The organism is Bradyrhizobium australiense (assembly GCF_013114825.1).
Lineage (GTDB): Bacteria > Pseudomonadota > Alphaproteobacteria > Rhizobiales > Xanthobacteraceae > Bradyrhizobium > Bradyrhizobium australiense.
The window spans coordinates 172,843-288,185 of record NZ_JAAVLX010000010.1 but is presented as its reverse complement, the minus strand read 5'-3'; the positions used below and the strand labels follow the sequence as shown (position 1 = coordinate 288,185).

Here is a 115,343-nt window from a genome sequence, read left to right as displayed (position 1 = left end):
TCAAGGCGTCGCACCGTCTGATTGCAACGCTGAGGGCTGTTGAGCAGGACCCGTCCCTCGTAGGCTCCAGGCGCGTGGAGCCCGAGGCGTTGGGCAGCTTGGCACAGTCTTACCAGCGCGCAGACGAACCGCTAGGCACATTTTGGTTCGATGTCACTGAGCCATGGACGCCAGTGAGGCCAACCCCCGCTCAGATTCGAATTGCCGCCAAGGAGGCGATGCATCGCTTGAAGGGCGAGGCCAGGCGTGGTCGTCGAAAAAAGCTGATGGTTGAGCATCTGGCGTTCGAACTTCGGGGGATATTCTTGCGCTTCAATCCACGGATAAAGAGACACTCTGTCCAAAGTGCAGACAGAAACGGGCGACCAAAGCAGGTGGAAGCGGGGCCATTCATCGAATTTTTGGAAGAAGTTATCGCCCCGCTCAATGACTATTTGAGGTCGCTTCCGAACCATTACGGAGAGCGAGGACCATTATCGGCCGCATACATTGCGAGGATCGCGATCTCCTCGGACCTGAAGGAGTACCGGCGCAGATTTCGGGGATCGAGCGCATCGAGTTCCCCTCCTTCAACGGCATAGGCGCCTTTCATCTGATCCTTTTCGTGCTGACGCGGTGGCCAACTTAGGTTGATCAGGTCCGCTCTGGCCTGGGGCCTCCGTCATGAGAGGGAATTGTCGCCATAACTTCAGCAGAGACGTCTGAGCTGTCGAGCCTCCATACCTGCGTGGGTTTAAGTCCGCTAACCAGGAAGGAGGCTACCTCATGGAACGCTACGGCGCAGAGTATTGGATCGATCAGCGCGATGTGCCCGAGGAATTGGTATCATTGGTAATGACGCTGCCGCGCTTGTTGCCGGGGGAAAAGCCCGAACAGTACTATCAGCTGCTTGAAGGAATGGTGATCGATCTTTGTCCCGAAGAGACCGTGGAGTGGATGTGGGTTGTCGAGCTCGCTGCGCTCTGGTTTGAAATCAGCCGGCTTCGGCTGTTGAAGCATGCTCTCATTCCGACTGCCCGTGCAGACGTGCTGGATAAAGCTCTCGCCAAGACCCATCCCGACGCGGGGACACCCGGCACCAATCATTTGATGCGCGTCAAAGCGCGGGCCGAGCGCCAGACGCTGATGAAGAATCCGACCGATGTCGAACTGAACACGCGTCTGAGAGCGTACGGCTATGACGGGGACGCGCTTCATGCGCTTGCTTTCACTGAAAGTGCGGAAGCAATCGGATTCATCGATAAGATGCTTGCGTCGGCTCGTAAGGAGGTCCGGGCGATCACGAGAGAGATGAAGAATTATCGGAATTTTTATGTCCGTCTCAACGACGCAAAGCTTCGTTTCTATGACGAGCAGCGCGAGCTCGAGGCCGAGCGATCGGCAAAAATCGCGCAACAGGAGAAGACGAGCCACGCATGTAAGGACCAAGAATGATCTCCGGTCGTCGCGTCTCAGCTAACCAACGCAACGCGAAGCTGAGCACCGGACCGCGGACTCAAGCAGGAAAGGCGCGTTCAGCCAAGAACGCGTTGGGCCACGGTCTTTCCATCCCAATCACCCGAGATCCAATTGGGCGGTTACACGTCGAGCATCTTGCGAGGATTTTATCCGGTGCTTCGAATAATCTCCGGTCGTACGAACACGCGTATATGCTCGCGGAATCGTGCTTAGAATTGAGGCGCATTCGAGCGGCGCAAAGCGAGGTGCTTGCCGCGCTTGCAGGGGCTCAAACAGCAATCCAAAGCATTGAGCTAGCTCGAGCGGCTGCAAAGATCGGCCGATATGAGCGGCGTATTCGTTCGAAGCGCAAAAAGGCTCTTGCCGAGTACAGGCAAGACGATGAAGTTCTGAAGGAGGTGTTCTCATAACTTTTTGGCAGAACGAACCCAAGCGACAAAACGAGGAAGAAAGCGCATTTAGAATTTGGCAGAACGAACCCAATCTAACACGACAGCGAACGGATTAAGCATGAGCGCATCCGGCTACATGAGTAAAGGCGGAAGAGAGCACCGGGAACGGGCGCTAAGATTAGCGCTCGTCCGCGATCACCTTGCCGTCATTCGGCAGCGAGCCCACTGCGACCAGTTCGACATTGCCGCCGAGCTTTGTCACCGCGCGCAGCGTTGCTGCGAGTTCGCCCTGTAGCGCTTCGCTGGGTGAAGCGCATTCCGCCTTCAGCGTCATCACGTCGCTCTCGCCGGACCGGGTGACGACGAGGCGCAGCCGTCCGAGTTGCGGATGGCGCTTGCCGATCTCGGCGATCTGCTCGGGCCGCACGAACATGCCCTTGACCTTGGTGGTCTGGTCGGCGCGACCCATCCAGCCCTTGATGCGCATGTTGGTGCGTCCGCACGGGCTGGTCCCCGGCAGCGCTGCCGTGAGGTCGCCGAGCGCGAGGCGGATCCAGGGATGCTGCGGGTCGAGCGAGGTGACGACGATCTCGCCGACGTCGCCGGGCGCCACGGGATCGCCGGTGCCGGGACGCACGATCTCCATGATCAGGTCCTCGTTGACGACCATGCCTTCGCGCGCGGGGGTTTCGAACGCGACCATGCCGAGGTCGGCGGTGCCGAACGCCTGATAGGCATCGATGCCGCGCGACCTGACTTCGTCCTGCAGTGATTTCGGGAACGCCGCGCCGGAAACCAGCGCGCGCTTGATCGAGGAGACATCGCGCCCGGCATTAGCGGCGGCATAGAGCAGAATCTTGAGGAAATCAGGCGTGCCGCTATAGCCGACCGGGCGATAGGCTTCGATCAGTTCGAACTGCTGCTCGGTGTTGCCGGGGCCGGCCGGAATCACCGCGCAGCCCAGCGCCCGCGCCGAAGCGTCGAAAATGAAGCCGCCCGGCGTCAGATGGTAACTGAAGGTGTTGAGCACCACGTCGCCGGGCCGGAAGCCCGCCGCGAACAGCGCCCGCGCGCCACGCCATGGGTCGGTATGGACAGGTTCGGGCTCGAAGATCGGTCCCGGCGAGGTAAACAGCCGCCCGAACGACCCCAATGTCCCGGCCACGAACCCGCCGAAGGGCGGCGCGGCCTTGTGCAGGGCAGGGAGTTCGGATTTGCGCAGCACGGGCAACTCAGCAAGCGCGGCGCGGCCGGTCACGGAAGCGGGATCGATGCCCTTCAGACGCTCGGCATAGGCCGGCGCGGCGAGCGCCTTGCGCAGGACGTCCGGAAGCCTTGAAAATAGCTCCGCCTCGCGTTTGGCCGGCTCGCGCGTTTCAAGGGCGTCGTAATGATCGGTCATGGCTGATGATCCCGCAGATTAGGGCCGATTGCGTGCCGCCTCTGACGTGCTATCAGACGGCTTCTACCGGTGTTGATGTTCCAGGGAACGCAATGGCTGAAAGAGATACCGCTTCGGCGGCGGACACGCTGGATTCGGCCGATATCGTCGTGAGGCTGAAGCTTCGTATGATCGACCATTGTTTGCCGCTGTGGTCGACCGAGGGTTGGGATGATGTCGCCGGCGGCTTTATCGATCGGCTCGCTCCGGACGGCCGTGCAGACCGCCTGGCGCCGCGCAGGGTTTTCGTGCAGGCGCGCCAGGTCTATTGCTACGCCAAGGCGGCGCAGATGGGCTGGTATCCGCACGGGCGCGCGATCGCGCTGAAGGGACTGGAGCAGCTCCTGGCGAAGGCGAAAGCGCCCGACGGCAAGCCTGGTTTTGTCCACAAGCTTAAGCCTGATGGCACTGTGCTGGACCCGTTGCGCGATTCCTACGACCACGCCTTTATTCTGCTCGCCCTTGCCACCGTCTATGGGCTGGATCGTGACGCGCAGATCCGCGCCGAGATCGACGCGCTGTGTCATTTCATCGATACTCAGTTGCGCTCGCCGCACGGCGGCGTTCACGAGGGATTGCCGGTATCGATGCCGCGCCGGCAGAACCCGCAGATGCATCTGTTCGAAGCGATGATCGCGGCGTTCGACGCGACGCACGACACGGTGTTCCAGAACCGCGCCGGCGATTTGTTCGCCGTATTTCTCGCCAACCTCTACGATAAGCAGCGGCAGGTGCTCGGCGAGTATTTCGAGGAAGATTTTTCCAAGATCGAGCCGGTCAGCGTCGAGCCGGGACATCAGGCGGAATGGGCCTGGCTGTTGAGGGGATTCGAGCGCATCACCGGCTGCCCCACAGGGCGCTACCGCGGCGAGTTGCTGGCGTCGGCGCTGCGTTATCGCGACGAGGCGACCGGCTGCCTGGTCGACGAAGGCGACGCCAACGGCAACATCAGGCGGCATACGCGCCGGCTGTGGCCGCAGACCGAAATCGCCAAGGCGTGGATCGCGCAGGCCGAGGCGGGGGAAGCAGGCGCAGCCGATCAAGCGCGCGCAGCGCTGGCGCGGCTCGAACGGCACTATCTTAGCCATCCCGTCGCGGGCGGCTGGTACGATCAATTCGACCGCGACGGCAACTCGCTGGTCGCCACCATTCCTGCGTCTTCGTTCTATCATGTTCTTTGCGCGGTTGCGGAAGCGGAGCAGGTGCTTGGCTGAGCATCTGAACGGTTCTGATGAAATCAGAACCGTTCTGCTTTTTATTTTGACGCGTTTTCTTGACGCGAACCGGTCCCCACTTCGCTTGAAAACGCTTTGGTTCACAGCCACCGCTTTCGCCGCTTGAAGCTTTTGAGGTTCTTGAAACTCTTGCGCTGATCGCCGGCGCCGCCGAGGTAGAATTCCTTGACGTCCTCGTTATCGCGCAGCTCGTCTGCCGTGCCGTCGAGAACGACCTTGCCCTGTTCCATGATGTAGCCGTGGCTCGCGACCGACAGCGCCGCGCGCGCGTTCTGCTCGACCAGCAGGATGGTGACGCCGAGGTCGCGGTTGATCGCTTTGATGATCCCAAACACTTCCTTGACCAGGAGCGGCGACAGACCCATCGACGGCTCGTCCATCAGGATCATCTTGGGGCGCGCCATCAGCGCGCGGCCGATCGCCAGCATTTGCTGCTCGCCGCCGGAGAGGTAGCCGGCGAGCCCGGTGCGCTCCTTCAGCCGAGGGAAATATCTGAACACCATGTCGATGTCGTCGGCGATCTCGTTGTCGGTGCGGGTAAAGGCGCCGAGCTTCAGGTTTTCGATCGACGTCATGTCAGCGATGATGCGGCGGCCCTCCATCACCTGGAAGATGCCGCGGCGGACGATCTTGTCGGGATCGATGCCGTTGATGCGCTCGCCGTCGAACACGATCTCGCCGCGGACCACTTCGCCGTCCTCGGTCTTGAGCAGGCCCGAAATCGCCTTCAGCGTCGTCGACTTGCCGGCGCCGTTGGCGCCGAGCAGCGCCACGATCGCGCCCTTCGGCACCTCGAGGCTCAAGCCGCGCAGCACCAGGATGACCTTGTCGTAGACCACCTCGATGTTGCGCACGCTGAGGAGAGGGGCGGTCTGTGCCGCCACCGGCGCGGGACGATTGATCACGGTTGCTTCAGTCATGTTTCTTGATCCTGGCGTTGTTAGTAGAGCGGACTTCCGCTCCACCCACCGCTGTCGTCACCCGCAAACGCGGGTGACCCAGTATTCTAGAGGCGCCGGTGATTGGCCGAGAAGCCGCGGCGTACTGGATCCCCCGCTTTCGCGGGGGATGACCGTTGAGTGTAAAGCGCCTAAAAGCCGCCTCCTGACCTTACCAGCCGAGCCAGTCGGGTTTACGCGGCAAGTCGATCGTCTTCACCTTCTCCATCTTGATGCCGCCGTTCTTGACGAGATCGTTGAGCGGAGCGTCGGTCGCGCCCGCGACCTTCATGCGATAGAGGTCGACCTTGAGCGTGCCGCGGTGATCCTTCTCGGTGAAGGTCGAGGGGTTGCAGATGCCTTCGCCGCCGGCGGGCACCCAATCCTTCTTCTGATAGAAGCCCTTCTTGACGTTCTCGCCGGTGGCGCCGCCGTTCTTGGCAGCCCATTCGACGGCTTCCTTCATGTAGAGCGCGGTGCAGACGCCGGCGAGGTAATGCACGGGACGGTAGGCGGTACCGGCCGCGTCCGACATCTTGGAAATTTCCATGAACGTCTTCATGCCGGGCGCGTTGCCACCCCAGGCGATCGCGGTGCGCAGCGGAAACACCACGCCGTCGGCGGCAGCACCGGCAGCTTTCGCAGCGTTCTCGTCCATGCCCCAGACGTTGCCGAGGAACTGCACATCGACGCCGGCTGCCTTGCAGGCGTTGAGCACGGAGATGTTCGAGCCGGCGGTATTGCCGAGGTAGGCGTAGTTGGCGCCTGAGCTCTTCAGGGTCAGGCATTGCGCGCTGTAGTCGCCGGGCGTCAAGGCGAACACGATCGGCGGCAGCACCTCGAACCCGAGCTCGGTGGCAATGGCTTCGCCCGCCGCCTTCGGCGCGTTCGGATAGGGGTGGTTGGCGCCCATATGGACGTATTTCGGCTTGCCGGACTTGCCCTTGGCCTTCCAGTCCTCGGCGGCCCAAGTCAGCATGCCGCGAAGTGCATCCGAGTAGCTCGGTCCATAGAAGAAGTTGTAGGGCGCCGGCTTGGCCTTGCCGCCGGCGCCGGTCGGATCAGAAAGTGCCGCGGCATAGGATGCCGAAATATCCGGGATCTTGTCCTGGGCCAGGAATCCCGTCAGCGCCTCGGTATCGGCGGTGCCCCAGCCGAGAATGGCCGCGACCTTGTCGGCGCCCGACCATTTTTTGTACTGGGCGATGGCGCGCGGCACCTGATAGCCATAATCGACGGTATCGACATTGACCTTGGCGCCGTTGATGCCGCCGTTCTTGTTGATCCACGCATAGGTGTCCGCGACACCCTGTCCGAACGGCGTTCCGACGTCCGAGGTCGGACCTGAATAGTCGGCCAGATGCCCGAGCGAGATCGGCGCCTGGGCCGATGCCGCGGTGCTGCCCAACAGCAAAGCGAGCGAGGCAGTGCTCAACAGAGTCTTCATCGTCATGGACATAGTCCTCCCGGTTACTTCTCGAGGTCTTCTCGTTGTTCGTCCCGTTCCGACCTCAATGCGAGAACGGGTAGAGTTTCCAGTATGCCTTGATCTGCCGCCACCGATGCGCAAGTCCATCCGGCTCGAACACCAGAAAGACGATGATGATCACGCCGATGGCCATCTCGCGCAAGAAAGCGATGTTGTTCTTTAGTCCCAGAATTTGATCGATCGGGCTGTCGCGCAGCGCGACGCTGAGCCATTCCATCGATTCCGGCAGCAGCACCATGAACGCCGTGCCCATCAGCGTGCCCATGATCGAGCTGAGCCCGCCGATGATGATCATCGCCAGAAAGATAATGGAGCGATCAATGCCAAAACCTTCGTTGGAGACCACCTGATTGTAATGCGCATAGAGCGCGCCGCCGACGCCGGCAAAGAAGGCGGCGAGGCCGAACGACAGCGTCCGGTATTTGGTCAGGTTGATGCCCATGATCTCGGCGGACAAATAATGGTCGCGCACGGCGACCAACGCGCGCCCGTCGCGAGAACGGATCAGGTTCGTCACGAGGAGATAGCAGACGACGACATAGGCCAGCACGACATAGAAATACTGTTTGTCGCCGCGAAGCATGTAGCCGAAGATCGAGAACGGCTCGGCGCTGGCGGGCACGCTGCCGCCGGTGAACCATTCGGCGCGCGCAAAGAAGTCGAGCAGGATGTATTGCGCCGCCAGTGTCGCGATCGCGAGATAGAGCCCCTTCAGCCGCGCGGCGGGGAGCCCGAAGATCAGGCCGACGGCCGCCGTCACGACGCCTGCGAGCGGAATGCAGAAGAAGACGGGAATACCGAACCGGTTCGAGAGATAGGCTGAGGTGAAGGCGCCGAAGCCGAAGAAGGCGGCATGGCCGATCGAGATCTGGCCGGTGAAGCCGACGACGATGTTCAGCCCAAGGGCTGCGATGCCGAAGATGCCGATCTGGATCAGCAGACTGAGGCTGTACTCGTTCAGGACATACGGCGCAAAACAGACCAGCACGATACCCGATATCATGGCATTGCGGCTGGTCGTGGTCGGAAACACAGTGGTATCCGCTGCATAACTGGTGCGGAAATCGCCGGCGGGAATGAGGGTCTGGCCTGCCATAATTGGTTACACCCGCTCGATGTCTTTGGTGCCGAACAGGCCGTACGGCTTGATCATGAGGATGATAATCAACGCATAAAACGGCGCGATCTCATAAAGATTGCCCCAGTGCAGATATTCGCTGTCGAGAAAGTGCGCGAGGTTTTCCAACAGCCCGATGATGATGCCGCCCAGCACCGCGCCGCCGACGCTGTCTAGCCCGCCGAGGATTGCGGCCGGAAACACCTTGACGCCGTAGGCGGAGAGGCCGGCCGAGACGCCGTTGACGACGGCCACCACCACGCCCGCGACGGCGGAGACGGTGGCCGAGATTGCCCAGGCCATCGCGAACACGCTTTTGACGGAGATGCCGAGCGATTGCGCCACCTGCTGGTTGAACGCGGTGGCGCGCATCGCCAGACCATATTTGGAGAGGCGGAAGAACCAGGCCATGCCCACCATCATCGCCACCGATACCGCGAGGCTCATCAGATAAACGGTCTGCACCTGCAGTCCGAGGATGTTGACGTTCTGGGTCTGGAAGATGCGCGGGAAGGGCTGCAGGTTAACGCCGAACATCCACTTCATCAGCGCGGAGAATACCGTCGATAGCGCGATCGTCACCATGATCACGGAAATGATTGGCTCGCCGATCATCGGGCGCAGGATGACGATCTGGATGGCAATGCCGAACAGGAACATGAAGACCAGTGTGATCGGCATGCCCAGATAGAAGGGCACCTGATACTTGGTGAGCAGCCACCAGCACACCCAGGCGCCGATCAGCAGCAGTTCGCCCTGCGCGAAGTTCACGACTTGCGTCGCCTTGTAGATCAGCACGAACGACATCGCGACCACGCCGTAGAGCGTGCCGACCACGAGACCATTGACGAGGAGCTGGATCAGGAGCTGGGTGTTCATGCGGTCCTCTTTCCCTCTCCCGTTGCGGAAGAGGGTGGCTTCGCGAAGCGAAGACGGGTGAGGGGTTCTCTCCACATACGCATGTGTGGAGAGAGACCCCTCACCGAAGTGAGCTTTTGGCGAACAACGGCGTTGCCCTCTCCCACAAGGGGAGAGCGCGCATCAACTGGCACCGCGCTGTGTTGTGGATGCCCGATCATTCCGCGGCCTCCGCCATAGCCGCAGGCGCGCCGAGATCGACGACCCGAAGCGTGGTGCGGATACGCTGGGTAGTGCCGTCCTGGAATCGGATCACGGTATCGACGGGAATGTCGCTCCTGCCGGCATAGATCGCGTCGATGATATCTGCGTATTTTTCGTTGATGACGCTGCGGCGGACCTTTCGGGTGCGGGTCAGCTCGCCGTCGTCGGCGTCGAGCTCCTTGTAGAGCAGGAGGAAGCGGGAAATGCGCTGCGCCGGCGGCAGCGTGGCGTTGACCCCCTCGACCTCCTTGCGCAGCAGCGCATAGACCTCGGGGCGTGAGGAGAGGTCGGTGTAGGTCGTGAATGAGATGCGGTTCTTCTCCGCCCATTTCGAGATGATCGAGTAGCGGATGCAGATCATCGCGGCCAGCGTGTCGCGGCCGGCGCCGAGCACGACGGCCTCGGCGATGTAGGGCGAGAATTTTAGCTTGTTTTCCAGATATTGCGGCGAGAAGCGTTCGCCGCGCGAGGTCTCGGCGAGATCCTTGATGCGGTCGATGACGACGAGCTGCCGATCGTCATTAAAGTAGCCCGCGTCGCCGGAGTGCATCCAGCCGTCCTTGATGTCGGCGACCGAGGCTTCCGGATTCTTGTAATAGCCAAGGAACATGTTGGGGTGGCGCACCACGATTTCGCCGACGCCGTTGACGTCGGGGTTGTCGACGCGGAGCTCGATGTCGGCGGCCATTGGCACGCCCGTCGTATCCGGATCGACTTTGCCGGCAGGATGCAGCGTGTAGGCCCCCAGCATCTCGGTCTGGCCATAGAGCGTACGCAGCGGCACGCCCATCGCCTGGAAGAACTTGAACGTATCCGGTCCGAGCGCGGCGCCGCCGGTCGCGGCCGAGCGCAGCCGCGTGAAGCCGAGTCGGTCGCGCAGCGCGCGGAACAGCAACTGGTCGGCAAACATCGAATGCTTGCCCTGCGCGAGCGCTGATAGTCCGGCCTTCATGCCGAAGTCGAACAGCTTTTGTTTCAGCGGCGAGGAGTCCATCACGCCGGCGCGGACGTCGGCGGCGATCGATTCCCAGAGCCGCGGCGCGAACAGCACGAAGGTCGGCGCGATCTCGCGGAAATCGTGCATCATGGTCTCGGGCTCTTCGACGAAGTTGACCTTCATTCGGCACAGCAGCCCTTTGCCGAGCGCGTAGACCTGTTCCATGATCCAGGGCAGCGGCAGCACCGAGACGTATTCGTCATCCGGCCCCTTGGGATCGAATGCCAGATACGTCGCGCAATGTTTCAGGACGCGGCCAGCGGCCAGCATCGCGAGCTTGGGATTGGCCGTGGTGCCGGACGTGGTGCAGAGGATCGCGACGTCCTCACCCCTCGTCGCATCGACCAGCCGGTCGTAGAGCCCGGGCTCGCGCGCGGCGCGGTCGCGGCCCATCGTGGCCAACTTCTCGGCTTCCATCAGGCGCGGATCGTCATATTTTCGCATGCCGCGCGGATCGGAATAAACGATGTGCTTGAGATTGGGCGCGCGGTCGGCCAGCGCCAGCAGCTTGTCGACCTGCTCTTCATCCTCGGCGAACACCAGTCTGGCCTCGCCATAGCTAAGCAGATAGGCCGCTTCCTCGTCCAGCACGTCGCGGTAAAGGCCGAGGCTCATGGCGCCGATAGCGTGCGTTGCGATTTCGGCCGCCACCCAGTCCGGGCGATTGTCGCCGATGATGCCGATGACGTCGCCCCGCTTAAGACCCAGTTCGACCAAGCCGAGCGCGAAATCGTGTACGCGCGTCTGGTAATCGCTCCAGGTGAAGACGCGCCACAGCCCGAGATCCTTTTCGCGCAACGCGATCTCGCTGCCGTGCTCCCTTGCGTTGAGACGCAGCAGCTTTGGAAAGGTATCGGCCTGGGCGGCGCGTCCGGCATAATCCATCATGCGACGCTCTCCGCAGCCACGGGATTGTCGTCCGGATCGACGAGGACCTCGTCCTCTTCACCGAGATAGGCGCGTTTCACATGGTGATCGGCGAGTACCGACGCTGGATCGCCCTCGGCGATCTTGCGGCCGAAATCCAGCACCATGACGCGGTGAGAGATATCCATCACCACGCCCATATCGTGCTCGATCATCATGACGGTCATGCCGAACTCTTCGTTGAGATCGACGATGTAGCGCGCCATGTCCTCTTTTTCCTCGAAGTTCATGCCGGCCATCGGCTCGTCGAGCAGGATCAACTGCGGCTCCAGCGCCATCGCGCGGGCGAGCTCGACACGCTTGCGCAGGCCGTAGGGCAGGGTGCCGGCGGTCGCCTTGCGCACCGACTGCAGGTCGAGGAAATCGATGATCTCCTCCACCTTGTGGCGGTGTTCGAGTTCCTCGCGGCGCGCGCCCGTCAGCCAGTACAGCGATCCCGTGATGAAGTTGTTTTTCAAGAGGTGGTGTCGCCCGACCATGATGTTGTCGAGCACGCTCATATGGTGGAACAGCGCCAGGTTCTGGAAGGTGCGGCCGATACCGAGCGGAGGCCGCGCGTTCGGATTGAGGCCGGTGATATCCTTGCCGCGGTAGAACAACTGGCCTTCGGTCGGCTTGTAGCGGCCGGAAATGCAATTGACGATTGAGGTCTTGCCGGCGCCGTTCGGGCCGATGATCGAGAACAATTCGCCCTCGTTCACGCCGAACGAGACCTCGGTCAGCGCACGGACGCCACCGAAGCGCAGCGACACGCCGCGCACTTCCAACGTATGAGCCACTCATTCCCTCCAGATAAGGCGCTTGCCGCGCTCTTTATCTATCGTTCGCAATTGCACCCGCAATCTTACATCCGGACTGACCTTCCGGCCATCCGACTAACGATGCCGACCACGCCGGCATCACGCGTGGTAACGCCGCACCCCGAACAGTCGCCATGGACGCACCCGCCGAGGTGGCCCTCCTTAGAGCAATGCGATAGTTTGAAATGTCTTTTGCCTGACAATTCGTCGGGAAATTTGCCAGGCCGCACTTCTGTTGCAGTGCAGCAAGTGTGGGATGCGACGGTCGATGCGATCATGATTGCTGCGGATTACCTCAAGCGCATCGCGGCCTGGTCGCGTGAATTAAATGAGCGGGAAATCGAGGTCGCCCGTGCCGGCATCGTCGAGAAATCCTACCGCGCCAACGAGCATATCTTCATGCGCGGCGATACCTTTGACTACTGGACCGGCATCGTCACCGGTCTTGCCCGAATGAGTACCGTGTCGAGCGGCGGCAAGGCCGCCACCTTCGCCGGCCTCACGGCGGGTGCCTGGTTCGGCGAAGGCACGGTGCTGAAGAGCGAGCCGCGCCGCTACGACGTGGTGGCGTTGCGGGACACGAGGCTCGCGCTGATGGATCGCGCCACCTTCTTCTGGCTGTTCGAGAACAGCGTCGCCTTCAACCGCTTTCTGGTCCGGCAACTCAACGAGCGGCTCGGCCAGTTCATCGGAGCGGTGGAACATGGCCGCACGCTCGACGCAACCAGCCGTGTCGCGCGCTCCATTGCATCGTTGTTCAACCCGATTCTCTATCCGGACATGACGCGCCATCTCGAGATCACGCAGGAAGAAATCGGAGCGCTCTCCGGTATTTCGCGGCAAAATGCCAACCAGTGCCTGAAGCGGCTTGAGAAGGAGGGCTTGCTGCGGCTCGAATATGGCGGCGTCACCATCATCGAACTCGAACGCTTGCGCCACCATGGCGATTAGGTGCCTAAGAGCCTGATTTCAAATGGCTTTGGCGATAGACTTGGCGCAGGTCGAATGCTATGGCCTGCCGCGACGGCAGATGTTTGGAGAAGATATGGTGGCTCAGGATTCACAGCGGCGCGTGGCGCTGATCACGGGCGTCACCGGCCAGGACGGTGCCTACCTCGCCGAATATCTGCTCGGCCTCGGCTATGAGGTCCACGGCGTCAAGCGGCGGTCATCCTCGTTCAACACCGCGCGCATCGATCATCTCTACCAGGACCCGCATTCCCGCAAGGTGCCGTTCCTGCTGCACTACGGGGATATGACCGACTCGACCAACCTGATCCGGCTGATGCAGCAGATCAGGCCGACCGAGATCTACAACCTCGCCGCCCAGAGTCATGTCGGCGTCAGTTTTGAAAGCCCGGAATATACCGCGAATGCCGACGCCATCGGCGTGCTGCGGCTGCTGGAAGCGATCCGGATCCTCGGCATGGAGAAGGAGACGCGGTTCTATCAGGCCTCGACGTCTGAACTCTACGGTCTCGCCCAGGAGGTGCCGCAGAAGGAGACCACGCCGTTCTATCCGCGTTCTCCCTATGGCGTCGCGAAACTCTATGGCTACTGGATTACGGTGAATTACCGCGAGGCCTACGGCATGTTTGCCTCGAACGGCATCCTGTTCAACCACGAGAGCCCGATCCGCGGCGAGACGTTTGTCACCCGCAAGATCACCCGCAGCGTCGCCCGCATCGAGGTTGGCCTCGAAGAAGTACTCTATCTCGGCAATCTCGGAGCCAAGCGCGACTGGGGCCATGCGCGGGATTATATCGAGGGCATGCACAAGATATTGCAGGCGGATGCGCCCGACGATTTCGTGCTGGCGACCGGCGAGACCCGTTCGGTGCGCGAGTTCGTCGAACTGGCGTTTGCCGAAATCGGCCGCCGCGTTGAGTGGCGCGGCAAGGGCGTCGACGAGACCGGCGTCGACGCCAAGTCCAGAAAGACCATGGTCCGCATCGATCCGGTTTATTTCCGGCCGACTGAGGTCGATCTTCTGGTCGGCGATGCCAGCAAGGCGCGGGAGAAACTGGGCTGGAAGCCGAAGACCTCCTTCACCCAGATGGTCAAGGAGATGGTTGCGAGCGATCTCGAAGAAGCGCGGCTGGAGGCGGCGGGTGGCAGGCATTCCGTTTGAGCTCAAAGGCAAGACGGTCTACGTCGCCGGCCATCGCGGCATGGTCGGCTCCGCGCTGGTGCGCCGGCTGGCGCGGGAAGGCGTCGAACTATTGACGGTAACCCGGAATGAGATCGATCTGCGCGATCAGGCCTCGGTCAACCGCTGGTTCGCCGCCAGGCGTCCGCAGGTGGTGTTTCTCGCCGCCGCCAAGGTCGGCGGCATCGCCGCCAACAACACGTTGCGCGCCGAATTCCTCTACGAGAATCTGGCGATTGCGGCGAACGTGATCCATGCGGCGCATGTCAACCGCGCCGAGAAGCTGATGTTCCTGGGCTCATCCTGCATCTATCCAAAACTGGCGCCCCAGCCGTTGCGCGAGGACTCGATGCTGACCGGCCCGCTGGAACCGACCAACGAGCCCTATGCAATTGCCAAGATCGCCGGCATCAAGATGGTGGAGGCCTATCGCAGTCAATATGGTGCCGACTTTATCAATGTGATGCCGACCAATCTTTATGGGCGCGGCGATAACTATCACCCCGAATACAGCCACGTCGTCGCCGCGCTGATCCGCCGCTTTCACGAGGCCAAGGTTTCCGGCGCGAAGCGGGTCGTGGTCTGGGGCACCGGCACGCCACACCGCGAATTCCTCTATGTCGACGACCTTGCGGACGCCTGCATCCATTTGATGAAGACCTATTCGGATAGCGAGTTGGTCAACATCGGCACCGGCGAGGACATCACGATCGCCGAATTCGCCCGCGTCGTCGCGGTGACCGTGGGCTATACCGGCGAGATCGGTTTCGACACTTCGCGGCCCGACGGCACGCCGCGCAAGCTGCTCGACGTCAGCCGCTTGGCAAAACTGGGCTGGCGCGCCAGCACGAAGCTCGAGGACGGCATTCGGCTCGCCTACCAGGCTTACCTCAGCGAGCACGTGGTGAGCGGCTAGCTCGCTGAACGAAAAGTCCTGTCAGTTCGCGTTAACGCGAAAGCATTTCGCCTCTCTCTGACGAAAATCGATACCCAATTTTCCTGATCATGCTCTAGGATGCACGCACCGAGCGGCCGCAAAGAGCCGCCGGCGCGTGTTGTGGAGGAAGCATGATGAAATATCAGCGTCGCCAGTTCTTGCAGCTCTTAGCCGGCGCGGCTGCGCTCCCCGTTACGTCAAGCATCGCAACTGCGCAGGCCTACCCATCGCGACCGGTGCGCCTCGTGATCGGCTATACGCCCGGCGGCTCGGCGGACCTCACGTCGCGCCTGATGGGGCAGTGGCTGTCGGAAAAGCTCGGGCAATCCTTTGTGATCGAGAACCGGCCGGGCGGCGGCACCAATATCGCCACCGAGCAGGTGCTGCGCGCCACGCCTGACGGCTACACGCTGCTTCTGGTGGCGCCGGCGAACGCCATCAACGCCACGCTTTACGACAAGCTACCCTTCGATTTCATGAAGGAGATGGAGCCGATCGCCGGCATCATCCGCTTTCCCAATGTCGTGGTGGTGCACCCGTCGCTGCCGATAAAGTCGATTCCCGAGCTGATCGCCTATGCCAAGGCCAATCCGGGCAAGCTCAACATGGCGTCTTCAGGCAACGGGTCCACGATCCACATGTCGGGCGAACTGTTCAAGATGCTCACCGGAACCAACATGCAGCATGTGCCCTACCGCGGTGGCGCGCCGGCACTCACCGACATGCTCTCCGGCCAGATGCACGTCATGTTCGACAACCTTCCGACCTGCGCCGAGCATGTTAAATCCGGCAAGCTTCGCGGTCTTGCGGTCACCAGCACGACGCGCTCGGACGTGCTGCCGGATCTGCCGCTGGTCGCCGATTTCCTCCCCGGTTACGAGGCAAGCGCCTGGTATGGCCTCGCAGCACCCAAGGGAACGCCGCCGGAAATCGTCGACAGGCTCAACGGTGCCGTCAACGAAATCCTCGCCGATCCCAAGGTGAAGGCCCGGTTCGCCGAGATCGGCGCCATTCTGCTGCCGGGCTCCCCCGCCGATTTCGGCAAGCTGGTGGCGGACGAAACCGAGAAGTGGGGCAAGGTGGTCAAGTTCGCCGGCGCCAAGGTGGACTAGGGCGGATATTGATCAAACTGGCGGTGAGGCAAGACTGTGGCGCAATAGGCAATGTCCGCTTTCGGGGGCCATAGCAGTCGCGGATCAGCCGCATCGTGATGTCCGCAAGTGTGAAGGGATTGCCGGCCGCTTGAGGACGGCGCCGAGTGTTCGGCGGCCGGCGTCCGAAAGCCTCCAAGGGGCACGCGGAACGCGGATCTGCAGTCTCCTTGACCTCCCCCCAATTCGTGTCCATATGCGGGTAATCGACACTTGGCCGAACGACTGGGCCCGCTTTGCCTTGCTCCTTGCAGGCACGCACGTTTCAGACCCTTCTCCAAAATCGATCAACCGAGAAGGTGCCGATCCATCGGCGCCTCGACCTTACATGCACTGTCAGAAGGGATATCTCCGTGCATAAGAGAACAGTGCGGTGGTCAAACAGCCAAAAGGGCTTTGGCTTCATTCAACCTTCCAACGGCGGCGAAGACGTCCTCAACGCTCGGCGTTGGAAGCGCATTTTGGGCAAATACAGCACCCCAACTCGGCTGCGCAGCATTGCCGAACTGGCGATCACGGCTTTGCCGCTGATAATGTTATGGACCGCGGCTTGGTTCACGTTCTCTCTTGGCTATGCCTGGGCTTCACTACTTATCGCGATTCCGGCTTCTGGCTTTCTCGTACGCCTGTTCATGATCCAGCACGACTGCGGTCATGGCACCTTTTTTGCCGGCCGTCTGGCGAATGACTGGGTCGGCCGCATCATTGGCGTGCTCACGCTCACCCCTTACGACTATTGGCGCCGCACGCATGCGATTCATCATGCCACCACCGGCAACATCGATCGCCGCGGTATCGGCGATGTCGATACGCTGACAGTGCGTGAATACCGGGCTCTTTCATGGTGGGGTCGTCTGAAATACCGTCTTTACCGCCACCCGCTGATCATGTTCGGGGTCGGACCAGCCTATCTGTTTCTTTTGCAACAGAGGATCCCGGTCGGCCTCATGCGCAATGGTTGGCAGCCTTGGGCCAGTACAATGGCAACCAATCTCGCGATTGCCGTCGTCGTCGCTGCGCTCACATGGTTTATCGGCATCAAGGCGTTCCTGCTCGTGCATCTTCCGATTACGCTCCTCGCCGCCACCGCCGGCGTATGGCTGTTCTACGTGCAGCATCAATTTGAGCACACGACGTGGGAACGCGACGAGAGCTGGAACCTGCATCAAGCCGCCCTGTACGGCAGCTCACATTACGAGCTGCCGGTGCTGCTACGCTGGTTCACGGCCAACATCGGTATTCACCATGTGCATCACCTCTGCAGTCGTATTCCCTATTACCGGCTGCCGCGCGTGCTGCGCGACCACCCTGAACTGCGCGACGTCGGCCACATAACGCTGCTGCAGAGCTTTCGGTGTGTACGGCTTGTGTTATGGGACGAGGCGCAGCGCCGCTTGGTATCATTCCGGGAAATCAGGGCCCGGGACTTTCAGGAAGCAGCGCCAAATCTCGCCGCACCATCGTCATAACGGTCGCGGCTTCTCGGTCCCCGATAGCCGCAGTATACCTACCAGACGCCTCGATAAGGCCCGAAGGGGCCAATGTCGCCTTTTGGCCTCGCGGACGTCCGGAGATCAGCGCGCAACGTCCATGTTCAACGACAAAGCGACGTTTGACTGGCCGCAAATAATGCGGAGTACGGCGGTCAGCTTCGCGCAGCCGGGCGCGGCGGATTCTTGCCGAGCGCCGCGGCCATCGCCGAAATCAGCGGCCGCATGAAGAACGCATCCTCGGCCGGATAGATATCGGTGCGCAGGCCGTGCGACTTGAGTTCATCCGACACCGCCGGTCCGACCGAAGCGATTGGCGTACGCTCGAGGCCCTCGCACAAGCGATCCCCGCAGCCGCGCGTCCACGCTACCTCGATGAGGCGGCGAACTTGGCCCAGATTAGTCAGCGCGATCGCTCCGATGCGCCCGGCCGCCGTCTCGTCGATGGCGGTGATGATGTTAGCGTCGGTCATCCCAAACTTGTTGCAGTCGGCTCGGTTGCAGACACCAATCCTCGTCAGGGCAATGAGCAGCCTGCGCAGCGCGCTTTCATCAGCGGACACCAGCTTCGCCAGTTCGGCCGTCAATTCTGCATCATCTCCGAGGCCTCAGCGAGATTGAGTTTCGCGGCGACATAGATCACCGCCGTGACACGATGGGCCTGCACCAGATCAAAGACGGACCCTGATCTTCTCATGTGTTCCCCCGAATAGGATGAGGCCCCGGACTCTTGGCCGGCCCGCCACCGGAATCCTTAGTTGGTCGGTGTGAAGTCAGTTGCCTGCACGATCGCTTTCCACCGTTCGGATTCGGATGCGATCAGCCGGGCAAAGTCGCCCATCGAGATCGCGTCAACCTCTACTCCTAATTTCATTATGCCGGATTTTACTTCTTGGGTGCGCAGGGCCGCCTGTATCGCACTGTTGAGCCGTTCGACCATAGCCGCCGGCGTCTTCATCGGAACAAAAAATCCATACCAGGTGAGGTCCTCAAGCGACGGATAACCGGCTTCCGCCACCGTCGGCACGCTGGGAAGAAACGAGCTGCGGCGAGGCCCGGTGGCCGCCAGTGCCCGAAGATCTCCGGATCGGACGAGGCCCAGGGAGCTGCCGATCGGCATGATGGCTGATGCGATCTCGCCTTTGAGCAGATCCTGAATAGAGGCATTCCCTTGATAAGGCACGTGAAGATAATCGAAGCCCGCGGTGCGCCCCAGCAGCGCACCGAGGAAATGCAGTGTCGTTCCAACACCCGTCGTGCCGTAGGTGGCGTGTTTGGGGTTGGCGCGGCACCATCCGACGAAGTCGGCAAGAGTCCTTACATCATCCGGCACCCTCGGGCCTACCGTCAGCAATGTTGGCGTCGAGGCGACCGTCGACACCGGAGTAAAATCCCGCGGCTCATATCTGAGCGTCTTGTAGACGTGCGGGTAAAGCATCATGAATCCAAGCGGCGCGATTAGCATGACCGATCCGTCGGGGTCGGCGGTCTTCACCGCCTCCACGGCGACACGACCGCCCGCACCCGGCCGGGTCTCGACGACGATTGTCTCCGAATAATCTTTCATCTGACCCGCAATGAGCCTCGCCAGGGCGTCAAGCAGCCCGGGCGTGAAGCCCGTCAGTATGTGCACAGTTTTTGGGAGCGGTTGTGTGTTGCCCTGCGGCACAAGACCAACAGCAGAGAGCGCGACACTGGCCGCCGACACGGTCAACAAGTCACGACGAGTGATCATGGACTGTTTCCCTGGTTTGAATCTTCCAGCTCGGGATGTACCACGGCAAGTATGGATACGCTTAATCTTCGTCTTACCTTTCCCTTACTGTCGGCTTATTCTTGTATTTCCAACAGTGTCACAGGGCGTTCGACGCTTGACCGCCACGCGGGAAATTGGCTTGCGCTATCTCTTTGAAAATTATGTATTTGATACCGACCGGCGCGAGCTTCGGCGCGGGACGGATGTCATCGCCATCGCGCCGCAGGCGTTCGACTTGCTGAAATATCTGATCGGCAACCGGGAACGCGTCGTCAGCAAGGACGACCTCATAAGAGCCATTTGGGAAGGCCGCGTTGTCTCAGATGCGGCTCTGACGACCCGCCTGAATGCTGCGCGGAAAGCGATTGGAGATTCCGGAGATGAACAGCGCCTCATCAAGACCTTTCCGCGCAAGGGCGTCCGGTTCATCGGCCCGGTGCACGAAACGTCCGGGCCTGCGGCCGCAATGGTCGCGCGCGCCTCGCCGACGTCGGGCTTGGCCGTTCCTGATAGACCCTCGCTAGTCGTTCTGCCGTTCACCAATCTGAGCCCTGATCCTGAGCAGGAATATTTCGCCGATGGCGTGACCGAGAGCCTGACCACGGACCTGTCGCGCATGGTCGGCATCTTCGTGATCGGTCGCAACACTGCTTTCACCTATAAGGGAAGGCATGTCGATCTGAAGCAAATCGGTAGAGAACTCGGCGTTCGCTATATCCTCGAAGGGTCCGTGCAGCGCGGTGGAGGCAGCATACGCATCAACGTCCAGCTCATCGATGCCGAAAGCGGCAATCATCTGTGGGCCGAACGATTCGACAAGCCAATCGCCGATCTGTTCGACACACAGGATGAAATTGGCGCGCGTCTTGCCAATCAGCTCGGAACGGAGTTGGTCACGGCCGAGGCACGACGAGCGGCGCGGGCGCCACATCCAGATTCGATGGACCTGTATTTCCAGGGCATGGCGAGTGTGCACCGGGGATCGGACCCCGCAAACCTATCGCAAGCGCGTAAGTTCTTCGAACAGGCCCTCTGCCTGGACGCCGGCAACATTGAAGCAATGGTTGGTATGGCGTTCGTCGATGCCATGCGGGGAACTTCCATGCAGACTGGCGACCGGACTGCACGCCTCCTGGCGGCCGAAATGTCTTTGGCCAAGGTGCTTACGTATCTGCCAGACCACGCCATCGCGCATTGCCTCCTTGGCGTCGTTCAGATTTTTACTAAACGAGCCGCTCAGGGCATCGCCGAATGTGAGCGCGCGTTGGCGCTAGATCGAAATCTGGCCGGCGCTTACGCGTGGATTGGGCTTGGCAAATGTTATCTGGGTCGAGCCGAGGAAACTGAAGCCTACATCATGAAGGCATTTCGGCTTTCTCCCCGCGACAATAGGGCGTTCACCTGGATGATTAATGCCGGCGTCGCGCAGTCATATCTTGCGGCCGATGAAGCTGCTGTCTACTGGTTCAAGCGGGCCATTGAGACCAATCGGAATGTCGCCGCGTTCGTTCACGTCTACCTTGCCGCGGCGTTGGCTCATCTCGGGCGGATCGAGGAAGCACGAGGTTCGATACAGACCGGACTGGCCATCGATCCCAATTTCACTCTCTCCCACTTCCATGCCAGTACGCCAACGGACAATTCGACCTGTCTCGCACAGCGTGCGCGGATTGCCGAAGGCATGCGCAAAGCAGGGCTGCCGGACGGGTGAATTGGCGAGCGGGCATTCTGGTTGATCGACAGGCGCCCCTCGAGAGTGACCGCCATTGGTTCCTCGCGGACATGCGCAGATCAGCGCGTAATGTCCGCTTTAGCGGCAAACCGGACGTTTGGCTGGTTGCAGGTAATCCGGTTTATGTCTGAACTGTCAGCTTCGCGCAGCCGCGCGCGGCGGATTCTTGCCGAGCGCCGCGGCCATTGCCGAAATCAGCGGCCGCATGAAGAACGCATCCTCGGCCGGATAGATATCGGTGCGCAGGCCGTGCGACTTGAGTTCATCCGACACCGCCGGTCCGACCGAAGCGATTGGCGTGCGATCGAGCCCTTCGCGTAAACGATCCTCGCAGCCGCGCGCCCGCGCTACCTCGATCAGGCGGCGAACCTGGCCGAGATTGGTCAGCGCGATCGCGTCGATGCGGCCTTCCGCCATTTCGTCGATCGCAGTGAGGATGTTGGCATCCGCAGCCTGCGCGTCGTAGACATAGGGCAGCACCGTATCGACCTCGGCCCCCTGCGCCTTGATCGCGCCGATCAGGACGCCATGATCCTTGTCCGGGTAGAGCTGCAATCCGAGGCGATGGCCGCGGAGATCAAGCCGCGACAGCATCTCGGCGACGCCTTCGGAGGTTGGCTTTTCCGTCGTCATCTGTGGCTCCAGCCCGATTTCGCGCAGCGCCTTGCCCGGTTTGGGCCCGCGCGCAAATTTGCGCGCCTTGCCGAGCGCGGCGACGAACGCCTGTTCGGCATCGAGACGCCGCACGACCTTCATCAGCCGGCGCAGGCCTTCGCCCGTCATCAGCACGAGGTCGTCAAAGGGCTGTTCAATGCACCGCCTGATCCAGCCTTCGATTGGCGCCGGGTCCGCCGCGTCGTGGATGGTAAACATCGGACATTGCAGCACGTCGGCGCCCTGTTCGGTGAGCAGGCGGGAAAACTGCGCTTCCTCGCGGGTTTCCAGGATCAGGATGCGGTAACCGTTCAATCTGTCAGCCATGATCTCGCTCCAACGCTTTTGCTTCGCGCTTTGTTCATCCTGACCCCGATTTCCGGATTGGCGCAAGCGCGTCCGCGGTGATAGAGCAAGGCCGCAAATCCGCGGTTTTCACCCTTCTGCCTGAATTGTAATCAAGTCCGCCATGCCCGATCATCAATTCGTCCTGACCCTGTCCTGCCCGGATCGCCCCGGCATCGTTTCCGCGGTGTCGACCTTTCTGGCCCATAACGGGCAGAACATTCTGGACGCCCAGCAGTTCGACGACGTCGAGACCAAGAAATTCTTCATGCGGGTGGTGTTCACCGCCGCCGACCTCGCCGTCGAACTGCAGGCGCTGCAGACCGGCTTTACCGCAATCGCCGAGCGCTTCAACATGGATTGGCAGATGCGCGACCGCGCCAGCCGCCGCCGGGTGATGCTGCTGGTTTCCAAATCGGATCATTGCCTGGTCGACATCCTCTATCGCTGGCGCACCGGCGAACTCGAGATGATCCCGACCGCGATCGTTTCCAACCATCCGCGCGAGACCTACAGTTCGCTCGATTTCGGCGAGATTCCGTTCCACTGTTTGCCGGTGACGAAGGAAACCAAGCGCGAGCAGGAAGAGGCGGTCTGGAAACTGGTTCAGGGCACTGGGACCGATCTCGTTGTGCTGGCTCGCTACATGCAGATCCTGTCGGACGAAATGTCGGCAAAACTGTCCGGGCGCTGCATTAACATCCACCACTCGTTCCTGCCGGGCTTCAAAGGCGCGCGGCCCTATCACCAGGCCCATGAACGCGGCGTCAAGCTGATCGGCGCCACGGCGCATTATGTCACGCGCGACCTCGACGAAGGCCCGATCATCGACCAGGACGTCGAGCGCATCAGCCATCGCGACACGCCGGAAGATCTGTCACGCAAGGGCCGCGATATCGAGCGCCGCGTGCTCGCGCGCGCCATGCGCCATCACCTCGAGGACCGCGTCATCCTCAACGGCCGCAAGACGGTCGTGTTTATGGATTAGCGCGCCGCATCCCGGGACGCGGGAGCCGGGTTGGTCTCCTTGTCGCGCTCGGAAGCCGGCATTAGGCGCTTTCGCTCGCGCTCCCGCATGTACTCGTCGTACTTTGCGGTCCCCGGGCGTGGCGGTGCATCCGCGGGAATTCCGCCGATCGCGGCCGGAATGGCATCGCTGACGCCGGCAGCGAGTTTCTCGTTGATGGTTCCACAGCCGGCCAGGCCGCAGCCCGCAAGGGCAACGGTGACGATCGTGACAATATGGCGCGCGCTGGTCGGCATCGGCAGAAGATTACAACCATACCCTCTAAGGATGATGGATTTAGGGCGCCGCCTAGGAGAATCGGCGAGAGACGGTTCTTTGTTGACAGGACCATTTCATTTGTACAATCGTACAAATAGGCGATAATTGCAGGAGGTTCGGGCAGGGATATCGGATCGTATTACATTACCATCGCGTTCACGGCTATGCGGCTTGTTCGCTGCGACACGCCGATGGTCCGATTGACAAAAGGGCGGTCAAGTACGCCATGTTGCCGCGCTACCCGGCGGAAAAATCTGGGTTATGGTGCGATCAAGGGCCGGGGACTCGGTTCGAGACACAAGGCCGATCAGGGGGAGAGATGCTCATGTCTATTCGCAGTCAACTATTGCTGGCCGCAGGCTCGGTCGCCGCGATGCTGGCGCTTGCGCCGGCTCACGCCCAGGAGACCGTCAAGATCGGCCTGATCCTGCCGATGACCGGCGGCCAGGCATCGACCGGCAAGCAGATCGACAATGCGGTCAAGCTCTACATGCAGCAGAACGGCGATACCGTCGCCGGCAAGAAGATCGAAGTCATCCTCAAGGATGACGCGGCGGTTCCCGACAACACCAAGCGCCTGGCGCAGGAACTGATCGTCAACGACAAGGTCAATTTCATCGCGGGTTTTGGCGTGACGCCGGCAGCGCTTGCGGCGGCGCCGCTGGCGACGCAGGGGAAAATCCCCGAAATCGTGATGGCGGCGGGCACCTCGATCATCACCGAGCGCTCGCCCTATATTGTGCGCACCTCGTTCACGCTGGCGCAGTCGTCGACCATCATCGGCGACTGGGCCGCCAAGAACGGCATCAAGAAGGTCGCGACGCTGACCTCCGACTACGCACCCGGCAACGACGCCCTAAACTTCTTCAAGCAGAACTTCACCGCCGGCGGCGGCGAGATCGTCGAAGAGGTGAAGGTGCCCTTGCAAAACCCTGATTTCGCTCCGTTCTTGCAGCGCATGAAGGACGCCAAGCCCGACGCGGTGTTCGTGTTCGTGCCGGCCGGGCAGGGCGGCAACTTCATGAAGCAATATGCCGAACGCGGCCTCGACAAGGCGGGCATCAAGGTGATCGGCCCCGGCGACGTAATGGACGACGACTTGCTCAACGGCATGGGCGATGCCGCGCTCGGCACGGTGACGGCGCATCTCTACTCCGCCGCGCATCCCTCTGCCGCGAATAAGGAATTCGTCGCCGCCTACAAGAAGGCGTTCGGCCAGCGTCCCGGCTTCATGGCGGTCGGCGGCTATGACGGCATCCGCCTGATCTACGAGGCGCTGAAGAAGACCGGCGGCAAGACCGACGGCGACGCGCTGGTCGCGGCGATGAAGGGCATGAAGTGGGAAAGCCCCCGCGGCCCGATCTCGATCGATCCGGAAACCCGCGACATCGTGCAGAACATCTATATCCGCAAGGTCGAGAAGGTCGACGGCGAACTCTATAACGTCGAGTTCGCGACCTTCGAGGCGGTGAAGGATTCCGGCAAGACGAAGAAGTGACGACGAAGTCGTCATCCCGGGGCGCGCAACGCGCGAACCGGGACCTCGAGGTTGTTGAAAAGAGATTCAGGGTTCAGCGCTGGCGCGCTGCCCCGGAATGACGTGTCCTAGAGGTTCTTCGGCGTTCCCATGACCACGCTGTTCACCATCTTATTCGACGGTGTCGCCTACGGCATGCTGCTGTTCGTGCTCGCCTGCGGGCTGGCGGTGACGCTGGGGTTGATGAACTTCGTCAATCTCGCGCACGGCGCCTTCGCCATGGCCGGCGGCTATATCTGCGCGGTGCTGGTCAACAATTCTGGCTGGCCGTTCTTCGCGGCGCTTCCGCTCGCCTTTGTTACGGCCGCGGCGATAGGCGTGGCGCTGGAGCGCACGCTTTACCGCCACCTCTACACTCGCAGCCATCTCGACCAGGTGCTGTTCACGATCGGCCTCACCTTCATGTCGGTCGCGGCGGTCGACTACATCATGGGATCATCGCGTATCTTCATCAAACTGCCGGGGGCGCTGGAAGGCCAGTTCGATTTATTCGGCGTCGGCATCGGCCGCTACCGGCTGATGATCATCGTGATCTGTGGCCTGCTCACGGTAGCGCTGCAATTGGTTTTGGCGAAGACCCGTTTTGGCAGCCGCCTGCGCGCCGCGGTCGACGATCCCCGCGCGGCAAGCGGCCTCGGCATCAACGTGCCGCAGGTGTTTGCGTTCACCTTCGCCTTCGGCTGCGGTCTTGCCGGCCTTGGCGGCGCGCTCAGCGCCGAAATCCTCGGGCTCGATCCGTATTTCCCGCTAAAATTCATGATCTACTTTTTGATCGTGGTCACCGTCGGCGGCTCATCCAGCATCACCGGGCCGTTCCTGGCGTCGCTGTTGCTCGGCATCGGCGATGTCGCCGGGAAATATTACGTGCCGAAGATGGGACCGTTCGTCATCTACACCATCATGATCGTCATCCTGATCTGGCGTCCGAACGGCCTGTTCGGCCGCGCCGCCGCGCGATGAGCCCCCGATGACCGCAATTTCCGACGTCTCATTCCATGCCATCGCCCGCGCCCGCTGGCGCCCAGCCGAGATCGCGTTCTGGATTCTCGCAGCGTCCTGCGCATTTCTGTTTCCGTCCCGCTATCTGATCATGACCGACATCATTCGGCTGGCATTGTTCACGCTGTCGCTTGATCTGATCCTCGGCTACGCCGGCATCGTTTCGCTTGGGCACGCCGCGTTCTTTGGCGTCGGAGCCTATTCGGCCGGGCTGCTGGCCTTGCACGGCATCGTCAACGAGCCGGTGATCGCGCTGGTCGTCGCCGGCCTCATCGCCATGGTGCTCGGCTTTCTCACCAGCTTCCTCGTCATCCGCGGCGTCGACCTGACCCGACTAATGGTGACGCTCGGCATCGCGCTACTGCTCGAAGCGCTGGCGGAACGGTTTTCCAACATCACCGGCGGCACCGACGGGCTGCAGGGCATCGAGATGCAGCCGATCCTCGGCCTGTTTGCGTTCGACATGTTCGGCAAGACCGGCTTTTATTATTCGCTGATCGTGCTATTCCTGCTGTTTCTGCTGGCGCGGCGGATCGTGAATTCGCCTTTCGGCCTGTCGCTGCGCGCGATAAAGAACAATCCGTTGCGGGCGTCGGCCATCGGCGTGCCGGTCAACCGCCGCCTGATCGCGATCTATACGGTGGCTGCGTTTTATGCCGGCATTGCCGGCGCGCTGTTCACCCAGACCACGGCGCTGGCTTCGCTCGACGTGTTCGCCTTCGAACGCTCGGCCGATCTGATGCTAGTGCTGGTGATCGGTGGCACCGGCTATCTCTATGGCGGGCTGATCGGGGCTGTTGTCTTCAAGATGCTGCAGGAACTGTTTCAGACCATTACGCCTCAATACTGGCTGTTCTGGATCGGGCTTGTTCTGGTCGTGATAGTGCTGGTCGGCCGCGAACGCATCCATCGCTGGGTTCTTTGGGGGCCGAACCTCGTCATCCGTCAGGTCCTCGGACGCACGGCCGTCGTTGCCGTTCCCGAAAGCGACGCACCATGACGATCGCTCTCGAAACCAGGGGACTGGAAAAATCCTTCGGCGGCCTGAAGGTCACGCGCGATCTGTCGCTGAAGGTGGAGCAGGGCGCCCGTCATGCCCTCATCGGACCGAACGGCGCCGGCAAGACCACTGTCATCAATCTCCTGACCGGCGTGCTCAAGCCCAATGCCGGGCGGATCCTGCTGGAGGGCAACGACATCACCGATTTGCCGGTGCACAAGCGGGTGCTGCGCGGTCTCTCGCGCACCTTCCAGATCAACCAGCTCTATGCCGACCTGACCCCGCTCGAAACGGTGGGGCTCGCCGTCTCCGAACGGCTTGGCCGCGGCGGCGATTGGTGGCGGCGGATGGGCACACGCGACGACGTCAACGAGGAGATTGCAGAGACGCTCGAACGTTTTCATCTCCTCGACGTCATGAACGAACTGACAGCGACGCTTCCCTATGGGAAGCAGCGCCTGCTCGAAATTGCGGTCGCCATTGCGACCAAACCGCGTGTGCTGCTGCTCGACGAGCCCGCTGCCGGCGTGCCCGAGAGCGAGCGTCACGACATTCTGGCGGCGGTCGCTGCCCTGCCGCGTGACGTCACGGTGCTGCTGATCGAGCACGACATGGATCTGGTATTCTCGTTCGCTGATCGTATCTCGGTGCTGGTCAACGGCGCCATGCTGGTCGAGGGCCCGCCGGATGAAGTGGCGCGGGATCCGCAAGTGAAGGCGGTCTATCTCGGCGAGGCGGCCGATGCCTGATCTCCTCGCCATCGATGCCTTGCGCGCCGGCTACGGCGAAGCCGTGGTGCTGCCCTCGATGTCGCTGGCGCTGGGCGAGGGCCAGGTGCTGGCGCTGCTCGGGCGCAATGGCACCGGCAAGACCACGCTGATCAATTCAATCGTCGGCATCACCCGCCGCTTCGGCGGTACGATTGCGCTCGGCGGGCTGGATATCACCGCGATGCGTCCGGACCAGCGGGCGCGGGCCGGGATCGGCTGGGTGCCGCAGGAACGCAACATCTTCCGTTCGCTGACGGTCGAGGAAAACATGACGGCGGTGGCCCAGCCCGGCCCATGGACCGTGGAAAAGGTCTACGAGATGTTTCCGCGGCTGAAGGAGCGCCGCAGCAATTTCGGTAACCAGCTTTCCGGCGGCGAGCAGCAGATGCTGGCGATCGGCCGCGCGCTGACCCTCAATCCCAAGGTGCTGCTGCTGGACGAGCCGACCGAGGGGTTGGCGCCGATCATCGTCGAGGAACTGCTGCGGGCGCTCGGCACCATTACCCGGGCCGGCGGCATCTGTTCTGTTATCGTCGAGCAGAACGCGCAAAAGATTCTGGGGCTGGCCGATCGGGTTGTGATATTGGAACGCGGCGCAATCGTGCATGATGCGGCCAGCAGCGCGTTAAAGACCGATCCCGCGGTGCTCGAACGCTATCTCGGCGTCGCCGGCGCCGCCGCGCACTAGATCTAATGGGAGTTGAGACCATGCAGAGAACAAAGCCCCCGTTCCGCGCCGACGAGGTCGGCAGCCTCTTGCGGCCACAGCGCATCAAGGAAGCGCGCGCCAAGCTGGAGAAGGGCGAGATCACGGCTGAAGACCTGCGCAAGGCGGAAGACCTTGAGATCGAAAAGGTCGTGCACAAGCAGGCCTCGATCGGCCTGAAGCTTGCAACCGACGGCGAATTCCGCCGCTCCTGGTGGCATTTCGATTTTCTTAGCCATCTCACAGGCTGCGAACTGTTCCACCCCGAAACCGGTATTCAGTTCGCGGGCGTCGAGACCCGCCACGACGCCGTCCGCGTCATCGGCAAGCTCGACTTCCCGGACAACCATCCGATGCTGGATCACTTCCGCTTCCTGAAAAAGCACGCCGATACGGCGCACGTGACGCCAAAGATGACGATCCCGTCGCCGGCCGTCCTGCATTTCCGCGGCGGCCGCAAGTCGATCTCGAAGGAGGTCTATCCCGATCTCGAGGAATTCTTCCTCGATCTCGGCAAGACCTATCGCAAGGCGGTGAAGGCGTTCTACGACGCCGGCTGCCGCTATCTGCAATTCGACGATACCGTATGGGCCTATCTCTGCTCGCAGGACGAGTTGCAGAAGGCGCGCGATCGCGGCGACAACCCCGATGGCCTGCAGGAAATCTATGCGCGCATCATCAACTATGCGCTGGCGGAGCGCCCGGCCGACATGGTGATCACAACCCATGTCTGTCGCGGCAATTTCCGCTCGACGTGGATTTCGTCCGGCGGCTACGAGCCGGTGGCCGAGACCATGCTGGCCGGTACCAATTACGACGGCTACTTCCTCGAATACGATTCCGACCGCGCGGGCGGCTTCGAGCCGTTGCGCTACTTGCCGAAGGGCAACAAGGTCGTGGTGGTCGGCGTCATCACCTCGAAATTCGGCGAGCTCGAAAAGAAGGACGACATCAAGCGCCGCCTCGAGGAGGCCGCGAAGTTCGCTCCGCTCGACCAGCTTGCGGTGTCGCCGCAATGCGGCTTTGCCTCGACCGAGGAAGGCAACATCCTGTCCGAGGAAGAGCAATGGGCCAAGCTCAGCCTCGCCGTGGAAGTGGCGAACGAGGTTTGGGGGAAATAGTCTCCATTGTCATTCCGGGATGGTGCGTAAGCACCAGACCTCAGGTGCGCAATAGCGCACCATAGTTCGCGCTGGCGCGCGCGCCGGATGACGGCGCAAGCGCCGTCACCTCTCCGCCAGATACACCTCGCCCAGCAGCGACGAATTGGACCACGGCACCTGCTTGCCCTTGGTCGCGGCGACGACTTCGGCGCGCACCCGCGTCAGCATCTGCTGCACCTCGAGCCCCGGCGTGCCGATGTGGCGCGACAGCGCCGCCGAGAACGGGCTATTGGCACCTTCGCCGTCGAGCGCGACCTGTCCGGGCGCCGTCGCAAAGGCGATCAGCGTGCCCGCGCCGCGTGTCGAGCCGGCGCCGAGCGTGGCGGGAGCGGCCAGCCCTGAGCTGGCTTCGATGCTACGGGCTGGACCTGCGGAAGCGAGCCTCGGCGCCATCGGGTTATTGCGGCAGGCATCGAGGATCAGGATGTTGGTGCGGACCTGGTCGTCGAGGCCGGCCATGATCGTATCCATGTCCATCATCGCGTCAGTTATGCCGCTGCCCGCGTGGAACTGGATATCGATCGGCACCAGGTAATTGCGGCCGTCGATCTGCACGCCGTGGCCGGCATAGTAGACCACCGCGACCTGCGCGCGCGCGGCGTCGCGCAGGAAGTCGCGGATCGTCGCCTGCATCGCCGTGCGGTCCAGATCGGTGCCTTCCGTCACCACGAAGCCGATGTCGCGCAGGCTTTTTGCGATCGCGCGTGCGTCGTTGGACGGATTGGGCAGTGCTCTGACATGCGCATAGGCGCCGTTGCCGATCACGAGCGCGACGCGCCTGACGGTCTCTGCACGCTGGCGCTGCTCCGCTGCGGGAGGCGGGGACAGACTCCCTGCACCCGCCCGCGAAGCTGGCGCCGCTGCGCTGGCTGGCGGCGGCGGCGCTGCGGTCGCCGTTCGGGGCGCGGGCGGTACCGCGTCTGATAATAGCGACAGGCGGATCTTTGCGGTGGCCTGGTTGGCCTTGCTGCCGGCGTCGGAGGCGTGGCCTTCGAGCACCGCCGCGTAATCCTGCTTGGCGCGGTCGAGATCGCCTTTGGCCTCATAGGAGAGGGCGCGCTGGCTATAGGCCGAGATCGGCACGCTGCCCGGCGGCGTCATGATGTTGACCGGCGCTTTTGCTTTGGTGAGCCGGATCGCCTCGGTGGCATCGGCGATGGCACGATCGAAATCGCCCTTGGCGCGCCAGATCACCGAACGGCTGGTCAAGGGCTGCGGCAATTCCGGGTCGAGACGGATCGCTTCGTTGATGTCGGCCAGCGCGCCATCGAGATCGCCGAGCGCGCGTTTCGATATGCCGCGGTTCTGCCAGGCGAACGCGGACGGCGGCCCCAGCTTGATCGATTGATCGTAGTCGGCGATCGCCTTGGCGAATTCGCCCTTGGAGCGCCAGGCATTGCCGCGGTTGTGAAAGATGATGCCGCTCGGCGGCCCCATGCGCAGCGCGTCGTTGAAATCGGCAATGGCAATGTCGTACTCGCCCTTGTCGTAATAGGCGGAGCCGCGCAGATTGTAGGCGGCGGTGCTTGCGTGCAGGTGAATCGCCTCGCCGGCATCCGCAATCACCTGCGTGTAGTTGCCCTTCTTGTTCCAGCCGACCGCGCGCCAGAAGTAGATGGTCGCGAGCTTCTCGCCGGAAAACACTTTCAGCGCGACGATCTTGCTGCAGGCGTTGATCTGCTGATCGGCGGGCGTGGTGTCGGTGGTGCAGAGCGGCCCAAGCTGGTTGCGCGGCTGGGCTGCGGCAGGCGCCGACCACAGTGCGGCGGCGAGCAGGGTCAGTATCACGATCGCGCGGCGCATCATGTCCCCGTGATTGGCGGTCGCAGTGGCGGATACCGCTTTGTTGCCCGCCGCGGAACCGGGGTTCAAGGACGGCGGCGGTGCATGCCGGGTGCAAGCGGTCGGCATTTCCTTTGGTGGGCAGAGGTGGTAGGACAATCGAGACATCCGATCTGGCCCACCGGCGCTTCCCAAACCAGTTTCAGCCCACTGACCGATGAAAAACGAACAGATCCTCAGCCAGATCACCGAATTCTGCCGCCAAGCGGACATGGCGGAGACGACGTTCGGACGCCGGGCGGTCAACGACGGCAAGCTGGTGCACCGGCTGCGCGAGGGCAAGCGCATCACCATCGACACGCTGGACCGCATCCAGGCCTATATCGCCGCGTCCACTGGCGCCCTGCCACCGCCTCGCGGCCTCGACGTGCCGCCGGAAAAACGCGATCCCAGAGGCAATTTCCGCTTCTTCGAGAACCGGCAGAAATACCTGCTGTTCGTCCATACCTGCAGCGAAAAGCGGGTGATCGCCGAGCGGGTGGCGCTGGAGCTCTCCAGCCTGCACCCGCGGCCGCCGGCGCTCAGGGTGTTCGACGCCGGTGTCGGCGACGGCACGGTGCTGGCGCGGGTGATGCGCTCGATGCACGGGCGTTTTCCCCATATGCCGTTCTATATCGCCGGCAAGGAGTTGAGTCTGGAGGACGTCCGGCTGACGCTCGACAAGGTGCCGGACCGGCTGTTCGAGCACCCGGCCACCGTCATCGTCCTGACCAACATGCATTACGCCGAGGCGCCCTGGCTGACGCCGGCGTCTCCTGCCGCCGCGGCGGGGATGATCTGGCATGAGGTTGCCCTGCGGGGGGCCTCTTCGGGGGAATTCGAGGCCCAGATCGCAGAACTTGGGCCGTTTCTGGAACAAAACTGGCGGGCCAATATCAGCCCCAAATCGGGCATGCCGATCTATGAGCGCCCGGTGGCGCTGGTGCTGTATCGGGAGGACCACCGGTTCCTGCTTGATTCGATCATCCCACGGGCCGGCCGGACCGAGGCCAATTTCGACCTTGTGATCGCATCCCAGCCCTATCGGGCCAAATCCTCTGTGAATTTCCGCGCCAAGCGGATTATCGCGCCGCTGGCGCGGTCGCTTCGGGCTGGGGGCCGTTTGATTGGAATTCACTCCCACGGGCAGGATCCGGGCCTGGAAATCATCCAATCGGTCTGGCCGGGAGAAAATCCTTTCGCCGTGAGCCGTCATGAGCTATTGCGCGCGGTGAAATACGAGCTGGGGTCGGCCGGACGGGACCTTAACTTTAATGCCTACGCCGATAACCGTTCCATCTTCCGTTATGATATGGAAGCGCTGCCCAACGAGGTCACCGGCTCGATCGGAACCTCGACGGCCTTTGCAGCGTGGAATGCGGCGGTGTATGTCGCCCAGATCGAAGACGACCGGTTGACGGAAATGACTGAAAGCAGCCGGACCCTCGATGCCACCAGAGAGGTTCTGCGCAAGCATAATGGGCTTTGGTTTTACGACGAATCCTACGTCATTTCGCGGCGTCGCGACTGACATTCCAGGATACACAACACAGACAGCCGCCGGGGTCCGGCGGGAACAAGGGGTTTGTTGATGCGCGCCTCCTATCTCTTCACCAGCGAGTCGGTCTCCGAGGGTCATCCGGACAAGGTTTGCGATCGAATCTCGGATGAGATCGTCGACCTGTTCTACCGGGAAGGCCCGAAGGCGGGCATCGACCCATGGCAGATCCGCGCGGCCTGCGAAACGCTTGCCACCACCAATAAGGTCGTCATCGCTGGCGAGACGCGCGGTCCGAGTTCGGTGACCAATGACCAGATCGAGAGCGTTGTTCGCGAGGCGATCAAGGATATCGGCTACGAGCAGGAAGGCTTCCACTGGGAGAAAGCCGACATCGAGATTCTGCTGCATCCGCAGTCGGCCGACATCGCCCAGGGCGTCGATGCCAAGCAGCCCAGCAACCAGGAAGAGGGCGCGGGCGACCAGGGCATCATGTTCGGTTATGCCACCAACGAGACGCCCGACCTGATGCCGGCGCCAATCTTCTACGCCCACAAGATCCTGCGGTTGATTTCCGAAGCGCGCCACTCCGGCCGCGAGAAGGTGCTCGGTCCGGACTCCAAGAGCCAGGTCACCGTGCAGTACGAGAACGGCAAGCCGGTCGGCGTGCGCGAGATCGTGGTCTCGCACCAGCATCTGATCGAGGACCTGACCTCCAATCAGATCCGTGACATCGTCGAACCCTATGTCCGCGAGGCGCTGCCGAAGGAATGGATCAACGGCAAGACCATCTGGCACATCAATCCGACCGGAAAATTCTACATCGGCGGTCCCGACGGCGATTCCGGTCTCACCGGCCGAAAGATCATCGTCGATACGTATGGCGGCGCAGCCCCGCATGGCGGCGGCGCTTTCTCCGGCAAGGACCCGACCAAGGTCGACCGTTCGGCCGCCTATGCCGCGCGCTATGTCGCCAAGAACATCGTCGCCGCCGGTCTCGCCGACCGCTGCACCCTGCAGCTTGCTTACGCGATCGGTGTGGCGCGTCCGCTGTCGATCTATATCGACACCCACGGCACTGGAAGAGTGCCGGAGGACGAGCTCGAGAAGGCAGCCGCGAAGGCGATGGATTTGACGCCGCGCGGCATCCGCACCCATCTCGATCTCAATCGCCCGATCTACGCGCGTACCGCAGCCTACGGCCATTTCGGTCGCACGCCCGACAATGAAGGCGGCTTCTCCTGGGAGAAGACCGACCTGGTCGAACCGCTCAAGCGCGCGGTTTAGTTTTAACAGCGTCATCCGGGGCACCGCGATAGCGGTGAACCCGGAATCTTTTTCCATGATTTCGAGATTCCGGGTTCGTGGCTCGCGCGCGCCCCGGAATGACGAGCTCAACAAAGGGAAACTCCCCATGACCACCGCCGCCGCCAAGAAGCCCGCCTTCACCGACTACATCGTCAAGGACATTTCGCTCGCCGAGTTTGGCCGCAAGGAGATCTCGCTGGCCGAGACCGAAATGCCGGGCCTGATGGCGACGCGCGAGGAGTATGGTCCGAAGCAACCGCTGAAGGGCGCCCGCATCGCCGGCTCGCTGCACATGACGATCCAGACCGCAGTGCTGATCGAGACGTTGGCGGCGCTCGGCGCCGACATCCGCTGGGTCTCCTGCAACATCTATTCGACGCAGGACCATGCGGCAGCCGCCATCGCGGCCGCCGGCATTCCGGTGTTTGCGGTGAAGGGCGAGACGCTCACCGAATACTGGGACTACACCGCAAAGCTGTTCGACTGGCACGGCGGCGGCACGCCCAACATGATCCTCGATGACGGCGGCGACGCCACGATGCTGGTGCATGCCGGCTATCGCGCCGAGCAGGGCGACACCGCCTTCCTCGACAAGCCGACTTCGGAGGAAGAGGAAATCTTCTATGCGCTCGTCAAGCGCCTCCTGAAGGAGAAGCCGAAGGGGTACTTCGCCGAGATCGCCAAGAACATCAAGGGCGTTTCGGAGGAGACCACGACGGGTGTGCACCGCCTCTACGACATGGCGAACAAGGGCACGCTGTTGTTCCCCGCCATCAACGTCAACGACAGCGTCACCAAGTCGAAGTTCGACAACCTCTATGGCTGCCGTGAATCGCTGGTCGATGGCATCCGCCGCGGCACCGACGTCATGATGTCCGGCAAGACCGCGATGGTTGCGGGCTTCGGCGATGTCGGCAAGGGCTCGGCCGCTTCGCTGCGCCAGGCCGGCTGCCGCGTCATGGTCTCCGAAGTGGATCCGATCTGCGCGCTGCAGGCGGCAATGGAAGGCTATGAAGTCACCACGATGGAAGACGCCGCCCCGCGCGCCGACATCTTCGTCACCGCGACCGGCAACAAGGACATCATCACCATCGACCACATGCGCGCGATGAAGGATCGCGCCATCGTTTGCAACATCGGTCACTTTGACAACGAGATCCAGATCGCTGGGCTCCGCAACCTGAAGTGGACCAACATCAAGCCGCAGGTCGACGAGATCGAATTCCCCGACAAGCATCGCATCATTCTGTTGTCGGAAGGTCGGCTGGTGAACCTTGGCAACGCCATGGGCCATCCGTCGTTTGTGATGTCGGCCTCCTTCACCAACCAGACGCTGGCGCAGATCGAGCTGTTCGCCAACAACAAGGACGGCAAGTACCAGAGGAAGGTCTACGTGCTGCCGAAGACGCTGGACGAGAAGGTGGCGCGGCTGCATCTCGCCAAGATCGGCGTCAAGCTGACCGAACTGCGCCCCGACCAGGCCGAATATATCGGCGTCAAGCCGGAAGGCCCGTTCAAGTCGGATCACTACCGGTATTGATTTCAGACGGGACGCGCCGCCCGCGGGTGTCGTCCTGACGTAAACGACAGAGCCTCAGCAAGCCCCGGAGCGATCCGGGGCTTTTTGCTGGCCGGCCGCACAGCCCGTGATCGTTGAGCGTCACTGATAAATTTCGATACAGCCTGTATCGTCGCTGCAACCTTACAATGCGAGTTGCAATTTCTACCTGCTGGCCATTACATCGGAAAGCAGGGAGATCGCCATGACCGATACGGCAGAGCACTTTGACGTCCTCATCGTCGGCGCCGGCCTGTCCGGCATCGGCGCGGGCTATCACCTGCAGGAGAAGTGCCCGGGCAAGAGCTACGTGATCCTGGAGGGGCGCGACTGCATCGGCGGCACCTGGGACCTGTTCCGCTATCCCGGCGTCCGCTCCGACTCGGACATGTACACGCTCGGCTATTCGTTCAAACCGTGGACCGAGCCGAAGGCGATCGCGGACGGGCCGCGCATTCTGAACTACGTCCGCGAGACCGCTACCGACAACGGCATCGACAAGCACATCCGCTTCCGCCACCGGGTCAAACGCGCGTCCTGGTCGTCGCCGGATTCGCGCTGGACCGCGGAGGCCGAACGCACCACAGGGGAGGGCGCAACCGAAATCGTGCGCTTCACCTGCAATTTCCTGTTCATGTGCTCGGGCTATTACAAATACGAGGAAGGCTACACGCCGGAGTTTGCCGGGACTGCGGATTTCCAAGGCCAGATCGTGCATCCGCAGAAATGGCCCGAGGACCTCGATTACGCCGGCAAGCGCGTGGTCGTGATCGGCTCGGGTGCCACTGCGGTGACGCTGGTGCCTGAGATGGCCAAGACCGCCGCGCACGTCACCATGTTGCAGCGTTCGCCGACGTATGTAGTGGCGCGGCCGGCAGAGGACGCGTTTGCCAACAAGCTGCGCCGGAATCTTTCTGCCAAACTCGCCTATCACCTGATCCGCTGGCGCAACGTGCTGTTCGGCATGTATTTCTTCCAACTCTGCCGGCGTAAGCCGGACCGTGCCAAGCAACTGATCCTCGGCGGCGTCAAGATGGCGCTGGGGCCGGAATACGACGTGGCTAAGCATTTCACCCCGCGCTACAATCCCTGGGAGCAGCGGCTCTGCCTGGTGCCGGACGGCGACCTGTTCAAATCGATCCGCGACAAGCGCGCTTCCGTCGTCACCAGCGAGATCGACACGTTTACCAGGAGCGGCATCAAGCTGAAGGACGGCAGCGAGCTCGAAGCCGACATCATCGTCACCGCGACCGGGTTGGTTCTGCAGGTGCTCGGCGGGCTCGAAGTCAGCGTCGACGGCCGCACGGTCAATTTTGCGCGAACGCTGAACTACAAGGGCATGATGTATTCGGACATTCCGAACATGGCCGCGGCGTTCGGCTATACCAATGCGTCGTGGACGTTGAAATGCGATCTGACCTGCGAATATGTCTGCCGGCTGATCAACTACATGGACCGCAACGGCTACAAGCAGTGCATGCCGCACAATGTCGATCCGTCGATCGCCGAACTGCCGTCGCTCGATTTCTCCTCCGGCTATGTGCAGCGCTCGATTGCGAAACTGCCGAAGCAGGGCTCGAAACGGCCGTGGCGGCTGTACCAGAATTACGCGCTCGATATCGTCACGTTGCGCTACGGCAAGGTCGACGACGGCGTGATGCAGTATTCGTGAAGTCACATCCGGCGGCGGCCGCGTCCGGACGCCGCCCCATGCGTCATTTCGCGTATACGTAGGTGAAGGCGAATCGTCCAAAGTGCCCTCACGGTTAACGCCGGATTAACCGGCGTGCCGATGCGCTGCGTGACTTGCGGCACCTGACAGCACGAGGAAGCCCATGGACGCCCAGCGAATTGCCGTCGATGCTATCGTTGCGCTGACCGATTGTGACCGCGAGGCGGCGATCGCCTTCATCCGCAAATTCTATCTCGCCGGCGTGCGCGACCCGAAGCGATTGACCTTCAAGGGCCTGCAGGCGCTGCGGAGCTGAGACTTCATCTCCCGTACAAGGACCGTCATACCCCGCGCATGCGGGGTATCGAGTACGCCGTGGCCTATCGGTTCAATCACTGCTGTCTCTGGAATATTGGATCACCCGCTTTCGCGGGTGATGGCTTGACACGATTTCTGAAAATCAGAAGTGATTTGCTGTCGTGTTGTCGAAGGCCGCCGCATGAAATCGCAGTTGCGCGTGCGGCAAATCAGTTCGCAATCCGTCAGGTTATTCTCTCATAGTTGCTTGCCGTCACTCTCCGATATGCAATTGCAGTTCATGGCACACGCCAAGGCCGCCCCGGATTAAGGAGCGGTGTCGCCGCCGCGCTGACGCCTTCTTGCAACACCTCGAACCCGCTTCGGACGCTTGCTCCCGCTCAGGTAGCATGGTGAAATAAGGCTGAAATGTAACCAAACGGAACCAGCACCAGACCCGGCGGATCAGCTCCGCGCATCACGGGTACAGGAACCGGAAATGTTGCAGCAGCTTTTCGCGCCACAACTCGTCGCTCTCTATATCCTCATCGCCTCCACGCTCTATGTGCATTTCCGCGGCCGTGAGCGGCTTCGGATCGCGCGCCAGCTCGGCGATCACTCGACCTACCTCGCGCCCTACAATGTGCTGATGTATGCCGGCTCGGCGATCCCGAACCAGCCGGTGATTCCGGTCGAGCGCTTTCCTGAGCTGGCAAAGCTCAGCGAGAACTGGGAGACGATCCGCGAGGAGGCGGTGCGGCTGTTCGACGAAGGCTTTATTCGCGCGGCGGCCAAGAACAACGACTGGGGTTTTTATTCGTTCTTCAAGAGCGGCTGGCAGCGATTTTACCTGAAATGGTATGACGATTTCCTTCCCTCGGCGCGCAGCCTGTGTCCGAGGACGGTCGAGCTGTTGAATTCGATTCCGACGGTGCATGGCGCGATGTTCGCCATGCTGCCGCCCGGCGGCAGGCTCGGCGCGCATCGCGATCCCTTTGCGGGCTCGCTGCGCTACCACCTCGGCCTGCTCACGCCCAATTCGGACAAATGCCGCATCCTGGTCGACGGCGTGCCGTGCGTCTGGCGCGACGGCGAGGCGTTCATGTTCGACGAGACTTTCATCCACAGCGCCGAGAACGCCACCGACGTCAACCGCATCATCCTGTTCTGCGACGTCGAACGCCCGATGAAATACCGCTTCATGACCGCGATCAACCGCTGGGTCAGTCACCACATCGTCAAGGCCTCCGCGACCCAGAACATGGAAGGCGAGCATGTCGGCGTGCTCAACAAGGTGTTCGGCAAGCTCTACGAGGTTCATATTGCGAGCCGGCGCGTGAAGGAGTGGAACCGGAAGGTCTATTACGCGCTGAAGTACAGCGTGATGGTCGGGATTGTCGGGCTGATCGTCCTATCCGCGTTGTGGTGATACGTAGGGCGTCATAGCTGCTCAAGCCCTCATCCCTGAGGAGCCCGCAGAGCGGGCGTCTCGAAGGATGTAGGCCACGGGGCCTCATGGTTCGAGACGCGCTTCGCGCTCCTCACCATGAGGAACTCATGACGCAGTAAGACTAATCCGCCCTACCTCGCGAACGTCGAGGCTACGCCATCAGCCTACGACGACTTCGCTGATCTGGATCACCGGAGACTGGTCGGTATAGTTCGGGATATCAGCCATGATCTCCTTGGCATGCGGCCCAAAGCCGGCCTGAAACGCCTCGACCGAGTCGCAGAAGATGTGACACATGCCGACATAGGTCGCGGGAGCGCCGGGGGCGCCGCCGGCCAGGCCCTTGTCGACCGTGTAGGACTTGCAGGCGTCGCCCATGCGCGCTTTCACGAGCGGCATATGCTTGTCGCGGTAGTAGTCGTGATCGAAGCGCCCGCCGGGTGTATTGGGATACATTACGCTTACCTTGATCATGGACGTGCCCTCCGATCTGACGTTCGCCGTTATTCTCCGGCAATAGCCGAAATCTGTGTCAGTTTTGCGGATCTTGCAACCGGAAGACGGCAGGGCTCATCCTTCCGCCGCGGTAGTGCTGTCTGCGATATCCGCGGAGGCGAGAGTGGCTGTGCCCTAGGTTGCCGAACGGCTGGTCAATGACCAGCGCTCTGGCCGCCGTCGACGTGGAGAATCTCGCCGGTCACGAAGCCGGCCCCTTCGAGGTAAAGGATCGCATCGACGATGTCCTTGATCTCGCCCATGTGGCCGACCGGGTGCAGGGCGCTAAGCGCAGCGTGCGTCTCGGCGGGATGCATCGGCGTCTTGATGACACCGGGCGCCACCGCGTTCACGCGAATGCCGCGTTTGGCATATTCGATCGCAAGCGATTTGGTCGCGGCGTTGAGGCCGCCCTTGGTGAGTGAGGCGAGCACCGAGGGCACGCCTGATATCGGGTGGTCGACCAGGCTGGTGGTGACTTGCACGATGTGGCCGCTGCCCTGCTTTTCCATTTCCGTGACCGCGCGCTGCGTGATGTGGAAGAAGCCCGCCACATTGACGCTGAGTGCGGCTGCGAAATCGGCCTCGGTATAGTGGGTGAACGGTTTTGCGATGGCGCTCGATGAGGGGAGCCTGGCCGGCGCCGGCCGCAAGCTCGGCCGCTCGCCCGCTGCGGTCAGCCGCGCCATCGCCTTTCTCGAGGCGCATGTTGGCGCCGAGCTGCTGCACCGGACGACGCGCTCGATCAAGCTCAGCGAGGTCGGCGAGCGCTATGCGGCGGCCTGCCGGCGGGTGCTCACTGAACTCGAGGAGGCCGACCTCTGGCCGGCGGCGAACGGGCCGCGCCGCGCGGCACGCTCACGCTGACGGCACCGGTCACCTCGGGCGAAATGGTGTTGCGGCCGGTTCTCGATGCCTTCCTCGACGCTTACCCGACCGTGTCGGCGCGACTGATGCTGCTTGATAGAGCGGTGAGCCTGGTCGAGGAGGGATTTGACGTCGCGCTGCGCATCGGGCAACTCGCCGACTCGGCCATGGTCGCGACAGGGATAGGCGAGGTGCGGCGCGTGGTAGTGGCAGCGCCGCGCTATCTCAAGCAAAATCCACGCATCGAAGAGCCGGGCGATCTGGCAAAGCACCAGATCATCACGATGGCGCACCTGCCCAATTCCTGGACCTTCCCGCCATTGCCGGGCGCCTCCGTTGCGCGAACCATCCAGTTCACGCCGCGGCTCGTCACCAACAGCATCCGCGGGGCGGTGGCATCCGCCGCGGGCGGTCGCGGCGTCGCGCTGTTCTTCTCCTATCAGGTTGCCGAGCAGGTTCGCAAAGGCGAGCTCGAAATCGTTCTTGCAGGCTGCGAGCCTGCAGCGCTGCCCGTGCATGTGATCTCGCCGCAAGGCCGGCTCTCGGTGCCGAAGGTTCGCGCCTTCATGGATTTCGCAGTTCCCCGCTTGCGAAGCCATTTCGCGCGCCTGGAGAAGGACTCGAACGATCGCAGCGCCGCCGCAGTTCAGTAGGCTGGATGAGCCACGCAAGCACATCCGCGATGGTCGCCGCATGAGCGGAGCGATGTGCGGGGCAAGATCGACCAAGATCTGGATATCGCCTTGCTCCCCCGGGCCAGGTCTCAGCAAGAGGTGCCGATCAGCCGGATTTTTGGCCGCCGGGCAGCTCTAGCCGTGCTCGCTTCTATCGCGTGCAACGGCGGAAATGTTGCGCCGATCATTTCACTTGTAGGCAATTATTCTGCTGATTTGCTGGCGAGCGTATTCCGCGCGTTCACGCCATCGCGCGCTTTCGAGCACGGCTTTTCAAATCGCGGTGAGAGCCCTCGCCCAGCTATCCGATTTTGCGGTGCGATACCCAATTGGATGGAGTGATTTCACAAAAGAGGATATCACCAATGACCAAGTCTATCCCAACACTCGCCGCCGCATTTCTGATGACCGCGATCGCAACGCCTGTGTTCGCGCAAGCCGCGATCCAGGAGCCCGGCGCCTACTCCTTCTATCATCCCAATGCCGATGTGCTCGGCGGCCGGCCGGCCTATCGATCGTTCGATCAATCCAATGCCTATTACAACGAGGCCGCGCCGGCATCCGAGCCGCGGTTGCGGCAGAGGTCGATCGCGCCGCGGCATCATCGCAGAGTGCAGTAGCGCGAGCGTATTGCGCCGATCCTGCGCATGGAATCGGCGCAAGACGCGTCCGCGTGCTGCTATCCAGCGCTTCCTGTCCGCATCGCTGCCTCGAATTTCTCGCCGAACTCGGCAAGCTCGTCCCTGGCGATATCGCTGATCGCCCAGTAGTTCAATCCGCGTTCGCTCCAGCGCCTGATATTGAAGCCCTGAAGCGCATCGGTTTTGGCGGCGTGGTGTTCGGTGCTGACGGTTTGCGCGACGAACAGGTTGATGACGTGCGAGCGCCGCTTGTAGACGATTGCACCGATTGGGCGGGCATCGACATAATCGAGACGGCCGCCGATCAGCGTAAAACCCTGTGCGGTGAGGTCGACCACCGGCGGCGCCACGTCCAGTTTGCCGTTGAACCACGGTTTTACGGTGTGCCGGTCGGTGGAAACCACGTCCGTGAGATGACCGGCCTGCAGCGAGCGCAGATGCGCCGAGACCACTTCGGCCTGAATGCGCTCCATGTCGTCCTGGCGTAGCACGATGGCGACCAGGCCCGTTGCCGCCAGCGCTGATACCGCCGATCCCATCGCGAAGCCGCGCAGCACCGCACGGCGGTCAGGCGAGGCTTTGAGTTGCGGCAGCGCCGCCTCGATGCGCTGACGCAAGGCTGCCGGCGCGGTATAGCGTACATCCCCTTCCGCCATCATCTTGCTCATGTTGCGATAATCCCGAAGGGCCGCCGCGCAGCGCGGGCAGCCGGCGAGATGATTTTCTACGTCGCGGATGTGACTGGCGTCGAGTTCGCCGTCGATCAGCGCGTGAAGCAGCACCTCAGCTTCGTCGCAAGTCATTTCCGTTGCTCCTCTTCCGCTATCCATGCAAATCGCAGCATGGCGCGGGCGCGCGCGAGCCGGGACATCACGGTACCGACAGGCACTTCGGTGACATCGGCAATCTCGCGGTACGATAGGTTCTGGATTTCGCGCAGCACAAAAGTCTGCCGGAACGGTTCGGCCAGCGCCGCAACCAGCTGGCGGAGGGTGTCGGAATCCTTTTTGCGCAAGATCTGCGTCTCTGGCGTCTCCTGGTCTTCGTGCCAGAGCGGCGCCTGCTCGGCGCATTCAGGGGCATCCTCGATCGCGCTGGTCGGCGTGCCGGCGCGGCGCGCATATTCGGCGCGGCAGACATTGCGCAGGATCGCGAACAGCCACGGCTTCATCGCCGGTCCGCGATAGCGATCGAAATGCTTGAACGCGCGCAGATAGCATTCCTGGACGGCGTCCTCGGCGTCAGCAGCATCGCGGAGCAGATAGCGCGCCAGCGTGTAGGTGTCGTCGAGAAAGGGCAGCGCGGCCTCGCGAAAGCGCAGGGCCTTTTCGGGATCTTCGGATTTTTTGCGTGGCATCGCGTCTCCGGCTGCTGCAGAACACGAGTCCGCCCGGCCGGGTCCGATCCACCGGCCGGGCATGGCTGTGATGCCTTGGTTCGGCACATTACTCAACCTTCACCATCCCCGTCATATGCGGATGCAGCGAACAAAAATACCTGTAGTCGCCCGGTACCGTGAACGTGAACGAGAAAGTGCCGTCGGTGTCCATCGTCTTCGACCTGAATTTGCCCACGCACACCACCGTATGGGGAATGTCGTCACGGTTGGTCCAAGTGACGGTCTGGCCGACCTTCACCGTGAGCTGCGCCGGCGCGAACACGAAGTTGTCGATATGGATAGCCAAAGGAACAGCTTGCTCGTCGGCGCGGCCGACGCCGGCAGGAACGAGCGCGGCGGCGACCACGGCGAACCCGAAATCGCGGCGGTTGATCGAACGCATAGTCAATCCCCTTTCAGCCCTGCAGCGGCGTGTCGATGATCGCAAGCCGCTGGTCGCCCTGCTTGAAACTGATGCTGGCAACGCCGAGCAGCGACCGAAGCCTGCTGTCTTCGACCTTCATCGGGCCGGGCGAGGGGGCGGTGCCCGGCGCCGGCTGTGGGAAAGCGGTCGAGCGCGCGGTATGGAAGGTGACGTTGCCCTCGATCTTCTGCATCACCTGATGGATATGGCCGTTCAGCACTGTGACCGAGCCAAATCCTTTCACGTAGTCCAGCGCGCGGGCCCCGTCCTCGGTGCCCCAGCCCCATTGCGGATAGACCGTCCACAGCGGGATATGGGCGAACAGCACGATCGGAGTGGACTTCGAACGACCCTTAAGGTCGTTCTCCAGCCATTCGAGCTGCTCGTTGCCGAGATTGCCGAGGCCGCCGCCCTTGAGGTCGACGACGTTGACGAGGCCGACGAAGTGCACGCCGCCGGCATCGAACGAATAATACCCGGCACCCCTGGTGCCTCGGCCGTAGCGCTCTTTGTACAGCTTGACCTCTTCGTCGATGATGTCGTGCTCGCCCGGCACATAATGCACGTCGAGCTTGGCCTGCGAGATGATGCGGTCGGCGTCATCGAATTCGGATGCTTTTGACAGATGCGTGATGTCGCCGGTGTGGATCATGAAGGACGGTTTTGCCGGCATCGCCCTGATCTTTTCGATGGCTTCTTCCAGCGTACCCTTTGCGTTCGGGTTGGCCGGCTTGTCGAAGCCGATATGGCTGTCGCTGATCTGCAGGAAGCTCATCCCGGCAGCCTCGGCAGCCTCTGCCGATCCGATGAGGCCGAGCGAGCGCGGTACGCCGCCGGTGACAGTCCAGAGCACGCCGGTGCCGGCCCAGGTCATGCATTCCAGCACGCGGCGGCGGCTGACACCGTCCTCGTGGTAATCGTGATAGCTCATGAGAAGTCTCCCTGAGCCCGTGATTGGGCTTTCGGGGACGTGATCGGCCGAGGGCAGGGTTTATTCCCGGGAGTCTCCCCGTCAGCGGCAGCGAGGGATGACGATTTCGTGAGAGTTAGGAATGTAGCCGGGATGAGCGAGGGGAAATCCGGCCACTCGCTCGGGGGCCGAACCTGTATTGCTCTATCCGGGCTACTTGGCATCCTCCAAAATCATCGTCGCGCCCTTCTCCGCGATCATCGCCGTCGGTGTGTTGGTGTTGCCTGACGTGATCGTCGGCATCACCGATGCGTCGGCGACACGCAAGCCAGCGATGCCGTAGAAGCGCAGCCGCTCGTCGACCACGGCCATGGGGTCATTCGCGGTGCCCATCTTCGCAGTCCCCACGGGGTGGAAGATCGTGGTGCCGATATCGCCGGCAGCCTTTGCCAATGATTCATCGTCGTCACCGACACTCGGGCCGGGCAGATATTCTACCGGTTTATATCGTTCGAGCCGCTTCTGCTTCATCAGCCGCCGCGTGGTGCGGATGGCGTCGGCGGCCACCTGACGGTCGTCATCGGTCGAGAGATAGTTCGGCGCGATCGACGGTGCTTCGTCGGGTCTAGCCGAACGGATGCGCACGGTGCCGCGCGAGGTCGGCTGCAGATTGCAGGCGCTCACGGTGATGGCGGGGAAGCGGTGCAGGGGATCGCCGAACTTGTCGAGCGACAGCGGCTGCACGTGAAACTGGATGTTGGCACGTGCGCGCGTTAGATCCGAGCGGGTGAAGATGCCGAGCTGCGACGGCGCCATGGTCAAGGGCCCGCGGCGGCGGAAGGCGTAGTCGAGCCCCATCAGACCGCGTCGCATCAGCGAGTAATAGGTCTCGTTCAGCGTGCGGACGCCCTCGACCTTGTAGATCGCGCGCTGCTGCAGATGGTCCTGCAGATTGCGCCCTACGCCTTCCCTGTCGAGCACCACTTCGATGCCGAACGGGGAGAGCCAGTCGGTGGGGCCAATTCCGGAGCGGTGCAGCACCTGCGTCGAGCCGATCGAGCCTGCACACAAAATAACTTCGCCTTTGGTGCGGGCCTCGACCACTTCATTGCCCCGGATGAAGCGCACGCCGACGGCGCGTCCGTTCTCGATGATCAGCCGGTCGACCAGCACGTGCTTTTCCAGCCGCAGATTGGCGCGGCTCAGCACCGGCTTGAGGAAGCCGCGCGCCGACGACCAGCGCCGGCCGCGCTTCTGGTTGACATGGAAATAGCTGACGCCTTCATTGTCGCCGGTGTTGAAGTCCGGAATGCGCTTGATGCCCATTTCCTCGGCGGCGTCGCCGACTGCGTCGAGAACCTCCCAGGACAGCCGCGGCGCCTCGATGCGCCAGCCGCCGCCGGCGCCGTGATGTTCGGTTTCGCCGAGGAAGTGGTCTTCCAGCCGCTTGAACAGCGGCTTTACGTCGTCATAGCCCCAGCCGGTCAGGCCAAGCTGCCGCCAGTGATCGTAATCGGCGGCTTGCCCCCGCATCGAGATCATGGCGTTGATCGCGGAGCAGCCGCCGATCACCTTGCCACGGGGATAGGCGAGAGAGCGGCCGTTGAGCCCGGGTTCCGGCTCGGTTTTGAACATCCAGTCCGAACGGGGATTGCCGATCGCGAAGAGATAGCCGACGGGGATGTGAAACCAGATCCAGTTGTCGTTGCCGCCGGCCTCCAGGATCAGCACGCGGTTTTTGGGATCGGCCGACAGCCGGTTGGCCATGATGCAGCCGGCGGTCCCTGCGCCAACCACGATGTAATTGAAATCGCCTTCAAGCCTGCGAGGCATGTTCTCGTTTCCACCTACCGATCGTCGTCATGCCGGGCATAAGCGCAAAACGCGTCTTGGCGCTAGGTGTCCCGGGCATCCACGTCTTCTTGGCCGTTATTAGTCAGACGTGGATGGCCGGGACAAGCCCCGGCCGTGACGACCGGAAATGGGCGGCGTCCCTAAGCTGTTGGGTGGACCGCGGCTTGCATGCTACAGAGGTCTAACGTTCCAACCCGAGGTTCGAGAAGTCCCATGCCCATCGTCAACCGCGTCGCCGATCTGCAACCCGATATCCAGGCCTGGCGCCGCGATATCCATGAAAATCCCGAGTTGCTGTACGACGTGCACCGCACTGCAGCATTCGTGGCGGACCGTCTGCGCGAATTCGGCTGCGACGAGGTGACGACCGGCCTGGGCCGCACCGGCGTCGTCGGCGTCATCAAGGGCAAGCAACCCGGCAAGGGCGAAATCAAGGTGATCGGGCTCCGCGCCGACATGGACGCGTTGCCGATCGAGGAGGCGACCAACCTTCCCCATGCCTCCAAGACGCCCGGCAAGATGCACGCCTGCGGCCATGATGGCCACACCGCGATGCTTTTGGGTGCAGCGCGGTACCTCGCGGAAACCAGAAATTTTGCCGGTGAGGCGGTCGTGATCTTCCAGCCGGCCGAGGAGGGTGGGGCGGGCGCCGCCGCCATGATCCAGGACGGGCTGATGGACCGGTTCGGCATCGAGCAGGTCTATGGCATGCATAATGGGCCGGGAATTCCGGTCGGCTCGTTCGCCATCCGGACCGGCCCCGTGATGGCCGCGACCGACTCGATCGACGTCAAGATCGTGGGGCTCGGCGGACACGCCGCGCGCCCGAACAAATGCATCGATTCCGTGCTGGTCGGCTCGCAGCTCATCACCGCGCTGCAGTCGATCGTGTCGCGGACCATCGATCCCTTGGATTCCGCCGTGATCTCGATTTGCGAGTTCCACGCCGGCAACGCACGGAACGTGATCCCGCAGACCGCCGAACTCCGCGGCACGGTGCGGACGCTGACGCCGGAAGTGCGCGAAACGGTCGAGAAGCGGGTCCGCGAGGTGTGCGCGGGCGTGGCGCAAATGACCGGGGCCAAGATCGACCTCACTTACGAGCGCGGCTATCCCGTCACGAAAAACCACGCCGAGCAGACCGAGTTCGCCACGCGGGTGGCCAAGGAGGTGGCCGGCGCCCAGAACGTCCACGAGATGCCGCCGCTGATGGGCGCGGAAGATTTTTCCTACATGCTGGAGGCGCGGCCGGGTGCGTTCATCTTCTGCGGCAACGGCGACAGCGCGGGGCTGCATCACCCCGCCTACGATTTCAACGACGAGGCGATCGTGTACGGCACCTCGTATTGGATCAAGCTGGTCGAGAACAAGCTGGCGGCGGCGTAAGTTTCTTCAACCTCGATTGCACCTGAAGTTCCATAGCATATCAAAGAAGGCCTGCATCTTCAGTACAGGCCTTCTTTATTTTCCATTGAAGCGGGACTTCAAGCAACGCGCATCGGTCTCCGTTCCCCGGATGCTGCGCAAAGCCGGCGCATTTGCGCTGTGGTGCGCTGCTGATCCGGGGTTCCCACGCGGGTAAACGGGTCCCGGCTCTGCATTGCAGCGTTATACGCTGCAATGCGTCCGGGACGCGGATCCAACACAAGCGATCATGCTGCACGGAGAAAATTTCATCGCCCCTGTCGGCGGGCTTTCCCTTCATCCGTCCTTGGAACAGAAGCGGCCGCGCGCCGCGGTTTGATGGAAGGAGCGTCGATGAAGGTCACACAGCATCTCTGGTTCGAGAAGGATATGGAAGCCGCGATCGGCTTCTACACCTCGCTCATTCGCGGTTCGTCGATCCATTCGGTTTCGTCGCTGCCTGTTGAGAGCCCGAGCGGCCCGGCAGGCAGCGTCAAGATCGCAGTCTTTACCTTGGGCGATCAGCACTACATGGCGATCGAGGCGGGGCCGCTCGACCCGTTCAACCACAGCTTCTCGATCATGGTCGAATGCGATACGCAGGCCGAGATCGACCATTTGTGGGACGCCCTGAGGGAGGGCGGCAAGATCGAGCAATGCGGCTGGCTGCAGGACCGCTGGGGCCTCTCCTGGCAGATTGCGCCCAAACGGCTCGGCGAGTTGATGAACGATCCCGATCCCGCAAAAGCCAAGCGCGTTGCGGAAGCCATGCTGAAGATGGTCAAGTTCGACATTGCAGAACTGGAGGCTGTTGCGAGAGGCTAACGCGTGACGGCGCTTTCGAATCGCTATCGCGTGTCCGGACGCGGTGCAGCCCAGGCGACGCGAAGCACCGTCCGGTAGCGCTGCGCCGCAGAGCCGGGACCCACCCCGACAAGCGGTCGAACCCGGGCGCGTGAAACGCGCTGACGGCGCTGCGCGGCATCCGGGGAACGTCGCTTCAGCCATGCGGTGCAACGCCAAGAGGTTCTTGAATGAAGAGGGTCGCGCGCTGCACGGCGCCGGGGCTGGAGGTAGGGAACCGCGCAGCGCGTCGACCATGTGGAAGCGTCATAGCGTGAGCAGACGTCCCACATTCCCTTGAGAATGCGATTGTGTCTTTTATCAATTAATGGTTGCAGGCGGGATTGTCAATTTTTCCCATTATATTTCCACCAGAAATTGCGGCGAGCGGATTGGCGGAATTCAGGCCGCATGTGCTGATTTCCGCAGCACGTCGGCGGCAATTTCGAGATCCTGGACGAAGCGCCGGTATTCGCGCGCCTTGGCATCGGCGTCCGGCAATCGCAGCAGATAGGACGGGTGCACCGTCACCAGTGCCCTGGTGCCGTCGGGAAGATCGATCGTGTGCCCGCGGTTCTTGTTAATCGGCGTAATTTTTCCGAACACGCTTTGCGCTGCGGTTGCCCCCATCGCCACCACAAGGTCGGGCCTGATCGCGGCCAGCTCGCGTTCGTACCATTGCCGGCAGGCCTTGATCTCAGGTGTGTTCGGCTTCTGGTGCAGGCGGATCTTTCCGCGCGGCACGAACTTGAAATGCTTGACCGCATTTGTGACGTAGACCGTGCGGCGGTCGATGCCGGCTTCTTGCAGCGCGCGGTCGAGCATTTGCCCTGCGGGTCCGACGAACGGCTTGCCGGCGAGATCTTCCTTGTCGCCGGGCTGCTCGCCGACCAGCATGATCCGCGCGGTTTGCCGGCCTTCGCCGAACACAGTTTGCGTGGCATTCTTGTAGAGATGACAGGCGCGGCAATCGGCGGCTTCTTCGCGTAGCGCCTCAATATCGTCAGCTTGTTTGCGGGCCATTTCGCTTGCCTCGTCGCTTGCCTTGTTATTTGCCTTGGCCGGTTCCAACCGCTTCTGCGGCTTGTGCGGTTCGGTCGCCGCATTCGCGATCATCGCGCTTGCACTGCGCCCGGCGCCTTCGATCAGGGGTTTAATCAATGAAGCCTCCGGCAGGTTCCGCCAGTATTTCCGGGGCATCTCCTTTTGCATCGCCTGCACTTTCAGCCGGGCGGGATTGAAAATGCTGGCGTAATAGCGCCGCCAGGTCTCCTCCAGCCGGTCCGCGCCAGGGGCTTCGCTTCTGCTGACGCCCGGCGTGAACGAGACGACATGACCGTCCCAATGCGCGCAGACGTCAGGCGTTAGGATCGACCAGGGCATGTCGGCGAAACGGCGCGCAAAGAACGGCGCGGCCAGCTCGACAATGTGGTGCTCCGGCTCGAACCAGGCGACGAAGTGCGATTTCTGCTCGCGGCCTATTTCGCGGAAGCGGACAAAGGCATGCATCTTGCGCTCGTCGCGGCGCACGGCTTTCGCCATCGCGATGGGCTCGGCCACGTCAGGATCGGTCGCGAGTTCAAGCAGATCATGATGCGTTCGCAACCGCCACAGCAGGCGATAGAGCAGGGCGAAGCGCTCGGGGTTGCGATGCAGGATCGCAACCTCCGCCAGTTCGACGAATTTGGCAGGTACGTTGAAGGTGCCGTGTGGCGGCTCGAGCGGCGGGTTCGTCGGCTCGAACAGTTCGGGCGCATCATCAGCCACGCGCCATGTCACGTCGAACGGCTTTATATCGTTCAGCGCCAGTGCCCGCGCCGCTTTGCGCCAGCCATCGAAATCAGTTTCGCTGGAGAGGATGATGTGGTGCATTTCTCTCTTCCTCGTCATTGCGAGCGAAGCGAAGCAATCCACTTCTCCGCTTGCTTAGACCGATTGCTTCGTCGCGGAGCCTGTCATCGGGCGCGCATTCGCGCGACCCGTTGGCTCCTCGCAATGACGACGTTGCTCAAAAACCAGATCCCAATTGCGTTGCCTTCGGCTTGAACCGCTCCTTCAGTCCCGCGCCGTCGGATGTGCAGCTGCCCAATCCCGCTGCTCTGTCCCTGAGGAAGCGCAGAAAGCATCGTATTTCGCAGCATCCGCCAGAATTTCCAGCTTACGTTGCACGTCCACCGTTGAATCCCTTTGATTCCGCTCATGAATCGCCAAAGCGTCGATCTCGATTGACTCTGCCGGCGCTGTTAGCTTTATATTAGAACATATCATGAACAAATGAGCCAGCCGCGCGTTCACTCGGGAAGAAGCGGTAAAGGCCAATTTTCTGAAGGAGCGGCGGATGAGCACCGCACGCACAAGCACGCTTGCAAGTTTGCGCGGAAGCATCGAGCGCCTGGAGGCGCATGGCGACGCGCATGACATCAACAAGATTGCGCTTGGCCATAAGGCTGCGGATGCTGTGCTGCAGGGTGGGCTTGCGCTCGCAGCGATGCATGAAGTTTTCGCCGAGGGACACCAGAGCGCATCAGCAACCGGCTTCATTGCAGGGCTGGCGGGAAGGGTATCGCCGCGTCGGCCGCTGGTCTGGGTGCGGCAGGATTTTTCGGAAATTGAATCGGGTGCGCTGTCGATGAGCGGGTTGTGCGAGCTGGGGCTCGATCCGCGGTTACTTGTGACGGTGCGCGCGCCCGACACCGACGCCGCATTGCGGACCGCCGCCGATGCGCTGGCCTGCGACGCGCTCGGCACTGTCGTGCTGGAAATGTGGGGACAGGCGCGTCAGCTCGATCTTGTCGCCAGCCGCAAGCTCACGTTGGCCGCAGCAGCCTCCGGCGTTACGGCGTTGCTGCTGCGGGTGGCGGCGGAGCCGCGGCCCTCGACCGCGGAGACAAGATGGATCGTGCGCGCGGCGCATTCGCCGCCTTCAGCGCCCTGGATCGCGTGGGGCGCGCCGGTGTTCGACGCGCACCTCGTTCGTAACCGTCATGGCCCGGTCGGCCGGTGGATCATGGAATGGAATTGTGATGAGCGCCTATTCAGTGAACCGGCGGCGTATCCTCAGCCTCTGGCTGCCACGCCTGCCCATCGACCGCATCAAGCGGCGATTATCCAGCCGCAGCGACGCGCAAGCTGAAGATTCCAATAGAGTTTTGAGCGACGCTGCTCACGACACGATCGGTGCGCTCCCTCCCCCCTTGCGGGGGAGGGCTGGGGAGAGGGGTAAGCCACACACACCGTCTTTGCCGCTATCCCTCTCCCTAACCCTCCCCCATAAGGGGGGAGGGAACGACAGCAGTGCTCGGGTTGATATCTCTCACAACACGAACAGTCGGCTCCCTCTCCCGCTTGCGGGGGAGGGCTGGGGTGGGGGTGTCGCCGCGAGCGACACTGTCCGTGTAGAGAGAGCTTCCCCCACCCGGATCGCATCTTGCGATGCTATCCGACCTCAGAGCGAGCTTCGCTCGTCTCGACCCCCGCAAGCGGGAGAGGTAAAGCAAGTCTACCCCTTCGTCATCGTCGCCAAGCAGCACAATGCCATCCTGATCCACTCCCTCGACGAAGCCGCCGCCCAGGCCGGCCTCTCGATCGGCCTGCCGCTCGCCAATGCGCGCGCGATCTGCCCCGAGCTGACGGTGTTCGACGCGGATGAAGTCGCCGACCGCAAGACGCTCGAAGACATCGCCGACTGGTGCGACCGCTTCACCCCACTGGTGGCGCTCGATCCGCCGTATGGGCTCTATCTCGACATCACCGGCTGCGCCCATCTGTTCGGCGGCGAGCGCGCGCTGTTGCAGATCGTCAGCGGCGCGCTGAGCCGCCGCGGCTTTGCCGTCGGCGCCGCGATTGCCTCCACCGCGATCTGTGCGCGTACGCTGACGCGCCACGTCTCCGGAATGATCGTCGCCGATGGCGAGGAGGCGGAGGCCGTCAGTCCGCTGCCGGTATCGGCGCTCGGCGCGGATGACGCCATTACCGCCGGCCTGCGCCGCGCCGGGCTAAAGACCATCGGCGACGTTGCCTCGCGCGCCCCCCACGAAATCACCGCGCGGTTCGGCGCGCCCTTCACGACGCTGTTGGAGCAGGCACTCGGGCAGGGCAATGCGCCGATCAGTCCGCGCAAACCGCTGCCGGATTACATCGTCGAAAAACGTTTTCCCGAGCCGGTCGCCACCGACACCGTGATCGCGATGAATCTGTCCGCGCTCGCCGGCATGCTGGTCACGGCGATGGACAAGCAGGGCAAGGGCGCGCGAAAGCTGGAAGCGAGCTTCTTCCGTACCGATGGTGCGGTGCGCACGATTTCCGTTGAAACCGGGCGTCCGATGACAAAGCCGGAAGCGATCGACCGCCTGTTTCGCGAGCGGCTCGATGCACTCAATGATCCCCTCGATCCCGGCTTCGGTTTTGATCTCATCAGGTTGTCCGCCAGCCGCACCGAAATTGTGGTGCAGCAGCAGCGCGATCTCGATGCCAACGTCCATGACAATGACGAATTGTCCGCGCTGATCGACCGCATCGCTGCGCGCATCGGCGGAAAACGCGTCGTCGTGCATCTGCCGGAGGATACCCACATCCCCGAACGCGCGGTGCTGGCCGTGCCAGCGCAGCATCATCTCGCGGCTGCGGCGCAGGTCGCATGGCCCGAGCGTATCGAGGATGAGCCGCCGCTCCGCCCCTTGCGGCTGTTCGAAAAGCCGGAGCCGATCAAAGTGCCGTTCGCAACCGTGCCCGACGGCCCGCCGCATCAATTCACCTGGCGCCGCGTCACGCATGCGGTGGTGCGGGTGGAGGGGCCCGAGCGCATCGCCATGGAATGGTGGAAACAAAACGGCGACGGCCCGACGCGGGATTATTTTCGTATCGAGGATGAAGCGGGCCTGCGTTTCTGGATCTTTCGCGACGGGCTCTATGAAAGCGAACCGGCAGATGCGGAGGGCGAGCCCGTTCCGCCGAGATGGTTCGTGCACGGGTTGTTCGCATGAAAAACCCTTTGTCCGACTATGCCGAAATCGGCATCACCACCAATTTCTCGTTCCTGCGCGGCGGCTCGGACCCGCGCGCCTATGTACATCAGGCGAGCGAGCTTCGTATTCCCGTGATCGGCATCGCCGACCACAACACGCTGGCCGGCGTGGTGCGCGCCTGGAGCGAGCTCGACAACCCTGCGGTTGCGCATAAACCAAAGCTTCTGATCGGCGCACGGCTCGTCTTCATCGACGGCACGCCTGACATCCTGGTCTATCCGCGCGACCGCGCGGCTTACGGCCGGCTGTGCCAGTTGCTCACCCGCGGCAAACGCGGCGATGACATCACGCGGATCGAAAAGGGCGAATGCCACCTGAAATTCGATGATCTCCTCGATTTCGTCGAAGGCCAGCTTCTGGTGCTGGCGCTGCCGCATCGTTTTGACGCGGCGAATGCACAAAAACTTTTAGAGCGATTGAAGGCCAGCCCCGCCGATGGCGTGTGGCTCGCCGCAAGCCTGCTCTACCGCGGCGACGACAGGCGCCGGCTGGCGCGGCTACATCGCCTTGCGCTCGCGGCAAAGGTGCCGCTGCTGGCGACCAATGAAGTGCTGTACCACCATCCCGCCCGCCGCCCACTGCAGGACGTGCTGACCTGTATCCGCGAGAAAAGCACTATTGATGCCATCGGCAAGCGACTGGAGGCCAATGCCGAACGCTATCTCAAGCCGGCCCATGAAATGGCGCGGCTGTTTCGCGATCTGCCCGAGGCGATCGCGGAAACCATGCGCTTTGCAAAGCGCATTTCGTTTTCGCTCGACCAGCTCAAATACCAGTATCCGGACGAGCCGGTGCCGCCGGGCAAGACCGCGCAACAGCATCTCGAAGACCTGACCTGGGCGGGCGTCGAAAAATATTTCGGCGGGGTAATCGACGAGAAGCTGCGCGCCACCTTGCGCAAGGAGCTCGATCTGATCGCCGAGCTCAAATACGCGCATTATTTTCTCACCGTGCACGACATCGTCCGTTACGCGCGCAGCCAGAACATTCTGTGCCAGGGCCGGGGATCGGCGGCGAACTCCGCGGTCTGCTACGTGCTCGGCATCACCTCGGTCGATCCGACCAAGGTCGACCTCTTGTTCGAGCGCTTCATTTCCAAGGAGCGGCTGGAGCCGCCCGACATCGACGTCGATTTCGAACATTCACGGCGCGAGGAGGTGATGCAATATGTTTACCGCCGCTACGGCCGCCATCGTGCTGCGATCATCGCCACCGTCATCCACTATCGCCCGCGCAGCGCCATCCGTGATGTCGGCAAGGCGCTGGGGCTGACGGAAGACGTCACCGCAGCGCTTGCCGATACGGTGTGGGGAAGCTGGGGCAAGGGCCTCAACGAGATGCAGGTCCGCCAGGCCGGGCTAGACCCTACGAATGCGATGGTCGAACTCGCGGTTACGCTTGCCTCCGAGCTGATCGAATTCCCCCGCCATTTGTCGCAGCATGTCGGCGGCTATGTGCTGACGCAGGACCGGCTCGACACCTATGTGCCGATCGGCAACGCGGCGATGGACGACCGCACCTTCATCGAATGGGACAAGGACGACGTCGACGCGCTCAGCATGATGAAGGTCGACGTGCTGGCGTTGGGCATGCTGACCTGCATCCGCAAGAGCTTTGATCTGATCGCCGACCACAAGGGTCGGCGTTACGAGCTGGCCGACATCAAATCGCAGGACGACGACGAAGTTTATCAAATGCTGCAGCGAGGTGAATCCCTCGGCGTGTTCCAGGTCGAAAGCCGCGCGCAGATGAACATGCTGCCGCGCCTGAAGCCGCGCACCTTCTACGACCTCGTCATCGAAGTCGCGATCGTCCGCCCCGGTCCGATCCAGGGCGACATGGTGCATCCTTACTTGCGCCGGCGGAACGGCCAGGAAAAGGTGAGCTATCCGTCACCATCACCTGAGCATGGGCCGGCGGATGAATTGTACCGCGTGCTGCACAAGACGCTCGGCGTGCCCTTGTTCCAGGAACAGGCGATGCGGATCGCGATCGAGGCCGCAAAATTCACGCCCGAGGAAGCCAACGGATTGCGTCGCGCGATGGCGACCTTTCGCAATGTCGGCACAATCGGAAAATTCGAAGCTAAGCTGATCAACAACATGATCGCGCGCGGCTACGATCCTGAATTCGCCAAAAGCTGTTTTGACCAGATCAAGGGTTTTGGCTCTTACGGCTTTCCGGAAAGCCATGCCGCAAGCTTCGCGCAACTTGTCTATGTCTCGTCATGGCTCAAATATTGGCACCCCGATGCCTTTTGCTGTGGCCTGCTCAATTCGCAGCCGATGGGTTTTTACGCGCCCGCGCAGATTGTCGGCGACGCCCGCAAGAACGGCGTCGAGGTGCGCGAGATCGACGTGTCCTTTAGCTTTGCCCAGAACACGCTGGAGGAGGGGCAGGGCAAATACTGTGCGGTTCGGCTCGGCTTCCGCCAGATCGACGGTTTTCACTGGCTTGATGAGGATGAGGAGCGGCTGAAGCAAATGCAACTGTCATTCCGGGGCGATGCGACAGCATCGAACTATGGTGCGCAATTGCGCACCATAGAATCTCGAGATTCTTTGATGCTCAATTGCGCATCGGAGAATGACGAGACCAGCCGCACGGGGACGGTGCTCCCTCTCCCGCTTGCGGGGGAGGGTTGGGGTGGGGGTGCTGCCGCGAGTCCCGCTGCCCGTATGGAGAGAGTTTCCCCCACCCGGATCGCATCTATCGATGCGATCCGACCTAAGAGCGAGCTTCGCTCGTCTCGACCCCCGCAAGCGGGAGAGGTGACTACAGACTGGGCCGACCGCATCGTCGCCGCCCGCAACCGCCGCCCGTTCACCTCGCTGGAGGAATTCGCCCGCGACACCGGCCTGCCGAAGCGTGCGCTGATACTGCTCGCCGACGCCGATGCCTTTCGCTCCATCGGGCTCGACCGACGCGCGGCGCTGTGGGCGGTGCGGCGGCTGCCCGACGACGTGCCGTTGCCGCTGTTTCAGGCCGCGATCGCCCGCGAGCAGCCCGACGAGAAGGCCAAGCCGCTGCCGCAGATGCCGCTGCCGGAGCAGGTGGTCGCCGATTATCAGACGATCCGGCTGTCACTGAAGGGCCATCCGATGGAATTCTTGCGCGAGCGGTTCACGAAGGAGCGCGTCGTCCCCTGCAAGGATGTCAATCACAGCAACGACCGCCGCCGTATTCGCTGCGCCGGCGTGGTGCTGGTGCGGCAGCGGCCGGGCAGCGCCAACGGTGTCGTCTTCATGACGCTGGAGGACGAGACCGGCATCGCCAATATTGTGGTGTGGCCCAAGGTAATGGAGCAGTACCGGAAAGAGGTGATGGGTGCCCGCCTGATCCTGGTCGAAGGCTACATCCAGAGCAGCCCGGAGCAGGTGACGCATCTGGTGGCACAGCGGATGTTCGACCGCTCCCACGACCTGATCGGCCTCGCCAATGATGCCTTAAGCCGCAAGCATCCAGTGCCCGCAGGGCCCGCGCTGGTCGAGCCGCTCAACGACGACCGCCGCGATCATCCCGAGACATCAGCGCAAAAAATCCGCCACCCGCGCGACGTCCGCATCCTGCCGCCGTCGCGGGATTTTCATTGAGCCGATCGCTTCTGCGGTTGTCATCGGAGTATCGGCTTTCGGAGCGCAAAGCTGCCGCCGCCTTTCACGATCCACTCATCCTTTGGGTCCTCGAGTCGGCAGCGGCAAAAATTGCTTCGACGTTCTCCGGCGCAAAAAACTCTGTTGGCGATATCGTCCCGGCATTCAGACGCGCAAAGCCGTCCATGGCTGCCTGGTTGCCGTGAACCGCCCCAAGGATCCGTTGCAGCTCCGGTGGCGGCGGTTCAAGCGTTGCGAGGTCGCACGTGAAATCGTACATCGCGCCAACTTCCGCGTCGCGGATGCGCTGATATTCACCCATAGCTTCCTCGAATGGCCGCGCGCCCGACAACGATTGGTCGATTGCCGTGGCGCAGAGTTCGGCGTCTCGGAAAGCGTCGAGAATTCCCTGTGCTGTTATGAAGTCTTTGTTATAGCCGGCGTCCCCTACGAGTGCCCAGCCAGGGCCGTAAGGCTTGCGAAAATAATTCGGCACCGCCGCGCCGGCGAAGGGTGCTTCGCGTTTTGCGTTGCGCAGCCGCCTGGCGAGGTCTGGCGCCAGGTCAATTGCTTTCAAGTAGTTGCCCTCGATATCTTTCTTGTTGTCGGCAAACTCCGGGTAAGGCCAACCGGCAATTACGAGCGTCAGATCGTCGTGGGTCGGCGCTGCCGCAAATCCGCGCTTGTCGCGGATATAGGTTTCAAAGCGGCCGTCCATGGGCAGCCCGCTCCAATAACTGTAGTAAGCTGCCAACAGGGGTGGCTTCTCGCGGTACTGCTCGGGGCGGACCGCCTCGCTCAGCATGGAGTGTCGGCCGTCAGCCCCCACGATAATTTCGGCAGATTCCGTGACGGAGCCGCCGTGCTTCGATTGACCCTTGATGCCGACCACCCGCTCGCCGTCGATAATTATTTCCTCGACGACAAAGCCCTGACGCACCTCCGCGCCGGATTCGGCCGCGGCATCGACGAGAAGTTTGTCGAGGATTGTCCGCCGCGGGCAGTAGGCAACGGGATCCTTGTCAGTGCCGGGAGCGCCGGCAATGGTGAACGCGCCAAAGTCGAAGGAGTAGGTGTGGATCGGCGGGCAGCCGGTCGCCACCAGCCGGTCGAGCAGGCCCCATCGTGCCAGCGCATTCACGGCGCGCGGATGCAGGAGATGCGTTGAGACGGTGTCGCTCGGGAATGAAGCGCGATCGACCGCCAGCACTCGGTATCCCTTCCGCCCCAGGGACATCGCTGTTGGCGAGCCGGCGCAGCGCGCGCCCATGACGATCACGTCGAATGCCTTGCCCATCGAAAACCTCCTTGCAAAATTCTTCCCTGCCGCCAAGGTGCCAAGGAGCTGACTGGCCGCAGCGGCCGGAACTCGTGGCTTCGAGTTTAGCGGGAAGCCCCAGCCCAAACTTTGCCGAAACTCCATGGTTTTTTGCAGTCCATAGTGTCAACGGCGGCGGAGCAGGAGATGGATGCTCTATCCGAGGCCCTGACGTCGGTGCGCATGACCGGCGCCATCTTCTATCACGCGGAGTGTACGGCCCCCTGGGGGTTCAAGGTGCCGCACCTGCAAAAGGTCGCCCACGTGCTTGCCCCCGGAACCGAGCGCCTGGTCAGCTATCATTTGGTCACCCACGGAAAGGCGGTCGTATGCTTTTCGGGCGAAGAGGACATCGCCGTCGAGGCGGGGGATATTCTGATTATCCCCCATGGCGATGCTCATACTGTTTCGTACGGTTCGCCATCGGCCTTCTTTGACAGCGGAGCTTCGCTCGGCAGGTATCTCGCGGGCGATCTGACGACAATGCGCTTGGGTGGAGGCGGCGAACTGACCCAATTTGTCTGCGGCTATTTCGGCTGCGAGCGTCATGCCGAACGGCTTTTCCTTGCCGGCCTGCCGCTGATGATCAAGATCAATCTCCGCGGCGACCCGGCCGGCGAATGGCTGGAGAGCTCGGTTCGCCATCTTGTCTCCCAGGCAGGATCCTCGCGGCCGGGACAATCGGTGCTGCTCTCCAAGATGGCGGAAGCGCTCTTCATCGAAACCATCCGCCGCTATATGGAAGCGCTGCCGGCCGAGCAGACCGGCTGGCTTGCGGGTGCGCGGGATCCGGTTGTCGGCGGCGCACTGGCGCTTATGCACCGCAAGCCCTGTCATCATTGGACCGTGGAGGAACTTGCTGCCGCTACAGCGGTTTCACGCTCGGTCCTGGCCGAGAGGTTCTCTCGGTTTCTGGGCGAGCCGCCGCTGGCCTATCTTGCCCGCTGGCGACTGCAACTCGCCGCCAGGATGCTGCAAACCACGCGGGAGCCGGTGATACAGGTGGCGTCCGAGGTCGGTTATGATTCGGAGGCGGCGTTCAATCGGGCGTTCAAGCGCGAGTTCGGTATTCCGCCAGGACAATTTAGGGGCCAATTTAGGGGCCAATCCGGAGGATCGCGCTCCCGATCGGGACTGGTTGGAGGTGACGGGCCAGCGCGCATCCCCCCGGACGCGGCGTGAGAGCAATCAAAAAGGTAGCCCAGTGACGGCTTCGCCGAAGATCCGCTGGCGTCGATCTACCAATAGATCAATTCCGTTCGCGTCGTTCCGACTCCACTTCTCGCAAGCATTGCTGCGATCTTTTGCTTTTCGGCGCAATGTGCAGCGAGGGTTTGGTATAGCCGTGCCTCGATGAAGGGGGCATGTTCCCTGCTGGTGGACGTTGCATCGGCGGTCGCGGATATCAGCGCACTAATTTGGCGTATCAGCAGATCGTCTGTCGATGGCTGCATAACCTTCTCCTTCGATCTTGGTCCGACAAGGTGACTCCTGATTGCGGTTCACCGCAAGTCAGCAAATGCTGGCTGCGACAGATTGCTCGCGCTTCATCGAGCTTCAGCGAGCGAGGGTGATCCTGCGCATCTCCTGCAACCGAGCCAGACAATATTCCCGGTAGAGTATGTTGATGAGCGTCCACATGATCGTCTCCATGTCTGATCACGGGATCACGTTACGACGCCATCGTTTCGGGACTTTTTCCTCGGCCGGGAAAATGGTTTCGCACGAGGCACGGAATACTTCATGTTGTCCGCGGTCGACGAAATACCCTCACGGTGCGGTGACTGTTATGCATCGTATGCGTAGGATTTCTCCTGCGGCTTGATCCCCTCGCGACCAGTCCCGGTACAATCGGACCTTGGCTCATCCGGGCTAACGGCTCATTCCTTGCCGCCTTGACCGATCTGAAGATCGCGCTCTTCCTTGACCAGCGTCAGCAGCCTCAAGGTCAGGAACGTGAACACCGCTACCGTCACCGCGACGTCATAGCTGCCCAGCCCGACGGAAACGCCGATCGCGCCGGTGGCCCACAGGCTCGCGGCCGTAGCCGTGCCCTGCACAGTGGTGCCTTGCTTGAGGATCGCGCCGCCGCCGATGAAGCCGATGCCGGTGATCAGGCCTTCGATCACCTTCGCCATGCCGTCGGGCGAATGCACCAGCAGATTTTCGCTGGCCTGCACGAATCCGCAGCTCGCCATCGCGACCAGCGGAAAGGTCCGCAGGCCCGCGCTCCGCGCCCGCTTTTCACGATCCCAACCGATCGGAATGGCCAGCGCGAAAGCCGCGGCCAGCGCCAGAAAATGGAGGCCTATCTGAAACCGGTCCAAAACATGCCCTTCTGAAACAAAAGCCGCGCTAGCCGCAACACAGGCGTGTAACGCGGCAATGCGATGTAAAGTTTCGGTGGCTGTTGTCTTATCGGGTGCTGCCGAAGACGGCCGCGCTCGATGCTCCGCTCGTGATTGCCGCTTCAGTCCGGTACTGCGGCAGATGATGTTCGAGCGAGTGGAAGATGCACAGCGCGAGGCTCGCCCAGACCGCCAGGCTGAAATACAGCGACATCCAGGCAATCTCGTCCTTCCACTCCGCAAGATCGCGCGTCACCACCCAGCGCGTGCTGACGTCGCGCAAGCCCTCGCGGGGCGTCAGGCGCTTGTCGCCATCGGCATCCCCGGTCCGCCAGCGCTTCAGGTACATCGGGACGTCGATCGTGATGAGAAACGCCAGAAAACCGGCAATGCCCGCGATGGCGACAGCGAGACCCGCGCGAACCGCGCCGTTGAACTCCGGCAGCAGGCGGCAAAGAGCGACACCGATGGCGAAGAAGGCAACCGCCCATAGCGAATTCTCGATAGCGTTGCCGAGATAGTTCCTGGTCAGCACTGCATACCATGATAGGCATTCGGCGATCAGGATCAGCGGAACGATCATCCGCGCGACATTCACGACCGTATCCGCTCCGGTCATCGTGCCGAGCTGGTGCAGGATAATGGCCCATTGCGCCACGAAGCAGATCTCGGCCACGGTTGCCACGGAACGCCCGACCATGACGCTCGACAGCCAGGTGTCGAAAAGGCAGATCCGCTGCACGTCTGCACGCGGCAGAAACGACCTGAAGGCGCAGCCGAACACATAAGCCGCGCAGAACAGCAGCATCATTCCGATGCCGGACGCGCTGCCGGCGGATCCGCTCGGCTGGGCGGGAAGCTCGCGATACAGCGCGAACCAGATCGCGATATTGACGCCGCTTACCAGCGTCAACAGGCCCCACCACCAGGACACGGGATTCGACCAGGCCAGGGAACCTGACCGCGCCTGCCATTCCAAGCTCATTCGCCGCTCCGCCGTAATCGAACTGACATATGAATGTAATAATACAGTCATACGTCGAGGCCAATCACGACGAGATGATGTCTGCGGGGGCGCAGAGATGGCGCGCCGGCACGCCGCAGGAGAAGACTATCTCCCCTCTCGGTGAGGAGGCGCCCATGGGTCCGCGCGCGGCCCGATGACAGGCTCCGCGCCGTCTCCGGACGATGCTTCGCATCGCCGGGAGAACCATGAGGCCACCGCGGTGGTACATATTCGTCGAGCCGCGGCGAAGACGCTGCTTCTCAAGACAGAAATTTCACGCCATAGGTCTTGCCCCGGCGCCAGACCACTTCGCAGGACTGGCGCGTCGCGTGTTCGGGCACTAGCGCCAGTTGAAAACTGTCTCTGACATCGAACGCGGCGTCAGTCACGATCTTGGCGCCGCCCGGTGAGACGTCCAGGACAAAACATTCAATCCTGGTCATCCCGTCGTCGATCGTCATCCATGTCGGCCGTTTGCGGAGCTCGCGTCGCGGTTCGCGCTGCACTTTTGTCCTTTGCTCATCGACAATCATCGTGGCCATCCGTCATTGGACCCAGCCGAGCTGGGCATTCGAAACAGGCCATCAGAGTGAAGGTAACTTCGTAAAGTTCCCTTAGCTTATCGCTTCAAATTGACCGGTTTACTTCGTGAGTTGTAAGCCGAATTCACGCAACCGTGCCCGGTGTCGCGGCATGGGGCCATCCGCCATATCGGCTGCTTTCGCGACCGCAGCAAACCCCGTAGCAGGGTGCGCAATCTGCGCGGCCAAATTGAGTATCAACCAGCCCGCAAAGCCCCTACTGTTGACGTCAACCGGGCAGCAAAGGGGAAGCTCGGCAGCAACATAATCAATACCCTTATCAATACCTTGGGAGGAAGACATGCGTCAGAGCACTTTGGCGATCTTTGCAGCTTGCGCAGCCGTGACGGTCTGCGCTCAGGCTCAGGCCCAGCAACCGGCCCCTCCGGCCGCGGTGCCGGACCAGATGCCTTTCGATATTCCCTATGGAGATTCGATCACCGCCGACCGCGCGGCCGAGGTCGTGAAAGCGGTCGTCGCCGAGGCCACGAAATCGCCCCGCAACTGGAAGCTCGCTATTTCGGTCGCCGATACGCATGGCGAGCTCGTCTATTTCTACAAGATGGACAACACGCAGCAGGGGTCGGTGAACATCTCACAGAACAAGGCGCGCACCGCGGCGCGCTATCGCCGCCCGACGCAGATCTTCAACAGCGCGATGCAGACTCCTGCCGGAGCCTATATCGCCACGCTGGAGGCGCCTTCGCCGACCGCATCTCCCGGCGGCCTTCCGCTGGTCGAGGGTGGAAAAATCATCGGTGCAGTCGGTTGCAGCGGTGCCACCGGCGACCAGGATGCAGTCGCCTGCAAGGCCGGTGCGGATACGGTGAAGTAGTCGCTCCATCCGTCATTCCGGATCGTAAAATTGTAGGGTGGGCAAAGCGCAGGGTGCCCACCATTCAGTTAACATCGGGATAGATGGTGGGCACGGCGCAAGCGCGCTTTGCCCACCCCACAAACTGCACGCCTCCCTCAAAAATTAACGCGATTCGAAATCGCGCCGTCGACGACGAGATTCGAGCCGGTGGTGAACGAGGAGGCCGGGCTTGCCAGGAACACGGCGGCGTTGGCGATCTCCTGCGGCGTCGCCATGCGCCCGGTCGGGTTGCGCGCCAGCGCATCCTGGTATCGCTTCGGCATGTTCTGCTCGACCACGTTCCAGATGCCGCCCTTGAAATAGACCGTGCCCGGCGACACCACGTTAACGCGAATTTTCTTTCCGGCGTATTGCCGCGCCAGTCCCTTGGCCATGTGGATCAGTGCCGCCTTGATCGGGCCGTAGGAGCTGGCGCTATCCGCCTGCGCCGCCGAGATCGATGAAATGATGATGAAGGCCGCGTCGCCGGTCTTCTGCGCGCTCGCTTCGAGCAATGGACGAGCGGCCTCGAACGCGTTGACGGCGCCCAGCACGTCGAGCCGGAAATTCTGCTCCCATGAGACAGGATCGCCGCCTTGCGCCATGGCGCCGGCATTGGAAAACAGCATGTCGATGCTGCCGAGCGCCCCGGCCGCATCCGATACCCATGATTTCAGCGCGGCCGCGTCGGTGACATCGATGGGCGCGCCGGCCGCTCGCACGCCAAGCCCTTTCAGCTCGGCAACGGTGGCCGCGACCTGATCCGCATTGCGGGCGCAAACGGCGACGCCCGAGCCTTCGCCGGCCAGCGTTTCTGCAATCGCCCGCCCGATGCCGCGCGTGCCGCCGAGCACGACGGCGTTTCTGCCTTTCAAACCCAAGTCCATTTTGTTTTTCCCTCGTTGGTCCGACTATATTGTAGCGGCGACGGTGGCCACCACGAAAGCTCAAACCGAGAAAGTCTCTGCCTTTCCGTCATTCCGGGGCGTTCGCAATTGGACTCGTAGCCTGGATGAGCATACTACTCCGGCGCCGCACCCACCGGCGGGCCGCCGGGCGGACGATGCAGGAAAGTGATCGTCGCGTAGGCACCTAGCCACGAACCCAATGCTGCGAAGCCAACGTAAACCCAGTTCTCGGTGTAGCTGATGACGGCATATGACGAGAGCAGATACCAGACGCTGCTCCAGGTCGCCGCCGGCACGCGCTTGCGTGCGACGACCGCCGAGGTGAACATGACGTAGACCGCATCGGTAGCGGCGGTCGCAAGCAAAACGGCTCCCGCCGTTAGGGGATCGATGGCAGCCATTGTAACTCCTCTGGAAGCCGGGCAGAGCTTAAGAAAACTAGGCAAGCGACACGCTCATGCAAAGCCCCAGAGAAATCCTCTCCGGTATCTGGACCTCCATCGGTGGCGATCCGTCCGTGCTCGGCGCGCTAACGCTGACCGGCGATGAGCCGCAACTGCCGTCCTCGTTTCGCATCGCCGCCGCGGCGCAAGTGAGCGTCGCCGCAACCGCGCTCGCCGCAGCCGAGATCTGGAAAATGCGCAGCTGCCAGGCGCAGCAGGTCGCGGTCGACATGCGCCATGCCGTGGTCGAATGCCGGAGCGAACGTTATCTGCGCGTCGAGGGCAAGCCGCCACCGCCAGCCTGGGAAGCAATCGCCGGTATCTACAAAACCAGCGACGGATTCGTGCGGCTGCACACCAATTTTCCCCATCACCGCGACGCCGTCTGCAAGGTGCTGAACTGCAGGCCGGAGCGTGACGCGGTGCAGGCCGCGCTGAAGCAATGGGACGGCGAGGCGTTCGAGACCGCGGCCTATGCGAGCGGCGGCGTCGTCGCCTTCATGCGCTCCCATGACGAATGGGAGGCCACGCCGCACGCCCAGGCGCTCGCCGCATTACCGCTGATCTCGATCACGAAGATCGGCGAGGCTGCGCCGAAGCCGTGGCCGAAAGGTGACCGCCCGCTCGCCGGTATCCGTGTGCTTGATCTGTCGCGGGTCATCGCCGGTCCCGTTGCGGGGCGAACGCTCGCCGCGCATGGCGCCGACGTGCTGCTGATCTCGGGACCTGATTTGCCGGCGATCCCCTGGCTCGTCATCGACACCGGGAGGGGCAAGCTGACGAGCTTTGTCGAACTGAAGAGCGAGCAGGGGCGTAGCCTGCTGCGCGATCTGCTGGCTGAGGCGGACATCTTTTCGCAGGGCTACCGGCCGCGCGCGATCGCCGTCCTTGGCTTCGCTCCGGAGGACGCCGCACGCATCAATCCCGGTATCATTTATGTCTCGTTGTCCGCCTATGGTGCCGCCGGGCCTTGGGCCGAGAGGCGCGGCTTCGACTCGCTGGTGCAGACTGCGACCGGATTCAACCATGCCGAGGGGCTGGCGGCCGGCGTCGACGGACCGAAGGAATTGCCGGCGCAGATGCTCGACCACGCCACCGGTTACTTCATGGCATTCGGCGTCATGATGGCCAAAGCGCGCCAGGCGCGTGAAGGCGGCAGTTGGCACGTCCAGGTATCGCTGGCGCAGACCGGACGCTGGCTGTGGAATCTCGGGCGGATGGCCGGCGGGCTTGATACCCGGGATCTTACGGGGGAGGCAGTGACGCCGTTCATCGAGGAGGTCGTTTCAGGCTTTGGTGTGCTGCGGTCGGTCAGGCATTCTGCGGTTTTGTCGAAAACCCCTGCATTTTGGGCCCGTCCGGCGATGCCCCTCGGCAGTCACCCACCGAAATGGCCGCCGCCGGCGTAAGCCCTAACGGGGCGTTCGGACTGCCCTCTCTAAACTTTCATCTCTCCGCTAAGGCTATTTTCGTTTTTCATATTGTTGGAACGTGAATTGGGCACTATTAGCGCAGGGTGAGACAAATCGTCGCTGAATGGTTCCGGGCTGAATGATCAACGTGTTTACCAAGCGATTGCAGGTCGTTACCCGGCAGCGGTTGGCCGTGGGCGTCGGCCTGTTGGCCCTCGTCGGCGCGGGCGCCTACGGCTACGCCCAGATCGGCGGCCCAAAGCGCGGGCATTCGGAAATCTCGAGCCAATCCCGCAAGGGCTTGCAGCGCTACACGCCGAGTCCCGCCGAATGGGCCAGTCTGACCATTCAGCCCGTCACCGAACGTGGCTTCCGCGCCGAGCACGTCACCGAAGGCAAGATTGCGATCGATGAGGATCGCTCGACACCGGTGTTCTCGCCCTATGCCGGCCGTGTCACCAGGCTGCTGGCCAGGCCAGGTGATAGCGTCGTCAAGGGCCAGCCGTTGTTTGTGATCGAGGCCGCCGATAATGTTCAGGCGCAGAACGATTACATCGCGGCGATGAGCGCGATGAACAAGGCAAAGTCCGCGCTCGATTTGGCGGAGTTGCAGGGACAGCGCGCCAAGGATCTGTTCGAGGGCAAGGCCGTTCCGCTGAAGGATTATCAGCAGAGCCAGGCGACCCTGATCCAGGCGCAGAACGACATGCGATCGTCGGAAACCGCAGTCCAGGCGGCGCGCAACAAACTGCGCCTTCTCGGCCTCACCGACGAGGACATCGCGACCTTCCAGGAGAAAGGTCGCATCAATCCTGAGATCACCATCTTCGCACCGATTGCGGGCACCGTGGTCCAGCGCAAGATCGGCCCTGGCCAGTACGTCAATGCCGGCGCCAGCGACCCCGTCTACGTGATCGGCGATCTCTCCACCGTCTGGCTCACCGCGTTCGTCCGCGAAAGCGATTGCGCGAATGTCGCGGTCGGGCAGGACGTGACCTTCAACGTGCTGGCGCTGCCGGGCCGTTCGCTTTCGGCGCGGATCAACTACGTCGCCACCGCGATCGACCCTGCGACGCGCCGGCTGCTGGTCCGCGCCACGATCGACAACAAGAACGGTACGCTGAAGCCGGAAATGTTTGCCAACGTCACGATCTATTCGGCAGGCGACCGTCCCGCAGTCGGCGTGCCGAAGCAGGCGCTGATCTACGAAGGCGACCAGGTCCGGATCTGGGTCGCGCATCCGGACAAGACCATTGAACTGCGTCAGATCAAGCCCGGCCTCACCAATGGCGATCTCGTCGAGGTGGTCGGCAATCTGAAACCCGGCGAGCAGATCGTCACCAAGGGCGCACTATTCATCGACCGGGCCGCATCCGGAAGCTGATGCCTGCCTCATTGAAAGCTTCGATCTGAATGGATCGCCTGGTCGCCCTAGCCGTCAGCCGCCGCTATTTGATGGTCGGCATGTTCATAGCCGTGTTCGTCGGCGGCCTGATCGCGTTCAAGCAGCTCAACATCGAGGCCTATCCCGATCCGACCCCGCCGATGGTCGATATCGTGACGCAAAGCCCGGGGCTGTCGTCGGAGGAGATCGAACGTTACATTACGATTCCGATCGAGACCCAGGTCGCGGGCATCAAGAACCTGCGCACCATCCGCACTATCTCGCTGTACGGATTGTCCGACGTCAAACTGCAGTTCTCCTTCGACTACACCTATGACGAAGCGCTGCAACAGGTCTTGAACCGGCTGTCGCAGCTCGCGCCGCTGCCCGGCAACGTGCAGCCGGGCATTTCGCCGCTGAGCCCGACCGGCGAAATCTTTCGCTACCGGTTGACGGGCCCGCCGAATTACAGCGTGCTCGATCTCAAGACGCTGCAGGACTGGGTATTGCAGCGCCGCTTCCGCGCCGTTCCCGGCGTCATCGACGTCACCGGCTGGGGCGGCAAGACCAAGACCTACGAGCTGCAGGTCGATTTCAACAAGCTCGTCGCCAACGGGCTTACGCTGCCGCAGGTGCTGCAGGCCGTTTCCAATGCCAACATCAACGTCGGCGGCAATACCGTCAATATCGGCGCGCAATCGGCCGTGGTACGCGGCGTCGGCCTAATCCGCTCGATCGAGGACATCAACAATACGATGGTCTCGCAAAGCGGTGGCAACCCGGTGCTGATCAAGGATATCGCGATTGTCACGGTCGGCGAGAAGCCGCGGCTCGGCATCGCCGGTATCAACGAGAATGACGACATCGTACAGGGCATTGTGCTGATGCGTCGCGGCGAGCAGAGTTCGCCGACCATTGCCCGTGTCGAAAAGCTCGTTCACGACATCAATCATTCCTCGATCCTGCCGCCGGGCGTCAGAATCGAGCGGATCTACGACCGCAAGGATCTGATTGATCTCACCACGCACACGGTGCTGCACAACATGGTGGTCGGGATCATCCTGATCGTACTGCTGCAGTGGGTGTTCCTCGGCGATCTCCGCAGCGCGCTAATCGTCGGCGCGACGATTCCGTTCGCGCTGTTCTTCGCCGTCATCATCCTGGTGCTGCGCGGCGAATCCGCCAATCTGCTGTCGGTCGGCGCGATCGATTTCGGTCTCATCGTCGACGCCACCGTGATCATGGTGGAGGCGATCTTCCGGCGGCTGACGCAGACCACGGCGCTGTCGGAAGCCGAGCGGAGCCACATCTCGTTCGATACCACGATGGGGATGAAGAGCCACGCCATCCTGTCGGCGGCTGCCGACGTGTCGCGCTCGATCTTCTTTGCCGCCGCCATCATCATCGCCGCGTTCCTGCCGCTGTTCACGCTTAGCGGCGTCGAAGGCAATATCTTCGGGCCGATGGCGCGGACCTACGCCTATGCACTGGCCGGCGGACTGATCGCGACCTTTACGGTGACGCCGGCGTTGAGCGCGATCATCCTGCCTTCGCATCTGGATGAAGCCGAAACCTGGGTCGTGAAGCAACTCGATCGGCTATATGTGCCGGTGTTGAACTGGGCGCTCGTAAACCGCAGGATCGTGCTCACTGGCGCGGCCGTTCTCGTGCTTATGACCATCGCGTTCGCGCGGTTGCTGGGGCTGGAATTCCTGCCCAAGCTGGAAGAGGGCAATTTGTGGATCCGCGCCACGCTGCCGCCGACCATCTCGCTGCAGGAGGGCAACGCCTACGTCAACGAGATGCGCAAGATCATCCGCGCGCGTCCCGAGGTCGAATCGGTGGTGTCGCAGCACGGCCGCCCCGACGACGGCACCGACGCCGCCGGCCTGTTCAACGCGGAATTTTTTGCGCCTTTGAAGCCCAACAGCGAATGGCCGGGCACCCGCGACAAGGACGAACTGACCGCGGAATTGCTGGGGCAATTGCAGGACAAATTTCCAGGCGTCGAATTCAACTTCTCGCAATATCTGCAAGACAACGTCTCGGAGGCGGTCTCGGGCGTCAAGGGCGAGAACTCGATCAAGCTGTACGGCAACGACCTGCAGGCGCTGACGGATACCGCAAACAAGATCAAATCCGTGCTCGGCACCGTGCAGGGCGTCACGGATCTCGCCGTGTTCACCTCGCTCGGCCAGCCCACCATCCAGATCGATATCGACCGCGCCCGCGCTGCGCGCTACGGCCTGTCACCCGGCGACATCAATGCTACCATCAAGGTAGCGGTCGGCGGCGACAGTGCCGGCGATCTCTATGAGCCCGGCAGCGACCGGCATTTTCCGATCATCGTTCGCCTCGCCCCCGAATACCGCAAGAGCGCGGAGGCGATCCACAATTTACGGATCGGCGTGGCAGGGCAGGGTGGCGCGATTACGCAGATCCCACTCAGCGAGGTCGCCTCGATCAACCTGATTTCGGGCGCCGCTTACATCTACCGCGAAGGGCAGGAGCGGTACTTGCCGATCAAGTTCTCGGTTCGCAACCGAGACCTCGGCAGCGCAATCCGTGAAGCGCAGGACAAGGTCGCCGAGCAGGTTCAGCTTCCCCCGGGATCGCGGGTCGAGTGGGTCGGCGAATTCGGCAACCTACAGGACGCCATCCGGCGGCTGTCGATCGTGGTACCGATCAGCCTCGCGCTGATTGGCGTGCTGCTGTTCTTCAATTTCGGTTCGATGGTCGACACGCTGCTTGCGATGAGCGTAATTCCGATGGCGATCTTCGGCGGCGTGCTCGGATTGTTGATCTCGGGAATTCCCTTCAGCGTGTCGGCGGCGATCGGCTTCATCGCGCTGTTCGGCATCGCCGTGATGGACGGCATCATCATCCTGTCGCAGTACAATCAGCTCATCGACGAAGGCTATGAGCGGATGCGCGCGGTGATCCGTACCGGCGAGCTGCAATTGCGGCCGGTGCTGATGACCTGCGTGGTGGCGGGCGTCGGCCTGCTGCCGGCGGCGGTGTCGGAGGGGATCGGTTCGCAGGTGCAAAAGCCGCTGGCGATCGTGGTCGTCACCGGCATGATGCTGGCACCGCTGGTGATCCTGGTGACATTACCGGTGCTTATCTCGGTGTTTTCGCGCCGCGCGCGCTAGAATAGCTGTGGGCACATGCCATGCTCCTTGGCGCGCCGGCGCGGCACTACAATTTCAATGCGTCTTCGGATGCGCGCTCGATCTTCCGCTACCACATGCACACGCTGCCGGACGAGGTTAGCGGGCCGATCGGGACCTCGACGCTGTTCGCGGCCTGGAACGCCGCGATCTACGTGGCGCAGATCGAGGACGTCAGGCTGTCCGAAGTGGTTCGCGATGGCCGCTATCTCGAAGCCACCGACCGCGTCCTGAAGAAGCATGGCGGCCTCTGGTTCAACGACGAAACCTACGTAATTTCGCGCCGCCGCGCTCCGGCTTGAGAAGGGGAGGCGCCCGTGACCGTCTCCGATCAATCCCCCAGATTAGCCGCGCTGCTGCCTTCGGCCTCCGTCGAAATCTCCTCGCGCGGGCGCCAGATCGCGGAACTGCGCGACCATTTTGCCGCTGGCACTGATGTCACGATCACATTCCTGCCCGCCGACAATTACCGTCACAACATTGAAACGGCTGCCACGCTGCGCCGGCCGGCTACAATCCGGTGCCTCATATCGCGGCGCGCGAAATGGTCTCACGGGAAGCGCTCAACAATTTCCTGACGCGGGCCCGCGGCGAAGCCGATTTCTCGCGCATCGTCCTGATCGCGGGCGACGTCGCCGCTGCGAGAGGCCCGTTCAAATCGACGCGCAATGTCGCCGCCAGCGGCTTGCTCGATGCGCACAGCATTGCGTCGGTCAGCGTGGCCGGCCATCCCGAGGGCATCCCTATCTCGAACTACCGGATGCACTGAGCGGCCTGAAGGCGTGGCGCGACTGGGGCAGCGGTCGCGAACGCGGGTCGATGTGGTCACACAATTCTGCTTCGAGAGCGCGCCGATCCTGCAATGGATCGGCGCTCTTGATCACGCCGACATCGAGCTGCCTGTCATCGTCGGCCTGGCCGGTCCGGCGACACCTGCGACATTGACAAAGTTCGCGCTCCGCTGCGGCATCCGCAATTCCATGCGCGCGCTGCGGGCCCAGATCGGGCGGTTCGGCCGTCTGTTGACGGACGCCGGGCCAGACGACGTCGTTAAGGGATTGCGATCAGCGCCCGCAGCCGTAACGGCTTCGATCGCAGGATTTCACCTGTTCCCGTTTGGCGGCCTATGTAAGGCCGGTGACTGGCTGCGCAACTTTGACCGCGACCCCTCGGACAGCAGCGGGCCGCGATGTCGGGCGCCGGGCTTCAGAATCCGTAAAGCTGCACCGGGTTGTCGACCAGGATCTTCTTGCGGATCGCCGCATCCGGCGCCCACACCGGAAGCTTTTTCAACAGCCGTCCGTCATCGATCTGGAACAGCGGCGTCACGTCGCTGATCTTCTTGCCCGGCGGGGTCACGGAATCCGGGTGCGGCCAGTCGGTGCCCCAGACGATGCGGTTGGGATTGGCCCCGATCAGCGTCTGGGCGAGCGGTATGCAGTCGGTATAATCGGGGGCGAGCTTTGAGGCACGGTAAGCGCCGGAGATCTTCACATAAGCCTTGCCCGACTTCACGAGGTCGACGAGATCGGCAAAGCCCGGCTGCTCGACGCCAAGGGCTGCCTGTGCGCCGCCAAAATGATCGAATACGACCGGCACCGGCGAGGCCATGACCAGATCCTTGATCGCGGTGATCATCGCCGGGTTTGTGTAAAGCTGCACGTGCCAGCCGCGCGCTTTCATGCGCTCGACGGCGGTCGTAAATCGCGGCCGGGCGACGTTCGGATCGTTGACACCGCCGGTTGCGAGATTGAGTCGGACGCCGCGAATGCCGGCCTTGCCCATCACATCGAGATCGCTCTCCGACGTCTTGTCGTCGATCACGGCGACCCCGCGCGCGGTCGGTCCCCGCGCCGCCATGCCGAACAGCGTCGCCGAATTGTCGGTGCCGTAGATCGAGGGCGTGACGATCACCACGCGCTCCATGTGCAGCGCCTTGTGCAGGGCGGTCATCTCCTCAGGCGAGGCCAGTTCGGGCGTATAGACGCGGCCGGAGAAGAACGGGAATTTTTCGGGGTCGGGGTGAATGTGGGTGTGGCAGTCGCAGGCGCCCGCGGGCACGTCGAAATTCACCGGCGTCGCCGGCTGCGCCGCTTTGGCGGAAGCGGTTCTGTTGTTCATGATCACTCCGGCTGCGATGGAGGCAAGCATCATACTGCGTCGCGTCAGCATTGGTGTTCTCCCTGCGATTCGATTGTTGATTATTGTCGTCTCGACAGGGCGCGGTCCCCCGTCAACTCCAGCGTCCTCCCCTGAGAGCCGGGCGTCGCTTCGCCGCGGCCTGCGGAGAGAATATCGGCAGAAGTGGGCCGCGGGAAGGCGCCCTTCATGCCGGGCTGTCGCCGTCGCCGCCGATCATTCCGCGAACTTCGGCGACCAGTTCGGGCAACGGCCGTGATCCATCCATCCGCAGCACAGGGCAGGGCAGTTTGGCAAGCCAGGCCTGATGCTTTGCTTGGGTACGGCTCACATTGCCATCCTCATAACCTGACGCCCATTCGATGAATTCCTCGGTCTCTGCATGCCGCCAGCCACCGGCCGCCACCGCCTCAGTCCCAAATCGGGTGGCCTCGCGGGCACGCAGCCGCTGCAGCCGTATCTCGCGAGGGGTTGTGAGGAAGACAACCACGTCGAAATGTGGGCTCAGCACGTCACCCCAACCGTTCAGCGATCCGCTCAATATCCAGGCCGCGCGCGGCAGGAAGACAGCCTGCATCAGCTTCAGGCGCTCCGCGACGTCGCGAATATGCCGGTAGGGCGGCTCGGTCGGCAGCCAGAAATAATCGTCGGTGTCGTGATGCGAGATGGCCAACGCACTGGCGAGAGCGCGGCCGAGGCTGGTGACCCCCGCACCCGATGCTCCCATCACGTGTATGTGGCAGCTCTTCATTTGTTCGCTCCGGCTTATCGCTTCGGTAACGCAACCTGGTCTATCGAACCAGAAGCCACCGCTATTTGACTAAAGAACCGCGCCCCCGGAATATCTCGCAATCCCCTGGAATCGATTTATGAAAAAATTTTCGCAAAAATTAAAAACCGGCGTCTCCGTGGCCGCCGTGGTAGTCGTGCTGCTCGGCGTTTACAGCTATCGCAAGCTTCAGGCGCTGGCCGCCGATCCCGCAGGCGAAAAGGATTGCAGCCCCGCGGTCGGCGGCGGCGAGCACGCGAAAATCGATCTGGAGCGGATCAAGGCGATAGCGCCGCTCAAGGACGTGAAATGGTCGCAGCTCGGCGGCAGCATTAATGATGCGAGTTGTCTCAACAAGACCGAAATCTACGGCGCGGTCGATGTGCGCAGCATCGAGGACATTGCCAAGACGCTGGCCTTTGCACGCGACAACAAGCTCTCCGTCACCACCGCCGGCGTGCGCCACAGCATGGGCGGGCACGCCTTCCGCAAGGGCGGCATCGTGCTTGATATGCGAAGCTTCAACAAGATCGTGCTGAACGAGAGCGCACGATCGGTCACGGTGCAGCCGGGCGCGACCTGGCACGACATCCAGAACGCGCTGCATCCGCGCTTTGCGGTGCGCGCCATGCAGTCGACCGATATCTTCACCGTTGGCGGCTCGATCTCGGTCAACGCCCATGGCATGGACCATCAGGCCGGCGCGCTCGCCAAATCGATCAAGTCGATGAAAGTGATGCTGGCGGACGGGTCGCTGCGTACGGTATCAGCGACCGAGAATCCGGATCTGTTCAACCTCGTGGTCGGCGGCTATGGCCTGTTCGGCGTCATCGTCGAGGCCGAACTCGATATCGCTGACAACCTCGTCTATCAGACTGGCCGTCGGGTGATGGACTACAAGGAGTTTCCGGCCTTGTTTGCCGGCGAGATCGAGAAGGACGGCAATATCGGCCTGATGTACGGCCACCTCTCGACCGCGCCGAGCACTTTCCTGAAGGAGCTGCTGCTCTATACCTACACCAAAGTCGACGGCACCGATTTCAAGCGCCAGCCGCTCGGTGAGGTCAACGGTACCAAGCTGCGGCGGCTGACTATCAACCTTTCCAAGCAAGGCCCGTTGTTTCAGGAAATGAAGTGGCTGTCGGAGAAGCACATCGAGCACCGAATGGAAAATTGCACGGTGACGCGCGCGCAGGCGATCGGATCGGCGGAGGCCTGCCTCGTCAACCGCAACGACCCGATGCACGATTCGGTGCCTTACTTGCGCAATTCATTACCCGACGATACCGACATCCTGCACGAATATTTCATCCCGCGCAGTCAGTTCGTCTCGTTTGTCGATGGCATGCGCAAGGTGCTGACCGACAACAAGACAAATCTGCTGAACGCATCGGTCCGCGTCGTTCATCAGGAGAACAACTTCCTGACCTATTCGCCGGAGCCGGCGTTCTCGCTGGTGCTCTATATCAACCAGACCACGGATGAAGAGGGCAACCGGCAGATGAAGAAGGCGACGGAGGAACTGATCGACCTCACGATCGCGCACAAGGGCCGGTTCTTCCTGCCGTACCAGCTCCATTATTCGCGTGACCAGTTGCAGCGCTCGTATCCGCAGATCAACGATTTCTTCGCAGCGAAGCGGAAGTATGATCCCGTCGAGTTGTTCACCAATACGTTTTACCAGAAGTACGCGTCGTAATGTCTATCCGCCATACTGAGCATCGTGCATCTCTCGGCAAAGCGAGATGGTAATCGTTCACATCACAAAAAATCGCGCAGCCTGGCAATTTCAACCACGAGTTCGGCGGAGATGACTTCAGGGATCAACTCGCCCTGTCGGGCAGTGTGAATCTCGTACAGATGACGTTGGCGCAGCGGCTGCTCCAGGAACTTCGTGATGCATTCGCCCAACGTGCCATCAAAGACCGAGTACGGGATCGGCCAAACAGCGTCTTTGGCGCGTTCGTTATTTTTCGAAGGCCATTTCTTTAGAACGGCAGGAGCATGAAAGTCCGTTTGCGGGCACTCCTTAAGGATTGGCTTCCCGGTTGGGAATGACAAAGATCTGGCCGGGATAGATGAGGTTGGGATTGCGGATTTGCTCTCGGTTGGCCTTGTAAATCGTGGCGTAGCGCGTGCCCGCACCGTAGGTGGCCTGGCTGATGCGCCACAGGCTGTCGCCGCGCGATACGGTGGTGGTCGTGATCTTCGGCACCACCACGGTTGAGGAGTTCGTTACGTCCGGCAGGGCAGCGGCTGCGGCATCCGCCACCTGCGACTGCGGTTGGGCGACGGAGCCTGGTTTGGACGGCGAGGTCCGCGCGGGCATCGATGCGGTAACCGCCGGGTCGGGCGCGTTGAACGGCACCTCGGCCCGCCCACGCACCGCGCCGGACTTCGAATCCACCTCGTCCAGCCTTACGCGATAGTTTCCGGGCCCGATCCCTTCATTGATCGTGACGGCAAAGCGTCCGTCCGCCCCCGCCGTTACCGACGCAATGAAGCTGTCGTTCAGATAGAGCCTCATCGGAGCGCCGGCGCGCGCACGGCCGCTCACATGGAATTTGCCGCCGGCCTCGGTCTCGACCGCCTCGACAACCACTGCAGTGGATTCCGGCTTTGCTTGGGCCGGCTGTGACATCACAACGGTAGGTTTGTTTGGCGTCATCAGGGCCACGACCGGCCGTTCCTTCAGGTTCGGCTCAAGCGCCACTGTCACGCTCTGTTTGGATATGGTCTCTCTGCCGTCCGGCTGCTTGGCGCGCAACGTCAGGTCATAAGTGCCTGGCGGAAGCGGGGGCGGGATCATGGCGAATTGCCCGGATTGATCCGCGACCACGCGATCATGCAGTTCGCCATTGCGCAGCAGTTCCACGGTGACGCCCGGCGCCGCGCGTCCCGCGATGACAGCTTCGCCGTTCGGCTCGATCCGGGCGACGTCGAATGCCGGCCCGCCATCGCTGTCGAGAGCTGCAGTCGATCCGGCCAGCGCGGCCGCCACCGCGTTTGCCTCCACCTGCGCGCTTGCGAGTGCAGGCCCCTTGGCGCGCTCCTCAGTGACCGGCTTTGGCGCGACGCTTGCGGCCTTGTCAGCAATCGGCTCGCGCCCGATGTACTGGATGACGACGATCGTTGCGATGCCACTAGCGGCAACAAGCCCTATCAGGGACACGGCCAATCGGTTCATTAATGTCTTGATCATGGTCTTCGCCCGTCGGCCGGGAACGTCGGCCCGGCACCATTATACAGTCATTTCGGCCGAAATGGGTACTCAAGTGGTGAGACACGCTGCAGGTACAAAAGGACTAGGCCGTTCGAGGTGGACCGGCCAGGATGGCTGGAACTCTGGTCCGTCAAAGCTGCGCGGTGAACCGCTTCGGCAGCAGGCCGCTGCAGCCGCCCGCCTGTTCGGCGTCGAGCACCAACAGCGCGCCGGCCGCGTAGAGACGGCCGACGAAATCGGCGTCGTCGGAACGCGCGATGCTGACATAGTTGTTCGACGCGAGAATGCGGCCGTTGGCCTTGGCGATCGCAGCCAGCGCCTGGGAAGGCGGGCCAATGACCGCCATCGACTTGCCGGGGGCTGAGCCGAAGGTCAACGCAACGACCACAGCGAGCCAGCCGACGATGACGAGCGCGATAATGCCGGCAATTCGGCCGCACCGCCAACTGCCGCACTGACGCCTGTCAGTAATCATAGAAGTGCTCAATGCTTGCACCCTTGGCCTTGAGCTCGCGGTTGATATCCATGAGACGGTCGACGCTGGCCTTCAGACCGGCCCGGCGAAAGCCGGGCTTCGCATCGAGCTCCAGTGAAAACAGTTCCGTTGTCCCCTTGATGTCGAGCTTGGCGGCATCGGGGGCAATCGCGGTGACGAGAATGTCGTGATTGCCCGCGATCTCCGCAACCCCATAGCCCAGATCCAGCAGGCCCCGAAGGATATCAGTGAAGGCCTTGTAGCGCGGCGTCTGCACGAGCTGCCATTGTGCGTTTAGCGCGCGGATCGGCTTGATGCGCGGCTCCTTCGCCAGCACCTCCGGCGGCAGCGTCGCGACGGCAAACATGATGTCGCGCGGCTCATTGTCGTTGCTGGCATCAAGCGCCTTCTGGATCAGCGCGGCGTAACCGATCTTGACGAAATATTCCGCGCCGAGTGCGAAGTCGCGTTCCGAGCTGCGCAAGCTGCTCGGCGTCGGCGCCGAGATCGCGAACAGGCCGTCGAGTTTCTCGCGGAACGGATATCTGTACCAGGGGATGGTGTAGAGGAACGCGGCATAATCCTGCAGCACTGCGCGGCCGAATTCATCCTGCGGCGTGCGCTTCTCGCCCCTGATCCATTCGAACACGCGGCCGATGGTGTTCTCGTACAATCCCTTGACGGCGTATTCGACGGAATAGCTGATGCCGATCACGTAAATCATCGTCTTCACTTCGGCCAGCGATTCTCCCGTCGCGGGCACGGTACGGTTGATGGTGCAGAAACTGCGCCAGAAACCGAAGATGTGGCCGAGATAGCCAAAATGGCTTTCGCTGGAGCGGTCGAGGAAACGGCCGAAATCCTCGAAGGAATAGACGATGTACCACTCCGGAAAGGTGAAGAACGTGTTGTTCAGCTTGCGCCGGTAGCCCGGCTCGTCGATCGCGGGCAGGGTGACGGCCGGCGCGGTCGAGGCCGATGCGCCCGCCGCGGGCCGGCATGTGCCCTCGACATAGGCCAGCGGCAGAAGCACCGTCAGCGCAATCAGGATTGCGACAACGGCGAGGATACGCCGCAGCCATTTAAGCATGAACGGCGGTCCGCGTCCGCGGCGCGAGCAGATAGCCGATCAGGATGGCGACGCCGCCGAGGCCGAGATGCGGCGCGTTGGCGAAAAACCGCGTCGAGAGCGACAGGTTGAGCACACCGTTGATCAGGATGCCGAAGTCGAGATAACCGCTGCCGGTGAGCAGCCCGAGCACGCCGTCGGCGAAATAGAATACGCCGAATAGTTGAAAGAACAATTCCGAGGCGCGGCGCGAGGTCATCGCCGCAACGGCCGCCCATAGCGCCGAAACGAGATGCAGGCCGTCGGCATACCAGGTGCGGCGGAACAGGCCGAAAATCATGTCATTGGCGTCGATGAAGGCCGGGATGTAGCCGGTGAGGATCACGAATCCGAGCAGGGCGGCGTAGCCCCAAGCGCACAATCTGATGACGTCCATGATGTCTCCGGCCAGTTCGAATCTCGGGCCAGTCTAGAGTTTTCCAAGTGTCTTGAGCAGGGCGTCGTTGAACAAGTCAGGGTCCTCGATCTGCGGAATATGACCGAGCCCCGGCAGCAATGTCAGGTCCGTGTCAGGCGGCAGCAGTGTCCGCAGATCGAGGGCTTGCTCCACAGGGGTGATGGTGTCCTTGTCGCCCCACAGGATTGCAACGGGGACTCCCAGCTTCGCATAGGCATTGCGGTCCGCGCTCGCGGCGTTGGTGTCGGAGCCGAGGAAATAATACAGCCAGTCGGCGATATCGCTCGTGCTGTCGCGCTGCGCCAGCGGCCTTTGCAGGATCGCGACATATTCCGGCAGCGCGCGCTCCTTCTTCGCGATCAGCGATTGGAGCAGCATTTGCGTCGCGATGGGATTGGTGATGGTCAGCGACACCAGGATTTCGCGAATCCATTGCGGCTGGATCACCCAGGGCGCGGCCGATGTCGCTGCCGTCAATCCGAGCGCCGCATCGACCAGCACCAGGGCCCGCGCCCGGTCCGGATATCGCATCACGAGTTCGGTCGCCGCACCAGCGCCGAAGGAGTGACCGACGATGATGGCGGGCCGGACCTCCAGCGTATCGAGCACGTCGTTGATCCGGGAAGCCTGGTCCTGCCGCGTATAGCTGCCGGGACGATCCGAGAACCCAAACGGTGGCAGATCGAGCGCAATCACATGAAAGCCGGCCGCGGCCAGCACATCGGTGGTATGCCGCCATAGCTCGCTCCACGCCGCCGTGCCATGAAACAGGACCACTGGAGTGCTGTCCGCCGGGCCCTTCTCCTGCACGAACACGCCGCCTGAACGGGTCGGCACCAAATGGCCGGTCCTTGGCGCAAGTTGAGCACGCGTGCCGGTTTCGCGTATCGACGCCGCCATGCGAAATGAGATGATCAGAAGGAGTGCCGATAGGAGCAGGACCAACAGGCCGTTGGCAGACCAGCGCAGAACGTTTGAACCCACGAGGCCTCGCAAATCGATCATCAAAAGGGGGCGGAAACGGACCCGAGTTTTAGGCCAAGGCGAGTTGCTGGCGACAAAATACCGGACATGATCAGCGTCCGGTTAATATCAAGAGAAAATACAACCTACTGCCCGGACGGCGTCCGCAGGCCATGCCACGCGTCGCGCACCTGATGGTAGTGCGTTTCCGGCAGATAATCCGGCGTGTTGAGGCCGAGATTCTTGACGTCGAGTCGGCCGATGGCGCTCAGCAGGGTATAGGAGGCGATCACGCGGTCGCGCTGCGCGCCGATCAGGCGCGCCTTGGCCAAAATCAGGTCCTGTTGAGCGTTCAGCACGTCGACCGTGGTTCGCTGGCCGCCGGCCGCCTCCCGCTGCACGCCCTGCAGCGCGACGGTGGCGGCGCGGACTTCGGCCTCGGATGCGGTGACCGCAATCTTGGCACCTTCATTGGCGACCCAGGCGCCGACCGCGGCGGTGCGGGCCTGGTTGCGGACCTGGTCCAGCACCTGCCGGCTTTGAGTTGCGATTTCCTTGGACTGCCGGGTCTGTGACGCCGCCATGCCGCCGTCATAGATCGGCTGGGTGAGCTGGGTAGTCACGGAGGCCTGATCGGTCCCGAAAGTGCCTAGTGTTGGATCGGACTGCTTACTGCGGCTGGCACTGCCTTGCAGCGTGATGGTCGGCATCAGGCTGCTTTCGGCGACGCGGATCGAAGTGGTGGCGACATCGAAGTCGAAGCTTGCCGCCATCACGGCGGGATGCCCGCGGAAGGCCATTCCGGTGGCGTCGTCGCGGCTGCGCGGCAGCAGGCGGTCCACGGTCTCGGCGGGGCGGAGCTGGCTGGGCGCATTGCCGATAACCTGCGTATACGTCGCCTGGCTGACGGCGAGATTGACCTCTGCGGCATTCAGGTCGGCACGGCCCCGGCTGAGGCGCGCCTCGGCCTGCGCGGTGTCGGTGGGCGTGACGTCGCCTGCATTGAGACGCTTCTGCGTGATCCCGAGCGTTTCCTGCAGGAACGCGACGTTGGCGCGCTGCGCTTCGACCAACGATTGGTTGGCGAGCACGTTGGTATAGACGGTGACGGCGTCGAGCAGCACACCTTGGCCGACGTTGCGCAATGCTTCGCGGCCGGACTGCACCTGCAGTTCCGCCACGCGGACGCTATTGGCGGTCTTGAAACCGTTGAACAGCGTCTGGGTGACTGTCACCCCGATGGTCCAGGGTTTTAATGTCGCGGACTGGATGGTGTTGTCGGGCAGCAGATTGCGCACCGCCTGCAGGCCGGCAGATAGGCTCGCGACGATCTGCGGCCGGTAGCCCGCAAGCGCCTGCGGCACGTTCTCATCGGTAGCGCGCTGGCGTGCCCGTTCGGCGTTGAGCTGCGGATTGGTCTGATAGGCCTTGGCCAACGCCTCCGGCAGATTTTCACCGTACGCGGCCGGCGCAGCCAACGCGGCGCACGTCACCACCCCAAGGCAAATGCCCGTTCGAAGCATGCGCCTTGCAACGTGGCCAATGTTAGCGGCATGCCTCGCCATTTGATCCCGTAGTCGACACTTGAACGTGATAACCCGTCTTCGAGCCATCCTGCTCTATCTGCTGTTCCGGCATGTTCGGGAAATCGGTCGCCCTTTTTTTCCGAATCATGCGCCAGCCGTCCGCCCCCGCCGACGGCCACCTCTACCTGTTTAGGGGGCGGCGCCGCCACAGGCAAACTGCCGCGCGACATCAGTACATTAATTCGGTGAAATCCGTGCTTGGCTGTTGCCGGTTCGTCACAGACGAAGTCCGGCGACAAATGCGCTATAGCTTCGATGGCTGGCGTCCGATTCAGGGCGGTTGGCTTTCCAGCTATGCCCGGGTCCGCAACTTGATGCCAAAACTGTTTTCCGACCCCGAAGCGATCGTGGAGGATATCATCCGCGATGTCGGAACCAATCTGGTGGTCGGATTGCCCCTCGGACTTGGCAAGGCCAACCACGTCATCAACGCGCTATATGCACGAGCCGCTGCCGACCGCGCGATTAACCTGACGTTCTTTTCGGCGCTGACGCTGGAAAAACCCCGGCCCTCAAGTCTGCTCGAACGGCGCTTCATCGGCCCGGTGATCGATCGGCTGTTTGGTGGTTATCCCGATCTGGCCTATGCGAATGCACTGCATGCCGGAGAACTGCCGCCCAACGTGAAGGTGATCGAGTTTTTCTTCCTGGCGGGCAAATGGCTGCACGTGCCGTTCGCGCAACAGAATTACATCTCCGCGAACTATACCCATGCCTCGTCATATCTGCTGACGCGCGGGCTGAATGTCGTCACCCAACTGGTGGCGAAACGTGTGGTCGACGGTGAGACGCGCTACAGCCTGAGCTGCAACACCGATACCACGCTCGATATCCTGCGCGCCCGACGCGACGGCCGGGCATCGTTCAAGCTGATCGGCCAGGTCAATTCCGAACTGCCGTTCATGCCGGGTGCGGGCGATCTGCCGGCGGACGAATTCTCCGCGGTGGTCGACAGCCCCACGACGGATTTCCCGCTGTTCGCGCCGCCGGCCGAGCCGGTCAGCGACATCAAATACGCCATCGGGTTTCATGCGGCCAGCTTCGTGCCTGATGGCGGCACGCTGCAGATCGGTATCGGGCAGGTTGGCGATGCGCTGGCACAGGGGCTGATCGTTCGCCATCGCGACAATGCGCAGTTCCGCGCCATCATGAAGCGGCTCGCGCCGGGGGTGGAGCCGGTGGAAAGCTCGCCATTCGAGAAGGGGCTGTATGGGGTCAGCGAAATGCTGATCGAGGCATTTCTTGGCCTGATCGAGGCCGATATTCTCAAGCGCGACGTCGACGGCGTCGCGCTGCACGGCGCATTCTTCCTCGGGCCGAAATCGTTCTATCGCGCGTTGCGCGAGATGCCGCCCGACCAACTCGCGCGCATCCAGATGATGCCCGTATCGTTCACCAACGAGCTCTATGGCGATGAGGACGCTAAGCGCCGGGCGCGCGTCGGCGCCCGCTTCGTCAACAATGCGATGATGGCGACCTTGATGGGAGCAGCGGTCTCCGACGGCCTCGACGATGGCCAGGTCGTCAGCGGCGTCGGGGGCCAGTACAATTTCGTCGCCCAGGCGTTCGCGCTTGCAGACGCGCGGTCTATTCTCACGCTGGAAGCGACGCGGCAGGTGGGCAGGAGGACGCACTCCAATATCCGCTGGAACTACGGTCACGAGACCATCCCGCGGCATCTGCGCGATGTGTTCGTTACCGAATACGGCGTTGCCGATGTCAGGGGCAAATCGGACGCCGAGACCATCGCGGCGATGCTCGCGGTCACGGATTCCCGTTTCCAGGATGAACTGGCCAGGATCGCCAAGGATGCCGGCAAACTGCCGAAGGAGTTCGAAATTCCGCGCGCATATCGCGAGAACCTTCCGGAGCGGATCGCCGAGGCCCTGAAGCCTGCGCGCGAGGCGGGACTATTGCCGTCATTCCCGTTCGGCAGCGATTTTACCGAGGTCGAGCAACGGTTGATCCCGGCCTTGCAGTTGCTGCGGGAGGCGCAGCGGACGCCGCTGCGTCTGCCCGGAATGCTGTGGCAGGGGATGACCCAGCCGCCAGACGCTTCGAGCCGCGAATGCCTGGCGCGGCTCGGTCTCGATCGTCCGATGACGTTCGTCGAACGCGCCTATCGCGCGCTGGTGAACGCGGCACTGGCGAGGAGCCGCACGCTAAAACACAGCGTCGTCCCTGCGGACGCAGGGACCCATAACCACAGGACGTAGTTGTTTAAAGAAGATATCCGCCATCAGTGCTTCAACACGACGGCCGCGGCGTATGGGTCCCTGCTTTCGCAGGGACGACGTGGGAGAGAGCTGAGCCTATCTGTTCTTGTTTACCGGCTTGCGCTTCTCGATGAACGCCGCCATGCCTTCGGCACGGTCTTCCAGCGCAAATGTCGAGTGGAACAGATTGCGCTCGACGTTCATGCCCTCTGACAGCGGGGTTTCGAACGCGCGGTTGATGGCCTCCTTGGCCATCGCGGCCGCGGGTCGCGACATCGAGGCGATCTTTTCCGCGGCCGCCAATGCCTCTTCCATCAACTTATCCGCCGGCACAACGCGGCTGACCAGGCCCGAACGCTCCGCTTCCGCCGCATCCATCATGCGTCCGGTGAGGCATAGATCCATCGCCTTGGACTTGCCGATCGCGCGCGTCAGCCGCTGGGTGCCGCCGATGCCCGGGATGGTGCCGAGCGTGATTTCGGGCTGGCCGAATTTGGCGGTGTCGGCGGCGATGATGATGTCGCACATCATGGCGAGTTCGCAACCGCCGCCGAGCGCGTATCCGCTGACGGCGGCGATCGTCGGTTTTCGGCAGGTGGCGACGCGGTCGCCGCCGATCGCAGTGAAATCGCTGGAGAACATGTCGATGAAGCTTTTCGGCTGCATCTCCTTGATGTCCGCGCCGGCGGCGAACGCCTTTTCGCTGCCGGTAAGCAGGATGCAGCCGATCTTGTCGTCGGCCTCAAGGTCATCGACCGCGGCGGCGATTTCACGAAATACGCCGAACGACAGTGCATTGAGCATTTTCGGCCGGTTCAGCGTAATGATGCCGACCGCGCCCTTGCTCTCGACAATGATGTTTTCGAACGTTGCCATGATCCACCCCGGGTAGTCGTTTTCGCGGGCAATGTGCCCGCTGCCGGGGTGGGCTTCAAGTGGGCTGGAACGGATCCCGGAGGCGGGAATGCAGTGCCTGGTATGCTGATAGCTACGCCATGAACATGCGCGCGGCCGAGGCCATCGTCAGCAGGGCGCCGAAGGCGATGAAGATCTTTCCGATCAGCGAGGTCTTGTCCAGCGTGGAACTATCGTTGTTGGCGGCCTGATCGGCGTCTTCCGAGGCTGGTTTGGTCGAGGCCATCGCGACCGTCTGCGTGGCGGAGCCCTCGGGCGGGGTCGCCTGCAGAGCCCGATCAACATCGTTGAGCTGGTCGGAGGCAACCACAGTGGCATCGGCCTGCGCGTCGGCGTCGGCCGGCTTGTCCACCGCCGCCTGCAGGACCGTGTTGGCTTTCTCGGACATCGCCGCCGACATCCCCTTGGCGCTGTCGGACGGCGCATCGGCTGCGGTCATCTGCGCGTTGGCGTTGGCCAGCCATTCGGGCATCGCGGGCGGAGTGCGGCCACTCGCATCGGCGACCTGCTTTTCGTCGGGCTTTTTGTCCTCGGCGGATTTCGTTGATGCACGCGTAGAGTTGCGATGGGCGTAGCGCTTCTTGAGGTAACGCGAACTGTGCCTGACGGGCTTTTCGGACGTCGCGCCCTCCGGTTTCGACACCGCGGCGCCATCGGCGCCGGCGGCCATCGCCGGCGGTGGTGCTGCGAAACTTACCAAAAGCCCTGCCGCAAGAATGAAGGCCGACCCCGCGCTGGCTCGGATCGTCATCTGGAATCTCCCCATTGGCCGCCGCCCAGCGGCGAAATGAGACCCCGCAGGTGTCCACAGCACGGCGGAAAATGGGAATCTTCGGGCAACACCGGGCAAAAGCTGGGCAATGGGCGTTGCAGCGGCGTGCTGGCATGAATTTTTGCCGGCGCGGATGCTCCAGAGAGAGCGAGCTACGCCGGATGCGACCCCGCGCAATCAATGTTATGAGCCTGCTATGGGCGCAGCCGGTCCGCCCTGATTCCCGGATAGGAGCCGGCCCAAGCTGCCGACGGGACCTTTGATCACGACTTCGTGATCGGATCGTCCTGATGTAACAAATTGAAAGATCGAACGAATTGCAGGGTAGGAGCGCGGGTGCGCGAACGGGATGACGAATGGACCGGCCTGATGCGGTCGGCCATTGCAGGCGACAGCGCGGCGTATCATCGCCTGCTCAAAGCCGTCACGCCGGTGCTCCGGGCTGCGGCGCGCCGCGGTCTGGCGCGGGCAGGGCAACCGGTCGATCAATCCGAGGACATCGTGCAGGACATTTTACTGGCGGTCCATCTGAAGCGGCACACCTGGGACGTCACCGCCCCCTTTGCCCCCTGGCTGTTTGCGATTGCCCGCAACAAGCTGATCGATGCGCTCCGCCGCCGCGGCCGGCGCATTTTCGTCGATATTGACGATTTCGCCGAGACGCTGGCGGGCGAAGCGCCGGCCGAGACGGCTTCGCCAAGCGAGGTCGCCGCCCAGCTTCAGACGCTGCCGGCGCGGCAGCGCGAGGTGCTGCAGTCGATCGCGGTCGACAGCGCCTCGATCAAGGATACGGCGGCGAAATTTTCGATGAGCGAGGGCGCGGTGCGGGTGGCGCTGCACCGGGGGCTGACCAGCTTGACGGCGAAGTTACGGGAAAACTGAGCATGGATACCGATCAGCTCATTCGAACGTTAGCGGCCGACAACGCGCACCGCGCGCGTCCGGTCGGTTTTGCACTGATGCTGGCACTCTTGGCCGCGGCGCCGGTGTCGCTGCTGATGTTCTTTACGGAACTCGGCGTCAGGCCCGACGTGCTGGTTGCGATGCGCAATCCGTTCTTCGAACTGAAATTCGCGGTGACGCTGGCGCTCGCGATCTCGGCGATTGCCGTTAGCCTGCATTTGTCGCGGCCCGAGGCTTCCCTGCGCGGCTTTGGCTGGCTGCTGCTGGCGCCGGTGGGAATTTTGACCGCCGGGATTGGCGGCGAAATGATGATGCCGCAACGGCTGCCGATGATGACGCGGCTGGTCGGCAAGAATTCGTCGGTCTGTATGACGGCGATCCCGCTGATGTCGTTGCCGCTCCTGGCCGGCGCGCTGCTCGGATTGCGTCACGGGGCGCCGTCGCGGCCCGCATTGGCGGGCGCCATCGCCGGACTGTTGTCGGCGGGATTGGCAGCAACGCTCTACGCCTCACACTGCACCGATGATTCACCGCTGTTCGTCGCGACCTGGTACACGATCGCGACCGCGCTGGTGACCGCGATCGGCGCGCTCGCCGGGGCGAAGCTGCTGAGGTTTTGATATCGTAGCCCGGATGGAGCGCAGCGCAATCCGGGGGCTCTTTCGCAAACCGGATAAGGATCCCGGATTTCGCGGAGCCTGTCATCGGGCGCGCATTCGCGCGACCCGTTGGCTCCATCCGGGTTACGGACTCATGCCGCTCAAGCCGGCACGTTCTGCTGCATGCGGTGGAAGCGCAGCACCTGCTGCGCCGTCGAGGGCCGCAACCGCTCATAGGTGTCCTTGCTGGCCGCAAGATCGGTCGGCTCCGCGCCAGACAGTTCGTCGCGCATCCTGATGATGCTCCTGACCGTCGACCATGAAAGCCCTGCGACCTTCGCCAAAATCATCACGCCTTCGGCACGGCTTTCGATCATCATGTTCTCGGCGATTGCCACCGGCACGTTGGCGAGCGCCGCAATCGAGGCGTTGGCCTCGTCGAATTTCCCGGCCTCGGCAAACGACGCCACCTCGGATTCGTCGAGCCGGCCGTCCTCGTACAGCGACTTGACCAGGGCGTGCGCAATCGCAGTGCTTTTTGTAATCGTCGAGGTCGCCGAGCGCGCGCGCCGTGTTGCCTCCTTGACGACGGTCGGCACCTCGGCTGCCAGCTGCGGATTGGCGGCCTCCAACCGCTGCCGCACCGTGTCGGAGGCTTTGGCGAGCAGTTTCAGATAGAGATGCCGCGGGATAGACGGGCGCAGGCCAATGCAGGTGGTGAGACCGTCATCGCCTTCGGCGCGGCTGACCAGGCGGGTAAAGCCGCGCTCGGTGAATTCCGCGCCGGGATTGTTGACGGTCGACTGGATCACCTGATCGTTGCCGCGCTGGACCAGCACGTCGGTGACCGCGCAGCTCAGGCTTTTGCGGGTCGAGATCGCCATCAAATGCGCCTGGCTCTTGCTGCGCGCATTCTCGATAAGGGTCTTGTCGTCGAGCCGCATCGATTGCGACAGCACCGGACCCGCCACCTCAATGACGTCGTCGAATGCAAGCGCGCGGATCGTGAGCGGCGGGGCGGTATCGATCGCGGCGAGACGGTTGGCCAGCAGCATCTTGGCCGAGGTTTCGATGTGATCGATCAGGCACTGGAAGATGTCGTCGAACAGCCCGATCTGCTCGTCCGAATAATCCACCGCGCCGTTGATGAAGAGATCGGTTACCCGGCGCAGCGTCTCGACCCGGCGAGCGACCGTTCCGTGCGCAAGCGTGGACTGCAACTCGTCGAGCAGGTTTCCGGGAGAAGGAAAGGTAGCGGTCTTCGAAATCATGACTCTGTCCTGGAGCAAAAAGCCGGCGGCGCTTCTTCGCCGCCGGAGCTGAAATATGTCGGATCAGGCGCTGGTAATCCGGTTGCGTCCCTGCGCCTTGGCTGCATAAAGCGCGCTGTCGGCGCGCGCGAGGAATGTGTCTGATGTCTCGTTCGGGTGCAGCGTTGCAACGCCTGCCGACATCGTCACCTTCATGCCCGGCGAGAACGCGCTCCAGTCGAGATCGGCAACAATGGCGCGCAACCGGTCGAGCGCCTGCGTGGCTTGGCAGACGCCCATGTCGGGCAGCACCAGCAGGAATTCCTCGCCGCCATATCGGCCGAACCGGTCGATGCTGCGGATGTTGGCAAACATGGTGATCGAGAATGTCCGCAGTACTTCATCGCCGGTCGGGTGACCGTAGGCGTCGTTGATGCGCTTGAACCAGTCGAGGTCGATCAGCGCGATCGAGCAGGGCGATCCGCTGCGGCTCGCGCGGGCAATCTCCTCCTCCAGCATCCGCATGATGCTGCGGCGGTTGGACGACCCGGTCAGTTCGTCGAGTTCGGCAAGCTCCTCGATTCGCTTGTACGCCGCCTTCAGTTCGAAGCTGCGGTCGTAGAGCATCTTGCGCATGGTGCTGCCGTACAGTCCGACGAAAGCGCATTGTCCGATCGTCAGGACAAAGGAAAGCATGGCCGCGACGCGTTCGGTCTGGGTGGTAATCGGCAGGCCGATCGGGGTGCTGCTAAAGAGGAAGATCGGCGCCAGGCCGATCATGGTGAGCGTCCAGGTGATGATTGCCTGCCGGGACGTCATTCGCAGCGCGCCGAACCCAAAGATCAGGAATACGACGCTCAGGAAGGCAAATCCGATCTGTGGCGCGGCCAGCAGAAAACAGAGCTGAAGCGCAACGTGGGCGGCGACCTGGAAGATCGTGAGATAGTGGTCCTCGAACCGGTCGTTGAAATGGGCTTCCGACAACACGACAAAGACCGACACCAATCCGATACCGGAGAGGAAATAGGCCGATGGAATGTTCATGGGGACGGTGCCGGCATAGCAATAAACCAGCAGGACCGACGTGATGAGTGAGTAGCTGACGCCTTGCACGGCGAGCATCTGGCGGCGCTGACCGGCCCGGCGCTTCAATAGTTCCGGCGGCAGGCCAGCGACTGGCGCAGTCGTCCGGTGGGAGCCTTGCCCCTGAAGCAATGATGCCGCGCTGCTCATGTCCCGTCGCTGTTGGTGTCTGCCGGACGAAACTTTAGGGAAGAAAGCCTTTAGGTTTGGTATCTTTTGAAGTCGAATCGGGTCCGTTAAATCCCTGCCACTGCACTGTTTTCGCAACGGAAATCTGCCGAATTTCGATAGTGCGGAACCCGTATTCGGGGCAACCTTGAGCGTGAGCAGATCTGCCCTCCTGGGCGAAGCCTTGCTAACGTCGTAGGTAGGGTCTTTAGGAAAGTATTTCCGTATTATGGTACCAATTCTGGGGTTTAGCTCTTTTCCACCATCAAAACAGCTTGGCAATGTCCGTCTGTGGGGTAGATCACACATGCAATCCAGGCACTGCCGTAATGTGAAGAATCTCACTCTTCACATCGAACCGCCGGCCACCCCCGTCAGACCAACCTTGCGAGACGGCCATTGAGCGCGACACAGCCGGCTTCAGACGAAGTTCTGATCGCCCGGATCGCTCAAGGCGACCGGCTCGCCATGCAGGTGCTTTACGGAAGGCACCATGTCAGGGTGTTCCGTTTCGGGCTTCGGCTCGTAAGGGATGAACAGATTGCGGAAGACCTCATCAGCGAGGTTTTTCTCGATGTGTGGCGTCAGGCCGGCAAGTTCGAAGGCCGATCCGCCGTTACCACCTGGCTCTTGGCGATCACGCGCTTCAAGGCTCTTTCGGCACTCAGACGCCGCAAGGACGTTGGGCTCGACGAGGAAACCGCGAACGCGATCGAGGATACGTCCGACGATCCGGAAGTGGCGGTGCAGAAGAAGGATACGGGTGAAGCGTTGCGCAAGTGCCTGACAGCACTTTCGCCAGAGCATCGGGAGATCGTCGATCTCGTCTACTACCACGAGAAGTCCGTGGAGGAGGTGGCCGAAATCGTCGGAATTCCGGAGAACACCGTCAAGACGCGCCTGTTTTACGCGCGCAAGAAATTGGCCGAGTTGCTCAAGGCAGCAGGCATAGAGCGAGGTTGGCCATGATGGCAGCGAGCAAAAAAATGCTGGATCACGAGCCCAGCGAAATCGAGATGCTGTTGCCGTTCCACGCGGCCGGCACCCTGAACGCGCGTGATGCACGCCGCGTCGAGGAAGCGCTCGCCAGCGATCCCGAGCTGGCCCGGCAATATGCCGTCATCCGCGAAGAGTATGCCGAGACCATCAGCCTCAACGAGAGCCTCGGAGCGCCGTCCGCGCGCGCCATGCAGAAGCTGTTCGCTGCGATCGACGCGGAGCCTGCGCGTGAGCCCTCGCGCTCGGTGAGCCTGTCCGCACGCGTATCGGAATTTTTCGCAAGTCTGTCGCCGCGTACGCTCGCTTGGTCGGCGAGCCTCGGCGCGGTCGCGCTCGTGTTGCAGGCCGGCGTAATCGGCGCCGTGCTGATGAAGAACCAGACCGCGTCGTTCCAGACCGCGTCGCTGAGCATAAACGAACGGTCGTCGGCGCCCATCACCCGCGATCTCGGCATCAGCGCCGCGCCGCCGCGCGCGCTGGTACGGTTCGCGCCGGAAGCCCGTATCGCCGACATCACCGCTTTGCTCGACAATTACCAGGCCTCGATCGTCGACGGCGCCAAAGGCGGCATGTTCCGCCTGCAGTTCGGCAACAAGGCTGTTGGCAAGGACGAAGCCGCAGCCCTACTGGATAGGCTGCAGCGTGAGAAGATCGTCAGCCTTGCGGTGGCTACGCCGTAAGGCCGCCTGGCGCGGGGCGGGCAAGCTGAGGTCCCATGGTTCATGATGGCGTGAGTTGGCGGACAAGGATCCGGCGTGCGGCATGGGTGTTGTCGGCCGTGCTGTTGCAGCTGATCGGTTTCGGACCTTCGGGGGTGCATGCGCAAAGCATCATGCGCACCCCCAGTCTCAATGTCGGGTCGCGGGTACCCACCCTCAATCCGACGGTCACGCCGCGGATCAACCCGACCATCGCGGCGCGGCCAGTTATGCGCGCCGATACTGTCGCACGGCCGCCGCCGTCCCGGATCGGCACCATGAGTTCGACCCTGCGAGTCCGTTCGGGGGCTGGCGTGCAGTCGACGCTTCCCTACGCGCGGCTTTCGCCCAACCTCTATCCGGCTTGCCAGTCTGCGTTTCGCGGCCCGGACGGCGAGTGCTTCGATCGTCCGGTGATGTCAACCGGCGGCGGCAACGGCGTCTCGGCCAAGAAGGGCAAAGGCGGATCGGGCAAGAGCAATGCTCAGGCGGCAATCAATCTGCGCGCGGTCAAGAACGAGCTCGTCGCCGAAATCGACGGCGCGTTATCCACCGCCGAAGCCGATGAACTGGCGCGGCGTCACGGCCTGGAGCGTATCGCGTCGCAGAGCTTTCCGCTGCTCGGCGGCACCATCGGTCTGTTCCGCATCGTCGATAACCGGCCGGCGGACACCGTGCGCCGCGCACTCGCGGCCGACGGCAGCGTGCGTTCGGTGCAGCTCAATTTCCGCTACTTCCTGCAGGATCAGAAGAAGGCTTCGACCGAGGGCGATGCCGCGCAATACGCCGTCGCCCAGCTTCGGCTGCCGCAGGCTCACGCGGTTGCCCGCGGCATGAATGTCACCATCGCGGTGATCGATTCAGGTGTCGATGCCAAGCATCCCGAACTCGCCAATTCGGTTGCCGACAGTTTCGACGCGCTCGGAAGCAAGGAAGGTCCGCACGTCCACGGCACCGGCATTGCCGGCGCGATCGTCGCGCATGCCAAGCTGATGGGCAGCGCGCCGGAGGCGAGATTGATCGCGATCCGCGCATTCGGCGCGGGATCGAAGGGCGCAGAAAGCACGTCCTATGTGATCCTTCGGGGATTGGACTATGCGGCCGAGCACGGCGCGCAGATCATCAATATGAGCTTTGCCGGTCCGAAGGATCCGCTGATCGACCGAGGCATCGCTGCGATGGCAGCCCGGGGCATCCTGATGGTGGCAGCGGCCGGCAATGCCGGCGCGAAATCGCCGCCGCTTTATCCGGCCGCCAATCCGAACGTCATTGCGGTGAGCGGCACCGACGCGCAGGAAAAGCTGTTTGCGGCGTCGAACCGCGGCAATCACATCGCGGTTGCCGCGCCGGGCGCGGATATCTTCCTTCCGGCGCCGGATGAAAAATACCAGATCACGTCCGGCACCTCGTTCTCCGCCGCCTATGTCAGCGGCGTCGCAGCGCTGATGCTGGAGCGCAATCCTGCATTGAAGCCGGGCGATATCCGCGCAATCCTGGCCAGGACAGCCCGCGATCTCGGCACCCCCGGCCGCGACGATCAGTTTGGGGCAGGCGAGGCCGACGCCTTTGCCGCGGTTACCGCGGCGGCCGCCGCGCCGTCGGTTCCCGTTGTGTCGGTTTCCGGCAAGCCCGCGGAAGAAAAAACGCCGGCGCTCGACCCGGCTGCGGATAACACTTCCGTGAGCCGCGCACTGAACGACTCCTCGCCCTCGATAGCATCGGACAAATCGGCCGCAAACGCCGCGAAATAGCCTGCTGTGCAGCGATTTTCCGACGATCGTCCCCGAACACAAGGGTTAAAAAATCGCCCGGCGTTTTGAACGTCCGGCGAGGGTGCTGCGACTTATCTACGTGGGAGCGGTAATCCCTCCCCATAGGCTGTATTCGGCGCGAGCGCCCATCCACCCCAAGCGCCCATATGGCTTGACCCGTCCGGTTGTCCCCCCGGACGGGTCTTTCCTTTTTGGTGCAGGCTTTTGGACGAAGGTGCGTAGTGTGCGGCACGGCACTGTTACGGCTTGCCGACCACAAGTTTTCCGACTCGTTTGTGCGATGCGCAATTTTTCCTTGCTTCGTCTCAAGACGAATTGATCGAGAGACGCTGCGCAACTTGGCCATGCTGCTATGCAGCCTGAGCGTGACTAGAGCTGATCATCCCGTGTTTGTGCGGGTTTCTTCGATTGTTGCGCGCTCCGTCGCTTCACGCACTGGACAACGAAAAAGTTTTCCACAGAATAACCCTGTCACGTCCCACTGATTCGTCTCGGTTGCGTCTGCGTCCGTCTCTCTCTTACGGGCTGATTTATGGCACAACATGCAGACGTGGCACGTGGCCGCAACATCGTTGCGCGCTGGTGCAGCCTTGCCGAGCAACGGCTGGAATATCTCACTGAACTGTTCGAGACCGGGCGCTGGCGGCGCTTTCACACCGAACGCGAATTCCTCGAAAATATTCAGGAAGCAAAGGCCGCCGTCGCAACCTGGCGTGACCTGTTGAGCCGCGAAGCCTCGCTGGACAACACGACGATCGACATGGCTTGGCTTGGCCGCCGTCGAACGACGCCACTGCTGCTGACGCCGCTGCCGCGCGATGAGGGCTATCGTCCGCCGGTTGTACACCTTCAGCCGCAACTGCAATCGGCACCGATTGTCGCCGCGCCACCGCCGATTGCGGCCGCGCCGCCGCGCGAAGTTCCCGCTGATGTTCTGGTCGCACTCGAAAGCCAACTCGCCGTCGCGGACGAGGCGCCGTCGGTGGTCGACGCGCCGGCGCTCGACGAAATGCCGGTGCCCGCACTCGATCTCGACGCAATGAAGAATCGCTATCCACTGCTGCGCAACGCGCTGTAGGCGGACGAGCAGGGCAAACTAGCGCCGCACCGCATTGCCTCCGACCACCACCTGCGCATAGCGCTGGGCGCCGTCGGCTGACAGATCGGTCGTGATGGTGCGGGCATGATCGAGCCCGACCACGGCGCCGCGCGGGGTTTCCGAAATCATGTTGTTGTTGACCAGCGCCGTGCCGGCGCCTGGCAGCACCGATACGCCGATGCCGACGAAGGCGTTGCGGATCACGTTGCCTGATATCGCGACGTCGCGGAGATATTTGCCCCAGCCGGCGATGATGCCGAACGACGGCGCGTTTTCGACCACATTGCCTGTGACAGTCGAATCCGCCTCGACATAGATGCCGATCCCGGCGTCGTCATCCGGCGCGGTACCGATCGGCCGCTTCGGCAACAGATTGCGGATGATGTTGCCCTGGACGACCGCAATGCGTCCGCCCTCGTTGAAATTGCAGACGGAGACGCCGACGGCGGCGCCATCCACTGTGTTGTTGGCGATGACGGCGCCTTCGAACGCGAATTCCGAATAGAGCGCGACCTCCCGGACATTGCTGACGCTGTTGCCCGTGATGTGAATATTCGACGCCGAATTGCCGCGCACGGCTGAATAGTCACAATTCTTGATGCGGTTGCCGCGCACGATCACATTGCCGGCGCGGAAGGCGTTGATGGCATTGCCATACTGCCCGGAGCCGCCGGGGCCGGCCTTGATGTCCTCGATACGATTGTCGAGAACCAGCGTGCCGTCATCGCCAATCGCAGTGCGGAGAATCTCGATGCCGTTGTCATTGGTACCGGTGATGGTGTTGCGCGAGACGATCAGGCCGAGCGCGTCGAAGGATACAACCGCGGTGGTCGCGATTTTCGTGAAGATATTGCCGGAAATGTCGCCCGAGACCTGCTCGAGCCAGATGCCGTTGCCGCCGCTGTCTGATATTGCGCATTCGGCGATGCGGATGTCGCGACCGCCGAGGCAATGCACGAGCCCGCGGCGCTCCGGCAGTGGAATGCTGCTGCCATCGAGCGTGATGCCCGACAGGCCGATGCTGTTGGCGGCTTCGCCCTGCAGCATCGAGGCGCCGCCGCTGAAGATGAGTTTGGTCGCGCCACGCACGCCGATCAGTTGCGTGCCGTTCGAAAGCCGCAGCAGGCCGGTGCGATAGACGCCCGGCGGCAACGCCAGCGGCACCTGCGCGCGCGCAGCCTCGTCGATCGCGCGTTGCAGTTTCGCGGTCTGATCGTCGGGGCTGCCGGGGCGGACGCCATATTGCGTGACGTCGCGGCCGAGAGACGAGGTCAGGGGCGCTGCACGTGCGGCGTCGGGTGACATGGCGAGCGCGCCGGCGACACCGGCGGCAGACGTTCCAATGAGATGGCGGCGGCTGACATGCATGGTTCATGACCCTCGCGCAATGCAGGTCGTGGCATTCGCGTTTCATAGGTATCGCGAAAATGCCGCGCAGCATCGTGAAGACCGGGAAAAGAGGCGGCTATTGTTGGGGGTAGGGTTAATGTTGGGTGCGCCCGAAATCCGTAGGTGGCAAAGGCGCGCTTGCGCCGTGCCCACCATTGGATCCGCGGGAATAAGGGTGGGCACGCTGCGCTTTGCCCACCCTCCGATTTAGGAAGCTCGTCTTGCCAGCCGCGCCATTTCCAGCAGCATCGCTTCGCCGGCATCGACCAGCTCTTCCAACGTGATCCGCGGAAAGCCTTTTCGTCTGAACGCGCCGCTGCGCGCCAGCGACGGGACGTGGATGAAGGCGGCGAGGCGAGGGCCATTGTCAGCATCCACGGCCTCGATCGCGCGCCAGCTCAGGTAGTTGCAGAGATAGCTGCCGGCATCGCGCGAGGCGCGGGCATCAAGCCCGGTGTTATTGGCCGCACGCAGTAATTTGGCCGTGTGCGGGCCGAACCTTTGCGCATCGACGCCGTCAGTAATCGATCCTTTGCGAGCGCGGGTTTGCGCCGCGTCTGGCCAGAGCATGGTGACCGCATTTCGAGCACGGGTCTCGATCCGCAGATACGACGTGCGAGAAGCGAGGCCGAACATCAACAGCGCATGCGGCCGGTGCTTTTGCAGCGCCAGCGGCAATTCGCGATCGACCGCCTCGTAGGTGACGGGAAAGATGTGCCCGGACAGTTCGACCTCAGCGAAGGCGGGGCGCCGCAGCCGCGTCAGCCGCGCCACCAGTGGCTCCGTCGGATTGTAGGGCACGCCGGGGAACGGACCGAAGCCGGTGATGAGAATGCGAAGCTTTTCGCTCACCGCAGCCACTCCGCGATCTGTTCGGCGGCGACCGCGGGCGTGATGCGGCCGTCGGCGACATCGATCTCGGTCTTGCTTACCTTGGCGCGGATCGCGGCATCGGAGCGGAGCCGCGCCATCATCCACTGCTCCAGCATCGACCACATCCATTTCACCTGCTGCTCGCGCCGCCGCGCAGCGAACTCGCCCGAGGCATTCATGGCGGTGCGGTGATCCAAAATCTTCTGCCACAGCGTGTCCATGCCGGTGCCGGTCAGCGCCGAATAGGTCACGACCGGCGGATGCCAATGTTCGGAGCGCGGGCTCAAAATATGCAGCGCCGAGCGATACTCGGCCGCCGCCAGATTGGCGCGCTTGACGTTGTCGCCGTCGGCCTTGTTGATCGCGATCATGTCGGCGAGTTCGACCAGCCCCTTCTTGATGCCCTGCAATTCATCGCCGGCGCCGGGCAGCATCAGCGCCAGAAAGGAGTCGGTCATGTCGGAGACGGCGGTCTCGGACTGGCCAATCCCTACAGTCTCCACCAGCACCACGTCGAAGCCGGCCGCCTCGCACAGCAGCATTGCCTCACGGGTCTTTGCCGCGACCCCGCCGAGCGTGCCTGAAGACGGCGAGGGCCGGACGAAGGCGGCGTCGGAATTCGCCAGCCGCGCCATCCGTGTCTTGTCGCCGAGGATCGAGCCGCCGGTGCGCGCCGAGGAGGGATCGACCGCGAGCACCGCGACCTTATGGCCGCGGTCGATCAGGAACATGCCGAGCGCATCAATCGTGGTGGATTTGCCGACGCCAGGCGAGCCGGTAATGCCGACGCGCACCGCCTTACCCGTGTCGGGCAACAGCGCCTGCACCAGATCGCGCGCCGCGGCCTGATGATCGGCACGCCGGCTCTCGATCAGGGTGATCGCACGCGCCAGCGCCGCGCGGTGGCCGGAGCGGAGTTCTTTGGCGAGTTTCCCGACGTCGGGGGAAGGATTTTTCGGCAGGGTCATGGCTTGGTTTACAACGCCCGCGCCATGCAGGCGAGGGGGCCCCGCGCAGTCCTTCAGCGCGCCGACGTGGCGGGGACGGGCGCGCGTTTGAGCTTCCGCCATACCCAGACCAGCACCGGCCAGATCAGCGCGCCGATCGCCATGGCGGCGAGGATCGCTGCGATCGGCCGCTCGAAGAACGGCAACACGCTGGCATCGGATTTGATCAGCGAGGTCACAAAACTCTGCTCGATCATGGTGCCCATGACGATGCCGAGCACCATCGCGGCGACCGGATAGCCGTTTTCCTCCATGACATAGCCGATGACCCCGAAGGTCGCGACGGTGACAACGCCGAACATGTTGTTGCCGATCGCGAAGGAACCGACCGCGCAGCACAGCATGATCACAGGCATGACGGTGGAACGCGGCGCGCGCAGCACGTAGCTTGCAAGCCGGATCATGACGATGCCGAACGGGATCATGATGATGTTGGCGATGATGAACATCAGGTAGATCGCATACATGCTCGACGCTTTTTCGGTGAACAGCGTCGGGCCGGGGTTCAGCCCCTTCATGTAGAGCACGCCGATGGCGATGGCTGCGATGGTATCGCCGGGAATGCCGAACAGCAGCGAGGGCACCCAGCCTGAAGCGATGCTGGCGTTGTTGCTGGCGCCGGCCTCGACTAAGCCCTCGACATGGCCGGTTCCGAACTTCTGCGGCTCCTTCGAGAAGCGTTTTGACATGGCGTAGCTGACCCAGGCGGCCATGTCGGCGCCAGCGCCCGGCAGCACACCGATGATGATGCCGATGATGTTCCCGCGCGTCATCTGCCAGTGATATTTTTTGGTCAGCCGCCACTGGCCCGCCATGATGCTCCCGAATTTGCGCCGCGGGATCGGCGGCGGCTCCGGCGTCAGCATCGCGCGCATCACCTGCGCGACGGCAAAGACGCCGACCAGCGCCGGGATCGGCTCGATGCCGCCGAACAGGTCGGTGATGCCGAACGTGAAGCGGGGGACGCCGCCGGGGTTCTCGATGCCGATGCAGGAAACCAGCAGGCCGATGAACATGCCGGCGATCGCCTTCACCGGCGAGGAGCGCGCGACCAGCGTGGCGCACATCAACCCGAGCAGCGCCAGCCAGAAATATTCGAAGGTCGAGAACGACAGCGCGATCTCGGCAAGCGGCGGCGCCAGGATCATCAGCGAGAGCGTGCCCGCGATGCCGCCGACTGCGGAGAACCAGACGCCGGCGCCGAGCGCGAGTTCGGCCTCGCCCTTGCGCGTCATGGCATAGGCTTCGTCCGCGTACGCCGCCGAGGCAGGCGTGCCGGGGATGCGCAGCAGGGCGCCCGGAATGTCACCGGAGAAGATCGCCATCGAGGATGCTGCCACGATGGTGGCGATCGCGGCGATCGGCGACAGGTAGAAGGTGACCGGGACCAGCAGCGCGGTCGCCATGGTCGCGGATAGTCCGGGCAGCGAGCCGATGACAAGGCCATAGATCGACGCCGCTAGCATCGAGACGATGACTTCCCAAGTAGAAATGAGCGCGAAGGCTTCGATCAGGGTGTTGAGCATCGATCACCAGGGCATCGGCAGCAGCCCGGCCGGCAAGGGCACGCGCAGCAATTTCGAGAAAATCAGATGGACGCTGATCGGCGCCAACAGAGCGAGCGGCAACGACAACTTCCAGCGGGCGCCGAGCGCGGTCGACGTAACGAACACGATCAACGCTGCCGTGATGATGAAGCCAAGCCGGTCGGCGACCCCTACGTAGAACAGCAGCAGCGCAGGCGGAAGCAAAGCGCGCAGGCCATAAAGTTTTCCGGTCGGGGGCTGCGGCTGGCCACCCTCGACCGGAATCAGTTCTTCTTCCTCTTCAAAACTGTGGCCGATCCCGAACGCGATCGCGAGCCCGCACAGAGCGAGGCCCGTTCCGATCACCAGCGGAAAGACATTGGGCCCGACCGGCTGGCCGGGCACCGGCGGCAATTGCCAGCCGCCATAGGCGGCAGCCGCCCCGAGGCCAACGAGAAACAGTCCCGTGACGCGATCGGGTAGACGCATGGACAGGCTCCGAGTTCGGGCGATGTCAGCCGATTAAGATCAGGCCTTCGAGAGGCCGGCGGCTTTCATCGCCACGCCCATCTGGGCGTCGCCCTTGTCCATGAAAGCGGCGAATTCGGACGCATCACCCCAGACGGTGCCGAAGCCGCGATTATTCATGAATTCCTTGAACTCCTTGGAGTCGAAAACCTTCTTCAGCGATGCGGTGAGCTTGGTCGCGACGTCGGCGGGCATGCCCTTGGGACCGGCAATGCCGCGCCAGGCGCCGGTCGAATAGTCAATGCCCATCGCCTCCTTCAGCGTCGGCACGTCGGGGAAGGCAGGGTTGCGCGCCGAGGCCATCAGCGCAAGGCTGCGCGCCTTGCCAGCTTCGATGATGGCGCGTGCCTCCGGCACCGAGCAGGTGGTGAGGTCGAGACCGCCGGCCGCAAGATCCTGCATCGCAGGCGCGGCGCCGTTCGACGGCACCCACGCAACGTGATTGGGGGCAAGTCCCATCGCCTGCATCCAGCCGACCAGCGCGAGATGCCAGATCCCGCCTTGGCCGGTGCCGGAGGCCTTGAACTTGCCGGCGGGGGCGGCCTTGATCGCATCCGCCAGCTCTTTCACCGTCTTATAAGGCGAGGTGGAACTGACCTGGATGCCGGGCGGGTCCTCGTTCATCAGCGCCAGCGGCGTGTAACTCTTCGGCCCCAATTCGGTGAGCCCCTGCCAGTGCATCATCGAGATTTCCACCGTCAGCATGCCAATGGTGTAGCCATCGGGCTGTGCGGTCGCGATCGCGGAATGGCCGACCACGCCGGAGCCGCCGGTGCGGTTGACCACGTTAAAGGGCTGGCCGAGATCCTTCTCCAACAGCGCCGCGACAATGCGCGCGGTCGCGTCGGTGCCGCCGCCGGCGCCCCAGGGCACGATCACGGTCACGGGACGAGCCGGGTAGGCCTGCGCCACCGCCGGCTTGAAGCCAAAGCCAACGACGGCCGCCGCAGCAGCGGATGAAGCCGCGAATGCGCGGCGGGTAATCTTTTTGGACATGGTGATCCTCCCTGCGGCGCCGTGAGGGCAGGCGCTCTTGTAATGTCCGCATTGTAGGCGGCTTTGCGCTCCACTCGCAAGGCATTGGTAGCGAAGCGGTTTCATCACCGGTGAGCAACGCACAGCATCCGGAAATCGGGTGGCGGCGGCCGGGCGACCCGAAATAGGTATCGATGTGCGGCCCAGTCATCGCGCCGCGATTGCGGAGAGAACCATGACGACAGCCTATTACAGCACCGTGCTGAACCATCCCCTAGAAACCGTGTGGGCCCTGATCCGGGATTTCAACAACTATCCGGCCTATATCGACGGGGTGAGTGAAAGCGTGATCGAGGACAACAAGGGTGGCGACGAAGTCGGTGCCGTCAGGCGCTTCTGCTATCTCGGCAACTGGATCAGGCAGCGCCTCGCCGGCCACTCGGACGAAGGGCACTCGCTGACCTATGCAGGCATCGAGCCGCTGCCGTTTCCTGCCGGGCTCTCGCCCGAGCCAACCGCACCGACGCGCTACGAGGGGACGATGCACCTGCTGCCGGTCGTCGAGGGCAACCGGACCTTCATCGAATGGTCCGTGAAGCTCGACACCGCCCCGCATGACGCGGATCGCTGGCACGCACTGTTCCAGTCATGGATTCCGGATTGGACGCACTCGCTCGAACGGTCGCTCGACCGCCTTGCTGGTTGATGCCCGGTCATTGCGGGCGGTCTTCATATTCCTTCGGTCGCGCCCCGCCGAAAATTCTGGTGCCCTCCGGCGTCAGATACGGCTGCAACGCCTCCCACGGCACGAAGGCGACGTACTCGCCTTCGGCGTAGGAGCCGACCGCGTAAGGTGCGTAGTAAAAGTTCAGGCCGGAGCTCTTGCCTTTCTCGGTCGATGGCGCGAGCGCGACCGGCCCGATCTTGAGAAGCTTTGGCTCGATGGCTTCAATGGCGCTGGTGTCACTGCCTTCCGCGCCGCGCTTCTTTTTCTCGGCTGTGAGAGAGGCAATGACGCCTTGCCGCATCGCTTTCAGCGTCGGGCCGTTGTCGGCGGTTTCGGTAAAGAACGGACGGATGCTGATGCGTTTGCCCGCGGACTTGTCCCACAGGATGGTGTCGGACGCACTGTTGGGGTGCGCGCCGCCCGTATATTCATAGTCGGCCCTGATGATGCTGACATAACGTCCATCGATCACCGAGCGCGTCTCATATTTCCGTTCATAGGACCACGGGTTGCGGAATAAGTCCGGGTCCTGCTTGCGTTCCTTGTCGGCGTCGGCGCGGTTCTTGGCAGCCCAGGCCTTGCCCTCGGCCAGGCAGTTTGCCGCCAGTGCCGGGTCGGTCTTGATCTTCGCGTCGAGGAAGATGCTGGCTTCGAGCCATTTGGTCTTGATGGAGAAATCCGGCTTAGGCTCGCCGGCGAATGCCATGCCCAGCGCAATGCACGCGAGGGCGCTCGCCAAACCGATTGTCCGGGTGAGCGTGAGAAAGGCAATGCCGCGCAAAAGCAATCCTTTGGAAGAAGCTACGCCAGACGAAGATCTACTCCGCCGCCTCGCTGTGGCCGAGCCGGGCGTTTAGCTTGTGGATCAGCTCTTCGGCGGCGTCGGAGATCACGGTGCCGGGCGGGAAGATTGCCTCCGCACCGGCCGCATAGAGCGCGTCATAATCCTGCGGCGGCACCACGCCGCCGATGATGATCATGATGTCCTCACGGCCGTGCTTTTTCAGCGCGGCCTTCAATTCCGGCACCGCGGTGAGGTGGGCGGCCGCCAGTGACGATACGCCAAGGATATGGACGTCGTTCTCCACCGCCTGCCGCGCCGCCTCGTCGGCGGTGGCGAACAGCGGCCCGATATCGACGTCGAAGCCGACATCGGCGAAGGCGGAAGCGATCACCTTCTGGCCGCGGTCATGGCCGTCCTGGCCGATCTTGGCGACGAGGATGCGGGGCCGGCGGCCCTCGGCGTTCTCGAACGCATCGATGAGCTCCTGCACTTTTTCGACCCGGTTGGACATGGCGGACGCCTCCCGCTTGTAGACGCCGGTGATGGATTTGATTTCCGCGCGGTGACGCCCGAATACTTTTTCCATCGCGTCCGAAATCTCGCCGACAGTTGCTTTCGCGCGCGCCGCGTCGATTGCCAGCGCCAGCAAATTGCCATTGCCTTCGCCGGCGCTGCGCGTCAGCGCCGCGAGCGCCTGATCGACTTCCTTCTGGTCGCGCTCGGAGCGCAGCCGCTTCAGCTTGTCGATCTGCAGGCGCCGCACGGTGGAGTTTTCGACCTTGAGCACATCGATCGGCGCTTCGTCGACCGGCTTGTACTTGTTGACGCCGATCACCGCCTGCTTGCCAGCATCGATCCGCGCCTGCGTCTTGGCGGAAGCTTCCTCGATTCTGAGCTTAGGTACACCGGCCTCGATTGCCTTCGCCATGCCGCCGAGCGCCTCGACCTCCTGGATATGGCCCCAGGCTTTCGCGGCGAGATCGCGGGTCAGCCGCTCGACGTAATAGGAGCCGCCCCAGGGATCGATGATCCGGTTGGTGCCGCTTTCCTGCTGCAGGAAGAGCTGCGTGTTGCGGGCGATGCGGGCCGAGAAGTCGGTCGGCAGCGCGAGCGCCTCGTCGAGCGCGTTGGTGTGGAGTGATTGGGTGTGGCCTTGCGTCGCCGCCATCGCCTCGATGGTGGTGCGCATCACGTTGTTGAAGACATCTTGCGCCGTCAGCGACCAGCCGGAAGTCTGGCAATGCGTCCGCAGCGATAGCGAGCGCGGATCCTTCGGGTTGAACGGCTTCAACAGCTTGGCCCAGAGCAGCCGCGCGGCGCGCATCTTGGCGACTTCCATGAAGAAGTTCATGCCGATCGCCCAGAAGAACGACAGCCGCGGCGCGAAGCGGTCGACGTCGAGGCCGGCGGCAAGACCGGCGCGCAGATATTCGACACCGTCGGCCAGCGTATAGGCGAGCTCGAGATCTTGCGTAGCGCCAGCTTCCTGCATGTGATAGCCGGAGATCGAGATCGAATTGTATTTCGGCATCCGCTGCGAGGTGTAGGCAAAGATGTCGGAGATGATCCGCATCGAGGGCGCTGGCGGATAGATATAGGTGTTGCGCACCATGAACTCTTTCAAAATGTCGTTCTGAATGGTGCCCGACAATTTCTCCGGCGGAACGCCCTGTTCCTCGGCGGCCGCGACGAACAGCGCCAGGATCGGCAGCACCGCGCCGTTCATGGTCATCGACACGCTCATCTGGTCGAGCGGAATGCCCGCAAACAGCGTGCGCATGTCGTAGATGGAATCGATGGCCACGCCCGCCATGCCGACATCGCCGGACACGCGGGGATGATCGCTGTCGTAGCCGCGGTGCGTGGCGAGATCGAAGGCGACCGACAGACCTTTCTGACCTGCGGCTAGGTTGCGTCGATAGAACGCGTTGGAATCTTCCGCCGTGGAGAACCCGGCATACTGCCGGATGGTCCAGGGCTGGTTGACATACATGGTCGGGTAGGGGCCGCGGAGGTAGGGCGCAATGCCCGGCCAGGTCTCGAGGAAATCGATGCCTTCGAGATCGGCCTCGCTGTAAGTGGGCTTTACGGGGATGCCCTCGGGCGTCAGCCACGGTTCGGCGCTGCCTGCGGGCTGCGCGGGCGCGGTGGGTTCAAAGGCGAGATCGGCGAAGTTCGGTATGCGGCTCATGTTACTCATTGTAGCACATGTGGCTGGCAGAGATTGCCTCGCCTAATCATGGTCCGGATGCTGATGGCTGGTGATGGTCGCCATCTTCTCCGGCCCGTAATTCTGCATCGTCGTCTGGCTCGGCAGATTGGCGATGCCGACCACCCAGCCGAGCCGGGATTCGGTTCCATATTGCCGCGTCGGTACCACCCGGTCGGGGCGATCAAACGTGCCGGTCATGATCTCGATCCGGGGGCCGCCGATCCGGCGGAAGCTCAGCGGCGTGCCGCAGGCAGAGCAGAAATCGCGTTCGGCGATGGAAGAGGATTGGAAGGCGGCCGGCTTGCCGCGGGTCCAGGTGAAGTTCTCGTGCTCGATGTCGGCGAACGAGGCAAAGGGCGCGCCGGAGGCCTTCTGGCACATCCGGCAATGGCAGATGCTGATCTTGGCGGGTACCCCCGACACCGCAAAGCGGATGGCGCCGCATTGGCAGCCGCCGGTCAGGACCGTCTTGTGGTTGCTTTCCGTCATGCTCACTCCATCCGCTGCCAGGCCGCCTGCAGCATCGCCAGCGCGTCGCCACCGGCAAAGATGAAATCGCCGATGCCGGCCGAGCGTAGCGCGGCCTCCTGTTCGCCGGGCCGCCCTGCCAGATAGATATGCTTTGCGCCGGCGGCTTGAAGGGCCTTTGCGGCCCCCACCGCGTGTTCCGCATAGACCTTGTCGGACGAGCACAGGCACGCGATTGCCGCACCGGACGCCGTGAATGCGGCGGCGAGTGCTGCAGGATCCGCAAACCCTTGCGTGTCGAGCGCTTCGATGCCGCCGGTCTCGAAGAAGCTCTTGGCAAAGGTGGCGCGGGCGGTGAATGCGGCGGCCGTGCCGAGATTGGCGAGGAAGATCTTTGGCCGCGCGCCCGAGGTCTTGAGCTTTTCGTCCGATTTGTCTCGCAGCGCCTCGAATGGCGCGGCCAGCCGCATCGGCGGGAGCGGGTCGAACTTGAACCTGGCCTCGCCATAGGGCGGCAGCTCGATCGGCTTCGCATCGAGCACCGCAATATCGTCCTCGTGCAAGTTCGGGAATTCACTCGCGCCGGTCAGCACGTTCCTGCGCTTGGCGATATTGGCCTCGCGCGCGGCCCGCGTAGCGGCGACCTTTTTCTGGATCAGGTTCTGTTCGAGCCCGGCGAAGATGCCGCCGGCCTTCTCGATTTCCTGGAATAGCGACCATGCGGCTTCGCAGAGTTGCTTCGTCAATGTTTCGATACCGCCGGAGCCGGCTGCAGGGTCGCTCACCTTGGCGAGGTTGGACTCTTCCAAGAGCACCAATTGCGTGTTGCGCGCCACGCGGCGGGCGAACGGATCGGGCAAGCCCAGCGCCAGCGTGTGCGGCATTACGGTGATGGCGTTGGCGCCGCCGAGACCGGCGGAGAAGGTCGCCATCGTCGCGCGCAGCATGTTTACGTAGGCGTCGCGCTGCGTCAGCATGCGCCACGCGGTATCGGCGGCGATGAACAGCGGCTTGGGGGTCAACTCGCAGGCCTGTTCGATCCGCGCCCACAACAGCCGCAGCGCGCGGAATTTTGCCAGGGTCAGAAACTGGTCGGCGTCAGCGGCGAGCCGCGCGTAGACCATTCCTTGCGCATCTTCGAGCGCGATTCCCGCTTGCTCGATCGCGCGCAGATAGGCGACACCGGAGGCGAGCACGAATGCAAGCTCCTGCGCTTCCGATCCGCCGGCATCGTGGATGACCCGTCCATCGGCGGCCGCGAGCGGGCCCTTGAAGCCCATCGCGGCGAGACCCTTGATGGCGCTCGTGACCGCGGGCACGATTTCGTCCCAGCTATAGGGACTGGAGCCCCACACCGCACAGGACCCGAGCGGGTCGAGACCAAAGCGGATATCGCAGGCCGTGGGATCGAGCCCTTTGCGTTTGATATATTCGGCGACATGAATTGCCGCCATTCGCGACTGCGGCCCGATCTGCAGCTCGATGCCGATACCGGCGTCGAGATAGATCCCCTCGAGAACCTGCGCGACCGCCTCCGCTGAAGGATCCAGGCCAAACCCGTGAGCGCCATTGGCGCCAGCGAATACCAGTGTCAGCCCTGTTGCGCCGTTCTCCAGGTCGTGCAGCGCCTGCGCGTTGGCTGCTTTCGCGTCAGGGTGATCGATCCGCTGCATGATCTGCCAGCCTGCAGCGGCGGCACGGCCGGCGACCGGCGCGGCACCCTGGGCGCGGCGATAGATCGGATCGATTTTCAACCCGTCGGACGTCTTGCTGACCAGTTTCTCGAACGGCGCACCCTTCAGCACCCCGTCGACCAGCTTGCGCCAGTCGTCGTAGGTCGCCTGCGGAAACTCCGCCGCCAATGTCAGCTCGTCAGTCTTGCTCATTCGGCCCATTATTCCCTGGTCGTCTCTCGATTTGGCCGGAAATTGCCACGGGGCGGCCGCCAAGCCAAACGGTTGTTTTGGGTCCTTTCGGGTTCAATCGAGGTCGGGTAACCGCGTAATACCCTCGGTGGACACTTGTGCCAGCGCGTCAGTGATGCGGCGTCCCGCAATGACACGGTCCGGCGCGATCTCGGCCAGCGGGACCAGCACAAAGGCGCGCTCGAACAGCCGGGGATGCGGCAGCGTCAGTTCCGGCTTGTCGAGGCTAACGTCATCATAGGCGATCAGGTCGAGGTCGAGGGTCCGCGGACCCCAGCGTGTTTCATGAGCGCGGTCGCGGCCGAATTTCTTCTCGATCTTGTGCAGCGTGAACAGAAGCGCGTGCGGATCAAGGCTGGTTTCGATCTCGATGCAGGCGTTGGTGAAAAGCGCCTGGTGTTCCTCGCCCCAGGGCGGGGTGATGTAGTCAGAGGAACGCGCGAGCAGCGCGGCCTGGGTCATGCCGCAAATATTGGAGATGGCCTTTTTGAACGTCGCGCGGACGTCGCCGATATTGCCGCCGAGCGCGATCAGGACATCGGCCATGTCAGGGCGATGGCCGCTTGCGCATGAGTACGACGCCGACATCCTCGAATATCTCGGCGATCGGCGCATGCGGCTTGTGGACCGTGATCTTGACGGCATGGACGCGTGGGAACGCCGCGAAGATCGCGTCAGAAACGGCGCCGGCCGCACGCTCCAAAAGCTTGTAATTGGAGTTCGTGAACGCGGCGGTCGCGGTCTCGACAACGCTGGCATAAGACACCGTGTCGGACAGGCGATCAGAATGCGAGGATTCCGACAGGTCGACGGAGAGTTCGAGATCGATCACGAAGCGTTGCCCGACTTTGGTCTCGTGCTCCATCACGCCGTGACGGGCATGGATGACGACGCCGGTGATGAAGATCGTATCGCTCATTGCCGTTCCCTGATTGCCGCCGCCACCCGCAGCGCCTGTACGGTTTCGGCGACGTCATGGGCGCGAATGATCCGCGCCCCATTTTGGGCCGCCAACAGATGCGCAGCAATCGAGCCGCCGAGGCGCTGATGCGGCTCCGAGGGCGTCACCGTGCTGATGAAACGCTTGCGTGAGGCGCCGATCAATAGCGGCAGCCCGAACGACTGCAACTCGGTTAGCCGGGCCAGCGCGGTCATGCTTTGCTCGGGGGTCTTGCCGAAGCCGATGCCGGGGTCGAGCACGATCCTGTCGGATGAAATTCCGGCCTTTGCGGCGGTGTCGAGCGAACGCGCAAAGAAAGCGGCGATATCCTGCATGATGTCGATCGCAGGATCGGCGCGCTCGCGGTTGTGCATCACGATGATGGGCACGCCACGCTCCGCGACCAGCCCGGCCATGCCGGAATCGCGCTGCAGGCCCCAGACATCGTTGGCGATGGCGGCGCCCTGATCGAGCGCCCAGGCGACGACGGCCGATTTCATGCTGTCGATCGAGACCGGAATGCCGAGCGCGACGACATCGGGCAGTACCGGCTGCAGGCGTTTCAATTCTTCTTCCGCCGAGATCGGCTCCGATCCGTAGGGCCGGGTAGATTCCGCGCCGATGTCGATGATGTCGGCACCCTCAGCGAGCATCCGCCGGGCCTGCGCCAGCGCGCGCTCGGGGGCGGCGAATTGCCCGCCGTCCGAGAAGGAATCGGGCGTCACATTCAGCACGCCCATCACCGCCGGATAGGGCCTGGACAGCAGCGCGGGCAGCACCGGATGACCGGCCGGACCGGTTGCGGCGGTTGGTCTGGACTTGGCTGCGATCATGCGGTCGCTTTGCGCGGTCCGCGCCGGGGAGTCAAGGCATGATAGCCAGCCTCGCGGCCGGCCTGACCGGCTTCAGCAGCTGATCTTCAATAGTTGATCGTCAATAGCTTATCTTGGGCGGAAGCTTGCGCGCCTGCTCGATCAGTTGCTCGACCGATCGCTCCGAGGGCAGAACGCGGACCAGTTTGCGTTTTGTATTCACGTCTTTCATGTTCTGAGCCAGCCGCGCCGGATTGCGGAGTGCGAGTTCACGCACCGTTGTGACGCCGGCTGCGCGCACCAGTCCTACCTTGGCCTTGCCCATCCCGGGAATTCGCATGTAGTCAGAAAAATTGGCCCATTCGAGCAGTTGCTGCTCGCTGATGCCGGTCTTCGCCGCAAGCGCCTTGCGCCCTTTCACCGTGCGTGCTGCCTCCAGCAGCGCATCCGTGGTGCGAATGCCCAATGATTTAAGCTTCGAGGCAGAGTAGGCGGTCAGGCCTTCGATCTCGGAAAGGGGATAAGTCATGATACCAGATGAAAAAAGAATGTGCCCGGGCCGAATGTGCTCACCGACATGCGCTTTATGCGAACTGGCTGAGGCCCGGCGTCCCTGAAATGATTTCGCCCATTTGCTCCGCTCCGATTTTGTCGCGTCCGAACCTGAATAGTTCACGCGCCACGTTTTGAATCTCGGTCATGCCCAGGCCAAGCGCCATCAACCTGGTGCCGACCGCCATCAAGCCTCCGCCCATCAGCCTCGCGAAGCCGCCATTGCTGCTGGAAGCCGCAATCGCAGCTTCGGCACCCGGAATTTGGTCGATCAGGGCCTGAACCTTGTCGGAGGGTCCCTCGTTACGGAGAAAGCCCAGAACGATGCCGATGGTTTTTTCAGCCACAGCACTATCGATGCCGGCCTTGGAGGCCAGCCGCCCTACCAGTTCGTCCATATTTGCCCCGTCCCCAACCGGTTTTACCGGGTCGTTCGCTTGTGAATTGATCTTGAGCGCCTGCGATTTGAAATACAAGCGATCCGCGCGTGCGAAGGCCTAGATCGAGTCGCGAGTGTTGCAGCAATGCAAGAGTGAATGCCGGATTCACGCTGACTTGTTGCGCTGCGCTCTCGATTTTTCTGCCGAAGGTCGGAAAAAGGGATCAGAAGCGCGAACGATGAGGCGAGCGAACGCTCACGTATACGCCCGCCGACGGTTTCAATCGGCGGGCAGGATGCGATATGATTGGCACCAAATCCCCCGATGCGCGAAGAGGCGATGCGATGGCGATCCCAGATAACAAGACAGCCGATACCGACGAGAAAATTTTCATCGGAAAGAGCGAACAGACGGCTTGGCTGACGCTTGCGCTTGCCAATCGACATGGCCTCGTCACCGGAGCGACCGGCACCGGCAAGACCGTGTCGCTGCAGGTGATGGCGGAGGGCTTTGCCCGCGCCGGTGTTCCCGTGTTCGCGGCCGATATCAAGGGCGATCTGTCTGGAATTTCGGAGATCGGCGAGGCCAAGGATTTTATCCTCAAGCGCGCTGGCGAGATGGGTCTCAATTTTCAGCCCGACCAGTTCTCGACCGTGTTTTGGGATGTGTTCGGCGAGCAGGGACACCCGGTCCGCGCCACGGTCACGGAAATGGGACCGCTTTTGCTATCGCGAATGCTGGATCTGAACGACGTGCAGGAAGGCGTTCTCAATGTCGCATTCCGCGTGGCGGATGAAAATGGCCTGACGCTGATCGACATGAAGGATCTGCGATCGCTGCTGGATGCGATCGCGCCAGCCGGCGGCAAAAAGGGGCCAGATGCCGAGGAGGATGAGCTGGCCGAAATCCGAAAGGCCGCGCAGAGTTACGGCAATGTCAGCAAGGCGACGATCGGGACCATTCAGCGCCAGCTCCTAGTGCTGGAGAACCAGGGCGGCACTAAATTCTTCGGCGAGCCAGCGCTTCTGCTAAAAGACTTCATGAAGACCGACAGTGAGGGCCGGGGAATGGTCAACATCCTTGTCGCCGACAGGCTGATGCAGAACCCGAGGCTCTACGCGACGTTTCTGTTGTGGATGCTATCGGAGCTGTTCGAAGAACTGCCGGAAGCCGGCGACCTGCCGAAGCCAAAACTGGTGTTCTTCTTCGACGAAGCGCATCTGTTATTCAACGACGCGCCGAAGGCGCTCCTGGACAAGATCGAGCAGGTGGTCCGGCTGATCCGCTCCAAGGGCGTCGGCGTCTATTTCGTCACGCAAAATCCAATCGATGTGCCGGACAAGGTGCTGGCCCAGTTGGGCAACCGCGTGCAGCACGCGCTGCGCGCCTTCACACCACGCGACCAGAAGGCGGTAAACGCGGCGGCGCAGACGTTCCGGCCCAATCCCAAGCTCGATACCGCCCGCGTCATCATGGAGCTCGGCAAGGGTGAGGCACTGGTCTCGTTCCTCGAAGGCGGCGGAACGCCGAGCATGGTCGAGCGCGTCATGATCCGGCCGCCGACGGCGCGGATCGGGCCGATCACGCCGGAAGAGCGCAAGGCGATCATGGGCAAGAGCCCGGTCAAAGGCAAATACGACACCGCGGTCGACGCCGAATCCGCCTATGAGATGCTGCAGAAGCGCGTCGCCGGAACGGCGGCGGCTGCGGATGGCCACGATGGTGGCGCTGGCGGCGGTGGCGGAATTCTCGGCCAGATCGGCTCGATCGTCGGCACGATCTTCGGCACCAACGTGAAGCGCGGCAGGCTGACGACGGGGCAGGTGATTGCACGAGACGTTACGCGGTCCGTCACCAACAAGGTGGTCGGCGGCATCGTAGCCGATCTCGGCAAATCGGTCGGCGGATCGCTCGGCGGTTCAGTTGGGCGCGCGCTGGTGCGCGGTGCGCTCGGCGGCTTGCTGCGGCGATAGGACTTTTTCGAGCGAAGCGGCAGTCGGTTAGCGTCAAGAGCTGCGACGTAATCTCCCTCTGAATCCGGAACGAGCGTGTGCTGAGATATCCGTCGCTACGAAGGCCGCTCGATGTCCTGTTTGTGGTCTGTTGCATCGCATTGACCGCCGATGTCCTCGTCCCGGAAATCTGGGGCGGCGGTAAGACCAAGGACTATCCGCTCTGGTTCTGGGCGGGGCAGCAGGTGCTGCAGGGCAGGAATCTCTTTCCTGACGACCCCGCCACCTATTTCGAATTCATCTATCCGCCGCTGTCGGCGGTGCTGCTCGCGATCCCGAGCTGGTTCGGCAAGATCCCGCTTTATCTCTGCCTGTCGTTTCTCAACATCGTCGCGTGGTGGATGACGGCGCAGTTCTCGCACGCGATGGCGGGGTCGGGGCGGAAGCCGGGGCCCTGGCTGGAAGCGCTGCCGGGCTTTGTCACCGTTACCTTCGTGTTCGACATGTTCGACCTCGGCCAGCCCAACCTCGTGCTGCTGGCGCTGATGCTCTATGGGTTCTGGCTGTTGCGGGACCACCGCGGCTGGATGGCAGGGAGTATGTTTGCGCTCGCCACCGCCATCAAGGTGTTTCCGGTGGCGGTGTTGCCTTATCTGGTGTGGCGAAGACATTGGGCGGCAGCCGCGAGCATGCTGGTGTTCATCGGCGTATTCCTGTTCGTGCTGCCGGCGCCGTTTCGCGGCTTCCAGCACAATTTCACGGAGCTCAAGACCTGGTACCAAGGCATGGTGGGGTCGAGTTCCGAGAAGGGGTTCGGACAGCGCGACGAGCAGAACTGGTCGTGGGTCAACCAGTCGATCATCGCGGTGACGCACCGGCTGACGCGGCCGATCAACTACAACCAGGACAACCCCGCCAAGCCCGTGCGCACAATGAACATCATCGACGTCGATTTCAGGACGGCGAACTGGATCGTGGTGGCCATCTCGCTTGCGATCGGGCTCGGTTATCTCGCGGTGATGCCGCCGGCGTCCCGCCGTACGGAACGTTCGGATGCCGAAGAGATCGGCATCCTGTTCTGCCTGATCACGGCGGCTTCGCCGCTGGCCCGCCAGTACTACTTCCTGTGGCTGTTCTTTCCGATCACTGTTTTGGTCCACCGCGCCGCTTACGATGCGCGCGCGGCGGTCAGAACCGGGATATGGACGTTACTTGCCATCGCGGGCGGCTTGCTGTGCCTGTCGCTGCCGCTGTTTCCGGTTGATCTGCAGGCCTATGGCAACAATCTCGCTGCCACCGTCCTGCTCGCGGCGGGGCTGGTCTGGCACATATTGCGGCCGCCTGCCAAAGACGTTGCCTTGCCTTAGGCTACGGGCAAGCTACAACTCGATGCCAACAGCAAGGCCTACAGCCAAGGATAATCAGCCATGTCCAACGCCAAGATCCAGCCGGTCCTCGATCACATCGACGCCGATTTCGACAACAGCCTCGAACGGCTGTTTGCGCTGTTGCGGATCAAGTCGATCTCGGCCGATCCGGCTTTTGTCGGCGATTGCAAGGCGGCTGCCGATCATTTGGCGAAGGATATTGCGACGCTCGGCTTCAAGGCCGAGGTGAGGCCGACGGCGGGGCATCCCGCGATCGTCGCCAAAGCGAACGGCAGCACCGATGGCCGGCCGCACGTTCTGTTCTACGGGCATTACGATGTGCAGCCTGTCGATCCACTCAATCTGTGGCACCGGCCGCCGTTCGAGCCCGTCGTCACCGACCATGCCGATGGCCGCAAGATCATCGTCGCGCGCGGTGCGGAGGATGACAAGGGCCAGTTGATGACTTTCCTCGAAGCCTGTCGCGCCTGGAAGAAGGTCACAGGCTCGCTGCCGGTCGACGTCACCATCATCATCGAGGGTGAAGAGGAAATCGGATCGAAAAACTTCGTGCCGTTCCTGGAAGCGAACAAGGCCGACCTTGCCGCCGATTTCGCGCTGGTCTGCGACACCGGCATGTGGGACCAGAACACGCCGGCGATCACGACTTCGCTGCGCGGGCTCGTCTATGACGAGGTCAAGATCAAGGCCGCCAATCGCGACCTGCATTCCGGCATCTTTGGCGGCGGCGCACGCAACCCGATCCGGGTGCTGACTAACATTCTCGGCGGCCTGCATGACGAGAATGGCCACATCACCATTCCCGGATTCTACGATGGCGTGAAGGACTTGCCGCCGGACATCCTGGCGCAGTGGAAGAATCTCAACCTCACGCCGGAATCGTTCCTGAAGCCGATTGGCCTCTCCATTCCGGCCGGTGAGAAGGATCGCCTGCTGATCGAGCAGGTTTCCTCGCGCCCGACCTGCGACATCAACGGCATCATCGGCGGCTACACGGGCGAGGGCTCCAAGACCGTCATTCCGGCGGAAGCTTCCGCAAAAGTTTCGTTCCGCCTCGTGGAGGGGCAGAACCCGGAAAAGATCCGCAACGCCTTCCGCGACTATGTCCGTGCGCGCGTGCCCGCCGATTGCAAGGCCGAATTCACCGACCATTCCAACGCGCCGGCGATTGCGCTCGACTGGAACATGAAGCCGCTGGCGGCGGCCAAGCGCGCGTTGACGGACGAGTGGGGCAAGGAAGCGCTCCTGATCGGCTCGGGCGCCTCGATCCCAATCGTGGCGGACTTCAAGCGCACGCTCGGCCTCGACAGCGTGCTGGTCGGCTTCGGCCTCGACGACGACAACATCCATTCGCCGAACGAGAAGTACGATCTCAAGAGCTACCACAAGGGCATCCGCTCCTGGGCAAGGATATTGGGAGCGTTCGCGGAGGCGAAGGATGTGTAGGATGGGTAGAGCGTTCCGCTCTACCCATCCTACGAAGCACCCACCAAATAAAAACGCCGTCCGGGATTGGACGGCGTTTTGATTCCGAACGTGTAGAGGGTGTGTAGCTGGGAGTTTAGCGCATCCGCGCTGCCTGTCCACCGGATATCTCTCGCGCGCTCACTCCACCGGGTAGGGCCCCTCGCGAAAGACCCGGTCGTGATAGCCCTTGCTGCCAACCTCGCGCGCGAGGGCACTGCGGATATCCCCGCCGGCTCGCAGCCGCGCGACCAGCGCGCGGAAATCATGGCGCGGCTGCCAGCCGAGTTCGGCTCGGGCGCGGTCGTTGACGTAGACGCGATCGATGCGTGGAATCATCGTCCAGCCGCGGCGCGCAAATTCGGCATAAAACTCCGGCACGTAACGGCGCACCAGACGGGGCGCGTCGTTGCGCAGTTCCACCGCGTCGTGACGCGAAAATGGCGTGGTGGCGCTGATGATGTATTTGGCGAAACCGGTCGATGGCGCGCGATCGGCGGCCAGCAGGTGCGCGTTGACCACGTCTTCGATATCGACGCGGCGATACAGGAACTCGTTGGTCTTGATGTTGGCGTCGGTGTAGGCCTCGCGTGTCGCGCGATTGTCATCCTCTTCGGGAAAGAAGCGCGAGGTGCGCAGCACGATGGTGCGAAGCGAGTGATTGCGCGCAAACAGCTGGCACAGATCCTCCGCGGCCGCCTTGGTGACGCCATAGATGTTCTTGGGCACCGCCGCGACGTCTTCGGTTATCCAAGCCGCCGGCTCGCCCGGCGGCGGCACCAGCGCATCGCCGAAGACGCTCGTAGTGCTGGTGTAGACAAATGCCGTGACGCCAACTGCGGCAGCTTCTTCGAGCAAATTCAGCGTGCCGGTGATATTGACGTCGACGAAGTCCTGACGGCGGTGGGTAGCCACATGCGGCTTGTGCAGTGTCGCGGCGTGCAGCACGGTCTTGACGCCCTTCATGCAACGACGCACTAAAGTGCGGTCGGTGATCGAGCCTATTTGGTGGGTGAACGCGCCAGGCAGAATATCGATGCCAAGGACCTCGCGCCGCTGCGCCTGCAACGTACGCATCAGCGCCTCGCCCAAATGGCCGGAGCTGCCGGTCACCAGTACGGTCACGCCGCCAGAACCTTTCGAGTGCTCGCCGGGTTCAAGTCTTGTAGCTCGGATCGATCCGATCGAGCTTGCGCAAGAGCGGCGGCCATACCAGCTCGGTCGAGCGCCGTTCCGCGAAATCGGCATTGGCGAACAACCGCTCGTTCTTATCGATCACGGCCTGCTCGATCGGATAGGCGGTCGGGCCCAGCATGCGCGTGCGCACCTGCATCGTGCAGGCCCGCTCCAGATGGTACATGCGCTCGAAGGCGGAGGCGACCGAACGGCCGACCGTCAGCGTGCCATGATTGCGCAGCAGCATGTGGTTCTTGTTGCCGAGATCCTTCTGCAGCCGCGGGCGTTCGTCGTGGTCCAGCGCCACGCCCTCGTAATCGTGGTAGGCGAGGTCGTGGGTAACGAACTGCGCGGTCTGGTTCATCGGTAACAGGCCCTCCATG

100 protein-coding genes and 4 pseudogenes (2 of these 104 only partly in view) are annotated in these 115,343 nt (G+C 62.6%); 48 read left to right on the top strand and 56 right to left on the bottom strand.

Annotated features, from left to right (window positions below; genetic code table 11):
• Together HCN58_RS28750 and HCN58_RS28745 are read left to right on the top strand one after the other, a co-directional pair.
• Positions 1-581, top strand: the 3' portion of a protein-coding gene (locus tag HCN58_RS28750) for a hypothetical protein (protein WP_171582719.1). Its footprint begins 241 nt before the window's first position; the window shows 581 of its 822 coding nt (coding positions 242-822); its start codon lies beyond the left edge, outside the window; the stop codon is at positions 579-581.
• Between the two features lie 184 nt (positions 582-765).
• A complete protein-coding gene (locus HCN58_RS28745; protein ID WP_171582718.1) occupies positions 766-1,434 on the top strand; it encodes a hypothetical protein in 669 nt (222 codons plus the stop codon).
• Positions 1,435-2,028: 594 nt separating this feature from the next.
• Here the strand turns inward: HCN58_RS28745 and HCN58_RS28740 are convergent.
• On the bottom strand, positions 2,029-3,252 hold the full coding sequence (locus HCN58_RS28740; protein ID WP_171582717.1) for a phenylacetate--CoA ligase family protein: 1,224 nt from the start codon (positions 3,250-3,252) through the stop codon (positions 2,029-2,031).
• Between the two features lie 92 nt (positions 3,253-3,344).
• Between HCN58_RS28740 and HCN58_RS28735 the strand changes: the two genes are divergently transcribed.
• A complete protein-coding gene (locus HCN58_RS28735; RefSeq protein ID WP_171582716.1) occupies positions 3,345-4,505 on the top strand; it encodes an AGE family epimerase/isomerase in 1,161 nt (386 codons plus the stop codon).
• 101 nt (positions 4,506-4,606) lie between these two features.
• On the opposite strand, the gene HCN58_RS28730 is transcribed toward HCN58_RS28735, so the two are convergent.
• The 6 genes from HCN58_RS28730 to HCN58_RS28705 all read right to left on the bottom strand — a co-directional run bounded on the left by HCN58_RS28730 (position 4,607) and on the right by HCN58_RS28705 (position 11,895).
• The gene (locus tag HCN58_RS28730) at positions 4,607-5,446 is read right to left on the bottom strand and encodes an ABC transporter ATP-binding protein (protein ID WP_171582715.1); all 840 of its coding nucleotides are present in this window, start codon (positions 5,444-5,446) and stop codon (positions 4,607-4,609) included.
• A gap of 190 nt (positions 5,447-5,636) precedes the next feature.
• Positions 5,637-6,917: an ABC transporter substrate-binding protein gene (locus tag HCN58_RS28725; protein ID WP_171582714.1), complete on the bottom strand. Its 1,281-nt coding sequence runs from the start codon at positions 6,915-6,917 to the stop codon at positions 5,637-5,639.
• Positions 6,918-6,975: 58 nt separating this feature from the next.
• Entirely contained in the window at positions 6,976-8,049 is a 1,074-nt protein-coding gene (locus HCN58_RS28720) for a branched-chain amino acid ABC transporter permease (protein ID WP_171582713.1), read from the bottom strand.
• Between the two features lie 6 nt (positions 8,050-8,055).
• Positions 8,056-8,949 carry a branched-chain amino acid ABC transporter permease gene (locus tag HCN58_RS28715; protein WP_171582712.1) on the bottom strand — a complete coding sequence of 298 codons (894 nt, stop codon included), beginning with the start codon at positions 8,947-8,949 and terminating at the stop codon, positions 8,056-8,058.
• Between the two features lie 196 nt (positions 8,950-9,145).
• Positions 9,146-11,077 (bottom strand): long-chain fatty acid--CoA ligase, encoded by a 1,932-nt coding sequence (locus tag HCN58_RS28710; RefSeq protein ID WP_171582711.1) that lies wholly within the window; start codon positions 11,075-11,077, stop codon positions 9,146-9,148.
• Positions 11,074-11,895 (bottom strand): ABC transporter ATP-binding protein, encoded by an 822-nt coding sequence (locus HCN58_RS28705; RefSeq protein ID WP_171582710.1) that lies wholly within the window; start codon positions 11,893-11,895, stop codon positions 11,074-11,076. The genes HCN58_RS28710 and HCN58_RS28705 overlap by 4 nt, the downstream gene beginning before the upstream one ends.
• Positions 11,896-12,192: 297 nt before the next feature.
• Between HCN58_RS28705 and HCN58_RS28700 the strand changes: the two genes are divergently transcribed.
• From HCN58_RS28700 to HCN58_RS28680, 5 genes are all read left to right on the top strand, one after another.
• Complete coding sequence (locus HCN58_RS28700) at positions 12,193-12,867, top strand: Crp/Fnr family transcriptional regulator (RefSeq protein ID WP_171582709.1); 675 nt, start codon at positions 12,193-12,195, stop codon at positions 12,865-12,867.
• Between the two features lie 94 nt (positions 12,868-12,961).
• Entirely contained in the window at positions 12,962-14,047 is a 1,086-nt protein-coding gene (gene gmd / locus HCN58_RS28695; RefSeq protein WP_171582708.1) for a GDP-mannose 4,6-dehydratase, read from the top strand.
• Complete coding sequence (gene fcl, locus HCN58_RS28690; protein WP_171582707.1) at positions 14,028-14,981, top strand: GDP-L-fucose synthase; 954 nt, start codon at positions 14,028-14,030, stop codon at positions 14,979-14,981. Before gmd ends, fcl begins: the two co-directional genes overlap by 20 nt.
• A gap of 155 nt (positions 14,982-15,136) precedes the next feature.
• Positions 15,137-16,114: a Bug family tripartite tricarboxylate transporter substrate binding protein gene (locus tag HCN58_RS28685; protein WP_171582706.1), complete on the top strand. Its 978-nt coding sequence runs from the start codon at positions 15,137-15,139 to the stop codon at positions 16,112-16,114.
• Positions 16,115-16,557: 443 nt separating this feature from the next.
• On the top strand, positions 16,558-17,622 hold the full coding sequence (locus HCN58_RS28680) for a fatty acid desaturase (protein WP_311966890.1): 1,065 nt from the start codon (positions 16,558-16,560) through the stop codon (positions 17,620-17,622).
• Between the two features lie 176 nt (positions 17,623-17,798).
• On the opposite strand, the pseudogene HCN58_RS28675 reads toward HCN58_RS28680, so the two are convergent.
• Positions 17,799-18,110 (bottom strand): annotated as a pseudogene (locus HCN58_RS28675) (uroporphyrinogen-III synthase); the annotation flags it as partial.
• Positions 18,111-18,397: 287 nt separating this feature from the next.
• Positions 18,398-19,378, bottom strand: a complete 981-nt coding sequence (locus HCN58_RS28670; protein WP_171582705.1) for a tripartite tricarboxylate transporter substrate-binding protein — start codon at positions 19,376-19,378, stop codon at positions 18,398-18,400.
• 160 nt (positions 19,379-19,538) lie between these two features.
• Here HCN58_RS28670 and HCN58_RS28665 point away from each other — a divergent pair, with 160 nt between their 5' ends.
• Complete coding sequence (locus tag HCN58_RS28665) at positions 19,539-21,110, top strand: winged helix-turn-helix domain-containing tetratricopeptide repeat protein (RefSeq protein WP_171582704.1); 1,572 nt, start codon at positions 19,539-19,541, stop codon at positions 21,108-21,110.
• A gap of 156 nt (positions 21,111-21,266) precedes the next feature.
• Here HCN58_RS28665 and HCN58_RS28660 read toward each other — a convergent pair whose 3' ends face one another.
• Entirely contained in the window at positions 21,267-22,112 is an 846-nt protein-coding gene (locus HCN58_RS28660) for a uroporphyrinogen-III synthase (RefSeq protein WP_171582703.1), read from the bottom strand.
• A 142-nt stretch (positions 22,113-22,254) separates the two neighbouring features.
• Between HCN58_RS28660 and purU the strand changes: the two genes are divergently transcribed.
• Positions 22,255-23,118, top strand: a complete 864-nt coding sequence (gene purU / locus HCN58_RS28655) for a formyltetrahydrofolate deformylase (RefSeq protein WP_171582702.1) — start codon at positions 22,255-22,257, stop codon at positions 23,116-23,118.
• On the opposite strand, the gene HCN58_RS28650 is transcribed toward purU, so the two are convergent.
• Positions 23,115-23,393 carry a hypothetical protein gene (locus tag HCN58_RS28650; protein ID WP_171582701.1) on the bottom strand — a complete coding sequence of 93 codons (279 nt, stop codon included), beginning with the start codon at positions 23,391-23,393 and terminating at the stop codon, positions 23,115-23,117. The genes purU and HCN58_RS28650 overlap by 4 nt on opposite strands.
• Before the next feature lie 347 nt (positions 23,394-23,740).
• Between HCN58_RS28650 and HCN58_RS28645 the strand changes: the two genes are divergently transcribed.
• The 6 genes from HCN58_RS28645 to HCN58_RS28620 all read left to right on the top strand — a co-directional run bounded on the left by HCN58_RS28645 (position 23,741) and on the right by HCN58_RS28620 (position 29,548).
• Positions 23,741-24,913: an ABC transporter substrate-binding protein gene (locus HCN58_RS28645; protein WP_171582700.1), complete on the top strand. Its 1,173-nt coding sequence runs from the start codon at positions 23,741-23,743 to the stop codon at positions 24,911-24,913.
• Positions 24,914-25,042: 129 nt separating this feature from the next.
• On the top strand, positions 25,043-25,912 hold the full coding sequence (locus HCN58_RS28640) for a branched-chain amino acid ABC transporter permease (RefSeq protein ID WP_171582699.1): 870 nt from the start codon (positions 25,043-25,045) through the stop codon (positions 25,910-25,912).
• Positions 25,913-25,919: 7 nt separating this feature from the next.
• On the top strand, positions 25,920-26,951 hold the full coding sequence (locus HCN58_RS28635; protein ID WP_171582698.1) for a branched-chain amino acid ABC transporter permease: 1,032 nt from the start codon (positions 25,920-25,922) through the stop codon (positions 26,949-26,951).
• Positions 26,948-27,700 carry an ABC transporter ATP-binding protein gene (locus tag HCN58_RS28630; protein WP_171582697.1) on the top strand — a complete coding sequence of 251 codons (753 nt, stop codon included), beginning with the start codon at positions 26,948-26,950 and terminating at the stop codon, positions 27,698-27,700. The genes HCN58_RS28635 and HCN58_RS28630 overlap by 4 nt, the downstream gene beginning before the upstream one ends.
• Positions 27,693-28,409: an ABC transporter ATP-binding protein gene (locus tag HCN58_RS28625; RefSeq protein ID WP_171582696.1), complete on the top strand. Its 717-nt coding sequence runs from the start codon at positions 27,693-27,695 to the stop codon at positions 28,407-28,409. Before HCN58_RS28630 ends, HCN58_RS28625 begins: the two co-directional genes overlap by 8 nt.
• Positions 28,410-28,429: 20 nt before the next feature.
• Positions 28,430-29,548, top strand: coding sequence for a cobalamin-independent methionine synthase II family protein (locus HCN58_RS28620; protein WP_171582695.1), 1,119 nt, complete (start codon positions 28,430-28,432; stop codon positions 29,546-29,548).
• A 105-nt stretch (positions 29,549-29,653) separates the two neighbouring features.
• Here HCN58_RS28620 and HCN58_RS28615 read toward each other — a convergent pair whose 3' ends face one another.
• On the bottom strand, positions 29,654-31,393 hold the full coding sequence (locus HCN58_RS28615; RefSeq protein WP_171582694.1) for a caspase family protein: 1,740 nt from the start codon (positions 31,391-31,393) through the stop codon (positions 29,654-29,656).
• 196 nt (positions 31,394-31,589) lie between these two features.
• Here HCN58_RS28615 and HCN58_RS28610 point away from each other — a divergent pair, with 196 nt between their 5' ends.
• From HCN58_RS28610 to HCN58_RS28585, 6 genes are all read left to right on the top strand, one after another.
• The gene (locus tag HCN58_RS28610; protein ID WP_171582693.1) at positions 31,590-32,942 is read left to right on the top strand and encodes a hypothetical protein; all 1,353 of its coding nucleotides are present in this window, start codon (positions 31,590-31,592) and stop codon (positions 32,940-32,942) included.
• 60 nt (positions 32,943-33,002) lie between these two features.
• Entirely contained in the window at positions 33,003-34,196 is a 1,194-nt protein-coding gene (gene metK, locus HCN58_RS28605; RefSeq protein WP_171582692.1) for a methionine adenosyltransferase, read from the top strand.
• A gap of 127 nt (positions 34,197-34,323) precedes the next feature.
• Positions 34,324-35,757 (top strand): adenosylhomocysteinase, encoded by a 1,434-nt coding sequence (ahcY, locus tag HCN58_RS28600; RefSeq protein ID WP_171582691.1) that lies wholly within the window; start codon positions 34,324-34,326, stop codon positions 35,755-35,757.
• 223 nt (positions 35,758-35,980) lie between these two features.
• Positions 35,981-37,447, top strand: coding sequence for a flavin-containing monooxygenase (locus HCN58_RS28595; RefSeq protein WP_171582690.1), 1,467 nt, complete (start codon positions 35,981-35,983; stop codon positions 37,445-37,447).
• A 163-nt stretch (positions 37,448-37,610) separates the two neighbouring features.
• Positions 37,611-37,763, top strand: coding sequence for a hypothetical protein (locus tag HCN58_RS28590; RefSeq protein WP_171582689.1), 153 nt, complete (start codon positions 37,611-37,613; stop codon positions 37,761-37,763).
• Between the two features lie 480 nt (positions 37,764-38,243).
• Positions 38,244-39,173 (top strand): aspartyl/asparaginyl beta-hydroxylase domain-containing protein, encoded by a 930-nt coding sequence (locus HCN58_RS28585; protein ID WP_171582688.1) that lies wholly within the window; start codon positions 38,244-38,246, stop codon positions 39,171-39,173.
• Between the two features lie 180 nt (positions 39,174-39,353).
• Here HCN58_RS28585 and HCN58_RS28580 read toward each other — a convergent pair whose 3' ends face one another.
• Together HCN58_RS28580 and HCN58_RS28575 are read right to left on the bottom strand one after the other, a co-directional pair.
• Positions 39,354-39,668, bottom strand: coding sequence for an EthD family reductase (locus HCN58_RS28580; protein WP_057854156.1), 315 nt, complete (start codon positions 39,666-39,668; stop codon positions 39,354-39,356).
• Positions 39,669-39,844: 176 nt separating this feature from the next.
• Positions 39,845-40,303, bottom strand: a pseudogene (locus tag HCN58_RS28575) (SDR family NAD(P)-dependent oxidoreductase); the annotation flags it as partial.
• Between HCN58_RS28575 and HCN58_RS28570 the strand changes: the two are divergent.
• Positions 40,302-41,209 (top strand): annotated as a pseudogene (locus HCN58_RS28570) (LysR family transcriptional regulator). The pseudogenes HCN58_RS28575 and HCN58_RS28570 sit on opposite strands and share 2 nt — an antisense overlap.
• A 386-nt stretch (positions 41,210-41,595) precedes the next feature.
• Positions 41,596-41,850: a hypothetical protein gene (locus HCN58_RS28565; RefSeq protein ID WP_171582687.1), complete on the top strand. Its 255-nt coding sequence runs from the start codon at positions 41,596-41,598 to the stop codon at positions 41,848-41,850.
• Between the two features lie 59 nt (positions 41,851-41,909).
• Here HCN58_RS28565 and HCN58_RS28560 read toward each other — a convergent pair whose 3' ends face one another.
• The 5 genes from HCN58_RS28560 to HCN58_RS28540 all read right to left on the bottom strand — a co-directional run bounded on the left by HCN58_RS28560 (position 41,910) and on the right by HCN58_RS28540 (position 46,416).
• A complete protein-coding gene (locus HCN58_RS28560) occupies positions 41,910-42,674 on the bottom strand; it encodes an anti-sigma factor family protein (RefSeq protein ID WP_171582686.1) in 765 nt (254 codons plus the stop codon).
• On the bottom strand, positions 42,671-43,228 hold the full coding sequence (locus tag HCN58_RS28555; RefSeq protein ID WP_235983953.1) for a sigma-70 family RNA polymerase sigma factor: 558 nt from the start codon (positions 43,226-43,228) through the stop codon (positions 42,671-42,673). The genes HCN58_RS28560 and HCN58_RS28555 overlap by 4 nt, the downstream gene beginning before the upstream one ends.
• An 88-nt stretch (positions 43,229-43,316) precedes the next feature.
• On the bottom strand, positions 43,317-43,652 hold the full coding sequence (locus HCN58_RS28550) for a cupredoxin domain-containing protein (RefSeq protein WP_171582684.1): 336 nt from the start codon (positions 43,650-43,652) through the stop codon (positions 43,317-43,319).
• A gap of 13 nt (positions 43,653-43,665) precedes the next feature.
• The gene (locus tag HCN58_RS28545; protein WP_171582682.1) at positions 43,666-44,604 is read right to left on the bottom strand and encodes a metallophosphoesterase family protein; all 939 of its coding nucleotides are present in this window, start codon (positions 44,602-44,604) and stop codon (positions 43,666-43,668) included.
• Between the two features lie 192 nt (positions 44,605-44,796).
• Entirely contained in the window at positions 44,797-46,416 is a 1,620-nt protein-coding gene (locus HCN58_RS28540; RefSeq protein WP_171582680.1) for a GMC family oxidoreductase, read from the bottom strand.
• 234 nt (positions 46,417-46,650) lie between these two features.
• Between HCN58_RS28540 and HCN58_RS28535 the strand changes: the two genes are divergently transcribed.
• Positions 46,651-47,823 (top strand): M20 aminoacylase family protein, encoded by a 1,173-nt coding sequence (locus HCN58_RS28535; protein WP_171582679.1) that lies wholly within the window; start codon positions 46,651-46,653, stop codon positions 47,821-47,823.
• Between the two features lie 372 nt (positions 47,824-48,195).
• Positions 48,196-48,666: a VOC family protein gene (locus HCN58_RS28530; RefSeq protein ID WP_171582678.1), complete on the top strand. Its 471-nt coding sequence runs from the start codon at positions 48,196-48,198 to the stop codon at positions 48,664-48,666.
• A gap of 420 nt (positions 48,667-49,086) precedes the next feature.
• Here HCN58_RS28530 and HCN58_RS28525 read toward each other — a convergent pair whose 3' ends face one another.
• A complete protein-coding gene (locus tag HCN58_RS28525; protein WP_171582676.1) occupies positions 49,087-50,556 on the bottom strand; it encodes a UdgX family uracil-DNA binding protein in 1,470 nt (489 codons plus the stop codon).
• Between the two features lie 466 nt (positions 50,557-51,022).
• Here HCN58_RS28525 and HCN58_RS28520 point away from each other — a divergent pair, with 466 nt between their 5' ends.
• From HCN58_RS28520 to HCN58_RS28510, 3 genes are all read left to right on the top strand, one after another.
• On the top strand, positions 51,023-51,817 hold the full coding sequence (locus tag HCN58_RS28520) for an ImuA family protein (protein WP_171582674.1): 795 nt from the start codon (positions 51,023-51,025) through the stop codon (positions 51,815-51,817).
• 379 nt (positions 51,818-52,196) lie between these two features.
• Positions 52,197-53,666 carry a Y-family DNA polymerase gene (locus HCN58_RS28515; RefSeq protein ID WP_311966889.1) on the top strand — a complete coding sequence of 490 codons (1,470 nt, stop codon included), beginning with the start codon at positions 52,197-52,199 and terminating at the stop codon, positions 53,664-53,666.
• Positions 53,663-57,301 carry an error-prone DNA polymerase gene (locus HCN58_RS28510; protein ID WP_171582672.1) on the top strand — a complete coding sequence of 1,213 codons (3,639 nt, stop codon included), beginning with the start codon at positions 53,663-53,665 and terminating at the stop codon, positions 57,299-57,301. Before HCN58_RS28515 ends, HCN58_RS28510 begins: the two co-directional genes overlap by 4 nt.
• 64 nt (positions 57,302-57,365) lie before the next feature.
• Here the strand turns inward: HCN58_RS28510 and HCN58_RS28505 are convergent, their stop codons facing one another.
• Positions 57,366-58,571 (bottom strand): NAD(P)/FAD-dependent oxidoreductase, encoded by a 1,206-nt coding sequence (locus HCN58_RS28505; protein ID WP_283814636.1) that lies wholly within the window; start codon positions 58,569-58,571, stop codon positions 57,366-57,368.
• Positions 58,572-58,766: 195 nt separating this feature from the next.
• Here HCN58_RS28505 and HCN58_RS28500 point away from each other — a divergent pair, with 195 nt between their 5' ends.
• On the top strand, positions 58,767-59,801 hold the full coding sequence (locus tag HCN58_RS28500) for an AraC family transcriptional regulator (RefSeq protein WP_171582670.1): 1,035 nt from the start codon (positions 58,767-58,769) through the stop codon (positions 59,799-59,801).
• Positions 59,802-60,499: 698 nt separating this feature from the next.
• Here the strand turns inward: HCN58_RS28500 and HCN58_RS28495 are convergent.
• The 3 genes from HCN58_RS28495 to HCN58_RS28485 all read right to left on the bottom strand — a co-directional run bounded on the left by HCN58_RS28495 (position 60,500) and on the right by HCN58_RS28485 (position 62,506).
• Positions 60,500-60,946, bottom strand: a complete 447-nt coding sequence (locus tag HCN58_RS28495) for an MgtC/SapB family protein (protein ID WP_171582669.1) — start codon at positions 60,944-60,946, stop codon at positions 60,500-60,502.
• A gap of 88 nt (positions 60,947-61,034) precedes the next feature.
• The gene (locus HCN58_RS28490) at positions 61,035-61,952 is read right to left on the bottom strand and encodes a hypothetical protein (RefSeq protein WP_171582668.1); all 918 of its coding nucleotides are present in this window, start codon (positions 61,950-61,952) and stop codon (positions 61,035-61,037) included.
• A gap of 281 nt (positions 61,953-62,233) precedes the next feature.
• The gene (locus HCN58_RS28485; protein WP_283814632.1) at positions 62,234-62,506 is read right to left on the bottom strand and encodes a PilZ domain-containing protein; all 273 of its coding nucleotides are present in this window, start codon (positions 62,504-62,506) and stop codon (positions 62,234-62,236) included.
• A gap of 349 nt (positions 62,507-62,855) precedes the next feature.
• On the opposite strand from HCN58_RS28485, the gene HCN58_RS28480 reads away from it, so the two are divergent.
• Positions 62,856-63,389 (top strand): GlcG/HbpS family heme-binding protein, encoded by a 534-nt coding sequence (locus HCN58_RS28480; RefSeq protein ID WP_171582666.1) that lies wholly within the window; start codon positions 62,856-62,858, stop codon positions 63,387-63,389.
• Positions 63,390-63,526: 137 nt separating this feature from the next.
• Here the strand turns inward: HCN58_RS28480 and HCN58_RS28475 are convergent, their stop codons facing one another.
• Both HCN58_RS28475 and HCN58_RS28470 read right to left on the bottom strand, forming a co-directional pair.
• Complete coding sequence (locus tag HCN58_RS28475; protein WP_171582665.1) at positions 63,527-64,297, bottom strand: SDR family NAD(P)-dependent oxidoreductase; 771 nt, start codon at positions 64,295-64,297, stop codon at positions 63,527-63,529.
• 134 nt (positions 64,298-64,431) lie between these two features.
• A complete protein-coding gene (locus tag HCN58_RS28470; RefSeq protein ID WP_171582664.1) occupies positions 64,432-64,719 on the bottom strand; it encodes a hypothetical protein in 288 nt (95 codons plus the stop codon).
• A 56-nt stretch (positions 64,720-64,775) separates the two neighbouring features.
• On the opposite strand from HCN58_RS28470, the gene HCN58_RS28465 reads away from it, so the two are divergent.
• The 5 genes and pseudogenes from HCN58_RS28465 (at position 64,776) to HCN58_RS28445 (ending at position 71,496) form a co-directional block, all read left to right on the top strand.
• Positions 64,776-66,170: a CoA transferase gene (locus HCN58_RS28465; protein WP_171582663.1), complete on the top strand. Its 1,395-nt coding sequence runs from the start codon at positions 64,776-64,778 to the stop codon at positions 66,168-66,170.
• A 142-nt stretch (positions 66,171-66,312) separates the two neighbouring features.
• Complete coding sequence (locus HCN58_RS28460) at positions 66,313-67,557, top strand: efflux RND transporter periplasmic adaptor subunit (protein ID WP_171582662.1); 1,245 nt, start codon at positions 66,313-66,315, stop codon at positions 67,555-67,557.
• A gap of 29 nt (positions 67,558-67,586) precedes the next feature.
• The gene (locus HCN58_RS28455) at positions 67,587-70,709 is read left to right on the top strand and encodes an efflux RND transporter permease subunit (protein WP_171582661.1); all 3,123 of its coding nucleotides are present in this window, start codon (positions 67,587-67,589) and stop codon (positions 70,707-70,709) included.
• Positions 70,710-70,735: 26 nt separating this feature from the next.
• Positions 70,736-71,029 (top strand): annotated as a pseudogene (locus tag HCN58_RS28450) (hypothetical protein); the annotation flags it as partial.
• Between the two features lie 242 nt (positions 71,030-71,271).
• Positions 71,272-71,496 (top strand): hypothetical protein, encoded by a 225-nt coding sequence (locus HCN58_RS28445; protein ID WP_171582660.1) that lies wholly within the window; start codon positions 71,272-71,274, stop codon positions 71,494-71,496.
• A gap of 437 nt (positions 71,497-71,933) precedes the next feature.
• On the opposite strand, the gene HCN58_RS28440 is transcribed toward HCN58_RS28445, so the two are convergent.
• On the bottom strand, positions 71,934-72,899 hold the full coding sequence (locus HCN58_RS28440) for an amidohydrolase family protein (protein ID WP_171582659.1): 966 nt from the start codon (positions 72,897-72,899) through the stop codon (positions 71,934-71,936).
• Positions 72,900-73,053: 154 nt separating this feature from the next.
• Positions 73,054-73,617 carry a P-loop NTPase family protein gene (locus tag HCN58_RS28435; RefSeq protein WP_171582658.1) on the bottom strand — a complete coding sequence of 188 codons (564 nt, stop codon included), beginning with the start codon at positions 73,615-73,617 and terminating at the stop codon, positions 73,054-73,056.
• 118 nt (positions 73,618-73,735) lie between these two features.
• Here HCN58_RS28435 and HCN58_RS28430 point away from each other — a divergent pair, with 118 nt between their 5' ends.
• On the top strand, positions 73,736-75,334 hold the full coding sequence (locus HCN58_RS28430) for an FAD-binding oxidoreductase (RefSeq protein ID WP_171582657.1): 1,599 nt from the start codon (positions 73,736-73,738) through the stop codon (positions 75,332-75,334).
• A 62-nt stretch (positions 75,335-75,396) separates the two neighbouring features.
• On the opposite strand, the gene HCN58_RS36195 is transcribed toward HCN58_RS28430, so the two are convergent.
• From HCN58_RS36195 to HCN58_RS28395, 7 genes are all read right to left on the bottom strand, one after another.
• Positions 75,397-75,546: a hypothetical protein gene (locus tag HCN58_RS36195; protein ID WP_235983951.1), complete on the bottom strand. Its 150-nt coding sequence runs from the start codon at positions 75,544-75,546 to the stop codon at positions 75,397-75,399.
• Positions 75,547-75,664: 118 nt separating this feature from the next.
• Positions 75,665-76,837 carry a LysM peptidoglycan-binding domain-containing protein gene (locus HCN58_RS28420; protein WP_171582656.1) on the bottom strand — a complete coding sequence of 391 codons (1,173 nt, stop codon included), beginning with the start codon at positions 76,835-76,837 and terminating at the stop codon, positions 75,665-75,667.
• Positions 76,838-76,988: 151 nt separating this feature from the next.
• Positions 76,989-77,333: a hypothetical protein gene (locus HCN58_RS28415; protein ID WP_171582655.1), complete on the bottom strand. Its 345-nt coding sequence runs from the start codon at positions 77,331-77,333 to the stop codon at positions 76,989-76,991.
• The gene (locus tag HCN58_RS28410) at positions 77,323-78,423 is read right to left on the bottom strand and encodes a hypothetical protein (RefSeq protein WP_171582654.1); all 1,101 of its coding nucleotides are present in this window, start codon (positions 78,421-78,423) and stop codon (positions 77,323-77,325) included. The genes HCN58_RS28415 and HCN58_RS28410 overlap by 11 nt, the downstream gene beginning before the upstream one ends.
• Entirely contained in the window at positions 78,416-78,838 is a 423-nt protein-coding gene (locus HCN58_RS28405; RefSeq protein WP_171582653.1) for a hypothetical protein, read from the bottom strand. The genes HCN58_RS28410 and HCN58_RS28405 overlap by 8 nt, the downstream gene beginning before the upstream one ends.
• Before the next feature lie 33 nt (positions 78,839-78,871).
• Positions 78,872-79,696, bottom strand: coding sequence for an alpha/beta fold hydrolase (locus tag HCN58_RS28400; protein WP_171582652.1), 825 nt, complete (start codon positions 79,694-79,696; stop codon positions 78,872-78,874).
• A gap of 272 nt (positions 79,697-79,968) precedes the next feature.
• Positions 79,969-81,345, bottom strand: a complete 1,377-nt coding sequence (locus HCN58_RS28395) for a TolC family outer membrane protein (protein ID WP_235983949.1) — start codon at positions 81,343-81,345, stop codon at positions 79,969-79,971.
• A gap of 377 nt (positions 81,346-81,722) precedes the next feature.
• Between HCN58_RS28395 and HCN58_RS28390 the strand changes: the two genes are divergently transcribed.
• The gene (locus HCN58_RS28390) at positions 81,723-83,624 is read left to right on the top strand and encodes an acetyl-CoA hydrolase/transferase C-terminal domain-containing protein (protein ID WP_171582769.1); all 1,902 of its coding nucleotides are present in this window, start codon (positions 81,723-81,725) and stop codon (positions 83,622-83,624) included.
• Positions 83,625-83,720: 96 nt separating this feature from the next.
• On the opposite strand, the gene HCN58_RS28385 is transcribed toward HCN58_RS28390, so the two are convergent.
• Together HCN58_RS28385 and HCN58_RS28380 are read right to left on the bottom strand one after the other, a co-directional pair.
• A complete protein-coding gene (locus HCN58_RS28385) occupies positions 83,721-84,500 on the bottom strand; it encodes an enoyl-CoA hydratase (protein WP_171582650.1) in 780 nt (259 codons plus the stop codon).
• A 112-nt stretch (positions 84,501-84,612) separates the two neighbouring features.
• Positions 84,613-85,290 (bottom strand): hypothetical protein, encoded by a 678-nt coding sequence (locus HCN58_RS28380; protein ID WP_171582649.1) that lies wholly within the window; start codon positions 85,288-85,290, stop codon positions 84,613-84,615.
• A 357-nt stretch (positions 85,291-85,647) separates the two neighbouring features.
• On the opposite strand from HCN58_RS28380, the gene HCN58_RS28375 reads away from it, so the two are divergent.
• Positions 85,648-86,193, top strand: a complete 546-nt coding sequence (locus tag HCN58_RS28375; RefSeq protein WP_171582648.1) for a sigma-70 family RNA polymerase sigma factor — start codon at positions 85,648-85,650, stop codon at positions 86,191-86,193.
• 2 nt (positions 86,194-86,195) lie between these two features.
• Positions 86,196-86,834 carry an NrsF family protein gene (locus tag HCN58_RS28370; RefSeq protein WP_171582647.1) on the top strand — a complete coding sequence of 213 codons (639 nt, stop codon included), beginning with the start codon at positions 86,196-86,198 and terminating at the stop codon, positions 86,832-86,834.
• 140 nt (positions 86,835-86,974) lie between these two features.
• Here the strand turns inward: HCN58_RS28370 and HCN58_RS28365 are convergent, their stop codons facing one another.
• Together HCN58_RS28365 and HCN58_RS28360 are read right to left on the bottom strand one after the other, a co-directional pair.
• On the bottom strand, positions 86,975-88,084 hold the full coding sequence (locus HCN58_RS28365; RefSeq protein WP_171582646.1) for a DUF2336 domain-containing protein: 1,110 nt from the start codon (positions 88,082-88,084) through the stop codon (positions 86,975-86,977).
• 63 nt (positions 88,085-88,147) lie between these two features.
• On the bottom strand, positions 88,148-89,296 hold the full coding sequence (locus HCN58_RS28360) for a GGDEF domain-containing protein (RefSeq protein ID WP_171582645.1): 1,149 nt from the start codon (positions 89,294-89,296) through the stop codon (positions 88,148-88,150).
• 417 nt (positions 89,297-89,713) lie between these two features.
• Between HCN58_RS28360 and HCN58_RS28355 the strand changes: the two genes are divergently transcribed.
• From HCN58_RS28355 to HCN58_RS28340, 4 genes are all read left to right on the top strand, one after another.
• Entirely contained in the window at positions 89,714-90,283 is a 570-nt protein-coding gene (locus HCN58_RS28355) for a sigma-70 family RNA polymerase sigma factor (RefSeq protein ID WP_171582644.1), read from the top strand.
• Positions 90,280-90,993, top strand: coding sequence for a hypothetical protein (locus tag HCN58_RS28350; protein WP_171582643.1), 714 nt, complete (start codon positions 90,280-90,282; stop codon positions 90,991-90,993). Before HCN58_RS28355 ends, HCN58_RS28350 begins: the two co-directional genes overlap by 4 nt.
• Before the next feature lie 35 nt (positions 90,994-91,028).
• Entirely contained in the window at positions 91,029-92,762 is a 1,734-nt protein-coding gene (locus HCN58_RS28345) for a S8 family serine peptidase (RefSeq protein WP_171582642.1), read from the top strand.
• Between the two features lie 553 nt (positions 92,763-93,315).
• On the top strand, positions 93,316-93,861 hold the full coding sequence (locus HCN58_RS28340) for a TIGR03809 family protein (protein ID WP_171582641.1): 546 nt from the start codon (positions 93,316-93,318) through the stop codon (positions 93,859-93,861).
• Between the two features lie 18 nt (positions 93,862-93,879).
• Here the strand turns inward: HCN58_RS28340 and HCN58_RS28335 are convergent, their stop codons facing one another.
• From HCN58_RS28335 to HCN58_RS28310, 6 genes are all read right to left on the bottom strand, one after another.
• Positions 93,880-95,250, bottom strand: a complete 1,371-nt coding sequence (locus HCN58_RS28335) for a TIGR03808 family TAT-translocated repetitive protein (RefSeq protein ID WP_171582640.1) — start codon at positions 95,248-95,250, stop codon at positions 93,880-93,882.
• Between the two features lie 228 nt (positions 95,251-95,478).
• Complete coding sequence (locus tag HCN58_RS28330; protein WP_171582639.1) at positions 95,479-96,123, bottom strand: pyroglutamyl-peptidase I; 645 nt, start codon at positions 96,121-96,123, stop codon at positions 95,479-95,481.
• Positions 96,120-97,112, bottom strand: coding sequence for a methylmalonyl Co-A mutase-associated GTPase MeaB (gene meaB, locus HCN58_RS28325; RefSeq protein ID WP_171582638.1), 993 nt, complete (start codon positions 97,110-97,112; stop codon positions 96,120-96,122). Before meaB ends, HCN58_RS28330 begins: the two co-directional genes overlap by 4 nt.
• A gap of 53 nt (positions 97,113-97,165) precedes the next feature.
• Positions 97,166-98,677: a tripartite tricarboxylate transporter permease gene (locus HCN58_RS28320; protein ID WP_171582637.1), complete on the bottom strand. Its 1,512-nt coding sequence runs from the start codon at positions 98,675-98,677 to the stop codon at positions 97,166-97,168.
• Between the two features lie 3 nt (positions 98,678-98,680).
• The gene (locus HCN58_RS28315) at positions 98,681-99,166 is read right to left on the bottom strand and encodes a tripartite tricarboxylate transporter TctB family protein (protein ID WP_171582636.1); all 486 of its coding nucleotides are present in this window, start codon (positions 99,164-99,166) and stop codon (positions 98,681-98,683) included.
• Positions 99,167-99,205: 39 nt separating this feature from the next.
• Positions 99,206-100,201 (bottom strand): tripartite tricarboxylate transporter substrate binding protein, encoded by a 996-nt coding sequence (locus HCN58_RS28310; protein ID WP_171582635.1) that lies wholly within the window; start codon positions 100,199-100,201, stop codon positions 99,206-99,208.
• Between the two features lie 214 nt (positions 100,202-100,415).
• Between HCN58_RS28310 and HCN58_RS28305 the strand changes: the two genes are divergently transcribed.
• The gene (locus HCN58_RS28305; protein ID WP_171582634.1) at positions 100,416-100,886 is read left to right on the top strand and encodes an SRPBCC family protein; all 471 of its coding nucleotides are present in this window, start codon (positions 100,416-100,418) and stop codon (positions 100,884-100,886) included.
• Between the two features lie 7 nt (positions 100,887-100,893).
• Here HCN58_RS28305 and HCN58_RS28300 read toward each other — a convergent pair whose 3' ends face one another.
• The 9 genes from HCN58_RS28300 to HCN58_RS28260 form a co-directional block, all read right to left on the bottom strand.
• Positions 100,894-101,652 (bottom strand): PdaC/RsiV family protein, encoded by a 759-nt coding sequence (locus tag HCN58_RS28300; RefSeq protein ID WP_376701228.1) that lies wholly within the window; start codon positions 101,650-101,652, stop codon positions 100,894-100,896.
• Positions 101,653-101,725: 73 nt separating this feature from the next.
• Positions 101,726-103,882, bottom strand: a complete 2,157-nt coding sequence (scpA, locus tag HCN58_RS28295) for a methylmalonyl-CoA mutase (RefSeq protein ID WP_171582633.1) — start codon at positions 103,880-103,882, stop codon at positions 101,726-101,728.
• A 42-nt stretch (positions 103,883-103,924) separates the two neighbouring features.
• Complete coding sequence (locus HCN58_RS28290; RefSeq protein WP_171582632.1) at positions 103,925-104,392, bottom strand: GFA family protein; 468 nt, start codon at positions 104,390-104,392, stop codon at positions 103,925-103,927.
• 2 nt (positions 104,393-104,394) lie between these two features.
• Entirely contained in the window at positions 104,395-106,257 is a 1,863-nt protein-coding gene (locus HCN58_RS28285) for a methylmalonyl-CoA mutase subunit beta (RefSeq protein ID WP_171582631.1), read from the bottom strand.
• A gap of 93 nt (positions 106,258-106,350) precedes the next feature.
• Positions 106,351-106,842 (bottom strand): 2-amino-4-hydroxy-6-hydroxymethyldihydropteridine diphosphokinase, encoded by a 492-nt coding sequence (folK, locus tag HCN58_RS28280; protein ID WP_171582630.1) that lies wholly within the window; start codon positions 106,840-106,842, stop codon positions 106,351-106,353.
• Position 106,843: 1 nt separating this feature from the next.
• A complete protein-coding gene (gene folB, locus HCN58_RS28275; protein WP_171582629.1) occupies positions 106,844-107,215 on the bottom strand; it encodes a dihydroneopterin aldolase in 372 nt (123 codons plus the stop codon).
• The gene (gene folP, locus HCN58_RS28270) at positions 107,212-108,069 is read right to left on the bottom strand and encodes a dihydropteroate synthase (RefSeq protein WP_171582628.1); all 858 of its coding nucleotides are present in this window, start codon (positions 108,067-108,069) and stop codon (positions 107,212-107,214) included. The genes folB and folP overlap by 4 nt, the downstream gene beginning before the upstream one ends.
• Positions 108,070-108,169: 100 nt before the next feature.
• Entirely contained in the window at positions 108,170-108,577 is a 408-nt protein-coding gene (locus HCN58_RS28265) for a DUF4332 domain-containing protein (RefSeq protein WP_171582767.1), read from the bottom strand.
• A gap of 55 nt (positions 108,578-108,632) precedes the next feature.
• The gene (locus HCN58_RS28260; RefSeq protein ID WP_171582766.1) at positions 108,633-108,998 is read right to left on the bottom strand and encodes a DUF2267 domain-containing protein; all 366 of its coding nucleotides are present in this window, start codon (positions 108,996-108,998) and stop codon (positions 108,633-108,635) included.
• Between the two features lie 326 nt (positions 108,999-109,324).
• Here HCN58_RS28260 and HCN58_RS28255 point away from each other — a divergent pair, with 326 nt between their 5' ends.
• The 3 genes from HCN58_RS28255 (at position 109,325) to HCN58_RS28245 (ending at position 113,766) form a co-directional block, all read left to right on the top strand.
• On the top strand, positions 109,325-110,953 hold the full coding sequence (locus HCN58_RS28255; protein ID WP_171582627.1) for a helicase HerA-like domain-containing protein: 1,629 nt from the start codon (positions 109,325-109,327) through the stop codon (positions 110,951-110,953).
• 77 nt (positions 110,954-111,030) lie between these two features.
• Positions 111,031-112,299 carry a glycosyltransferase family 87 protein gene (locus tag HCN58_RS28250; protein ID WP_311966888.1) on the top strand — a complete coding sequence of 423 codons (1,269 nt, stop codon included), beginning with the start codon at positions 111,031-111,033 and terminating at the stop codon, positions 112,297-112,299.
• Between the two features lie 60 nt (positions 112,300-112,359).
• Complete coding sequence (locus HCN58_RS28245) at positions 112,360-113,766, top strand: M20/M25/M40 family metallo-hydrolase (protein ID WP_171582626.1); 1,407 nt, start codon at positions 112,360-112,362, stop codon at positions 113,764-113,766.
• A gap of 159 nt (positions 113,767-113,925) precedes the next feature.
• Here HCN58_RS28245 and HCN58_RS28240 read toward each other — a convergent pair whose 3' ends face one another.
• Both HCN58_RS28240 and HCN58_RS28235 read right to left on the bottom strand, forming a co-directional pair.
• Positions 113,926-114,909: an NAD-dependent epimerase/dehydratase family protein gene (locus tag HCN58_RS28240; RefSeq protein WP_171582625.1), complete on the bottom strand. Its 984-nt coding sequence runs from the start codon at positions 114,907-114,909 to the stop codon at positions 113,926-113,928.
• 31 nt (positions 114,910-114,940) lie between these two features.
• Positions 114,941-115,343: the 3' portion of a class II aldolase/adducin family protein gene (locus tag HCN58_RS28235; protein WP_171582624.1), read on the bottom strand. 377 nt of this gene lie beyond the right edge of the window; only the last 403 of its 780 coding nucleotides appear in the window; the start codon falls outside the window, past its right edge; the stop codon is at positions 114,941-114,943.

Bases quoted from the DNA above. Each gene is read 5' to 3' on its own strand.
- HCN58_RS28255 (WP_171582627.1), top strand. From the start codon at position 109,325: ATGGCGATCCCAGATAACAAGACAGCCGATACCGACGAGAAAATTTTC.
- HCN58_RS28535 (WP_171582679.1), top strand. From the start codon at position 46,651: ATGCCCATCGTCAACCGCGTCGCCGATCTGCAACCCGATATCCAGGCC.
- folB (WP_171582629.1), bottom strand. From the start codon at position 107,215: ATGAGCGATACGATCTTCATCACCGGCGTCGTCATCCATGCCCGTCAC.
- HCN58_RS28740 (WP_171582717.1), bottom strand. From the start codon at position 3,252: ATGACCGATCATTACGACGCCCTTGAAACGCGCGAGCCGGCCAAACGC.
- HCN58_RS28555 (WP_235983953.1), bottom strand. From the start codon at position 43,228: ATGCCACGCAAAAAATCCGAAGATCCCGAAAAGGCCCTGCGCTTTCGC.
- HCN58_RS28685 (WP_171582706.1), top strand. From the start codon at position 15,137: ATGAAATATCAGCGTCGCCAGTTCTTGCAGCTCTTAGCCGGCGCGGCT.
- HCN58_RS28645 (WP_171582700.1), top strand. From the start codon at position 23,741: ATGTCTATTCGCAGTCAACTATTGCTGGCCGCAGGCTCGGTCGCCGCG.
- HCN58_RS28395 (WP_235983949.1), bottom strand. From the start codon at position 81,345: ATGCTTCGAACGGGCATTTGCCTTGGGGTGGTGACGTGCGCCGCGTTG.
- HCN58_RS28455 (WP_171582661.1), top strand. From the start codon at position 67,587: ATGGATCGCCTGGTCGCCCTAGCCGTCAGCCGCCGCTATTTGATGGTC.
- HCN58_RS28350 (WP_171582643.1), top strand. From the start codon at position 90,280: ATGATGGCAGCGAGCAAAAAAATGCTGGATCACGAGCCCAGCGAAATC.
- HCN58_RS28360 (WP_171582645.1), bottom strand. From the start codon at position 89,296: ATGAGCAGCGCGGCATCATTGCTTCAGGGGCAAGGCTCCCACCGGACG.
- HCN58_RS28510 (WP_171582672.1), top strand. From the start codon at position 53,663: ATGAAAAACCCTTTGTCCGACTATGCCGAAATCGGCATCACCACCAAT.
- meaB (WP_171582638.1), bottom strand. From the start codon at position 97,112: ATGACCCTGCCGAAAAATCCTTCCCCCGACGTCGGGAAACTCGCCAAA.
- HCN58_RS28700 (WP_171582709.1), top strand. From the start codon at position 12,193: ATGATTGCTGCGGATTACCTCAAGCGCATCGCGGCCTGGTCGCGTGAA.
- scpA (WP_171582633.1), bottom strand. From the start codon at position 103,882: ATGAGCCGCATACCGAACTTCGCCGATCTCGCCTTTGAACCCACCGCG.
- HCN58_RS28550 (WP_171582684.1), bottom strand. From the start codon at position 43,652: ATGCGTTCGATCAACCGCCGCGATTTCGGGTTCGCCGTGGTCGCCGCC.
- HCN58_RS28710 (WP_171582711.1), bottom strand. From the start codon at position 11,077: ATGATGGATTATGCCGGACGCGCCGCCCAGGCCGATACCTTTCCAAAG.
- HCN58_RS28310 (WP_171582635.1), bottom strand. From the start codon at position 100,201: ATGTCCAAAAAGATTACCCGCCGCGCATTCGCGGCTTCATCCGCTGCT.
- HCN58_RS28405 (WP_171582653.1), bottom strand. From the start codon at position 78,838: ATGGACGTCATCAGATTGTGCGCTTGGGGCTACGCCGCCCTGCTCGGA.
- HCN58_RS28260 (WP_171582766.1), bottom strand. From the start codon at position 108,998: ATGGACGAACTGGTAGGGCGGCTGGCCTCCAAGGCCGGCATCGATAGT.
- metK (WP_171582692.1), top strand. From the start codon at position 33,003: ATGCGCGCCTCCTATCTCTTCACCAGCGAGTCGGTCTCCGAGGGTCAT.
- HCN58_RS28380 (WP_171582649.1), bottom strand. From the start codon at position 85,290: ATGACGATCCGAGCCAGCGCGGGGTCGGCCTTCATTCTTGCGGCAGGG.
- HCN58_RS28660 (WP_171582703.1), bottom strand. From the start codon at position 22,112: ATGGCTGACAGATTGAACGGTTACCGCATCCTGATCCTGGAAACCCGC.
- HCN58_RS28560 (WP_171582686.1), bottom strand. From the start codon at position 42,674: ATGACTTGCGACGAAGCTGAGGTGCTGCTTCACGCGCTGATCGACGGC.
- HCN58_RS28385 (WP_171582650.1), bottom strand. From the start codon at position 84,500: ATGGCAACGTTCGAAAACATCATTGTCGAGAGCAAGGGCGCGGTCGGC.
- HCN58_RS28340 (WP_171582641.1), top strand. From the start codon at position 93,316: ATGGCACAACATGCAGACGTGGCACGTGGCCGCAACATCGTTGCGCGC.
- ahcY (WP_171582691.1), top strand. From the start codon at position 34,324: ATGACCACCGCCGCCGCCAAGAAGCCCGCCTTCACCGACTACATCGTC.
- HCN58_RS28305 (WP_171582634.1), top strand. From the start codon at position 100,416: ATGACGACAGCCTATTACAGCACCGTGCTGAACCATCCCCTAGAAACC.
- HCN58_RS28545 (WP_171582682.1), bottom strand. From the start codon at position 44,604: ATGAGCTATCACGATTACCACGAGGACGGTGTCAGCCGCCGCCGCGTG.
- HCN58_RS28500 (WP_171582670.1), top strand. From the start codon at position 58,767: ATGGATGCTCTATCCGAGGCCCTGACGTCGGTGCGCATGACCGGCGCC.
- HCN58_RS28580 (WP_057854156.1), bottom strand. From the start codon at position 39,668: ATGATCAAGGTAAGCGTAATGTATCCCAATACACCCGGCGGGCGCTTC.
- HCN58_RS28315 (WP_171582636.1), bottom strand. From the start codon at position 99,166: ATGCGTCTACCCGATCGCGTCACGGGACTGTTTCTCGTTGGCCTCGGG.
- folP (WP_171582628.1), bottom strand. From the start codon at position 108,069: ATGATCGCAGCCAAGTCCAGACCAACCGCCGCAACCGGTCCGGCCGGT.
- HCN58_RS28290 (WP_171582632.1), bottom strand. From the start codon at position 104,392: ATGACGGAAAGCAACCACAAGACGGTCCTGACCGGCGGCTGCCAATGC.
- HCN58_RS28610 (WP_171582693.1), top strand. From the start codon at position 31,590: ATGAAAAACGAACAGATCCTCAGCCAGATCACCGAATTCTGCCGCCAA.
- HCN58_RS28525 (WP_171582676.1), bottom strand. From the start codon at position 50,556: ATGCACCACATCATCCTCTCCAGCGAAACTGATTTCGATGGCTGGCGC.
- HCN58_RS28650 (WP_171582701.1), bottom strand. From the start codon at position 23,393: ATGCCGACCAGCGCGCGCCATATTGTCACGATCGTCACCGTTGCCCTT.
- HCN58_RS28620 (WP_171582695.1), top strand. From the start codon at position 28,430: ATGCAGAGAACAAAGCCCCCGTTCCGCGCCGACGAGGTCGGCAGCCTC.
- gmd (WP_171582708.1), top strand. From the start codon at position 12,962: ATGGTGGCTCAGGATTCACAGCGGCGCGTGGCGCTGATCACGGGCGTC.
- HCN58_RS28625 (WP_171582696.1), top strand. From the start codon at position 27,693: ATGCCTGATCTCCTCGCCATCGATGCCTTGCGCGCCGGCTACGGCGAA.
- HCN58_RS28725 (WP_171582714.1), bottom strand. From the start codon at position 6,917: ATGACGATGAAGACTCTGTTGAGCACTGCCTCGCTCGCTTTGCTGTTG.
- HCN58_RS28470 (WP_171582664.1), bottom strand. From the start codon at position 64,719: ATGGCTGCCATCGATCCCCTAACGGCGGGAGCCGTTTTGCTTGCGACC.
- HCN58_RS28630 (WP_171582697.1), top strand. From the start codon at position 26,948: ATGACGATCGCTCTCGAAACCAGGGGACTGGAAAAATCCTTCGGCGGC.
- HCN58_RS28335 (WP_171582640.1), bottom strand. From the start codon at position 95,250: ATGCATGTCAGCCGCCGCCATCTCATTGGAACGTCTGCCGCCGGTGTC.
- HCN58_RS28410 (WP_171582654.1), bottom strand. From the start codon at position 78,423: ATGCTTAAATGGCTGCGGCGTATCCTCGCCGTTGTCGCAATCCTGATT.
- HCN58_RS28245 (WP_171582626.1), top strand. From the start codon at position 112,360: ATGTCCAACGCCAAGATCCAGCCGGTCCTCGATCACATCGACGCCGAT.
- HCN58_RS28370 (WP_171582647.1), top strand. From the start codon at position 86,196: ATGGATACCGATCAGCTCATTCGAACGTTAGCGGCCGACAACGCGCAC.
- HCN58_RS28285 (WP_171582631.1), bottom strand. From the start codon at position 106,257: ATGAGCAAGACTGACGAGCTGACATTGGCGGCGGAGTTTCCGCAGGCG.
- HCN58_RS28540 (WP_171582680.1), bottom strand. From the start codon at position 46,416: ATGCCTCGCAGGCTTGAAGGCGATTTCAATTACATCGTGGTTGGCGCA.
- HCN58_RS28490 (WP_171582668.1), bottom strand. From the start codon at position 61,952: ATGAGCTTGGAATGGCAGGCGCGGTCAGGTTCCCTGGCCTGGTCGAAT.
- HCN58_RS28730 (WP_171582715.1), bottom strand. From the start codon at position 5,446: ATGACTGAAGCAACCGTGATCAATCGTCCCGCGCCGGTGGCGGCACAG.
- HCN58_RS28585 (WP_171582688.1), top strand. From the start codon at position 38,244: ATGTTGCAGCAGCTTTTCGCGCCACAACTCGTCGCTCTCTATATCCTC.
- HCN58_RS28590 (WP_171582689.1), top strand. From the start codon at position 37,611: ATGGACGCCCAGCGAATTGCCGTCGATGCTATCGTTGCGCTGACCGAT.
- HCN58_RS28445 (WP_171582660.1), top strand. From the start codon at position 71,272: ATGGTCTCACGGGAAGCGCTCAACAATTTCCTGACGCGGGCCCGCGGC.
- HCN58_RS28640 (WP_171582699.1), top strand. From the start codon at position 25,043: ATGACCACGCTGTTCACCATCTTATTCGACGGTGTCGCCTACGGCATG.
- HCN58_RS28460 (WP_171582662.1), top strand. From the start codon at position 66,313: ATGATCAACGTGTTTACCAAGCGATTGCAGGTCGTTACCCGGCAGCGG.
- HCN58_RS28345 (WP_171582642.1), top strand. From the start codon at position 91,029: ATGGTTCATGATGGCGTGAGTTGGCGGACAAGGATCCGGCGTGCGGCA.
- HCN58_RS28670 (WP_171582705.1), bottom strand. From the start codon at position 19,378: ATGATCACTCGTCGTGACTTGTTGACCGTGTCGGCGGCCAGTGTCGCG.
- HCN58_RS28595 (WP_171582690.1), top strand. From the start codon at position 35,981: ATGACCGATACGGCAGAGCACTTTGACGTCCTCATCGTCGGCGCCGGC.
- HCN58_RS28390 (WP_171582769.1), top strand. From the start codon at position 81,723: ATGCCAAAACTGTTTTCCGACCCCGAAGCGATCGTGGAGGATATCATC.
- HCN58_RS28265 (WP_171582767.1), bottom strand. From the start codon at position 108,577: ATGACTTATCCCCTTTCCGAGATCGAAGGCCTGACCGCCTACTCTGCC.
- HCN58_RS28485 (WP_283814632.1), bottom strand. From the start codon at position 62,506: ATGATTGTCGATGAGCAAAGGACAAAAGTGCAGCGCGAACCGCGACGC.
- HCN58_RS28440 (WP_171582659.1), bottom strand. From the start codon at position 72,899: ATGCTGACGCGACGCAGTATGATGCTTGCCTCCATCGCAGCCGGAGTG.
- HCN58_RS28715 (WP_171582712.1), bottom strand. From the start codon at position 8,949: ATGAACACCCAGCTCCTGATCCAGCTCCTCGTCAATGGTCTCGTGGTC.
- HCN58_RS28565 (WP_171582687.1), top strand. From the start codon at position 41,596: ATGACCAAGTCTATCCCAACACTCGCCGCCGCATTTCTGATGACCGCG.
- HCN58_RS28635 (WP_171582698.1), top strand. From the start codon at position 25,920: ATGACCGCAATTTCCGACGTCTCATTCCATGCCATCGCCCGCGCCCGC.
- HCN58_RS28320 (WP_171582637.1), bottom strand. From the start codon at position 98,677: ATGCTCAACACCCTGATCGAAGCCTTCGCGCTCATTTCTACTTGGGAA.
- HCN58_RS28505 (WP_283814636.1), bottom strand. From the start codon at position 58,571: ATGGGCGCGCGCTGCGCCGGCTCGCCAACAGCGATGTCCCTGGGGCGG.
- HCN58_RS28520 (WP_171582674.1), top strand. From the start codon at position 51,023: ATGAGCACCGCACGCACAAGCACGCTTGCAAGTTTGCGCGGAAGCATC.
- HCN58_RS28435 (WP_171582658.1), bottom strand. From the start codon at position 73,617: ATGAAGAGCTGCCACATACACGTGATGGGAGCATCGGGTGCGGGGGTC.
- HCN58_RS28615 (WP_171582694.1), bottom strand. From the start codon at position 31,393: ATGCGCCGCGCGATCGTGATACTGACCCTGCTCGCCGCCGCACTGTGG.
- HCN58_RS28735 (WP_171582716.1), top strand. From the start codon at position 3,345: ATGGCTGAAAGAGATACCGCTTCGGCGGCGGACACGCTGGATTCGGCC.
- HCN58_RS28365 (WP_171582646.1), bottom strand. From the start codon at position 88,084: ATGATTTCGAAGACCGCTACCTTTCCTTCTCCCGGAAACCTGCTCGAC.
- HCN58_RS28720 (WP_171582713.1), bottom strand. From the start codon at position 8,049: ATGGCAGGCCAGACCCTCATTCCCGCCGGCGATTTCCGCACCAGTTAT.
- HCN58_RS28475 (WP_171582665.1), bottom strand. From the start codon at position 64,297: ATGGACTTGGGTTTGAAAGGCAGAAACGCCGTCGTGCTCGGCGGCACG.
- HCN58_RS28465 (WP_171582663.1), top strand. From the start codon at position 64,776: ATGCAAAGCCCCAGAGAAATCCTCTCCGGTATCTGGACCTCCATCGGT.
- HCN58_RS28480 (WP_171582666.1), top strand. From the start codon at position 62,856: ATGCGTCAGAGCACTTTGGCGATCTTTGCAGCTTGCGCAGCCGTGACG.
- folK (WP_171582630.1), bottom strand. From the start codon at position 106,842: ATGGCCGATGTCCTGATCGCGCTCGGCGGCAATATCGGCGACGTCCGC.
- HCN58_RS28745 (WP_171582718.1), top strand. From the start codon at position 766: ATGGAACGCTACGGCGCAGAGTATTGGATCGATCAGCGCGATGTGCCC.
- purU (WP_171582702.1), top strand. From the start codon at position 22,255: ATGCCCGATCATCAATTCGTCCTGACCCTGTCCTGCCCGGATCGCCCC.
- HCN58_RS28430 (WP_171582657.1), top strand. From the start codon at position 73,736: ATGAAAAAATTTTCGCAAAAATTAAAAACCGGCGTCTCCGTGGCCGCC.
- HCN58_RS28530 (WP_171582678.1), top strand. From the start codon at position 48,196: ATGAAGGTCACACAGCATCTCTGGTTCGAGAAGGATATGGAAGCCGCG.
- HCN58_RS28420 (WP_171582656.1), bottom strand. From the start codon at position 76,837: ATGATCAAGACATTAATGAACCGATTGGCCGTGTCCCTGATAGGGCTT.
- HCN58_RS28415 (WP_171582655.1), bottom strand. From the start codon at position 77,333: ATGATTACTGACAGGCGTCAGTGCGGCAGTTGGCGGTGCGGCCGAATT.